101 protein-coding genes and 1 tRNA gene (1 of these 102 running past the window's edge) are annotated in these 115343 nt (G+C 60.7%); 39 read left to right on the top strand and 63 right to left on the bottom strand.

Features of this window, described 5'->3' with window-relative positions:
- The 5 genes from PIB16_RS14800 to PIB16_RS14780 form a co-directional block, all read right to left on the bottom strand.
- A protein-coding gene (locus PIB16_RS14800; RefSeq protein WP_271045787.1) for a beta strand repeat-containing protein crosses the window boundary here: on the bottom strand, positions 1–4872 show its 5' portion. Its footprint begins 315 nt before the window's first position; the window shows 4872 of its 5187 coding nt (coding positions 1–4872); it begins with the start codon at positions 4870–4872; the stop codon falls past the left edge of the window.
- Positions 4873–5027: 155 nt separating this feature from the next.
- Positions 5028–6185 carry a UDP-galactopyranose mutase gene (gene glf, locus PIB16_RS14795; protein ID WP_065657459.1) on the bottom strand — a complete coding sequence of 386 codons (1158 nt, stop codon included), beginning with the start codon at positions 6183–6185 and terminating at the stop codon, positions 5028–5030.
- A 100-nt stretch (positions 6186–6285) separates the two neighbouring features.
- Positions 6286–8331: an O-linked N-acetylglucosamine transferase, SPINDLY family protein gene (locus PIB16_RS14790; RefSeq protein WP_081308043.1), complete on the bottom strand. Its 2046-nt coding sequence runs from the start codon at positions 8329–8331 to the stop codon at positions 6286–6288.
- 384 nt (positions 8332–8715) lie between these two features.
- Positions 8716–11685, bottom strand: a complete 2970-nt coding sequence (locus PIB16_RS14785; RefSeq protein ID WP_271045786.1) for a beta strand repeat-containing protein — start codon at positions 11683–11685, stop codon at positions 8716–8718.
- A 757-nt stretch (positions 11686–12442) separates the two neighbouring features.
- Positions 12443–13336 (bottom strand): LysR family transcriptional regulator, encoded by an 894-nt coding sequence (locus PIB16_RS14780; protein ID WP_065657458.1) that lies wholly within the window; start codon positions 13334–13336, stop codon positions 12443–12445.
- A gap of 126 nt (positions 13337–13462) precedes the next feature.
- On the opposite strand from PIB16_RS14780, the gene PIB16_RS14775 reads away from it, so the two are divergent.
- Genes PIB16_RS14775 through PIB16_RS14765 form a run of 3 tightly spaced genes read left to right on the top strand, consistent with a single transcriptional unit; the run spans position 13463 to position 16214 of the window.
- Positions 13463–14650, top strand: coding sequence for an MFS transporter (locus tag PIB16_RS14775; protein WP_065657457.1), 1188 nt, complete (start codon positions 13463–13465; stop codon positions 14648–14650).
- Positions 14647–15111, top strand: coding sequence for a cyclophilin-like fold protein (locus tag PIB16_RS14770; protein WP_065657456.1), 465 nt, complete (start codon positions 14647–14649; stop codon positions 15109–15111). Before PIB16_RS14775 ends, PIB16_RS14770 begins: the two co-directional genes overlap by 4 nt.
- 23 nt (positions 15112–15134) lie before the next feature.
- Entirely contained in the window at positions 15135–16214 is a 1080-nt protein-coding gene (locus PIB16_RS14765) for an alpha/beta hydrolase (RefSeq protein ID WP_065657455.1), read from the top strand.
- A 103-nt stretch (positions 16215–16317) separates the two neighbouring features.
- Here the strand turns inward: PIB16_RS14765 and PIB16_RS14760 are convergent, their stop codons facing one another.
- Positions 16318–17217, bottom strand: coding sequence for a LysR family transcriptional regulator (locus PIB16_RS14760; protein WP_065657454.1), 900 nt, complete (start codon positions 17215–17217; stop codon positions 16318–16320).
- Between the two features lie 119 nt (positions 17218–17336).
- Here PIB16_RS14760 and PIB16_RS14755 point away from each other — a divergent pair, with 119 nt between their 5' ends.
- The 6 genes from PIB16_RS14755 (at position 17337) to PIB16_RS14730 (ending at position 23681) form a co-directional block, all read left to right on the top strand.
- Positions 17337–18269, top strand: a complete 933-nt coding sequence (locus tag PIB16_RS14755; RefSeq protein WP_065657453.1) for a VOC family protein — start codon at positions 17337–17339, stop codon at positions 18267–18269.
- A gap of 143 nt (positions 18270–18412) precedes the next feature.
- Positions 18413–19105, top strand: coding sequence for a hydrolase (locus PIB16_RS14750; RefSeq protein ID WP_065657452.1), 693 nt, complete (start codon positions 18413–18415; stop codon positions 19103–19105).
- A gap of 71 nt (positions 19106–19176) precedes the next feature.
- Positions 19177–19467, top strand: a complete 291-nt coding sequence (locus PIB16_RS14745; protein WP_065657451.1) for a XapX domain-containing protein — start codon at positions 19177–19179, stop codon at positions 19465–19467.
- Positions 19467–21449 carry an amidohydrolase gene (locus PIB16_RS14740; RefSeq protein WP_065657450.1) on the top strand — a complete coding sequence of 661 codons (1983 nt, stop codon included), beginning with the start codon at positions 19467–19469 and terminating at the stop codon, positions 21447–21449. Before PIB16_RS14745 ends, PIB16_RS14740 begins: the two co-directional genes overlap by 1 nt.
- Positions 21450–21645: 196 nt before the next feature.
- Positions 21646–22086 carry a DoxX family protein gene (locus PIB16_RS14735; RefSeq protein ID WP_065657449.1) on the top strand — a complete coding sequence of 147 codons (441 nt, stop codon included), beginning with the start codon at positions 21646–21648 and terminating at the stop codon, positions 22084–22086.
- Positions 22083–23681 (top strand): MFS transporter, encoded by a 1599-nt coding sequence (locus tag PIB16_RS14730; RefSeq protein WP_065657448.1) that lies wholly within the window; start codon positions 22083–22085, stop codon positions 23679–23681. The genes PIB16_RS14735 and PIB16_RS14730 overlap by 4 nt, the downstream gene beginning before the upstream one ends.
- Positions 23682–23713: 32 nt before the next feature.
- On the opposite strand, the gene PIB16_RS14725 is transcribed toward PIB16_RS14730, so the two are convergent.
- Positions 23714–24496, bottom strand: coding sequence for a pyrroline-5-carboxylate reductase (locus PIB16_RS14725; RefSeq protein WP_065657447.1), 783 nt, complete (start codon positions 24494–24496; stop codon positions 23714–23716).
- Between the two features lie 27 nt (positions 24497–24523).
- On the opposite strand from PIB16_RS14725, the gene PIB16_RS14720 reads away from it, so the two are divergent.
- Positions 24524–25087 (top strand): exonuclease, encoded by a 564-nt coding sequence (locus PIB16_RS14720; protein WP_065657446.1) that lies wholly within the window; start codon positions 24524–24526, stop codon positions 25085–25087.
- A gap of 20 nt (positions 25088–25107) precedes the next feature.
- Here PIB16_RS14720 and PIB16_RS14715 read toward each other — a convergent pair whose 3' ends face one another.
- The gene (locus tag PIB16_RS14715) at positions 25108–25962 is read right to left on the bottom strand and encodes a LysR family transcriptional regulator (RefSeq protein ID WP_003522061.1); all 855 of its coding nucleotides are present in this window, start codon (positions 25960–25962) and stop codon (positions 25108–25110) included.
- Between the two features lie 130 nt (positions 25963–26092).
- On the opposite strand from PIB16_RS14715, the gene PIB16_RS14710 reads away from it, so the two are divergent.
- Entirely contained in the window at positions 26093–27613 is a 1521-nt protein-coding gene (locus PIB16_RS14710) for an MFS transporter (RefSeq protein WP_065657445.1), read from the top strand.
- Positions 27614–27642: 29 nt separating this feature from the next.
- On the opposite strand, the gene PIB16_RS14705 is transcribed toward PIB16_RS14710, so the two are convergent.
- The 3 genes from PIB16_RS14705 to PIB16_RS14695 all read right to left on the bottom strand — a co-directional run bounded on the left by PIB16_RS14705 (position 27643) and on the right by PIB16_RS14695 (position 30599).
- Complete coding sequence (locus tag PIB16_RS14705) at positions 27643–28488, bottom strand: DUF535 family protein (RefSeq protein WP_233282722.1); 846 nt, start codon at positions 28486–28488, stop codon at positions 27643–27645.
- Positions 28489–28746: 258 nt separating this feature from the next.
- Complete coding sequence (locus PIB16_RS14700) at positions 28747–29904, bottom strand: ATP-binding protein (RefSeq protein WP_104679814.1); 1158 nt, start codon at positions 29902–29904, stop codon at positions 28747–28749.
- Complete coding sequence (locus PIB16_RS14695; RefSeq protein ID WP_104679815.1) at positions 29901–30599, bottom strand: response regulator; 699 nt, start codon at positions 30597–30599, stop codon at positions 29901–29903. Before PIB16_RS14695 ends, PIB16_RS14700 begins: the two co-directional genes overlap by 4 nt.
- A gap of 172 nt (positions 30600–30771) precedes the next feature.
- Here PIB16_RS14695 and PIB16_RS14690 point away from each other — a divergent pair, with 172 nt between their 5' ends.
- Positions 30772–31608 carry a phosphatase PAP2 family protein gene (locus tag PIB16_RS14690; RefSeq protein ID WP_104679816.1) on the top strand — a complete coding sequence of 279 codons (837 nt, stop codon included), beginning with the start codon at positions 30772–30774 and terminating at the stop codon, positions 31606–31608.
- An 87-nt stretch (positions 31609–31695) separates the two neighbouring features.
- On the opposite strand, the gene PIB16_RS14685 is transcribed toward PIB16_RS14690, so the two are convergent.
- From PIB16_RS14685 to PIB16_RS14645, 9 genes are all read right to left on the bottom strand, one after another.
- A complete protein-coding gene (locus PIB16_RS14685; protein ID WP_003522073.1) occupies positions 31696–31980 on the bottom strand; it encodes a copper-binding protein in 285 nt (94 codons plus the stop codon).
- A 23-nt stretch (positions 31981–32003) separates the two neighbouring features.
- Positions 32004–32480, bottom strand: a complete 477-nt coding sequence (locus PIB16_RS14680; RefSeq protein ID WP_065657440.1) for a cupredoxin domain-containing protein — start codon at positions 32478–32480, stop codon at positions 32004–32006.
- A 53-nt stretch (positions 32481–32533) separates the two neighbouring features.
- On the bottom strand, positions 32534–33883 hold the full coding sequence (locus PIB16_RS14675) for a multicopper oxidase family protein (RefSeq protein ID WP_080857638.1): 1350 nt from the start codon (positions 33881–33883) through the stop codon (positions 32534–32536).
- Between the two features lie 14 nt (positions 33884–33897).
- Positions 33898–35376 carry a TolC family protein gene (locus tag PIB16_RS14670; RefSeq protein ID WP_035264524.1) on the bottom strand — a complete coding sequence of 493 codons (1479 nt, stop codon included), beginning with the start codon at positions 35374–35376 and terminating at the stop codon, positions 33898–33900.
- The gene (locus PIB16_RS14665) at positions 35373–35603 is read right to left on the bottom strand and encodes a hypothetical protein (protein WP_104679818.1); all 231 of its coding nucleotides are present in this window, start codon (positions 35601–35603) and stop codon (positions 35373–35375) included. Before PIB16_RS14665 ends, PIB16_RS14670 begins: the two co-directional genes overlap by 4 nt.
- An 87-nt stretch (positions 35604–35690) precedes the next feature.
- Entirely contained in the window at positions 35691–36101 is a 411-nt protein-coding gene (locus PIB16_RS14660) for a hypothetical protein (protein WP_078053696.1), read from the bottom strand.
- A gap of 134 nt (positions 36102–36235) precedes the next feature.
- The gene (locus tag PIB16_RS14655) at positions 36236–37156 is read right to left on the bottom strand and encodes a hypothetical protein (protein ID WP_104679819.1); all 921 of its coding nucleotides are present in this window, start codon (positions 37154–37156) and stop codon (positions 36236–36238) included.
- A gap of 85 nt (positions 37157–37241) precedes the next feature.
- Complete coding sequence (locus tag PIB16_RS14650) at positions 37242–38141, bottom strand: AraC family transcriptional regulator (protein ID WP_174014348.1); 900 nt, start codon at positions 38139–38141, stop codon at positions 37242–37244.
- Positions 38142–38240: 99 nt separating this feature from the next.
- Entirely contained in the window at positions 38241–38687 is a 447-nt protein-coding gene (locus tag PIB16_RS14645; RefSeq protein ID WP_065657434.1) for an acetyltransferase, read from the bottom strand.
- A gap of 231 nt (positions 38688–38918) precedes the next feature.
- Between PIB16_RS14645 and bioB the strand changes: the two genes are divergently transcribed.
- Genes bioB through PIB16_RS14620 form a run of 5 tightly spaced genes read left to right on the top strand, consistent with a single transcriptional unit; the run spans position 38919 to position 44065 of the window.
- Positions 38919–39953: a biotin synthase BioB gene (gene bioB / locus PIB16_RS14640; RefSeq protein ID WP_065657433.1), complete on the top strand. Its 1035-nt coding sequence runs from the start codon at positions 38919–38921 to the stop codon at positions 39951–39953.
- Positions 39950–41095: an 8-amino-7-oxononanoate synthase gene (locus PIB16_RS14635; RefSeq protein WP_081308055.1), complete on the top strand. Its 1146-nt coding sequence runs from the start codon at positions 39950–39952 to the stop codon at positions 41093–41095. The genes bioB and PIB16_RS14635 overlap by 4 nt, the downstream gene beginning before the upstream one ends.
- Entirely contained in the window at positions 41092–41730 is a 639-nt protein-coding gene (bioD, locus tag PIB16_RS14630) for a dethiobiotin synthase (protein ID WP_065657431.1), read from the top strand. Before PIB16_RS14635 ends, bioD begins: the two co-directional genes overlap by 4 nt.
- Positions 41727–43022 carry an adenosylmethionine--8-amino-7-oxononanoate transaminase gene (locus PIB16_RS14625; RefSeq protein ID WP_065657430.1) on the top strand — a complete coding sequence of 432 codons (1296 nt, stop codon included), beginning with the start codon at positions 41727–41729 and terminating at the stop codon, positions 43020–43022. Before bioD ends, PIB16_RS14625 begins: the two co-directional genes overlap by 4 nt.
- A gap of 56 nt (positions 43023–43078) precedes the next feature.
- Positions 43079–44065, top strand: a complete 987-nt coding sequence (locus PIB16_RS14620; RefSeq protein ID WP_065657429.1) for a beta-ketoacyl-ACP synthase III — start codon at positions 43079–43081, stop codon at positions 44063–44065.
- Between the two features lie 75 nt (positions 44066–44140).
- On the opposite strand, the gene PIB16_RS14615 is transcribed toward PIB16_RS14620, so the two are convergent.
- Both PIB16_RS14615 and PIB16_RS14610 read right to left on the bottom strand, forming a co-directional pair.
- A tRNA-Gln gene (locus PIB16_RS14615) sits at positions 44141–44214 on the bottom strand.
- 123 nt (positions 44215–44337) lie between these two features.
- On the bottom strand, positions 44338–44775 hold the full coding sequence (locus PIB16_RS14610) for an Lrp/AsnC family transcriptional regulator (RefSeq protein WP_065657428.1): 438 nt from the start codon (positions 44773–44775) through the stop codon (positions 44338–44340).
- Between the two features lie 128 nt (positions 44776–44903).
- Here PIB16_RS14610 and rocF point away from each other — a divergent pair, with 128 nt between their 5' ends.
- Together rocF and PIB16_RS14600 are read left to right on the top strand one after the other, a co-directional pair.
- Entirely contained in the window at positions 44904–45824 is a 921-nt protein-coding gene (gene rocF, locus PIB16_RS14605) for an arginase (RefSeq protein ID WP_065657427.1), read from the top strand.
- 13 nt (positions 45825–45837) lie between these two features.
- Entirely contained in the window at positions 45838–46893 is a 1056-nt protein-coding gene (locus tag PIB16_RS14600; RefSeq protein WP_271045785.1) for an ornithine cyclodeaminase, read from the top strand.
- Positions 46894–46903: 10 nt separating this feature from the next.
- On the opposite strand, the gene PIB16_RS14595 is transcribed toward PIB16_RS14600, so the two are convergent.
- The 5 genes from PIB16_RS14595 to PIB16_RS14575 all read right to left on the bottom strand — a co-directional run bounded on the left by PIB16_RS14595 (position 46904) and on the right by PIB16_RS14575 (position 52524).
- Complete coding sequence (locus PIB16_RS14595; protein ID WP_065657425.1) at positions 46904–47788, bottom strand: DMT family transporter; 885 nt, start codon at positions 47786–47788, stop codon at positions 46904–46906.
- A gap of 449 nt (positions 47789–48237) precedes the next feature.
- A complete protein-coding gene (gene iolG / locus PIB16_RS14590; RefSeq protein WP_065657424.1) occupies positions 48238–49230 on the bottom strand; it encodes an inositol 2-dehydrogenase in 993 nt (330 codons plus the stop codon).
- Positions 49231–49442: 212 nt separating this feature from the next.
- Positions 49443–50693, bottom strand: a complete 1251-nt coding sequence (locus tag PIB16_RS14585) for an adenylate/guanylate cyclase domain-containing protein (RefSeq protein ID WP_065657423.1) — start codon at positions 50691–50693, stop codon at positions 49443–49445.
- Between the two features lie 232 nt (positions 50694–50925).
- The gene (locus PIB16_RS14580; protein WP_003522093.1) at positions 50926–51156 is read right to left on the bottom strand and encodes a helix-turn-helix domain-containing protein; all 231 of its coding nucleotides are present in this window, start codon (positions 51154–51156) and stop codon (positions 50926–50928) included.
- 255 nt (positions 51157–51411) lie between these two features.
- Entirely contained in the window at positions 51412–52524 is a 1113-nt protein-coding gene (locus PIB16_RS14575) for an RHE_PE00001 family protein (protein WP_065657421.1), read from the bottom strand.
- A gap of 211 nt (positions 52525–52735) precedes the next feature.
- Between PIB16_RS14575 and PIB16_RS14570 the strand changes: the two genes are divergently transcribed.
- Entirely contained in the window at positions 52736–54040 is a 1305-nt protein-coding gene (locus PIB16_RS14570; RefSeq protein ID WP_065657420.1) for an MFS transporter, read from the top strand.
- Between the two features lie 62 nt (positions 54041–54102).
- Here the strand turns inward: PIB16_RS14570 and PIB16_RS14565 are convergent, their stop codons facing one another.
- From PIB16_RS14565 to PIB16_RS14545, 5 genes are all read right to left on the bottom strand, one after another.
- Positions 54103–55440: a sensor histidine kinase gene (locus PIB16_RS14565; protein ID WP_065657419.1), complete on the bottom strand. Its 1338-nt coding sequence runs from the start codon at positions 55438–55440 to the stop codon at positions 54103–54105.
- Between the two features lie 22 nt (positions 55441–55462).
- Complete coding sequence (locus tag PIB16_RS14560) at positions 55463–56116, bottom strand: response regulator transcription factor (protein WP_020010073.1); 654 nt, start codon at positions 56114–56116, stop codon at positions 55463–55465.
- A 65-nt stretch (positions 56117–56181) separates the two neighbouring features.
- Positions 56182–57849 carry a phosphoethanolamine transferase gene (locus PIB16_RS14555; RefSeq protein WP_271045784.1) on the bottom strand — a complete coding sequence of 556 codons (1668 nt, stop codon included), beginning with the start codon at positions 57847–57849 and terminating at the stop codon, positions 56182–56184.
- Between the two features lie 187 nt (positions 57850–58036).
- Positions 58037–58300 (bottom strand): spike base protein, RCAP_Rcc01079 family, encoded by a 264-nt coding sequence (locus PIB16_RS14550; RefSeq protein ID WP_065657417.1) that lies wholly within the window; start codon positions 58298–58300, stop codon positions 58037–58039.
- A 243-nt stretch (positions 58301–58543) separates the two neighbouring features.
- Complete coding sequence (locus PIB16_RS14545) at positions 58544–59455, bottom strand: LysR family transcriptional regulator (RefSeq protein WP_065657513.1); 912 nt, start codon at positions 59453–59455, stop codon at positions 58544–58546.
- Positions 59456–59612: 157 nt separating this feature from the next.
- On the opposite strand from PIB16_RS14545, the gene PIB16_RS14540 reads away from it, so the two are divergent.
- The 6 genes from PIB16_RS14540 to PIB16_RS14515 all read left to right on the top strand — a co-directional run bounded on the left by PIB16_RS14540 (position 59613) and on the right by PIB16_RS14515 (position 66781).
- A complete protein-coding gene (locus tag PIB16_RS14540; protein ID WP_174000388.1) occupies positions 59613–61775 on the top strand; it encodes a TonB-dependent siderophore receptor in 2163 nt (720 codons plus the stop codon).
- Positions 61776–61803: 28 nt separating this feature from the next.
- Positions 61804–62706, top strand: a complete 903-nt coding sequence (locus tag PIB16_RS14535) for an iron-siderophore ABC transporter substrate-binding protein (protein WP_065657415.1) — start codon at positions 61804–61806, stop codon at positions 62704–62706.
- Positions 62703–64667 carry a Fe(3+)-hydroxamate ABC transporter permease FhuB gene (gene fhuB, locus PIB16_RS14530; protein WP_065657414.1) on the top strand — a complete coding sequence of 655 codons (1965 nt, stop codon included), beginning with the start codon at positions 62703–62705 and terminating at the stop codon, positions 64665–64667. Before PIB16_RS14535 ends, fhuB begins: the two co-directional genes overlap by 4 nt.
- A 34-nt stretch (positions 64668–64701) precedes the next feature.
- The gene (locus PIB16_RS14525; protein ID WP_065657413.1) at positions 64702–65511 is read left to right on the top strand and encodes an ATP-binding cassette domain-containing protein; all 810 of its coding nucleotides are present in this window, start codon (positions 64702–64704) and stop codon (positions 65509–65511) included.
- A gap of 248 nt (positions 65512–65759) precedes the next feature.
- Positions 65760–66287, top strand: coding sequence for a DUF992 domain-containing protein (locus PIB16_RS14520; protein WP_003522107.1), 528 nt, complete (start codon positions 65760–65762; stop codon positions 66285–66287).
- A 95-nt stretch (positions 66288–66382) separates the two neighbouring features.
- On the top strand, positions 66383–66781 hold the full coding sequence (locus PIB16_RS14515; protein WP_065657412.1) for a c-type cytochrome: 399 nt from the start codon (positions 66383–66385) through the stop codon (positions 66779–66781).
- 3 nt (positions 66782–66784) lie between these two features.
- On the opposite strand, the gene recX is transcribed toward PIB16_RS14515, so the two are convergent.
- From recX to PIB16_RS14485, 6 genes are all read right to left on the bottom strand, one after another.
- Positions 66785–67375, bottom strand: a complete 591-nt coding sequence (gene recX / locus PIB16_RS14510; RefSeq protein WP_065657411.1) for a recombination regulator RecX — start codon at positions 67373–67375, stop codon at positions 66785–66787.
- Between the two features lie 72 nt (positions 67376–67447).
- Positions 67448–68368: an SMP-30/gluconolactonase/LRE family protein gene (locus tag PIB16_RS14505; protein ID WP_065657410.1), complete on the bottom strand. Its 921-nt coding sequence runs from the start codon at positions 68366–68368 to the stop codon at positions 67448–67450.
- A gap of 35 nt (positions 68369–68403) precedes the next feature.
- Positions 68404–69351, bottom strand: a complete 948-nt coding sequence (locus tag PIB16_RS14500) for an ABC transporter permease (protein ID WP_065657409.1) — start codon at positions 69349–69351, stop codon at positions 68404–68406.
- Positions 69348–70289: an ABC transporter permease gene (locus PIB16_RS14495; RefSeq protein WP_065657408.1), complete on the bottom strand. Its 942-nt coding sequence runs from the start codon at positions 70287–70289 to the stop codon at positions 69348–69350. Before PIB16_RS14495 ends, PIB16_RS14500 begins: the two co-directional genes overlap by 4 nt.
- Positions 70286–71749, bottom strand: a complete 1464-nt coding sequence (locus tag PIB16_RS14490; RefSeq protein WP_065657407.1) for an ATP-binding cassette domain-containing protein — start codon at positions 71747–71749, stop codon at positions 70286–70288. Before PIB16_RS14490 ends, PIB16_RS14495 begins: the two co-directional genes overlap by 4 nt.
- A gap of 98 nt (positions 71750–71847) precedes the next feature.
- Positions 71848–72864 carry an ABC transporter substrate-binding protein gene (locus tag PIB16_RS14485; protein WP_003522114.1) on the bottom strand — a complete coding sequence of 339 codons (1017 nt, stop codon included), beginning with the start codon at positions 72862–72864 and terminating at the stop codon, positions 71848–71850.
- A 303-nt stretch (positions 72865–73167) separates the two neighbouring features.
- Here PIB16_RS14485 and PIB16_RS14480 point away from each other — a divergent pair, with 303 nt between their 5' ends.
- Together PIB16_RS14480 and PIB16_RS14475 are read left to right on the top strand one after the other, a co-directional pair.
- A complete protein-coding gene (locus tag PIB16_RS14480; RefSeq protein ID WP_065657406.1) occupies positions 73168–74403 on the top strand; it encodes a GAF domain-containing sensor histidine kinase in 1236 nt (411 codons plus the stop codon).
- A 1-nt stretch (position 74404) separates the two neighbouring features.
- Positions 74405–75127: a response regulator transcription factor gene (locus PIB16_RS14475; protein ID WP_065657405.1), complete on the top strand. Its 723-nt coding sequence runs from the start codon at positions 74405–74407 to the stop codon at positions 75125–75127.
- A 3-nt stretch (positions 75128–75130) separates the two neighbouring features.
- Here the strand turns inward: PIB16_RS14475 and PIB16_RS14470 are convergent, their stop codons facing one another.
- Positions 75131–76147, bottom strand: a complete 1017-nt coding sequence (locus PIB16_RS14470) for a DNA topoisomerase IB (protein ID WP_065657404.1) — start codon at positions 76145–76147, stop codon at positions 75131–75133.
- A 104-nt stretch (positions 76148–76251) separates the two neighbouring features.
- Positions 76252–77478 (bottom strand): PQQ-dependent sugar dehydrogenase, encoded by a 1227-nt coding sequence (locus tag PIB16_RS14465; RefSeq protein WP_065657403.1) that lies wholly within the window; start codon positions 77476–77478, stop codon positions 76252–76254.
- 184 nt (positions 77479–77662) lie between these two features.
- On the opposite strand from PIB16_RS14465, the gene PIB16_RS14460 reads away from it, so the two are divergent.
- Positions 77663–77848: a hypothetical protein gene (locus PIB16_RS14460; RefSeq protein WP_003508485.1), complete on the top strand. Its 186-nt coding sequence runs from the start codon at positions 77663–77665 to the stop codon at positions 77846–77848.
- On the opposite strand, the gene PIB16_RS14455 is transcribed toward PIB16_RS14460, so the two are convergent.
- The 3 genes from PIB16_RS14455 to PIB16_RS14445 are packed head-to-tail and all read right to left on the bottom strand — an operon-like array spanning position 77849 to position 79778.
- Positions 77849–78475 (bottom strand): class I SAM-dependent methyltransferase, encoded by a 627-nt coding sequence (locus PIB16_RS14455; RefSeq protein ID WP_065657401.1) that lies wholly within the window; start codon positions 78473–78475, stop codon positions 77849–77851. It abuts the gene before it with no gap.
- A gap of 8 nt (positions 78476–78483) precedes the next feature.
- Entirely contained in the window at positions 78484–79152 is a 669-nt protein-coding gene (locus PIB16_RS14450) for a pseudouridine synthase (RefSeq protein WP_065657400.1), read from the bottom strand.
- Between the two features lie 38 nt (positions 79153–79190).
- Positions 79191–79778: an IMPACT family protein gene (locus tag PIB16_RS14445; RefSeq protein WP_065657399.1), complete on the bottom strand. Its 588-nt coding sequence runs from the start codon at positions 79776–79778 to the stop codon at positions 79191–79193.
- A 53-nt stretch (positions 79779–79831) separates the two neighbouring features.
- Between PIB16_RS14445 and PIB16_RS14440 the strand changes: the two genes are divergently transcribed.
- Complete coding sequence (locus tag PIB16_RS14440) at positions 79832–81076, top strand: TIGR03862 family flavoprotein (RefSeq protein WP_065657398.1); 1245 nt, start codon at positions 79832–79834, stop codon at positions 81074–81076.
- On the opposite strand, the gene PIB16_RS14435 is transcribed toward PIB16_RS14440, so the two are convergent.
- The 3 genes from PIB16_RS14435 to PIB16_RS14425 all read right to left on the bottom strand — a co-directional run bounded on the left by PIB16_RS14435 (position 81068) and on the right by PIB16_RS14425 (position 84228).
- Positions 81068–82129 carry a quaternary amine ABC transporter ATP-binding protein gene (locus tag PIB16_RS14435; protein WP_065657397.1) on the bottom strand — a complete coding sequence of 354 codons (1062 nt, stop codon included), beginning with the start codon at positions 82127–82129 and terminating at the stop codon, positions 81068–81070. The genes PIB16_RS14440 and PIB16_RS14435 overlap by 9 nt on opposite strands.
- Positions 82122–83009, bottom strand: coding sequence for an ABC transporter permease (locus PIB16_RS14430; RefSeq protein ID WP_035263623.1), 888 nt, complete (start codon positions 83007–83009; stop codon positions 82122–82124). The genes PIB16_RS14435 and PIB16_RS14430 overlap by 8 nt, the downstream gene beginning before the upstream one ends.
- Positions 83010–83229: 220 nt before the next feature.
- Positions 83230–84228, bottom strand: a complete 999-nt coding sequence (locus PIB16_RS14425; RefSeq protein WP_065657396.1) for an ABC transporter substrate-binding protein — start codon at positions 84226–84228, stop codon at positions 83230–83232.
- Positions 84229–84592: 364 nt separating this feature from the next.
- Here PIB16_RS14425 and PIB16_RS14420 point away from each other — a divergent pair, with 364 nt between their 5' ends.
- Complete coding sequence (locus tag PIB16_RS14420) at positions 84593–87568, top strand: hybrid sensor histidine kinase/response regulator (protein ID WP_065657395.1); 2976 nt, start codon at positions 84593–84595, stop codon at positions 87566–87568.
- Between the two features lie 17 nt (positions 87569–87585).
- Here PIB16_RS14420 and PIB16_RS14415 read toward each other — a convergent pair whose 3' ends face one another.
- The 10 genes from PIB16_RS14415 to PIB16_RS14370 all read right to left on the bottom strand — a co-directional run bounded on the left by PIB16_RS14415 (position 87586) and on the right by PIB16_RS14370 (position 100196).
- Positions 87586–88530, bottom strand: coding sequence for a 2-hydroxyacid dehydrogenase (locus PIB16_RS14415; RefSeq protein ID WP_065657394.1), 945 nt, complete (start codon positions 88528–88530; stop codon positions 87586–87588).
- A gap of 245 nt (positions 88531–88775) precedes the next feature.
- Complete coding sequence (locus tag PIB16_RS14410; protein ID WP_065657393.1) at positions 88776–91124, bottom strand: polysaccharide biosynthesis tyrosine autokinase; 2349 nt, start codon at positions 91122–91124, stop codon at positions 88776–88778.
- 108 nt (positions 91125–91232) lie between these two features.
- On the bottom strand, positions 91233–92138 hold the full coding sequence (locus PIB16_RS14405) for a UTP--glucose-1-phosphate uridylyltransferase (protein WP_065657392.1): 906 nt from the start codon (positions 92136–92138) through the stop codon (positions 91233–91235).
- Between the two features lie 67 nt (positions 92139–92205).
- Positions 92206–93201 (bottom strand): glycosyltransferase family 2 protein, encoded by a 996-nt coding sequence (locus tag PIB16_RS14400; RefSeq protein WP_065657391.1) that lies wholly within the window; start codon positions 93199–93201, stop codon positions 92206–92208.
- Positions 93201–94145 carry a glycosyltransferase gene (locus PIB16_RS14395; protein WP_065657390.1) on the bottom strand — a complete coding sequence of 315 codons (945 nt, stop codon included), beginning with the start codon at positions 94143–94145 and terminating at the stop codon, positions 93201–93203. Before PIB16_RS14395 ends, PIB16_RS14400 begins: the two co-directional genes overlap by 1 nt.
- Positions 94142–95140, bottom strand: a complete 999-nt coding sequence (locus PIB16_RS14390) for a glycosyltransferase family 2 protein (RefSeq protein ID WP_065657389.1) — start codon at positions 95138–95140, stop codon at positions 94142–94144. Before PIB16_RS14390 ends, PIB16_RS14395 begins: the two co-directional genes overlap by 4 nt.
- 17 nt (positions 95141–95157) lie before the next feature.
- Entirely contained in the window at positions 95158–96339 is a 1182-nt protein-coding gene (locus tag PIB16_RS14385; RefSeq protein ID WP_065657388.1) for a glycosyl transferase family 1, read from the bottom strand.
- 61 nt (positions 96340–96400) lie between these two features.
- Positions 96401–97192: a glycoside hydrolase family 16 protein gene (locus PIB16_RS14380; protein WP_065657387.1), complete on the bottom strand. Its 792-nt coding sequence runs from the start codon at positions 97190–97192 to the stop codon at positions 96401–96403.
- Between the two features lie 4 nt (positions 97193–97196).
- The gene (locus tag PIB16_RS14375) at positions 97197–98345 is read right to left on the bottom strand and encodes an acyltransferase family protein (RefSeq protein WP_078053822.1); all 1149 of its coding nucleotides are present in this window, start codon (positions 98343–98345) and stop codon (positions 97197–97199) included.
- A 372-nt stretch (positions 98346–98717) separates the two neighbouring features.
- Positions 98718–100196 carry a lipopolysaccharide biosynthesis protein gene (locus PIB16_RS14370; RefSeq protein WP_065657385.1) on the bottom strand — a complete coding sequence of 493 codons (1479 nt, stop codon included), beginning with the start codon at positions 100194–100196 and terminating at the stop codon, positions 98718–98720.
- A 118-nt stretch (positions 100197–100314) separates the two neighbouring features.
- Here PIB16_RS14370 and PIB16_RS14365 point away from each other — a divergent pair, with 118 nt between their 5' ends.
- Both PIB16_RS14365 and PIB16_RS14360 read left to right on the top strand, forming a co-directional pair.
- Complete coding sequence (locus tag PIB16_RS14365) at positions 100315–101280, top strand: glycosyltransferase family A protein (RefSeq protein ID WP_059755880.1); 966 nt, start codon at positions 100315–100317, stop codon at positions 101278–101280.
- A gap of 52 nt (positions 101281–101332) precedes the next feature.
- On the top strand, positions 101333–102301 hold the full coding sequence (locus tag PIB16_RS14360; protein ID WP_065657384.1) for a polysaccharide pyruvyl transferase family protein: 969 nt from the start codon (positions 101333–101335) through the stop codon (positions 102299–102301).
- A gap of 194 nt (positions 102302–102495) precedes the next feature.
- On the opposite strand, the gene PIB16_RS14355 is transcribed toward PIB16_RS14360, so the two are convergent.
- Together PIB16_RS14355 and PIB16_RS14350 are read right to left on the bottom strand one after the other, a co-directional pair.
- Positions 102496–103485, bottom strand: a complete 990-nt coding sequence (locus tag PIB16_RS14355; protein WP_065657383.1) for a glycosyltransferase family 2 protein — start codon at positions 103483–103485, stop codon at positions 102496–102498.
- Between the two features lie 110 nt (positions 103486–103595).
- Positions 103596–103874, bottom strand: a complete 279-nt coding sequence (locus PIB16_RS14350; protein WP_078052604.1) for an exopolysaccharide production repressor protein — start codon at positions 103872–103874, stop codon at positions 103596–103598.
- A 340-nt stretch (positions 103875–104214) separates the two neighbouring features.
- Here PIB16_RS14350 and PIB16_RS14345 point away from each other — a divergent pair, with 340 nt between their 5' ends.
- Positions 104215–104481: a DUF6074 family protein gene (locus tag PIB16_RS14345; RefSeq protein ID WP_065657381.1), complete on the top strand. Its 267-nt coding sequence runs from the start codon at positions 104215–104217 to the stop codon at positions 104479–104481.
- Positions 104482–104552: 71 nt separating this feature from the next.
- Here the strand turns inward: PIB16_RS14345 and PIB16_RS14340 are convergent, their stop codons facing one another.
- On the bottom strand, positions 104553–105449 hold the full coding sequence (locus PIB16_RS14340; RefSeq protein ID WP_003508539.1) for a tetratricopeptide repeat protein: 897 nt from the start codon (positions 105447–105449) through the stop codon (positions 104553–104555).
- A gap of 133 nt (positions 105450–105582) precedes the next feature.
- Positions 105583–105810, bottom strand: a complete 228-nt coding sequence (gene rpsU / locus PIB16_RS14335; protein WP_003508541.1) for a 30S ribosomal protein S21 — start codon at positions 105808–105810, stop codon at positions 105583–105585.
- A gap of 316 nt (positions 105811–106126) precedes the next feature.
- On the opposite strand from rpsU, the gene PIB16_RS14330 reads away from it, so the two are divergent.
- From PIB16_RS14330 to PIB16_RS14310, 5 genes are read left to right on the top strand one after another with little or no spacing between them, the layout of a single operon-like run.
- Positions 106127–107380, top strand: a complete 1254-nt coding sequence (locus PIB16_RS14330) for a sarcosine oxidase subunit beta family protein (protein ID WP_059756984.1) — start codon at positions 106127–106129, stop codon at positions 107378–107380.
- The gene (locus tag PIB16_RS14325) at positions 107380–107790 is read left to right on the top strand and encodes a hypothetical protein (RefSeq protein WP_162934211.1); all 411 of its coding nucleotides are present in this window, start codon (positions 107380–107382) and stop codon (positions 107788–107790) included. Before PIB16_RS14330 ends, PIB16_RS14325 begins: the two co-directional genes overlap by 1 nt.
- 11 nt (positions 107791–107801) lie before the next feature.
- The gene (locus tag PIB16_RS14320; protein WP_003508553.1) at positions 107802–108116 is read left to right on the top strand and encodes a sarcosine oxidase subunit delta; all 315 of its coding nucleotides are present in this window, start codon (positions 107802–107804) and stop codon (positions 108114–108116) included.
- Positions 108113–111073, top strand: coding sequence for a sarcosine oxidase subunit alpha (locus PIB16_RS14315; RefSeq protein WP_174037272.1), 2961 nt, complete (start codon positions 108113–108115; stop codon positions 111071–111073). The genes PIB16_RS14320 and PIB16_RS14315 overlap by 4 nt, the downstream gene beginning before the upstream one ends.
- Positions 111066–111620: a sarcosine oxidase subunit gamma gene (locus PIB16_RS14310; RefSeq protein WP_271045783.1), complete on the top strand. Its 555-nt coding sequence runs from the start codon at positions 111066–111068 to the stop codon at positions 111618–111620. Before PIB16_RS14315 ends, PIB16_RS14310 begins: the two co-directional genes overlap by 8 nt.
- Here the strand turns inward: PIB16_RS14310 and PIB16_RS14305 are convergent.
- From PIB16_RS14305 to glgX, 3 genes are read right to left on the bottom strand one after another with little or no spacing between them, the layout of a single operon-like run.
- Complete coding sequence (locus PIB16_RS14305; RefSeq protein ID WP_065657377.1) at positions 111617–112660, bottom strand: DUF2332 domain-containing protein; 1044 nt, start codon at positions 112658–112660, stop codon at positions 111617–111619. The two genes, PIB16_RS14310 and PIB16_RS14305, sit on opposite strands and share 4 nt — an antisense overlap.
- Positions 112661–112683: 23 nt before the next feature.
- Positions 112684–113172 carry a MaoC family dehydratase gene (locus PIB16_RS14300; protein WP_065657376.1) on the bottom strand — a complete coding sequence of 163 codons (489 nt, stop codon included), beginning with the start codon at positions 113170–113172 and terminating at the stop codon, positions 112684–112686.
- 54 nt (positions 113173–113226) lie between these two features.
- A complete protein-coding gene (gene glgX, locus PIB16_RS14295) occupies positions 113227–115182 on the bottom strand; it encodes a glycogen debranching protein GlgX (protein WP_065657375.1) in 1956 nt (651 codons plus the stop codon).
- Positions 115183–115343: the final 161 nt, after the last annotated feature.

Raw genomic sequence — 115343 nt, 5'->3', positions numbered from 1 at the left:
GGAAAATGCCGTCAGGTCGTCGCCGCCAAGCGCGGCTGCCTGCAGCGCGTTGAGGACGCTGACCTGTGACAGTGACAGCGCTCCGATTTGCGCAGACCCCATCGCCGCGACCTGACCGTAGCTCAGCGCAGCCACCTGGCCCGTCGTCAAAGCGGCGATCTCCTGAGAAGACAGGGAGGCCACGACGGTGGCGGACAGTCCCTTTATCGCCGTCGAACTGATGGCGGCAAGTTCGCCGGTCGAGAATGTATCCAGATCGTCCGCCGTCAATCCCGCAAGTCCGGCCGAACTCAATGCGGCGATCTGGCTGGTGGAGAGCGCTTCGATCTGGTCCTTGCCGAGGGCATTGATCTGATCGCTGGTCAATCCGGCGACGCCAGCCGTGCTCAGGGCCGCAACCTCGGCGGTGGAAAGAGCGGCGATAAAGTCCGTGGACAGTCCCTTTATCGCGCTTGAGCCGATAGCCGCGAGTTCCTCCGCCGAGAAGGTTTCCAGCATCTCCGCGGACATGCCATTGAGCGCATCCGAATTCAGCGATGCTATCTGCCGGGTGGATAATGTCTGGACCTGTTCAATGCTCAACGCGCCGGTCTGTGCGCTGCCAAGGCCCGCAATCGCCTTGGCGTCCAGAGCCGCTATCTGGCTGACGGAAAGGGAAGCGATGTCGGCCGTATTCAGGGCCGCAACCTGTTTGGAGGTGAGGGCGCCGATCTGGGCATTGGTCAGCGCGCTTACCTGACCGGTGCCGAGAGCCGCGATCTGATCCGTGGTCAGGCCCGGTATTGCCGCCGCGCCGAGTGCGGCGATCTGAGCGGTCGTCAACGAGGCGATCGTGGCTGTCGACAGGCCCGCGACCGCATTCGAGCTGATGGCGGCCAGCTCGGCGGCAGTGAATGTATCGAGATCGCCGGCGCTGAGGGCCGCGATCTGTTTCGAACTGAGAGTGCCGATCTGACCACTGGTCAGGGCCTCGACCTGAAGGGTGTCGAGCGCCGTGATCTGATCGGTGGTCAGGCCCGCCGTGCCCGCAGTGCTGAGGGCGGCTATCTGGGCTGCCGAGAGCGAGGCGATACTGGCCACGCTCAGAGCCGCAACCTGCCTGGAGGTGAGGGCGGCGATCTGGGCGCTGGTGAGGGCATCCACCTGACCGGTGCCGAGGGCCGCGATCTGGGCGGTGGTCAGGCCGGGTACTGCCGCCGCGCCGAGGGCTGCGATCTGCGCCGTCGTCAGCGAAGCGATTGCCGCTGTCGACAGGCCCGAGATCGCACTCGAGCTGATGACAGCCAGTTCGGCGGCGGTGAATGTATCAAGGCCACCGGCGCTGAGGGCCGCAATCTGTTTTGCGCTGAGGACGCCGATCTGAGCACTGGTGAGGGCCTCGACCTGAGCGGTGTTGAGAGCGGCGATCTGATCGGTGGTCAGGCCCGCTACGCCCGCCGTGCTGAGAGCGGCTATCTGGGTTGCCGAAAGCGAGGCGATGCTGGCCACGCTGAGGGCGGCAACCTGTCTGGAGGTGAGGGCGCCGACCTGGATACTGATCAGGGCGTCGACTTGATCGCTCGTCAGGACGGCGACCTGCCCGGTGTTCAACCCTCCAACGCCAGCCGCACTCAAGGCTGCGATCTGGGCCGTGGTCAGCGACGCTATGGTCTCCGTTGACAAGCCCGGGATGGCATTTGAACTGATCGCGGCAATGTCCTTGGTCGAGAACGTTGCCATGTCGTCGGTACCAAAGACCGCAATCTGTTTCGAGCTGAGAGCACCGACCTGTGTATCGGTCAAAGCCTCGACCTGCGCGGTATCGAGGGCCGCGATCTGGTCAGTGCTCAGGCCCGTTATGCCCGCCGTGCTGAGGGAGGCTATCTGGGCTGCTGAAAGCGAGGCGATGTCAGCCACGCTCAAGGCCGCAACCTGTTTGGAGGTGAGTGCCGCGATTTGGGTACTGGTCAGGGCGTCCACCTGATCGCCAGTAAGCGCTGCGACCTGTCCGGTGCTCAGCCCGCCAATGCCAGCCGTACTCAGCGCTGCGATCTGCGCTGTCGTCAGCGACGCTATGGTTTGGGTGGACAGGCCCGGGATTGCATTCGAACTAAGGGCGGCAATGTCCTTGGTCGAGAACGTCGCCATATCCTCCGCGCTCAGGGCAGCTATCTGCGTCGAGCTGAGAGCGCTTACCTGAGCGCTGGTCAAGGCCTCGACCTGCGCGGTGCTGAGGGCGGCGATCTGCGCGGTGTTCAACGCACCGATGCTTTGCACGTTCAGGGCGGCAATCTGGGCTGTCGTCAGGGAGGCGATGGTCTCTGCCGACAATCCGGAGATCGCACTGGAACTGATCGCGGCGATATCCTTGGTCGAGAATGTCGCAATGTTATCCGCGCTTAAGGCGGCGATCTGTTTCGAGCTGAGAGCGCCGACCTGGGCGGTGGTCAAGGCCTCGACCTGGGCGATACTCAAGGCGGCGATCTGCGCGGTGCTCAACGCACCGATGCTTTGTACATTCAAGGCGGCAATCTGGGCTGTCGTCAGGGAAGCAAGGGTTTCTGCCGACAGTCCTGCGATTGCGCTGGACGTGATCGCGGCGATGTCCTTGGTCGTGAATTTCGCCAGATCGTCCGTCCCCAGCTGGGAAATCTGTGTGGAGCCGAGATTGAGGATCTGCGCGCTCGTCAAGGCTTCGGCCTGGCTGGTGGTGAGGGTCGCCAGCTGTTGCGCGTTTAGTCCCGTAATGCCCGCAGCGCTCAGGGAGGCGATCTGGGCCGTTGAAAGAGCGGCGATGTCGTCTGTGCCGAGGGTGGCAATTTGTGCCGCGCTCAACCGCGCCATCTGCTTGGTCGACAGCCTGGAAACCTGATCGGTGCTGAGGGCGGCGATCTGGCCGGTCGAAAGTCCGAGGATGCCGGAGGTGCTCATTGCCGCAAGCTGGGCCACGGAAAGCGATGCTATATTGTCCGTGCTCAAGGCCGCAATCTGCCCCGAGCCGAAAGCCGCGATCTGGGCTGTGGTCAGGGCCGCGAACTGATCGATGCTGAGGGCCGCAACCTGATCGCTGGTCAGACCCTTGATGCCCGATGTGCTCAACACGGCGGTTTGGCTGGTGGACAGGGCGGCCACATCGTTGCCTAGGGCGGCGACCTGAACCGAACTCAACGCCTTGATCTGCGCGGTGGATAGAAGGCTGACCTGATTGCCGCTCAGGGCTTCGATCTGATCGGAGGTGAGGCCGGTGATGGCGCTGGTGGTGAGGGCGCCGATCTGAGCCGTGGTGAAGGCCGCGATAACATCGGTGTTCAAGCCCGACATGGCTTTATTCGTGATCGCTGCGATATCGGCGGTCGAGAATGTCGCCAGATCCTCGATGCTCAGGGCTGCAAGCTGCGCTGAACTCAGGGACTTCACCTGCGTCGGAGACAGCGCCTCAACCTGCTCGGTGCTCAGAACTTCGATCTGATCGGCCGTCAGGCCGGCAATGGCGCTGGTGGTCAGGGCGGCGATCTGGGCGGTGGACAGCGCCGCGATTGCGTCCGCGCTCAGGCCGGACATGGCTTTGCCGGTGATTGCCGCGATATCGGCGGTCGAGAATGTTGCTATGTCCTCCGCGCTCAGGGCCGCAAGCTGGATCGAGCTCAGCAACTTCACCTGTGCCGAGGAAAGGGCCTCGACCTGCTGGGTGCTGAAGGCTTCGATCTGGTCGGCTATCAGGTTGGCGACCACGCCGGTGCTGAGGGCGGCAATCTGAGCGGTTGACAGGGCCTCGATCTGAGCCGCGCTTAAGGCCTGGAACTGCGCTATACCGAGGGCGTTCATCTGGGCCGTCGTCAATGCGGCGATCTGCTCTTTGGTCAGCGTGCTGATCGTCTCCGTGCCCAGACGGGGCATGGCTTTGCCGGTGATCTCCGCTATATCGGCGGTAGAGAATGTCGCGATGTCTTCCGCGCTCAGCGCCACGAATTGCGCCGCGCTCAGCGACCTCACCTGTTCCGGCGACAGGGCTTCGACCTGGCTGGTGCTTAAGGCGGCGATGTGCGTCGTCTTGAGTGCGGCAATCTGGGCCGTCGTCAATGCGGCGATCTGGGCGGTGCTCAGGGTTTCGATCTGGTCGATCGTCAGGCCGGCAATCGTGCTTGCGCTGAGGGCGGCGATCCGATCCGGGCTAAACGCTGCGATTGCCTCGGTGCTGAGGCCCGGCATGGCCTTGACGGTGATCGCGGCGATGTCGGCGGTCGAGAATGTCGCTATGTCGTCTGTGCCGAGGGCAGCGAGTTGCATCGAGCTCAGCACTTTGACCTGCGCCGGCGACAGGGCTTCGGCCTGTTCCGGGCTCAGGACCGCGATCTGGTCGGTCGTCAGGCTCGCAACGGCGCTCGTGCTCAGGGCCGCGATCTGCTCGGGGGTAAGCCCTGCGATCACCTCCGTGCTCAGGCCCGGCATGGCTTTGCTCGTGAGCGCTGCGATATCGGCGGTTGAGAACGTCGCTATATCTTCAGCGCTCAGGGCGGCAATTTGCGTCGCATTGAGGGCGCGCACCTGAGATGAGGTCAAAGCCTCCGCCTGTTCCGTCGTCAGGGCATGGAGCTGGGTGGTGGTGAGCGCAGAAATCTGGCTCGAATTCAGGCTTTTGATGGCGTATTGATCGAGAATGTTGAGCTGATCCAGTGTCAGGCCAGCGATGGCGCCCTGCGAAATGGCGCTCAACTGTTGTGAGTTGAGGACTTTCACATCCTCCACATCCAGTGCCGCGATCTGATCCGAGGAGAGCGCCTTGATCTGCGTTGTAGAGAGCGACGCGACGTCCTCGGTTGCCCAGGCCGCGACCGCCTCTGTCGAGAGATATCTGATCTGATTGACGTTCAGGGAAGAAATGATCGACGTCATGTCTGAAAAATCCTAAAGTCCAGGCCCAACAGGTGGATTTTCCGCCCGAGCCCACCAGAGGGGCATCGGTTACGCAGGTCCACCATTTTTCAGATGTTGAGTACGCAATCGGGCTTGCCTGAACCTTAAGTTGCTACGCTTCAGCCGCCGTCACCTCAAAGGGGTGAATGCAGAAATGCCGGCATGGGAGCGCCCTCCGCTCGCCGGGCGAGATAGAGCCGGGCGGTGTCGAGCGCCTCTCGAATGGTCGCATCCATGTCGAGATAACGGTAGGTCCCGAGCCGCCCGACAAAGGTTACCGACGCTTCCCGCTCGGCGCGCGCCACATATTCGGCGAGCTGTTCTTTGTCCTCGACCAGCCGGATGGGATAATAGGGAATGTCCTGCGGGCCGCATTCATGGGAGAATTCCCTGTAGCAGACGGAGCCGGCATGATCTTCCCACGGAGAAAAGTGCTTGTGTTCGGTGATGCGGGTAAAGGGCACCGAAACGTCGCCATAATTCATCACCGCACAGCCCTGATAATCGCCGTCATAGGTGAAACGTTCGAAATTGAGCGTCCGGTACGCCAGACGGCCGAATTCGAAGTCGAAATAGCCGTCGAGCGGACCGGAATAGAAGACGTGTGCGGAGGCCGGCGCTTCGGCGCGCTGGAAATGGGTGCCAAGTTTGACGCTGATATTCGGATGATCGAGGATGCGTTCGATCATGTCCGTATAGCCGGTTTCCGGCATGCCCTGATATTTGTGGAAGAAGTAGTTGTCGTCATAGTTGAAGCGCACGGGCAGGCGTTTCAGGATCGAGGCCGGCAGTTCCGTCGGCGAGCAACCCCATTGTTTCTCGGTGTATCCCTTGAAGAAGGCTTCATAGAGATCGCGGCCGACGAAGCGCAGCGCCTGCTCCTCGAAGGTCTGTGGATCGGTAATCGACTTGTCGGCCTTTTCCTCGATAAAGGCTCTGGCTTCATCGGGCCGGAAATTCTTGCCGAAGAACTGGTTGATCGTGTGCAGATTGACCGGCAGCGAATAGACGCGCTCACCGCTCGTCGTTTTGACCCGGTTCTTGTAAGGCATGAATGTCTGAAAGCCGTTCACATAGTCCCAGACTTCCTTGTCGTCGGTGTGGAAAATATGCGGACCGTAAACATGCACCATAACTCCGGTCTCACCGTCGCGTTCGGTGTGGCAATTGCCGGCAATGTGATCGCGGGCATCGACGATATCGACCCTGTGGCCTGCCAGTGCCAGCTCCCGGCCAATGACCGCGCCGGAAAGCCCGGCGCCCACAATGACAATTCTTTCGTCCGCGAACATTGCTAAGTCAGTCCTGTTCATCCATCGCCTTGCGGGCGGTCAATATTTGTCGGGAGGCGCCGCACGGCGCTTGTCCTTGCCGGTGTCGTTCGATCCCCGCTCAATTGTCCGGTTTCTGCCAGAGGCGGCGGTCATAGGGGATCGGCGCATAATCGTGCCATTGCCTCAGCTTCTTCAGGTAGCGCTCGCGGTAACTCTGTTCGTCCTCGAACTCGATGTTTTCCTGCAGCGCTTCTGCACCTGCTTCGTAATAAATATCGAGATTGCTGAGGTCGGGCACCGGGGTCTCGCCACGCTCGCATTCACCCTGCATTTGCCAGAAGAGTTCTTCGAGACGCCGCGCCAGGGCGGGAATATCGCGCAGCACGCTGGTGTCGCGCTGCCGGGCGATCGATTCCCTGACCTCCAGAAGGCTTTTGCGGTCGCGTTCGAAACCGATGGCGCGGGCGACATAATCTTCCGGTGAGGAGCAGATCATCTCCGGCACGCCCGCCGCGGTGACGATGCTGCCGCAGAAGCGTGCGGCAAAGGTCTTGCCCGACATGGTGAGAACCGGCAGGCCTGAGGTTATCGCATCCGACGCCGTGGAATGCGCGCCATAGGGGAACGTGTCGAGGAACAGATCGGCAAGACCGATGCGCGCAATATGCTGCGGGTTTTGGGCCTTCGGTGCGAAGATGAGCCTGTCGGACGCGACGCCGCTCTTTTCCGCAAGGTCTCGCAGCCGTTGATTGACGTCGTCATCACCCGCCAGCAGCCACAACAGGCTGCCGGGCGTCTCAGACAGGATCGTCATCCAGCGGGCGAAGCAGTTTTCCGTGATCTTCTGCATGCCGTTGAAGCTGGCATAAACGAATGCATCCTCCGGCAATCCGACCTCTGCCCGGGTCGGCCGGGGGGCGATGGACCGCTTCCGGTCGAGGGGCTGGTCGCAGGCGATGCGGAGCACCTTTTCGGAATAATAGATCTCGTTCTCCGGCGGGATCATGTAGCCGTCGGAGATCAGATATTGATGGAACGGGCTTCCCATCGATCCGGGATAGCCGCAGAAGCTGACGATGACAGGCGCGGGACGATAGGCGAAGATTTTCGTACGGGCATCCTTGGTGTAGCCATTCACGTCGATCAATATATCGATCTCGTCGGCAATGATCTGAGATGCCGCGGTGGCATCATCCATGCCGTGAATATCACGCCAGCAATGAACCGCGGCCTTGATGCGTGCCTGCGTGCTGTCAGTGCCGCGGACATTGCCGCAATAATAGGCGAAGACCTCGATGCTATCTTTGTCATGAAGTTCCAGAACTTCGCAGAGGGCAAAGCCGACGGCATGATCGCGAAGATCCGACGAGAGGTAGCCGACGCGCAGACGCTGGCCGGTGCCGGATTTCTGCTTGGGTGATCTGCGCGGGAACCGGCTGAGGTCCGGACGCGCACCGACCAGCATCTTGCTGAGGCGATATGCCTTGGCGAGCTGGAACATCGGGTCGTCGGCGTAACAGCTCAGCGTCAGCGACGACATCGCATCGAGCATCTTGCGCACGGGAATATGGCTCGAAGGGGCAAGTATGGGCCATTTGCACTGGCGCTGCCGCAACGATGCCCAGTGCTGGCCGGCCTCCGGCAGTTCCGGCCGCAGTTCGAATGCCTGTAGCAAGGCGGTCTCGGCCTCTTCGAGCTTTCCGGCGCCTTCTAGAACCCTGCCCATATTCTGCAGGGTCATATGCCGATGGCCGATTGTCTCGGCGTCGACGCTTTTCGTCGCTTCGGCATAATGCGACCATTGCTCCACCGCGTGGCCGATCAGCCCGGCATCTTCAAGCGCGCGGCCGAGATTGATGTGGCCGGGCGCGAATTCCGGGTTGGCCTTCAGGCAGGCGCGAAACGCCTGTACAGCGCCGGCCCGATCGCCCAGCTGGTTGAGCATGACGGCATAGTTGAAATAGGCGAGATGGATCGTCGGGTTGTTGTCGTTGAATGCGACCCAGGTCTTGTAAAGTTCCGCCGCCGCCGCCTGTTGCCCGGCGGCATTGAGCGCCTCTGATATGCTCAGCAGATCCATGAGGCTCAGCCGCTGGTTCCGCGCAAGATCGAGTGCACTCGGAGCGGTGTCGTCATTTGATGGGGAGACTTGGTTGGCGGTCATGACATCCTGCGGCAAGGCGACAAAGGGTCGAAGATAAGAACAGCCTGTTGATGGGCCATCCTTAGCTATCGCAGGTAACTTGCCTGTGGCTGGATGTATTAAGGTCCGGGTTGCTTGCGCTGATCAGCCGCGGGCTTTGAGGAGCGAAATGTCCTTCCAGTCGAACGGTCGCCTGGGAGGCAACGGATCAGTCAGGCCAAGGGACCAATTGCTGATATTTTCTCCGGGCGAGAATGCCTCAGCCCATTGTTCTGTCGCGCGACGAAAGCATTGTTTCGATAAACGATGCAGACGAATTTTTCAGAAATCTTTCGAAGTATTCTGCGACGAAAAGGCCACGACGCGGCTTCGGGCCGCGTCGTGGATTGTCTTGTTTCTTAAATTTTATACACCCTTGTAAGCCTTGATGACCGCTTCAACCTGTGCGTCGTTCATGACTTTCAGCTGCTGGGCCGAAAGAGCTCCAGCCTGGGCGGTGCTGAGGCCGCCGATAGCCGCGGTGGAAAGACCGGCGACAGCATTGGCGCTGATAGCCTTGATCTCGTCTGTCGAGAACAGCGCCAGCTCGGTGCTGTTGAGCGTAGCGACCTGAGCAGAATTCAGACCAGACACCTGTTCGGAGGTCAGTGCCGCGATGTGATCGGTCGAGAGGGCTGCGAACTGCGTCGAGGACAGTGCTGCGGCCTGAGCCTTGCTGAGTGCGGCGATATTGCCGGTGCTAAGCTTGGTGGCGTCGAGACCGCCGAGAGCCTTGGCGGTGATCGACTTGACTTCGTCCGCCGTGAAAGTGGCAAGGTTCGCGGAGTTGAAGGCGTTGAGCTGCGTCGAAGACAGGCCCGCAATCTGGGTCTTGGTCAGTGCTGCGGCGTTGTCGGTGGTAAGCGACGTAATAGCCGCAGTCGTCAGACCGGAGACGGCAGTGGCGGCGATGGCCTTGATCTCATCGGTGGAGAAGAGGGCCAGTTCGTCGCTGCTGAGCGTCGCGACCTGAGCGGAGCTGAGACCGGACACCTGATCGGAGGTCAGCGCCTTGATCTGGTCGGTTGACATGGCGGCAAACTGTGCCGTGGAGAGGGCCGAAACCTGTGCCTTGCTGAGTGCGGCGATATTGCCGGTGCTGAGCTTGGAGACATCAAGGCCAGCGAGCGCCTTGGTAGTGATTGCCTTGACTTCGTCTGCCGCGAAGGTGGCGAGGCTACCCGAGGTCAGCGCGTTGAGCTGCGTGGACGAGAGGCCCGCAATCTGGGTCTTCGTCAGTGCCGCAGCATTATCGGTGCTGAGGGCGGCCAGGGCTGCGGTAGAAAGACCGGCAACGGCGTTGGCGGCGATAGCCTTGATCTCATCCGTGGAGAAGAGAGCCAGCTCGTCGCTGCTGAGCGTGCCGACCTGAGCGGAGCTCAGACCAGAGACCTGCTCGGAGGTCAGCGCCTTGATCTGATCAGTCGACATGGCGGCGAACTGCGTCGAGGAAAGCGACGTTACCTGAGCCTTGGTCAGTGCGGCGATGTTGCCGGTGCTGAGCTTGGTCACATCGAGACCGGAGAGCGCCTTGGTGGTGATCGCCTTGATCTCGTCTGCCGTAAAGGTGGCAAGGTTTGCGGAGGTCAGTGCGTTGAGCTGCGTGGACGAAAGGCCGGCAATCTGGGTCTTCGTCAGGGCAGATGCGTTGTCGGTCGTAAGGGCAGCGAGGGCTGCGGACGAAAGGCCGGCAACGGCGTTGGCGCCGATGGCCTTGATCTCATCGGTGGAGAAGAGGGCCAGTTCGTCGCTGCTGAGCGTCGCGACCTGAGCGGAGCTGAGACCGGACACCTGATCGGAGGTCAGCGCCTTGATCTGGTCGGTCGACATGGCGGTAAACTGTGCCGTTGAGAGGGCCGAAACCTGTGCCTTGCTGAGTGCGGCGATATTGCCGGTGCTGAGCTTGGAGACATCAAGGCCAGCGAGCGCCTTGGTTGTGATTGCCTTGACTTCGTCCGCCGTGAAGGTGGCGAGGTTAGCCGAGGTCAGGGCGTTGAGCTGCGTGGACGAGAGGCCGGCGATCTGCGTCTTCGTCAGGGCCGTGGCATTGTCGGTCGTAAGGGCAGCCAGAGCCGCCGTGGAAAGGCCAGCGACCGCATTGGCGCTCAAGGCGCCGATCTCTGCCGTGGAGAAGAGGGCCAGTTCGTCGCTGCTCAGTGTGCCGACCTGGGCGGAGCTCAGACCAGAGACCTGCTCGGAGGTCAGCGCCTTGATCTGATCAGTCGACATGGCGGCGAACTGCGTCGAGGAAAGCGACGTTACCTGAGCCTTGGTCAGCGCGGCGATGTTGTCGGTGCTGAGCTTGGTCACATCGAGACCGGAGAGCGCCTTGGTGGTGATCGCCTTGATCTCGTCTGCCGTAAAGGTGGCAAGGTTTGCGGAGGTCAATGCGTTGAGCTGCGTGGACGAAAGGCCGGCAATCTGGGTCTTCGTCAGGGCAGATGCATTGTCGGTCGTAAGGGCAGCGAGGGCTGCGGACGAAAGGCCGGCAACGGCGTTGGCGGCGATCGCCTTGATCTCGTCTGTCGAGAAGAGAGCCAGTTCGTCGCTGCTGAGCGTCGCGACCTGAGCAGAGCTGAGGCCAGAAACCTGCTCGGATGTCAGCGCCTTGATCTGATCAGTCGACATGGCCGCAAACTGCGCCGTAGAGAGCGCCGAAACCTGCGCCTTGCTGAGTGCTGCGATATTGCCGGTGCTGAGCTTGGTCACATCGAGACCAGCAAGGATCTTGGTGCTGATCGCCTTGACTTCGTCTGCCGAGAAGGTTGCAAGGCTGCCGGAGCTGAGCGCATTGAACTGCGTGGAAGACAAGGCGGCGATCTGCGTCTTTGTCAGCGCGGCTGCATTGTCGGTGCTGAGAGCGGCGATGGCTGCTGTGGAAAGACCAGCGATGGCAGTGGCGCTGATCGCCTTGATCTCGTCGGTAGAGAAGAGGGCCAGTTCGTCGCTGCTCAGTGTTGCAACCTGAGCGGAGCTGAGGCCTGCGACCTGAGACGAGTTGAGTGCCTTGATCTGGTCGGTCGAAAGGGCGTCAATCTGGCTGGCATAAAGGGCGGTAACCTGAGAGGACGACAGGCTGCTGACCTGAGCGGAGCTCAGTTTCGCCATCTGGGTGAGGGTCAGACCCTTGACTGCCGTCACGGAAATGGCGCGCAGGTCCTCAGAGCTGAAAAGAGCAAGGTTATCCGTGCTCAAAGACGCGATCTGAGATGACGAAAGAGCCTTGATTTTGGTGCTATCAAGAGCATTCACGTCTTCCGACGTCAGGCTGGCAATGGTGGACGTCGAAAGCTTGGAAATCTGCACAGCAGACAATGAGGAGAGGATCGAAGTCATGAACGTGTCCTTTACCGAATGGCGGATGGTCACGCCTATCTGCTGCCAGACACTGCCTATGATGACAGCGGTCCGACATCCGCAAATAAAGCGAAATTGTGGAGAACATGGCTCATGTGAACCTGCGCTGGAAACGCTTCATGCAATTCGAGCCGGAGATAGGGGCCCGGATTTTCCACGCTAGCTTGTGCGAATGCCGCTCAATAATTTCTGCCGCTTAAGATTTTCGCGACGAGCGTGTCATATCAGGCCAACATTTAAAGCCTAGTTAATATTTGGAGGCGTCGCATTTTATTCTTGATGTTTTCGTATCTTAGAGTCTTGTAGAGTATAAAATCACGAAGCCAACTATCGTTTCGATCAGCTTCCACTGCGGGCAATCAGACGTGATGGCTCACGGATAAGTAGTATCCGTTTGGAGGGGCGAACGCGCAAGGGTTTGACCGTTATTTTCATCTAAAACTGTCCCGCGATTCTTGCCGGGCGCTGACCCACCTATGTAACGGCTGCCAGAATCGGACAATGCTTTGCTTTGTCACCGTTATTTCGGGTGCCGTGTAGTTGGTTTTTTTAAAGCGGAAGCTGTTCTTTCCGGTTTCCGGGCCACGGCAATGCTTTAGACGGGCGGGCACGGGATCGTGCGATGATTCGGCGATATCCCGATGGGGAAAACTGGTGTCCAAGGCGCAATGACCCGCCACCAATGACGGGCTGATTTGGCGACCAGCTGCCCTTGGCAAGACTTCAATCCCCGGTATCAGGCATGATGGCGCAGGGCATCGATGATTACCTTCATTGCCGGAGACATCTGGCGCCTGCTGGCGTAATAGAGGTGATAGCCGGTGAAGGGTGCGCTCCAATTGTCCAGAACCGCCTGCAATCTCCCTTCGGCGATGTGCTCCTCGACAAGGTCTTCGGGAATATATGCGATCCCGTAGCCTTTCATCGCCGCGTCGATCTGGGAAATCGATGAGTTGAAGCTGAGTTGCCCCTCAACTCTGACCCGCAATTCTCGCCCGTCCTTTTCAAACTCCCAGGTGTAAAATCCACCCCAGGTGGCCTGACGTGTATTGATGCAGACATGGCCGACCAGATCCTGGGGCGTGGCAGGGATGCCGTGTCTGGCGAAGTAGTCCGGCGAAGCCACGGCCCGGAGCCGCCAGTCCGGACCGATCCTGACGGCAATCATGTCCCTGTCGACGCTCTCGCCCAGTCGCACGCCGGCATCGAAGCGTTCCTCGACAATATTGCGCATGCCATTGTCGCTATAGAGTTCGACATGGATGTCAGGATAGTTGGTGAGTACGCGGCTCAGCTTCGGCCAGACGGTCGTTTGCAGGGCGTGATCGGACAAGGTGAGGCGCACGGTGCCTGAGGGTTTTTCACGAAAGGCGACGAGGTCCGCCAAATCCGCCTCGATCCCCTGAAATCGCGGAGCGATGGACAAAAACAGGCGCTCGCCGGCTTCCGTGGTGGCAACGCTGCGTGTCGTCCGTGTCAGGAGCCGCACGCCCAGCCGGGCTTCCAGCTGCTTGATTGTGTAGCTCAATGTCGACTGCGATGTTCCAAGCGTCGCCGCAGCCTTTGTGAAGCTCCGCTCCTTAGCAACCTCCATGAACCAGAGAAGATCCTTCATGTCCTCTCGCTGCATCAAACCTCGCCAATTAATATTGAATTTCGATAAGTCCATGCGAATTAGCACGGATTGTCCGCAAAGTCGCCCGGCAATATCTTGCCGCCATTGAAAGAAACCGGGATTTTAGTGGGATCTGGGCGAATGGCACTCACTTATGACGAAGAGATGGGCAGCAGGCGCGCGGCATGGAGCGCCGTGCTTTGCATGACGCTCTGCGCCTTCGTATTGATCGCTTCGGAATTCATGCCCGTCAGCCTGCTGACGCCGATCGCCGCCGATCTCGGTGTTTCGGAAGGCAATACGGGGCAGGCGATCTCCGTCTCCGGCATCTTTGCGGTCATCACCAGCCTGTTCATTGCCGGCCTGACCCGGCGGCTCGACCGGCGCCTTGTCGTGCTCGGCCTGACGGCGCTGCTGATGTTGTCCGGAATCGTGGTCACCCTTGCACCGTCTTTCCCGGTTTTGATGCTTGGCCGCGCCTTGCTCGGCATTTCGATCGGCGGCTTCTGGTCGATGTCCACCGCCATCGTGATGCGTCTTGTCTCCCATGCCCAGGTGCCGAAGGCGCTTGCCCTGCTGAATGCCGGCAATGCGGTCGCGGCAACGGTTTCCGCCCCGCTCGGCAGCCTGCTGGGCGCCTATATCGGCTGGCGCGGCGCCTTCTTTCTTGTCGTGCCGATCGGCCTGCTTGCACTACTATGGCAATGGATCGTCCTGCCGGAACTCCCGCCGCGGCGCGACCGCGCATCCACGAATGTCTTCAGGCTGCTTGGACGTCCAGCCGTCGCAGCGGGCATGATCGCGATCCTGCTGTTATTCATGGGCCAGTTCGCACTTTTCACCTATCTGCGGCCCTTTCTCGAACAGGTCACGCGGGTCGAAATCACGGTGCTGTCACTGATGCTGCTGATCATGGGACTGGCCGGGGCGGTCGGAACATGGGTCATCGGTCGACTGCTGCAACGCCGTCTCTTCAGCATTCTTGTGGTCATTCCGATGATGATGGCCGGTATCGCGCTCTCCATGGTCGTCTTTGGCGAAGCGGAACGTCCAGTCATCGCCGCCCTTGTCGGCTGGGGTTTTCTTGGAACCGCCGCACCGGTTGGCTGGGGCACCTGGCTGAGCCGCATTCTGCCCGACGATGCCGAGGCCGGCGGCGGGCTTCAGGTTGCCGTCATTCAACTGGCGATCACGGCGGGGGCCTCGGTCGGTGGAATTTTATTCGACAGTTTCGGTTGGTGGTCCGCCTTCACGTTGAGCGCATTGCTGCTCTGCTGCTCCTCGCTTGCGTCTGTTGCCGCCTGGCGGCTGGCGCGGAGGCCGTCATGAATGTGCGCCCGATGGTTCCTGCCCGACGCATCCTGCTGGCGATGGCCGCCGCGTTCATCTTGCCCGGGCGAGCCCTCAGCAAAAGCGGCGCCGACAATCAGGAGAAGACCGGTTTGAAGATCAAGCTGACTTTCGGAGAAAACACAATGATCGCGACGCTCTACGACAATCCGTCGGCGCGCGATTTTGCATCCATGCTGCCGCTCGATCTCAAGATCGCCGACTTCGGCTCCAATGAGAAGATCGCCTATCTCCCTCGAAAGTTGACAGTCGAAGGCCATGGTCCGTTCGACAATGAGCGGCCTTACGACCTTTGTTATTACATGCCCTGGGGCAATCTCGCGATGTTCTATGCCGACTACAGGCATCCCGGCCTCATCCGGCTGGGACGCTTCGATCAAGGCTATGAAGCGCTTCATATCCCTGGGGAATTTCCGCTGCGTGTTGAACGCGTCCAATGAACCGAACCCCAGGAGTTCCCAGCATGAGCAAGCCAATCGAAACGAGTGAAACCTGCAATACCGGCAGGCGCAACCTGATGAAGGCAACGGGCATCGTCGCCGCCGCAATGGGCATGGTGCAGGTGGCGGGTGCGACGCAGGCCTTCGCCCAAACCTCTTCGTGGGACAAGGTCTTCGCGAAGAGCGACAATGTCGACCACCAGAAGGTCTCGTTCAGGAACCGATACGGCATTACTCTCGTAGGCGATCTTTACCTGCCAAAGAACCGCGGAGCTGCGCCTTTGGCTGCTCTTGTCATCAGCGGTCCTTTTGGTGCGGTGAAGGAACAGTCGTCCGGCCTTTATGCACAGACCATGGCGGAGCGCGGATTTGCCGCGCTGGCGTTCGATCCGTCCTATACCGGAGAAAGCGGCGGTGAGCCCCGGAACGTCGCGTCGCCGGATATCAATACCGAGGATTTCAGTGCCGCGGTCGACTATATCGGGCTGCAATCCTACGTGGATCGCGAGCGCATCGGTGTTATCGGCATCTGCGGCTGGGGCGGCATGGCGCTGAATGCCGTGGCGGTGGACAAGCGCGTGAAGGCAGTCGTGGCCAGCACCATGTATGACATGACGCGGGTGATGTCCAAAGGCTACAACGACAGCGTTACCCTCGAACAACGCACGCAGGCGCTGGAGCAGATGAGCCGGCAGCGCTGGCAGGATGCGGAAAAGGGAAGCCCCGCCTATCAACCCCCTTATAACGATCTCAAGGGTGGCGAAGCGCAGTTCCTGATTGATTATCACGACTATTACCGGACACCGCGCGGTTACCATTCGCGTGCCGTCAACTCCGGCAATGCCTGGACGCAGACGACACCGCTGTCATTCATGAACATGCCCATCCTGACCTATATCGCCGAAATATCGCCGCGGCCGGTGATGTTCATCCATGGGGAAAAAGCGCATTCCCGCTATTTCAGCGAGACCGCTTTCGCCGCGGCTGCCGAACCGAAGGAGCTGGTGATCATTCCGGACGCCAACCACACGGACCTTTATGACCGCGCCGACAAGATCCCGTTCGACCGGATCGCCGCCTTCTTCAATCAGCATCTCGCGTAGAAGACGACCATAAACATGTGACGGCAGCCGTAGCTGCCGTCACATTATTTTACGCCTCAGGCCGGCGCGCTCGTGCGCGTCGGCACTGTCAGTGCTGCCGGCTCTAGTCCAGCATCACCATATGTGCCGGCAACTGCTCTTCGAAAAATTTCGAGAAAGTCGCAATACGGGGTGGCAGCGCCTGATAGGGCGGATAATAAAGCGTCAGCCAGAGTTCGGGTGGCACCCAGCCGGGCAGCACATGAACGAGCCGGCCGCTATGGATATGTTCGGCGATATTAAATCCCGGCAGCAGGGCCACACCGGCGCCTTCCGCTGCCATATCGGCCAGAACCTCGCCGCTATTGGCGCTGAATGCCCGGCCGGCCGATATGGTGATGCTCGATCCGCCGTCCGACAGGACCCAGTTCTCCCGGCGGCTTTCACCGCTATAGGCAAGGCAATCGTCAGGGGTCAGCTCGCTCGGATGTTCCATCTGCGTAAACCGGCTGCCCGGGGCCGCCACCAATATTCTCGGCACGGCCCTGATCTTGCGCCAGATGGTGAATTTGTCCGATGGGGCGGACGAAATGCGGATTGCCAGATCGTAGTCGTCATCCACGATATTGATCAGGCCGTCCGAGAGCGAAATCTCGAAGCACATTTTCGGATAGAGTTCCCGGAAGCCGGACAGGATCGGCGGCAGCACGGTTTTGCCGAGCCATGTCGGCGCGCTGATCCTCAGACGCCCCTCATCGGCCTTGTGGGCGTTGCGGACATCGCGCCGGGCATTCTCCAGCGCCTCGACCGCGGGCTGGATCTGTGCGGCGAAGATCGCCCCGTCCGTCGTCAAGGAAACCTGCCGGGTGGTGCGGACGAATAATTGCACACCGAGATCGTCTTCAAGCGCGGCAATCGCACGGGTGACGGCGGCTGCCGTCATGCCCAGTTCGCGGGCGACCTGCGCGAAGTTGCGCTTTTCGGCCGCCATCAGAAAGGTTTTGAGAGCTTTATGATCGTTCATCGCCATTATTTCAAAAATCGCAATTCATTCGAGAAAAATATTGCAATTCCGCGATGCAATCAAGCGGGTTACATCTTTGTCCATCGAAACGGACACACCAAAGATGAAAGGCGCCGACGATGATCAAGGATATCAAGGGCCTGCACCACGTCACCTCCATGGCGTCGGACGCGCGGCAGAACAACAGTTTCTTCACCGATACGCTCGGCCTGCGCCGGGTGAAGAAAACCGTCAACTTCGACGAACCCAGCGTCTATCACCTTTATTACGGCGACGAAAAGGGAACGCCCGGCACGGTCATGACCTATTTTCCCTTCGCCAACATGATGGCCGGCCGTCCCGGCGTCGGCGAAGTGGGCGAGACGCAGTTTTCCATTCCGAAGGGTTCGCTGGGTTTCTGGAAAGAGCGTCTCCTCGCCAAAGGCGCTGCCGGCATTCAGGCCGACACGGTCTTCGGCGCCAATCGCCTGCGCTTCACCGGCCCCGATGGCGATGGTCTTGCTCTGATCGAAACAGGTGACGACGCCCGTGCCGCCTGGCTGGCCGAGGGAATTTCCGAAGACAAAGCCATACGCGGTTTCACCGGCGCACGGTTCAATTTGCATGACACTGCCGCAACCGAAGAACTGCTGCGTTTCATGGGTTATGAGCGGACTGACGTTGAAGGCAATGTGACGCGTTTCGTCATTCCCGGCGGCAACGGGGCAGATACGATCGATCTTGTGGCCCTGCCCAAGACACCCTTTGCCCGTTCGGGAGCGGGCTCGGTCCACCATATCGCCTTCGCAGTCGAAAACCGCGAGAAGCAGCTGGAAGTGCGCAAGGCGCTGATGGATACGGGTTATCAGGTCACGCCCGTCATCGACCGCGATTATTTCTGGGCGATCTATTTCCGCACGCCGGGCGGCATCCTGTTCGAGGTCGCCACCAATGAGCCCGGTTTCGATCGCGACGAGGATACCGCGCATCTGGGCGAAGCGCTCAAGCTGCCGAGCCGCTACGAGCCTTTCCGCAATCAGATCGAGGCGAACCTCGCTCCGCTTGCGGCATAAAGCGGGTCTCTGATCCGCACCCACTGACCAAGACAGACCCTCGCTTTTCAAGACGGCTGCCCCTGCCCGGCAGCCGGCCGGCGAAGCCTTCTCAATTTCCACCGCCGCAGATCGGCAACCACCACCTGAACGGAGAACTGAAAATGTCCAAGCTCGAAGTCCTTACCCCCGCCAACAGCCAGCTCATCTTCATCGACCAGCAGCCGCAGATGGCTTTCGGTGTGCAGTCCATCGACCGGCAGACCCTGAAGAACAATGTCGTCGGCCTCGCCAAGGCGGCAAAGATTTTCAACATTCCGACGACCATCACCACGGTCGAAACGGAAAGCTTCTCCGGCAACACCTTTCCGGAACTGCTTGCGGTCTTCCCGGAAAACGACATTCTCGAGCGTACTTCGATGAATTCCTGGGACGACCAGAATGTCCGCGATGCGCTGGCGAAGAACGCCGCCGGTGGCCGCAAGAAGATCGTCGTCTCCGGCCTGTGGACGGAAGTGTGCAACACCACCTTTGCGCTCTCCGCACTCCACGATGTCGCAGATTACGAGATCTACATGGTGGCGGACGCCTCCGGCGGCACCTCTGTCGACGCGCACAAATATGCCATGGACCGCATGGTGCAGGCCGGCATCATTCCCGTCACCTGGCAGCAGGTGCTGCTGGAATGGCAGCGCGACTGGGCACGCAAGGAAACCTATGACGCCGTCACCTCGCTGGTGAAGGAACATTCCGGCGCCTACGGCATGGGCATCGACTATGCCGTCACCCATGTCCATGGCGGTGAAGAACGCGTCAAGCACGGCAAGCGCATCGGCCCCAACCCGGCCAAGAAATAAGCTTTCAACCGCGCCGCACCGGCAGGATCGTCATCCAGCCCGGTGCGGCTTTCACCCATCCGGAGGTTCCCATGAAAGTCTATCTTCTGTCCCTTGGCGCTGGCCTGCTGGTCGGTATCGTTTACAGCCTGCTCAATGTGCGTTCTCCCGCACCGCCCGTCATCGCTCTCGTCGGTCTGCTCGGCATCCTGGTTGGAGAGCAGATCATTCCTTTCGCAAAGACGATTGCCGGCAAGGAACCGGCCGTCGTTTCGTGGATCAACCAGATCAAGCCGCACATGTTCGGCCATATGCCGAAGGGTGGCGCTGAAACCACGGGTCTCGCCGAAGTTAAACAGCCGATCAACCGGGAGAGAAGCTGATGCCGACACGACGCACCTTTCTTGGCGCGGCCTCGAGCCTTGCCTTTCCGAATCTGTTTTCACCGGCTAAGGCCGCTGATCCCATCAAGACCGGAGGTTCTTCTATGCATCCAGATACGATCCTTCACAACGGCCGCGTCACGACGCTTGATCGCGGCAATCCCAATGCAACGGCAGTCGCCATCAAGGATGGCCTGTTCCTGGAGGTCGGAAGCGATGCCGAGGTCATGGCCCTTGCCGGGCCGGATACGAAGATCATCGACCTTAGAGGCAAGCGGGTTCTGCCCGGCCTGATCGACAACCACACCCACGTCGTGCGCGGTGGCCTGAACTTCAACATGGAACTGCGCTGGGACGGCGTGCGCTCGCTTGCCGATGCCATGGACATGCTGAAGCGTCAGGTGGCGATCACGCCTGCCCCGCAATGGGTGCGGGTCGTGGGCGGTTTCACCGAGCATCAATTCGTTGAAAAGCGCCTGCCGACCATCGAGGAAATCAATGCGGTGGCGCCGGATACGCCGGTCTTCCTGCTGCATCTTTACGACCGGGCATTGCTGAACGGCGCAGCGCTTCGCGCCGTCGGTTACACCAGGGATACGCCGAACCCGCCCGGCGGCGAGATCACCCGCGATGCGAACGGCAATCCGACCGGCCTGCTGCTCGCCAAGCCGAATGCCGGCATCCTCTATTCGACGCTTGCCAAGGGGCCGAAGCTGCCGCTCGATTATCAGGTCAATTCCACCCGCCACTTCATGCGCGAGCTGAACCGGCTGGGCGTGACCGGCGTGATCGACGCGGGCGGCGGCTTCCAGAATTATCCTGACGATTACGAGGTGATCCAGAAGCTGTCGGATGAGAACCAGATGACGGTTCGGCTGGCCTACAACCTTTTCACGCAGAAGCCGAAACAGGAGAAGGAGGATTTCCTCAACTGGACGTCATCGGTCAAATACAAGCAGGGCAACGACTATTTCCGGCACAATGGCGCAGGCGAAATGCTGGTCTTTTCCGCTGCCGATTTCGAGGATTTCCGCCAGCCGCGCCCGGACATGCCGCCGGAAATGGAAGGCGAGCTCGAAGACGTCGTCCGCATTCTGGCGGAAAACCGCTGGCCCTGGCGTCTGCACGCCACCTATGACGAGACGATTTCGCGGGCGCTTGATGTCTTCGAAAAGGTCAACCGGGATATCCCGCTCGAAGGGCTGAACTGGTTCTTCGATCATGCCGAAACCATCTCCGACCGCTCCATCGACCGTATCGCATCCCTTGGCGGCGGCATCGCCACCCAGCACCGCATGGCCTATCAGGGCGAATATTTCGTGGAGCGTTACGGCCAGGGCGTGGCGGAAGCCACACCGCCGATTGCGCGGATGCTGGAAAAGGGCGTGAACGTTTCGGCCGGTACGGACGCAACGCGTGTCGCCTCCTATAATCCCTGGGTGTCGCTGTTCTGGATGGTGACGGGCAAGACGGTCGGCGGCATGCAGCTTTATCCGCGCGCCAATTGCCTCGACCGCGAGACGGCGCTGCGCATGTGGACCGAAAAAGTCACCTGGTTCTCGAACGAGGAGGGCAAAAAGGGCCGCATTGAAAAAGGCCAGTTCGCCGATCTCGTGGTGCCGGACAAGGATTATTTCTCCTGCGCGGAAGATGAAATTTCCTTCCTCACCTCGGAACTGACCATGGTGGGCGGCAAGATCGTCTATGGCGCCGGTGACTTCAGAACGCTGGACGAAAGCAATATTCCGCCGGCCATGCCCGACTGGTCGCCTGTGCGAACCTTCGGCGGTTATGCCGCCTGGGGTGAGCCGCAGGGCGCTGGAAAGAATTCACTCAGACGGGCTGCGATCTCCTCCTGCGGCTGCGCCAATGATTGCGGCGTTCACGGCCACGACCACGCCGGCGCATGGACGTCGAAATTGCCGATTGCCGATCTGAAGGGCTTTTTCGGAGCGCTGGGCTGCTCCTGCTGGGCAGTCTGAGCCCGGCCAGCACAAATATCCACCGGGCAGCGGATAGCTGCTGCCCGGCCGAGCGTGAATGGGATAATGTTGCAAATTACGCAATTATATCGAAACTATTGATGCAATTGTTGGCGGTAATCCTTTGCGCCAATATCGCTCCATCAGATGAACGCAGCGCCGCTCGAACCGACCGGCCAGATCGCAGGAGCAACAAATGACCGAGCCGTCTTCAACCTTTCGCCTTCGCGGGCTTCTCGCGGATATCGTTGCCGCACCCACCACAAAAACCCTAGCGCTTCTGGCGCTCTGCTCGGCCTATATTCAGGGGCCGCTGACCAAGATCTTCGACTTTCCCGGCGCGATTGCGGAGATGAACCATTTTGGCCTTCAGCCGGCGGTCGCATTCGCTGTCGTCGTCATCCTGTTCGAGCTCACCGCCTCCGCACTGGTGGTGTCGGGCTTCCTGCGCTGGGCCGGTGCGCTGGCGCTTGCAGGCTTCACGCTTCTCGCCACCTTCATCGCTCTCCGCTTCTGGGAAATGGCGCCCGGCATGGACCGCATGATGGCCACCAACGCCTTCTTCGAACATCTTGGCCTTGCCGGCGCCTTTATCATCGTCGCCGCAATCGATCTCACGAAAGGAACAGGCAAATGAGTGCCGCAAAAACCTCCGCGAGCAGCTTTGCTCCCCTTGCACAACCGGTTTTCGCGGTCCTCTGGGCGGCGACGGTGCTCGGCAATACCGGCAGCTTCATGCGCGATGTCGCCAGTTCATGGTTGATGACCGATCTTTCCGCCTCGCCGGCGGCCGTCGCCATGGTTCAGGCGGCCGGAACCCTGCCGATCTTTCTTCTGGCGATCCCGGCCGGCGTGCTGACCGACATTCTCGACCGCCGCAAGTTCCTGATTGCGGTGCAGCTTCTGCTGGCCTCGGTCAGCGTCACCCTCATGGTTCTTTCCCATACCGGCCTTTTGTCCGTCAGCGCGCTGATCGGGCTCACCTTCCTCGGCGGCATCGGTGCGGCGCTGATGGGGCCGACCTGGCAGGCCATCGTGCCGGAACTGGTGAAACGTGAGGACATCAAAAGCGCCGTGGCGCTGAACTCGCTGGGCATCAACATCGCCCGTTCCATCGGTCCCGCCGCCGGCGGCATCCTTCTTGCGGCCTTCGGGGCGGCCTTTACCTATGGCGCCGATGTCGCCAGTTACTTCGTCGTCATCGCCGCCCTTTTGTGGTGGCCGCGGGTAAAGAACGCTGATGATGCGCTGGCCGAAGGTTTCCTCGGCGCTTTCCGGGCGGGCCTTCGTTACACCCGTGCCAGCAAGCCGCTTCATGTCGTGCTGCTGCGGGCCGCGATCTTCTTCGCTTTCGCCAGCGCCGTCTGGGCGCTGCTGCCCCTGGTTGCCCGGCAATTGCTCGGCGGAGATGCAAGCTTCTACGGTATCCTGCTCGGTGCTGTCGGCGCTGGCGCCATCGGCGGCGCGCTGGTCATGCCGAAGCTGCGCGAACGTTTCGATGCAGATGCCCTGCTTCTCGGTGCTGTCGTCATTACCGCACTGGTCATGGCCGCGCTTTCGCTCGCACCGCCGAAGTGGCTTGCCATCATCGTCCTGCTGTTCCTCGGCGGCGCATGGATCACCGCTCTGACGACGCTGAACGGGGCCGCCCAGGCAGTTCTGCCAAACTGGGTGCGTGGCCGTGGCCTTGCTGTCTATCTCACCGTCTTCAACGGCGCGATGACAGCCGGCAGCCTTGGCTGGGGTGCTGTTGGTGAAGCCACAGGCGTGTCGGGTGCATTGCTGATCGGTGCTGCGGGACTGCTGGTTGCGGGCCTTGTCATGCACCGCCTGAAACTGCCTGCAGGTGATGCGGATATGGTGCCGTCCAACCATTGGCCCGAACCGCTCGTGGCCGAGCCGGTGGCCCATGATCGCGGCCCGGTTCTGATCCTCATCGAATATAATGTCGAAAAGCATCACCGCTCCGCTTTCCTGCATGCACTGGACGAGCTTTCCCAGGAACGTCGCCGCGATGGCGCCTATGGCTGGGGCGTGACGGAGGACTCCGCCGATCCGCAGAAGATCGTCGAATGGTTTATGGTGGAATCCTGGGCCGAGCATCTGCGTCAGCACAAGCGGGTTTCCCACGCGGATGCGGATTTGCAGGGCAAGGTGCTGGCTTATCATTCCGGGCTGGAAAAGCCGGTGGTGCGGCACTTCCTCACAATCAACCGCCCGGGGAAGGCGTAAAACGGAAAGGGGCCGAAAAGGCCCCTTTTTCGTTATTGCGTGATCCGCTCCAGCACACGGCTCAGTGCATCTTTCAGGGCCCCTGAACCGCCCTTGTTGTCGAAATCCAGCAGAACCTGCTCGTTGAGGCCGCCCTTGGTGGCGAATTCACGGCTGAGATCGATGAAATCCGTCCTGCTGCCGGCAAGCATGGCCACCTCGGACAGGCCGGCAAAGAGGGGCGCGAGATAGGCGCGCGCCTTTTCTTCCGGCAGACCGTTCTCGGCAAGCCATTCCGTCGTGGTTTGCATGATGCCGAAATAGGTGGCCATCAGAGCGCTGGCGGCGGCCAAAAGATCGTATTCCGCCTTGGTCTCGCATTCCACCGCATTGCCGAGCACGTTGAAGATAGCAGCTGTATCCATATCGGCAGGATAAATGGCGGTGACGCCCTTGCGCCGGGCAACGAAGGGCAGCGGGATCGCCTGGCTGAGACGCACATCCGCGCCGATCCACTCCAGAAGCGCCTCACGGCCGGTTGCGGCAACGACGCTGACGATCTTCTGCCCGTCCCGGAACCGCAGGGGCCGGATGACTTCTTCAGCGATCTGCGGCCGGATAGCCAGCATGACGGTATCGCAGCCATCGACGATTGCCTGATTGTCGCCGGAGACGATCACCTGCGGGAAATCGGCGGCAAGTCTCGCCGAGATATCGGCACTGCGCTGGGACACCATGACATGCGGCACGGCGGCAGGTCTGGCGAGCAGGCCCCTGACCATTGCATCGGTGATGGCTCCCGTTCCGATAAAACCGATTTTCTGAGGAAGTGACATGATTGCTCCGCTGCGGCGTTTCGCGCGATGCTAATTTTTCCGTCCGGAATTGTCGACAAGCAGAGGGGGAAATTTGCGGTCGAGGCTGAGGCGGGACCCGTCGAATGCCGGCTTTTTCCGCTTCTGGGGACCTATAAGGCCTATATATGTCCGGTCGACCGTCATGGCGAAAGATATGCGATCGATCCGTTCTTCACCCGGCTGACGGGGATCACGGGGGAGATCATCGATGTGGAAGGCGTTCCATTGCAGGAGGCCCTTTCAAGCTTCGACAGTTTTACGGAAGGTGCCCAGTGCTGGTCATGGGGTAAGGACGAGCTGAATATGGTGGCGATCAGCTGTTATGTCGCCGGCATCCAGCCACCCATCCCTGCCAACCGTTTCGACAATGCCGTCAAACTTCTGCTTGCAGCGGGAATGCCGTTGGAGGATCTGGCAAAAACGCCGAGCAACAGGCTGGCCGATTATTACGGTGTCGAGCATCCGCCATTGCAGGGGCACGATGCGCTCGATGATGCGCTTTCGGTTTCCTATACGCTGCAACATCTGCTGAAGGGCGGAAAACTGACGCCGGAGGTGTTCGGTGTTTAGCCGGTGTCAGACGGATTGCGTCACGATCCCGGCCGATGTTCGCGAAAGGCGGCGGCAAGCGTGCGTAAGGCTTCCCGGGATCTGCTGTCCGTGAGGGTGGAAAACATGATGATTTCCGTGGAGGGCAGGGGCGGCAGGCCAAAACGCTGGCTGACCTCCACTGTGCCGGGCGGTGCGAGGCGGGAAGAGAAGGCGGAAACCGCAAGTCCGGCCGAGACGGCGGCGGTCACCATCGACGATGTGCCGCCAAGAAACACCTCCGTCCACGCAATCGCAGCTGCGTCCAGGGCGCGGGTGGCGATGTCACGCACGCCACAGGCGGGCGAGAGCGCCGCCAGCCGCAGCGGTTCGCCCTGACGGTGTTCGAACTGCGGGGTTGCATACCAGCCGAAATGTTCCGGCCCGAGCACCTCGCCGTCGCGCCGGTCGTCCTCGCGCCGGATGATTGCCGCGTCGATCTCCCCACGGTCGAAGGCGTCCAGCAGGGATCGGGAATGATCCATGCGCACTTCAATCGTAAGCCCGGGGTCATGGTCGTTGAGGCGTGCAAGAAGGGTCGGAACCTCCGGTCCCGCCACATGGGCGGCAATGCCAAGGCCGAAACGGCGGCGCGGGGAGGAAAGACCCGCCAGCGCCCGGTCATGCGCGGCGAGAAACTCGCGGGCGGGTGCCAGAAACACCGCGCCCTGCGCTGAAAGCCGCACTGAGCGCGGTGTGCGTTCGAGCAGCCGCTGGCCGAGCCTGTCTTCCAGCCGCTTGAGCTTGACGCTGATGGCGCCCTGTGTGGTGCCGAGCGCTTCGGCAGCGCGGGTGAAGCTCTGCATATCGGCGATGGTAACGAAGGCCTCGACGGCCTCCACATCCAGCGTGCTCATATCGATTATTCCAATTTGTTGTCTCTGAAATAGCCAATCATCCAATTCAGTTATGGTCAAGCTTTGTCTAGCGTGCCTCCTCCACTGATCGGTTTTCGCAAGTGCGGGCCGACCCATGAAAGGCTGAAGAATGACCCTTGCCGTTGCCGCACCCGCAAGCAGCAGAAGCGCCATGGCGCTTGCTGCCGTTTGTCTCTCCGCCCTGATGTTCGGACTGGAAATCTCCAGCGTTCCGGCGATCCTGCCAACACTCGAACAGGTGCTGCATGCGGATTTCCGCCAGCTTCAGTGGATCATGAACGCCTACACCATCGGCGTGACGATGGTGCTGATGGCGACGGGCGCGCTGGCAGATCGCTTCGGCCGCAAACGTGTCTTTATCGCCAGCATCGTCGCTTTCGCGCTTTCCTCTCTGGCCTGCGGAATGACGGAAAACGTCTCGGTGCTGATCGGCGCCCGTTTCCTTCAGGGGCTGAGCGGCGGGGCGATGCTGGTGTGCCAGATCGCCATCCTGTCGCATCAGTTCCGCACGGCCCGCGAACGCGGGATGGCGTTCGGCTGGTGGGGCATCGTCTCGGGCGTGGGGCTGGGCTTCGGCCCGATCATCGGCGGCGCCATCGTTGCGCTGTGGAGCTGGGAATGGGTGTTCCTCGTTCACGTCGTGCTTGGCGCGGGAACATGGCTGCTTGCCACGGGCGGCGTCGGAGAATCGCGTGATCCGGAGGCGGCGCGTCTCGATCTTGCCGGCATGGTCACCCTTTCGGTCGCCGTTTTTTGCCTTGCCTTTTTCATCACCCAGGGGCCCGCGCTCGGTTTTGTGAGCCCGGCGGCGCTTCTGATCCTCGGTGTCGCGGCTGCGAGCTTCATTGCCTTCGTGATTGCTGAAAAGCTTAGTTCAAGACCGATGTTCGACTTCTCCGTGTTCCGCATTCGGCCTTTTTCCGGGGCGATCATCGGTTCTGCGGCGATGAATATCAGCTTCTGGCCGTTCATGATCTATCTGCCGATCTGGTTTCAGGCGGGCCTCGGTTATGACAGCGTCACCGCCGGCCTCGGCCTGCTTGCCTATACGCTGCCGGCGCTGGTGGTGCCGCCGCTGGCGGAGCGCCTGTCGCTGCGCTACCAGCCGCGCCTCGTCATTCCGGCCGGGCTGTTCACCATCGGCCTCGGTTTCATGCTGATGAAATTGGGAAGCGGCATCGAAAATGCGAGCTGGCTCACCATGCTGCCCGGCTGCATCCTCGCCGGTATCGGGCTCGGGCTGACCAATACGCCTGTTACCAACACCACCACGGGAGCGGTTTCCCCCGCCCGTTCCGGCATGGCCTCGGGCATCGACATGAGTGCGCGCATGATCTCGCTCGCCATCAATATCCCGATCATGGGTTTCATTCTGGTCGAGGGCGTCCGGGCTTCGCTTCGGGCAAACCTGCCATCCGCTGCGGATATCGAGGCGTTGCAGTCGCTTGCGGAAAAGATCGCGGCGGGCACCGCCGGCACTTCTGCGCAGGGTGTTTCGCAAGAGCTCGTCCATCAGGCGCTTGCGGACGGTTTTGGTCTGGTCATGCTTTATGCCGGCATCAGCGTCTGTTTCCTTGCCGCCATCAGTTTCATGATCTTCGGTCCGGCGCGAAAACCTGCTCATGACTAGTGCGACGTCCAGGCAACCTGGGACGAGCCTCAGGCGCTTTCGTTTATTCTGGCCTCGGCGAGACGTTTGCCGAGGTTGAAAAAAGTGAGCTTCATATGGCTGCGTTTATCTCCACCCTCGAGGCTGGAGAAGGGTACTTTGAAACCGAATATTTCATCCGGCTCGCCAGAGCGTTCCCGCCAGAAAGCATCGATGTCCGAAACCATCATTTTTTGCCGCCGGGCGCGCCGGTAACGGATGGGGTGCCTGGAATGGGCGACAGCGAAATAGTCATGTGCACCCTCGGCGGCGAGGCCTTGCAGAACCATGAGTGCAGCCTCCTTCGGACGAAGCCCCGAGAGGTCGCGCGTCATCGACACCATTTGCTCTTTCGCGGCGCGCGGACCCTGCATGCCGCCAACGACAATCGTGTGGTTCTGTGTCTCGCGCCCTTCAACGAAAGTGAATGTTGCTGTCCAGAGAATGGTGTTGTCATGGCTGCGAATGAGTCTGACGGAAAAAGCACCCTCGTGCCGGCCGCCGCAGCAATCCGCGAGCGCCAGTATGCATCGATATTCATCATTCCGGCCGCGAACCGTGCCCATATCAATGGTCTTTCCCGCCCACAGCCCGGCCATGACGCTCCTGGAAAAATGCCGGTCCGCAATTGCGAAATTATCCATGAGAAAAACCAGCCGTCTCTTCCGGGAAACTTTATTGATGAGGAGTTTCGACAGGGGTTTCTGAAGAAGGTCGTCATGCGGGAGCGGCAATTTTCGCTCTGCTGAAAAATCCGCCAGAAACCGCCACCACCGAAAGGTGACCAATGGATTGGCCGCAAAACGCAGCCAGAAAAGGACCGCCCGCTTCCAGTAGGCGCGCCGGGCAAAGGTCATAATTCTCCAGAGCAACAAAAAACGGGGTGTTTCCGAAACCGTCTGGGCCACATCATCCGTGACCGGGAGTTTCTCTGCCAGAACGGCAGCATCTTGAATGCGCGACATAAATGGGCTTCCGGCAGAACATGGCGTTCAGCCGGGGCATGCGCCGGAATTGTCAAGATTCTGTCGAGAAACGGCCTGCCCTACGTGAAGACCGGTTTGTTGCCTCAGCGCAAAACAAGCAACCGCAAAGAGACGGTTGGCCGGGAGATTTCAGGAGGTTTTCCCAAAGACAACCGTCACGATGGCTCCGCCGTCCGGTCGTGTCTTTATCTGCAGATCGCTGTCATGCGCCCGAGCGATTGCGCGGGCAATCGACAGGCCAAGCCCCGTGCCGCCGGTTTTGCGCGCGCGTGACGGTTCCATCCGCCAGAAGAGTTCGATGCCGTGTGCCTCGACGCCGGGGGGAAAGCCCGGCCCCTTATCCTCGATCGCGACGAAGGGCCGCCCATCCTGAAGCCCGGTCGAACAGCGCAGAAATTTGCCGCTCGCCGCATAGCGGCGCACATTGTCCATCAGGATCAGCAATAGCTGCCGAAGGCGTTGGCGGTCGCCGCAAATGGGTGCGGGCTCCAGCGACATATCGATATCGATGCCGGCCTCATCCATCAGCGGCCGCGCCGCTTCAGCCACGGCCGCGCATTCGGCGGCAAGATCAAGCGGTTGTGTGTCTTTGACGAGGCTGTTGGTTTCCGCCAGGGAAAGTGTGCGCAAATCATCGACAAGACGCGCCAGCCCTTCCACATGGACGATGAGGTGGCGAATGGCTTGCTTGTCGAGGGGAAAGACATCATCCGCGATGCCGTGCAAACGGCCCTGCAGGATCGTCAGCGGGGTGCGCAATTCATGGGCCACCGCCATCGTGTTGAACTTCAGCCGGCGCTCCATCATCTGAAGTTCCCGCGTCAGGCTCTCGAAACTGTCGACCAGAAATGCGACTTCGGCGATGGGGTTCGCCTTGATCTTTGCGCCTCCGCTGAAATCGCCGGTCGCCATGCGCCGAGCAGCATCGGCAAGTTCGCCGAGAGGTGCCGCAATGCGCCGGGAGATGAAATAACCGAGCAGGCTGCACAGAAGGACAGCGAGCAATCCGAAGAGGAATACCGATTTGATAAGCTCGTTATCCGCCTCATCCTCCAGGCCCGGCAAAACCTCGATAAGGGCCTGAAGCTGGCGCTGATCCGGCATCACGCCCCGGTCGATATCCGAAAACGCCTTGGAGGCATCGGGCGACAGCTGGGCGATGATGCGCTCTTCAATATTGTCCGCATACCAGGAAACGCCGAAGTAGACCAACGCGACGGCAAAGATGAGCATCGTGGTGATCGTGATCGCCGTCATCGTGCGCAGGCGCAGTCGCCAGAGTTTCATGGTTTCTGCTCCCCGGCCAGCCGATAACCGACGCTGCGCACCGAGACCAGATAACCGCAGGCGCCATGATCCGCCAGTTTCTTGCGCAGATTGGCGATGTGCGTGTCGATGGTGCGCGCTAGCGCATCGCTTTCCGGCAGGCAGGCATCCAGAATATCGGCGCGCTGAAAGGCGTGGGTGGGGCGGCGCGTCATATGGGCGAGTATCCTGAACTCGCTCAGCGTCAGGGGTAGAACGGTCCGTCCCCCATCGCCGCAAACGGCCGCGACATAGGCTTCGGTGTCTACTTCAATGGCCCCGAAGCGTAAGACCCCATCGGCGGCCGGCTGTCGCGTGCGTTTTAGCACGGCATTCACCCGCGCGATCAATTCGTGGGGATTGAAAGGTTTGACGATGTAATCGTCAGCGCCGAGGCGAAGGCCGGTCAGCTTGTCCATATCCTCCGCAAGGGAGGTGACCATGATGACAGGCGTATCCCGTTCCCGCCGGATGCGATTCAACACCTCGATGCCATCGAACTTCGGCAGGCGAATGTCGAGGAGAACCAGATCCGGTCTCAACATGGAGAAATGCGTCAGCGCTATTTCTCCGTCGCTCGCCCTGACGGTTCTGTATCCTTCGCGAATAAGATAGGCGTCCAGAATCTGAATAATATCGGGGTCGTCTTCGACGATCAGAATAAGCCCTTTGTCCATACTCGATCCGCAAATCTGCTTTTGTAAACCGTGGTAACGCCGGGACGCTAAGCGGATGCGAAACATCGGGCAAGAGCCTCCATCCCCGAATAAACACTGTCAGTGCCGCTTTCCTTGCAGTCTTGTCTCTTTCTCCGCAAAGCCTTGACATTTCTGCGGAAGAGAACTGGCCATGCACCAGCCTCTCGCCAGTAAAACCGACCGGAAAAAGCGGAATTGGACCCGGAGGTCGAAATTTCGCGCAGGCGCCATCCATGTCGCCCGTCACGCTTTTTTGCGGGCCGCCGGCAGTTCCTCCCTGCTGGCTCTTCTGGTCGCTCTAGCGATGATGATCGTCTTCACGATCAGGTCGGATATCGATCTTGAGGTGAGCCGGCAATTCTGGACGGACCGTTTCCACCTTGGCGAGGACGAGTTCCTGGTTTCCGTCCGAGATCTGAACCGCATGCTTCCGCCGGTTTTGTTGTCGGGGCTGGTGTGCATGCTTGTCCTCATGCCATTTTCGGGCGGCCTGCCTCGGGTTTTACCACCGCACAAGCTGCTGCTTATTGGCGTCTTTTTTGCTCTGGGACCGGGTGCCACGGTTCATATACTGAAAAACGCGTTTGGCAGGGCAAGACCTCGCCATCTCGGCGAGTTCGGGGGAGACCTGTTGTTTACACCGGTTCTTTCCCTTGACGGTGGCTGTGTCCGAAATTGCTCTTTTCCTTCCGGTGAAAGCGCTTCCGCAGCCGCTCTTCTTGCCTTCACCATTCTCCTGCCAGAGAAATTTCGCCTGATCGGCATCGCGATACTGGCGCCATTCATCGTGATTGTCTCCCTGAACAGGGTGGCAATGGGCGCTCACTTCCTCTCAGATGTCCTGATTGCTTGGCCCTTGATGCTTGCGGTGTTCCTTCTGCTCCGGCGGCCGTTCATGAACAACCGGCAGGCGATAGACGCCGCCTTTTCCCGCAGGGTCGACGGGACGCGGCCCGCCGCGGAAACAAGGCCATTTGCGGAACTATAAGGCGGAGGGGAATCCCATCCGCCCAATATCAAGAAGGGCAGCGGAAAACCGCTGCCCTGCTGCTTCTTGCGGAGTGGCAAGATGGCCTTATTTCACCTGGGCAACGACCAGCTTGCCGTCGGCGCGTTCGGCGACGAACTCGATATTGGCGCCTTCCTTGAGCTTGGCGAGGATCGCATCGTCCTTGACGCGGAACACCATCGTCATGGCTGGCATGTCGAGGTTCTTCAGTTCTTCATGGATGATAGTGACCTTCTTGGCCGCGGCATCGACCTTCTTTACCGTTCCCTTGGTGAATTCCTCTGCGAATGCACTGAGGGGAGCGGTGAGCAGGAGTGCTGCTGCAACGGTGATTTTAACGATGGTCTTCATGGTCGGATTCCTTTGTTGCCGGGTTACTTTGCAGAAACTTTGAGATCGCCGCGCATCCCGGCCTCGTAATGTCCGGGTTTCAGGCAGGCGAATTCGAACATGCCGTCATTGGTGAATTTCCAGATGATTTCGCCGCTTTCGCCGGGCGCGAGGCTGATCGCGTTCGGATTGTCGTGCTCCATCTCCGGAGCCTTCTCCATGGCGGCCTTGTGCTCCAAATTGGCCTTCTGTTCGTCGAGAATGAACTCATGGTCCAGTTCGCCGACATTCTTCACGACAAAGCGAACCGTCTTGCCTTTCTTGAAGTCGAACTTGGTGGGCGTGAACAGCATCTTGCCGTCCGGCGTTTCCTTCATCGTCACCTGAATGGTCTGGGTCACCTTGGCCTTGTCGCCCGGTTCGCCGATCGCCATCGCCTCATGGCCGCCGCCGTGGGTGCCCGACGCAAGGGCGGGCGTGGCGAGAGCGGTGAGAAGCAGTGCAATTTTCAGTTTGGTCATTCCATGTTTCCTTGATTTTAGTGCGGTTCTTGTGGGGGTTGGGGTCTGCGCGATCAGCCGTGTTTCATCGGTTTCGGCGTGATCTGCGTTTTGGGGTCATTGGTCTTGGTCGTATCCGGCAACTCGCCGGTCCATTCCCAGGCCTGGGTTCCGGGCGGGTTTTCGTACCAGCCGGGATCTGAGTAATCGCCCGCGGAGATGCCTTCGCGGACCTTCACCACGGAGAACATGCCGCCCATCTCGATGGGGCCGTGCGGACCCCATCCCGTCATCATGGGTACGGTATTCTCAGGGATTTCCATTTCCATCGCGCCCATATCGGCCATGCCGGCGGTGCCCATCGGCATATATTCCGGCCGCACCTTGCGGATTTTCTCTGCGACGCTCTTCTTGTCGACGCCGATGAAGGTCGGGACGTCATGTCCCATCGCATTCATCGTATGGTGCGACTTGTGGCAATGGATTGCCCAGTCGCCGACATATTTGGCGTCGAATTCATAGGCCCGCATCGCACCCACGGGGATATCGATGCTCACCTCCGGCCAGCGCGCCTCGGGACGCACCCAGCCGCCGTCCGTGCAGGTCACCTCGAAATCGTAACCGTGCATGTGGATCGGATGGTTGGTCATGGTCAGGTTGCCGACGCGCACGCGCACCCGGTCGTCCTTGGAAACCACCAGCGGATCGATGCCCGGAAACACCCGGCTGTTCCATGACCACAGATTGAAGTCGGTCATGGTCATGATCTTCGGCACATAGGAGCCGGGATCGATGTCGAAGGCATTGATGAGGAACACGAAGTCGCGGTCCACCGGCATGAAGGCCGGGTCCTTCGGATGGATCACGAAGAAGCCCATCATGCCCATCGCCATCTGCACCATCTCGTCCGAATGCGGGTGGTACATGAAGGTGCCGGATTTCACGAGGTCGAACTCGTAGACGAAGGTTTTGCCAACCGGGATATGCGGTTGCGACAACCCGCCGACGCCGTCCATGCCGGACGGCAGGATCATGCCGTGCCAGTGGATCGTCGTATGTTCCGGCAGCTTGTTGGTGACGAAAATACGCACCCGGTCGCCTTCGACGGCCTCGATGGTCGGGCCGGGCGACTGGCCGTTATAACCCCAGAGGCGGGCGGTCATGCCCTCCGCCATTTCGCGCTCCACCGGCTCGGCGACAAGGTGGAATTCCTTGACGCCGTTGTTCATCCGGAAGGGCAGGGTCCAGCCGTTGAGGGTGACGACGGGGTTGTAATCCGGGCCGGTGGTGGGCTTGACCGGGGCCTGGGTCGCAGCCGTTTCCATCACTGCCGCTTCCGGCAGGCTGGTGTTGGATGTTTTCGCCCAGGCCGCCGAGGAGACCATTGCGGCGCCGACACCCAGAAAGTTTCTTCTGTTAAACATGGTCGTTTCCTTTCTCAGTGTCCGCCACCGCCGCCGCCAGCGGCGGCAACCTCGGTCTCCGCGCCCGCCGCAGCACCCGTGCCGCCACCGTAAATGGCGGGGGCGAGGCTGGCCTCGGCGAGCCAGAAGTCACGTTTCGCATTGATGGCGAGCAGGCTTGAATTGACCTTTTCCCGGCTGTCGGCCAGAAGCTCGAAGGTGTTGGTGATCATGCCGTTATAGGTCAGCAGCGACTGCTCCTCGATTTTGGTGCGCAGCGGCACCACGCTGTTGCGGTAATGCCGGGCGATGTCATAGTTCGAGCGATAGGCCTGATAGGCGGAGCGGGCTTCCGAGCGGACATTGACCGCCTTTTCCGCCAGCAGGTTTGCCGCGCGCATATAGGCGAGTTCGGATTCCCGCATGCGCGCCTGACCGGAATCGAAGATCGGAATGACGAATTCCAGCTCGGCATTGCCGGTGGTCTGCTTGTGGATTTCGCCGTCTTCCAGCTCGCGCTCGGTCTCGAAGCCGGAACGGATTTCGAGATCGGTCACATATCGGGTGGCTTCCGTGAGCTTGAACGACCGGGCGGTCGCCTCCAGATCGAGCTTTGCCATCTGCAAGTCCACGCGGCGCTGCAGCGCCTCGGCCTCGATCATGTCCCGTTTGGTAAGCGCCTTCGGAAGCGGGGGCAGGCGGTTGGGAATGGTATATTCGATATCCGCTCCCCACAGCCCCATCAGCCGGGTCAGTTCCTCCTTGGCAAGACGGGCCTCAAGCCGCGCCCTGGCGATCTGGCCGGTCAACTCGGCGTAAAAGACTTGCTCGCGGGCCTGGCCCTCCTTGTTGAGCGAACCCGCCTCGCCAAGCTTCACGGCAAGTTCCGAGGCGGCATCCGCCGCGGTCTGCGCCTGCGCCAGCTGGCCGACATTTTCCCATGCCGCCACCGCGGTAATCCAGGCGCGGCGGGTATCGGCCGCCAGTTGCAGCGTCTTCAGCGCGGCGCCAAGCTGCGCCTTGCGGAAGCCGGTATCGGCGATCTCGACATTTTTCTTGAGGGTAGCCAGCGCCAGAATATTGGTGACGACGACACCCTCTATCGCCTGATAGGCCCTGAGCCCCGGGGTGCCGATCCCCGTCAGCCCGATGCCGACCCGCGGATTGACCAGCATGGTCGATTGCCATGCGGTGGCGGCGGATTCGCCGAGATCGGCATAGGCTGCCTGAAGGCCCTTGTTGTTCAGGAGCGCAACCTGCACCGCCGTCTCGACATCGAGACTTTTGCCGGCGGCCATCAGCGATTTGACGCGGGCCTGCGTCGCCTGCGCCTCGGCCCGGTTCTGCACCCAGACCGCCTGCTTGCCTGTCGCCTCGGATGTCCTGGCCGAAACATTGGTGAAACCGGCGTCACGCGACGCATATTGGGCGGCCGTGACACAGCCGCCGAGAAGAAACGGCAGGCAAAGGGCGGTCGCGATTTTCGCTCCGAGTTTGAAGGTAAGTATCGTCATGATGCGTCTCCTTTCGGAGCCTGCGCATCGTTCTGGTTACGCCAGGGCTTCGGGTCCACCGGCGCGCGGTGCGTGTAACCCGCGACCGGGGTCTGATAGCGGATGGGGGTCGCGCCGAGCGAAGGGTTTGCCGCGTCGTCATAGGAGGCGGCGTCGTTCATCATGGATGTGGCTGTGCAGCCGCCCAGAAGCAGGGGCGCCGCAACCACAATGTAAATTGGGTTCATGGGTATTTTCCGAACAGGAGATGCAACGGCGCGGCGGCGCTAAAGCCGCTCACGCACGGTCATTGCCCAAAGGCGGGCTTTGCCTGTTCAGATATTCGGGGGGCGGTGAAGGAGCGGGGTCTGGCCCAGCGCCTTGCTGTCGTCGAGGAAGGAACGGATGCTGTTGACGACAGGTCTGCCAATGGTGTCGTGGCTGATCAGAACAGCCATGCCGAGACAGAAATCGCCGCAGCATTGCGGCTTGACGGGCTTTTTGACGCCGCCGTCCTGTTCGGCCATATCGTTATGATCGTGACTGTCGGACATCATGGCCGAGGCGCCATGGTCCATCGTCGCGCCGTGATCCATCATGGCGGACTGGTCGTGCTGCATTCCACCGGCTTCGGCAGGATGCATTGCGGCATTGACGGTGGAAACACTATAGCCAGCCAGTGACAGTATCATCACCAGTCTAAACAACAGGGCCAGCAATTTCGATGCTCGCAACATCTCACGCATGTTGCGTAGAAAAGCTGTAGTCCTGTGATTTGTCAATGGATATCCCTCATAACCATCGACGAAAGCCGTTATCTCGCATTCACGCGGAGCGGGGCCGGCAAGCGGAATGGCAGGGTCTGCAGCCTGCCCGCACCTTACGCGAAGTCGATGAAGGCTTCATCGAGAATAAGGAGCTTGCGGGCCTGCATGCGGGCATATTCCTCGTAAAAACCCTGCGAAATCCAGAGCGCGGAGCGGCCGCGTCGTCCGCTCCAGCCGATGCCGCCGATCAGTTCGGCCGCCGCTAGCTTACGGCCGATGTGGATACGCGACAGGGAGAGGGATGTCGCCAGTTGCGTCACGGTTTCCACATCGGTCAGGCGCCTGCCCTGTTCGGTCGGCCTTTCCCAGTCGATGCCGGCGATAAGGCGGTCCATCAGCAGTCCGCCCGCATCGAACCAGTTGAAGATGATGGAGAGCGGGCCGGGGCAGCGCACCTCCGGATGCGACAGAAACGCCTGCGATACGCAGGGGTGGATATGGGGAAGCATGGCCTCCGACCGCTTGATGAAACGTGATGCCCTGAAGCCCTCGTCGAGCAGATCCAGCGCCTGAAAATGCACGTCGTACCATTGGGCGAGCATCGCCAGCGCGGGGGCTGAAGGCACGACCCCATTGCTGGACCGGTCTGCCGGGCGTGTCATTCCGCGTTTCAGCGCTTCCCTGAAGAAGGCATAAGCGACACTATGGCTGGCGAGCCCATGCCGAAGCGCCAGATGGCCGAAATCTTCCCGCGTCAGCGCGGCTTCTCCCGCTCCTGTTCCAGGGGCGCCGCATTTCTGAAAATAGAGCGCCAGAAGCGCGTGACAAAGAAGCCGGCTCTGGCGTGTCGCAAAAAGCGCGGTCATCTCGGGCGAACCTTCGTAAAGGGCGATGAAACTTCCCGCCAGCAGACGCAGCGCCGCCGCGAAGGGTTCTTTTTGCAGCATCGCGTCTATTTCGCCGGGCGCTGGCCTGCGGCAATCGGCTGTCGCGGTCAGCAACCGGGAGATCGCAAAGTCGAAAAAATTGGTCATGGGCCGCGCTCCGGGATGGGATGATCCAATCGGCCTTACAGGAGCTGAAATGGTGCGTCTTCTCATTGCGCGCAGAGGTGAAATTTTAAGCCGGCGGCATATCCGCAGCGCGGGCGTCGCCGGGCGTCATGCCATAGGTGCCGGCAAATACCCTGTAGAAAGTAGCGAGGCTGTCGAAGCCGCAGCCATAGGCGATCTGCGTGACCGGCAAGGCGGGGAATGCCAGCAGCAACCGTCTCGCCTCCTCTATCCGCATGGAGGAGAGCGTGCGGGAAAACGACAGTTCGGCACCCTCGAAAACCACATGCAATTGCCGAAGCGAAATGCCAAGTTCCCTTGCGACGGCGGCAGGGGTGAGGTTCTGCCGGGATTTTTTCCGTATCATGATGTCCTGTGCCGCATAACAGAGCCCGGTCCTGAGCGCGGCGCGCACCTCCGGCATGGCGGGTGAAAGCCGCCCGCGCGCCGTCATGGCAAGCCGGGCGATATGGGTGACATCGCGGGCGGGATCGATGAGCCTGCCGTGGTCGGCGTTCAGCGCATTGAAGAGGGCCCGGAAGGGCAGGGAGAAACTGTTGTTTTCCGCATAACGCGTCGCAAACAGGTCATCGGTGGCCTGGCCGAGCATGACCTCGTAATCCACGGGGATCTTCAGCATCCTGTAGTGAAAATCCGCCTCGTTTCCCGGTATCGCATCATAGGGCAAGTCGGAATAGTTGATGGTGATATCGCCACCGCCAACCGCGTGAACCTGATTCTTGCCGGCATGCAGAAAGCCGGAGCCCCTGACCTGCAGGCCAATGCAGAGGCTGTCGCCGGCAATGCGGGCAATATCGGCTTCGGTGCGGTTCACCCGGTAAGAGGAAGCACGCATCTCGGTCACCACGGCGCCGGCGACGGCGCGGGCCTGAAACGAACCCCTGAAGCTGTGGCGAAGGTCCCGCGCAAGCTCGATTGTCACGCCAAACAGGCTTTTGCCGCGCACTTCGCGCCATTGGTCGAAGCGGTGTTCGGGCAGAAAATCGTCGGTTGCGAAGCGGACTATGGTGTTCGTGGCTTGATCCTCCCCGACGATCCCGGCGGCCTATTTTTCCGTTGCGCGAAATCGAAGATGAACGAGCGGATAGTGTCGCCCCTGTCCGTCGAGATCGGAGCGTCCCGTCGGTTCGAATCCCAGCCGGCGGTAAAACCCCATGGCCGCGGCGTTCTGTTCATTGACGTCCGTGGTTAGTGCGGGGTGGAGCGCAAGCGCCCGCTGAACCAGAACCTTGCCGATGCCCTGGCCGTGATGGTCCGGATCGATGAAAAGCGCCTCCATGTGCCCTTCATGCAGAAACATGAAGCCGAGGGGGCGATCAGAAACATCGACCGCCAGCGTGAGCGACGCCTGCGGCAGAAAAGCTTCGACTTCCTCCCCGATCGCGACGCGATCCGCCGGCAGAAGGAACCCGTGGGTGGCGTCGACTGCTTTGCTCCATATGTCGAGGATGCGGGAAGCATCGCGGCTCTCGGAGGGACGAAGTGTGATCATGCCTCACCCTTAGCAAGGGCGGACTTTTCACGCCATGGGCCGGCCCGATCTTTTCCGTGAGCACGTGCGTATTCTATGAATTTCAGCGTTTAAAGCCGGCGATTCCGATCCCGCATATGTCGCCATCTCTCCTGCCGAAAATTTTTCTCGAAAAAGTGCTTGCAAAAAGCGGCTCTAAAAAAATAGATAAAAAGAACTTCTATCTATTTATTTTGAGGGAAAGGTCGGCAGATGGACCAGATCGTGACGCAAATCGACAGAAATCCGGCTCCGGTTGAAGGTTTTGGTAACGGCTTGTCGCTCGAAGAAGCAAAAATTATCTATAATTTGCCGTTTAATGATCTTCTGTTTCGCGCCCAGCAGGTGCATCGCTGTCATTTCGATCCCAATGCCATCCAGATGAGCCGGCTCTTATCCATCAAGACCGGCGGCTGCCCGGAGGATTGCAGCTATTGCAGCCAGTCCGCCCGCAACCCCACCGGCCTTAAGGCCTCCAAACTCATGGAAGTGGAGCGGGTGCTGGCTGAGGCGCGCAAGGCGAAGGAAGGCGGCGCGACGCGTTATTGCATGGGTGCTGCCTGGCGCAATCCCAAGGAGCGCGACATGGAGGCCGTGGTGGCCATGGTCGAGGGCGTGAAGGCGCTCGGCATGGAAACCTGCATGACGCTCGGCATGTTGACGCCGCAGCAATCCGAGCGGCTGGCCGATGCCGGTCTCGACTACTACAACCACAACGTCGACACTTCCGAGCGGTTCTATTCGCAGATCATCACCACCCGCACCTTCGAGGACCGGCTGGAAACGCTTGCCAATGTCCGTGATGCCGGCATCAAGGTTTGCGCCGGCGGCATTCTTGGTATGGGGGAAACGGTGGAAGACCGGATCTCGATGCTGGTGACGCTTGCCAACCTGCCGGTGCCGCCGGAAAGCGTGCCGATCAACATGCTGATCCCGATCCCCGGCTCGAAGCTGGCCAAGGCCGATCCCGTCGATCCGATCGATTTCGTCCGCACCATCGCGCTGGCGCGCATCCTCATGCCGCGTTCGCATGTGCGGCTCTCGGCCGGGCGCACGGAGATGAGCGACGAGACGCAGGCGCTCTGTTTCCTGGCCGGCGCCAATTCCATCTTCATCGGCGAGACGTTGCTGACGGCGGATAATCCGGGTGAGGACCACGACACGGCGCTTTTCCGCCGTCTTGGCCTGAAGCCGATGGAACTGCAGTCCACGGAATTGCAGTCTGGGGAGGCGGGAGGGTGCCGGTGACCCTCGCGGCTCTCTCTCCCTATGAGGCGAAGCTTGCAGGCCTGGAGCGCAAATCGCGGCTGCGCGCGCTCGCTCCTCAACAGGGGATCGATTTCACCTCCAATGACTATCTTGGCCTTGCCGATTCACCCCGGCTGAAGGCGGCATTTACCGACGCTATCGGAAGGGGTGTGCCGGTGGGGGCCGGCGGCTCGCGGCTGCTGCGTGGCAACCACCGCGAACATGAGGCGCTGGAAGCGGAAGCAGCGGCATTTTTCCGAGCGGAAAAAGCGATCTATTTCGGCAGCGGTTTTGCCGCCAATGTCGCGCTGTTCTCCACATTGCCGCTGCGGGAAGACCTCGTTCTTCACGACGCCCTGATCCATGCCAGCGTCCATGACGGTATCGTGGCCGGCAAGGCGAAGGCGATTGCCGCGCCGCATAATCAGGTCGAGGCATTCGAACGGGAGATAATCCGCTGGCGGCAGGAGGGTGGCCGGGGCCGACCGTGGATCGCCGTCGAAAGCCTTTATTCCATGGATGGCGACCGAGCGCCCCTTTCGGCCCTGGCTGATCTTGCCGCGCAACACGGAGGCTTCCTTGTCGTTGATGAGGCCCATGCCACCGGCGTGTTCGGGCCTGGCGGGCGCGGCCTTGCCGTGGAGCTGGAAGGCCGGGGCAATGTGGTGGCATTGCACACCTGCGGCAAGGCGCTCGGTCTTTCCGGCGCGCTTTTGAGCCTCCCGGCGGTGCTTGCCGATTACCTCGTCAACCGCGCCCGCGGTTTCATCTATTCGACCGCGCCTTCGCCGCTGATGGCGGCCGCGGTGCGGGAAGCCCTGCGCATCGTCGCCGATGAACCATGGCGACGCCTGCGGCTGGCGGAGCTGGTAAATTTTGCCGGCGAAGAGCTTCGCTCCCGGCTCGGCGTAGCGCCCAGCGGGTCGCAGATATTACCGGTGATGATCGGTGACAACGCCCGTTCGCTTCGTGTCGCCGCGCATCTGCGGGAGGGCGGTTTCGATGTACGCGCGATCCGCCCGCCGACAGTGCCGGATGGCACTGCGCGCCTGCGCATTGCCATCACGCTCAATGTGGATGAAAGCCAGATCGCCGATATGATCGGGCTGCTTGCCCTTTCCTTGGCGGAGGAGCGAAGATGAGCCCTCGTTTTGTCATCTCCGGCACCGATACGGGCATCGGCAAGACGGTTTTTTCCGCAGCGCTGACCCATGCCCTGCAGGCTTGTTACTGGAAACCCGTGCAATCCGGGCTGGAGGAAGAAACAGACAGCGAGACGGTGGAACGGCTGGGTGGCGTGCCGCGCGGGCGTATTCTACCGGAGGCCTATCGCCTGAAAATGCCGGCTTCGCCGCATCTGTCCGCCCGCGTCGAGAATGTAACGATCGACCCCACGCTGCTGCTGCTGCCGCAAACGGATGGACCGCTGGTGATCGAGGGGGCGGGTGGGCTTCTGGTGCCGCTGACGGACACGGTGCTCTTCGCCGATATCTTCGCCCGCTGGCAAATTCCGCTTGTGCTCTGCGCAAGAACGTCTCTCGGCACCATCAACCACACGCTGCTCTCGCTCGAGGCGTTGCGGCACCGTGCCATTCCCGTGCAGGGCGTGGTCTTCATCGGCGATGAGAACCGGGAAAATGAGCGCGTCATCGCCAATATCGGCGCCGTTCGCCGGCTCGGCCGTCTGCCGCTTCTGCCGGAGATGACATCAGAGGCGCTGCATCGGGCATTTGCCCGACACTTCAATCTCGCTGATTTTCTGGAGGCGCCGGCATGAGCCGTTCCCCTGTCTGGCATCCCTTCACCCAGCATGGGCTGGAACCGCCGATGAAACGCGTCGTATCAGCGGAAGGCGCATTTCTCGTCGATGAGGACGGCAATCGCCTGTTTGACGCCATTTCCTCCTGGTGGGTCATCACCCACGGGCACCGGCATCCGGCGATCATGGCAGCCATCCGCGCCGCGACAGAGGCCTTCGACCAGGTCATTTTCGCCGAGTTCTCCCATGAACCCGCCGAAACGCTGGCGCGCGGGCTGATCGAGCTTGCGCCCGCCGGGCTAAGCCATGTGTTTTATTCCGATAGCGGCTCGACGGCGGTTGAGGTGGCGCTGAAAATGGCGCTGGGATATTTCCACAATCGCGGAGAAAAGCGCGACCGTATCGTGGTGATGGAGCACGGCTATCACGGCGATACCATCGGCACCATGTCGACCGGTGAGCGCGGTGTCTTCAATGCCGCTTACGAACCGCTGCTCTTCGGCGTCGACCGGCTGGCTTTTCCGGAAGCGGGCAGCGAACAGCACACGCTGGACATGTTCGAAAACTTCTGTCGTTCAGGCCGTATCGCTGCCCTGTTGGCTGAGCCGCTGGTGCTTGGGGCCGGCGGCATGAGGATTTACGGCGCGGATGTTCTGGCCGGGCTGAAACAGATCGCCGAACGCCATGGCTGCCTCGTCATTGTAGACGAGGTGATGACGGGCTGGGGCAGAACCGGAACCATGTTCGCCTGCGAACAGGCCGGCATTTCACCGGATATTCTCTGCACCTCCAAGGGCCTGACCGGCGGCTCCCTGCCGCTGGCGGCAACGCTGTGCAGTGCGGAGATTTTCGACGCGCATTTTTCGACGGATCGTCGCAAGACCTTTTTCCATTCCAGTTCCTATACGGCCAATCCGATTGCCTGCGCCGCGGCCGTCGCCAATCTTCAGGTCTGGCGGGATGAGCCCGTGCTTCAACGCATCGGGCAATTGCAACGGGTGCTGCGTGACAATCTCCGGCGATTTGCGGATGACCGGCGTTTCACCGGCATCCGGCAGATGGGGACCATCGCGGCCCTCGATCTCGTGGTGCCCGCCGGCGGGTATCTCGCCGAGGCGGGGCCGCGCATGCGGCAACTGTTCCGCGAGCGCGGGTTCGTCATCCGCCCGCTCGGTAATGTGCTTTACCTGATGCCGCCCTATTGTTCGACGGCGGAAGATCTGGCCAGCGCCTTTGACGCCATTGATGAGGTGGCCGGGATCGTCACCGAAACCGCTTTGCTAAAATCGCGCGCGCTCGGCATCGCGTGAAAACGGGGTGTGGCCATGTTCAGCCTGTTCCAGAACCGTTTCCGAAAGTCCTGACAATGCAGACCCGTTCTTCCCGCATGGCCGGTTTTGGTCATGCCGTTCCGTCACGATGCGTCGACAATGCCGAGATAGAGACCAGTCTCGGGCTGGAAGCCGGCTGGATCGAGCGGCGCACCGGCATCCGCACGCGCTATTGGGCGCAAGAGGGCGACGCTCTGAGCGGCCTTGCCGCGAGAGCCGGCCGCATGGCGCTGGAAGATGCCGAAATCGGCCCCGACGACATCGCATTGACGCTGCTTGCGACCTCCACGCCGGATCACCTCTTGCCGCCCTCGGCGCCGCTGCTCGCCCACAGGCTGGGCCTTGCCCGATCCGGCGCGATCGATCTCGCCGGGGCCTGTTCCGGCTTTCTTTATGCGCTTACCCTTGCGGATGGCTTTGTCCGCGCCCACGGCCGCGCCGTCCTCATCGTTGCCGCCAATATATTGAGCCGCCGTATCAATCCGGCGGAAAGGGCAAGCGCGGTCCTGTTCGCCGATGCCGCCGGCGCCGTCGTCCTCAAGCCCTGCCGCGAGGCGCAGCGTGGGCTTTTGTCAGCCGATCTCGTTGCGGATGGCGACGGTTACGATCTGATCCAGATAGCGGCGGGAGGCAGCAGCCAGCCATTCTCTGCCGATACATCGACTGAGGAGGTGCTTATGACGATGCGTGACGGCCGCGAAGTCTTCTCCCGTGCCGTGGCTCTGATGACCGCGACCTCGCAACGGGTGCTGCATCAAGCCGGAATGACAGCAACCGATATCGACCGTTTCGTACCCCATCAGGCCAATGCCCGCATGTTCGACGCCGTCTGTGGCAATCTCGGCATTGGCAGGCAAAAGACGGTTCGCACCATAGAAAGCTTCGGCAATTCCTCCGCCGCAACCATTCCGCTTTCGCTCTCCGTCACTAATGCCGAAAGGCCTTTTGCGGAAGGCGAAACCCTGCTTTTGACGGCCGCCGGCGCCGGTATGACGGGTGGAGCGGTGGTTTATCGCGCGTGAACGATGCCGGGCACGGGACGTTGCGATGCCGTGCAATACTCAAAACTCAAGAAGCTGATTTCATTTGGAGAAATTTGGCTGGGGAACCTGGATTCGAACCAAGATCGACGGAGTCAGAGTCCGCTGTTCTACCATTGAACTATTCCCCAAAAGCTTTAAAGCGCGTGGCGCGTTCGCTTTGGTGGGTCGTCATATAGATGATTTATTCCGGGGCGCAAGTCGAAAAAATCGAAAAATGCGTTTTATCCCTGTTTTGCGTTTTGCTCCCCGGCTCAGAGCCGTGCCCGGGTGGAGCGCGGGGTGGAGAGCAAAAGGCTGGTCTCGCTGCCGGTGATGCCGGGCACCAGGCGGATGCGGCGGAGCACCGCGTCGAAATCGCTGAGCGTGGCGGCGTTGAGTTCCACGATCAGGTCCCAGCGGCCATTGGTGCTGTGGATTTCGGAGATTTCCGGAAAGCCGCCAAGGGTGCGGATGACGCGGTCCGTCACGTGGCCTTCAATCTCGATCATCATGATGCCGCGGATCGCGGCCTCCACCGCGTCGGCGCGCAAAATGACGGTGTAACCGATGATGGTGCCGTCATTCTCCATTCTTTCGATGCGCGAGCGCACCGTGGCACGCGAGGTTTCCGTCTCGATTGCGAGATCGGAAATGCTGCGCCTGCCATTGTGTCGCAAAAGGGTGACGAGCCGTTCGTCGAGATTATCCATATGACCAATTCGGTAAATCAATTTTACCAGATCGATAGCTTATTTCGATAATATTGCCAATATTTGATGTTCATTTCGCCAGATCACTGTGGTGAACTGGGCTTGTTGGCAGGAAAGCGAGGACGGGAATGGAAATCAGGTTGATCGGTGCGCCGCTGCAGATCGGGGCCGGGCAATTGGGATGCGAGATGGGGCCGAGCGCCTATCGCGTCGCGGGGCTTGCTCATGCCCTTGAAGAACTGGGGCATCGCGTTGTCGATACCGGCAATGTGACGCCGGCGACCTTCCGCGAATTTAACCATCCCAATCCCGCCGTGCACCATCTGTCCGAAACCGTGGCCTGGACCGAGGCGCTGACGGAGGCTGCCTATCGTGAAAGCGCGGATACCGTGCCGATCTTTCTCGGCGGCGACCATGCGATTTCCGCGGGGACGGTCGCCGGCATGGCGCGCCGGGTGGCCGAGACCGGCCGGCCGTTTTTCGTGCTCTGGCTCGATGCCCATACCGATTATCATACGCTTGAAACGACACGCAGCGGCAATCTGCACGGCACGCCGGTCGCCTATTTCAGTGGGCGAGAGGGATTTGCCGGTTATTTCCCGCCGCTTTCCCATGCGGTTCCAGAAGACAATATCGGCATGATCGGCATCCGCAGTGTGGATCCGGCCGAAAGGGCCGCACTGGAAAAGAGCGGCATCACCGTTCACGACATGCGCTCAATCGACGAGCATGGCGTCGCCGTTCTGCTGCGGGCGTTTCTGGCGCGGGTTCAGGCGGCAAACGGGCTTTTGCATGTTAGTCTCGATGTCGATTTTCTCGAGCCGTCCATCGCGCCCGCCGTCGGCACCACGGTTCCGGGCGGCGCGACGTTCCGCGAGGCGCATCTGGTCATGGAAATGCTGCATGATAGCGGGCTGGTCTGCAGTCTCGATCTGGTGGAGCTCAACCCGTTTCTCGACGAGCGCGGCAGAACCGCGACCCTGATGGTGGATCTCGCCGCCAGCCTGATGGGCAAGCGGGTCATGGACCGTCCGACACGGGCCGGCTGAAAGGGGTGATGCGATGACCGTGATACCGAACCTCAATATCGTGCCCTTCGTCAGCGTCGATCACATGATGAAACTCGTGCTGCGCGTGGGCATCGATACGTTCCTGCGCGAGCTTGCCGATGCGGTGGAAGAGGATTTCCGCCGCTGGGAAAGCTTCGACAAGACGCCGCGCATCGCCTCGCATTCGAAGGAAGGCGTCATTGAACTGATGCCGACCAGCGATGGCACGCTTTACGGCTTCAAATATGTCAATGGCCATCCGAAGAACATGAAGGAAGGCCGCCAGACGGTAACGGCTTTCGGTGTGCTTTCCGATGTCGGCAATGGTTATCCGCTGCTTCTGACCGAGATGACCATCCTGACGGCGCTGCGCACCGCCGCAACATCGGCCGTCGCCGCAAAATATCTCGCCCGCAAGAATTCCCGCTCCATGGCCATCATCGGCAACGGCGCGCAGAGCGAATTCCAGGCGCGCGCCTTCAAGGCGATTCTCGGCATAGATACCCTGCGGCTATTCGATATCGACCCGTCCGCCAGCGAAAAATGCGCCCGCAATCTCGCCGGGCAGGGTTTTGCCATCAAGATCTGTGAGAGCGCGCAGGAAGCGGTCGAAGGGGCGGATATCATCACCACCGTCACCGCCGACAAGCAATATGCGACGATCCTGACCGACAACATGGTCGGGCCCGGCATTCACATCAACGCCGTTGGCGGCGATTGCCCCGGCAAGACCGAGTTGCACCGGGATATTTTGCTTCGATCCGATATTTTCGTCGAATATCCGCCGCAGACGCGCATTGAAGGTGAAACCCAGCAATTGCCGGCGGATTATCCCGTCACCGAGCTTTGGCAGGTCATAACTGGTGAAAAGCAGGGGCGGGCAAGCGACCGGCAGATCACGCTGTTCGACAGCGTCGGCTTCGCGACGGAAGATTTTTCGGCTCTGCGTTACGTGCGCTCGAAGCTGCCATCCACCGGGCTTTATACGGAGCTCGATCTGCTGGCCGACCCGGATGAGCCGCGTGACCTGTTCGGTATGCTGCTGCGGTGTGAGGCGGCTCTCGTCTAGGGTCTTCTGCCTATTTCGTCTCCCGGCGGTTCTTGCGGGAAACCACATGCTCACGCCAGATGGTGAAGAGGCCGGCGGCAATGACGATCGCCGCACCGATGACCATGTTGGACGTCACCACTTCGCCATAGACGGTGACGCCGATGATGGAGACGAGCACCAGCTGATAATAGGAAAAGGGCTGCACGGAGGCCGCATCCGCCAGTTCGAACGCCTTTATCAGGCAATAATGGCCGCTCATGCCGGTAATGCACAGCGCCAGCATCCAGCCCCAATCCTGCGGCTCGATGCTGACCCAATAAAACGGACCGACCAGCGTCAGGGCCGCCGCACCGGCCACGCCGGTGTAGAAGAAACTTGTCATCGCCGAATCGCTTTTGCTGCCGAGGCGGGTCAGGACGCTGTAGAGCGCCAGCATGAAGGTGGCCACGAAGGTGATCATCAGCCGGTTGTCGAAACCGTCTCCCTCCGGCTTGAGGATGACGAGAACGCCGATGAAGCCGACAAAAATGGCGCTCCAACGCCGCCAGCCCACATGTTCTCCCAGCAAAGGCATGGACAGCGCCGCAACGATCAGCGGTGCGGAGGCAAGGATGGAATGGCTGTGCGCCAGCCCGACGACGGCGAAGGAGAAGATCGAAATGACGATCTGTACGGCGAGAAGCACGCCGCGGCCGATCTGCAGCCAGGGACGGTTGGCCATGACGGCGCCCCGAATGCCGCCCGCCGACCTTGCGGCCATCAAAAGAACGAAGACGGCAAAGGCCCAGTATCGCAGCATGGCGATAAAAACCGGCGGATAGGCGCTGCCCAGATGTTTCGATATGCCATCCTGCGCCGCAAAGATCGTGAAAGCGACAAGCGCATAAAGAAAGCCGGTCCTGGGTGATGGCATGAAAAAACCGCTATCCGACTGCCGCCGGCAAAAGAGTATTCGGGGTGAATGAGGTGGGTAACAGCCATATGTTACGGCCGTACCTTGTCAGACAACCTTATTTTCCGAATAGCTGCCATGCAAGTGTGGAAGCTGCGTTTTAAAGGGGCGATTGCTGGAGCATGCTTTTGCTGCATTCTCTCCTCATCCCTGTGCCTGTCACAGGGATTCAGCCAGCCCAAGTCATTGGGCTGAAAGGAGTTTTTCTCGCCGTGCAGACGCGCGTCGGCTGGATTCCTGTGACGAGCACAGGAATGAGGGCGGTGGGCACGCCGCTCCGCAGGTCGGCGTAGAGCTAGTATGATGTGAGCCTGCTGCCGAGGGCTCTGGGACAGGCAGGGCTGTCCGCCGTCAACAATTGCGCGGCGGACAGAAGGTTCAGCAAGACGCTCAGCGTCCCGGTTGTGGCTTCAGCCGAGCTTCACGGCCGTCTTCGAGGTCGCGGATTTCAGTGCGGCATCGGCCAGTTTCAGCGCGATCAGACCGTCCTTGATGGAGGGCGACGGCGCGACGTTGTTTTCGATGCTGTCGATAAAGGCGGTGATTTCCGCGGCATAGGCGGCCGTATAACGCGTCATGAAGAAATCATGCAGCGGCGGGCGGGTGTAGCCGTCCGCATTGGCGATCTCGATGGAAACAGGACGCTGGTTTTCGGCCGCGGCCGAACCGAGCGAACCGTGCACTTCGATGCGCTGGTCGTAACCATAGGTCGCGCGGCGGGAATTCGAAATGATCGCCTGTCTGCCGCTTTTTGTCGTCAGGATGATGCTGGCGCTGTCGAAATCACCCAGCGCGCCGATCTCCGGATTGACGAGGACGGAACCGGTGGCAAACACGCTTTCCACTTCCTCGCCGAGCAGGAAACGGGCCATATCGAAATCATGAATGGTCATGTCGCGGAAAATGCCGCCGGAGACCTTGATATATTCGGCCGGCGGCGGGCCGGGGTCGCGGCTGGTGATGGTCACCATTTCCACCTTGCCGATGCGGCCATCGTCGATTGCCTTGTGAACGGCCTGGAAATGCGGGTCGAAACGGCGGTTGAAACCGAGCATCACCTTCGCGCCGGTTTCCTCGACCACCTTGGCGCAGGCTTCCGCGCGGGCGACATCGAGATCGACGGGCTTTTCGCAGAAGATCGCCTTGCCAGCGCGGGCGAAACGCTCGATCAGGTCGGCATGGGTGTTGGTCGGGGTGCAGATGATGACGGCGTCGATCGTCTGGTCGGCCAAAACCTCATCGATCGTGCTGACCTTGCACTGCGCCTCGCGGGCGATTGCTTCCGCAGCACCGGCCATGGCGTCCACAACGGCCACCAGCTGCGCACGGCTGTCGGTGGTGATCGCCTTGGCGTGGACCTTACCGATCCGTCCAGCGCCGAGCAGTGCCAATTTCGTAACCATCTTTCCTCCGGTTTCTCACACCCGTCCCTCACTCCCGGAAAGACAGAATATGAATGCAAGCAATGTTTCGATATGGAATATATGTTCCATTTTGCTAGATCGACATCGCAGACGTGTCAAGCGTTTTGACGATGATCCAGACGGCCGAAATCGCTCTTCGGGAAGGTCATGCGGCGCGGATGGCCGGTGTCGTTAAAAGCCCTTCGCGATAATCAATCAGCCGAAGCTGTCAGGGCCGAATTGTGGGGCAAGGCATATACTTCGACCGGGGTTTCGAGGCCGCGCAGCAGCCACGGACCGAGATTTTCCAGCTTTCCCTGATATCCGGCCATGCGCACGAATTCCTCGGAGAAAAGCACATTGCGCCCCGTCTCCTTGGTCAGCGTTTCCAGCCGCGAGGCGATATTGACGGCGGGGCCGATGACGGTGAAATCGAGGCGGGTTTTCGAGCCGATATTGCCATACATGACATCGCCGACATGCACGCCGATGCCATAACCCAGGGGATCGTGGCCCTTGCGGCAATTGATTTCATTCAGCGCGACGAGGCTCTTCTGGGCGCTGGCGATGGCTTTCAGCAGGTTTTCGCAGGCCTGCGGGTCGCTGAGCGGGAAAATCGCCAGCAGCCCGTCGCCCATGAATTTCAGGATTTCGCCGCCGAATTCCTCGATGGGATCGCACATGGCGTCGAAATAACCGTTGAGAAGCTCGATGACATCGTCACGCGGCCAAAGGTCGGAAATATGGGTGAAATTGCGCAGGTCGCAGATCAGGATCGCCGCACCCACCGTCATGCCGCTGCCGCGCGTGGTGGCGCCATTGAGGATTTTTTCGCCCGCATGCGGCCCCACATAGGTCTCCAGAAGGGTGCGCGTCATGCGGTTCTTCAGGCGTATTTCGCTGACGAGCGCCAGCGCCGGAAGCAGGTTTTTCAAGGCGAGGATTTCGCTGTCGGAAAAACCGCCGGGCCGGTCGCTGGAGAAGCTGGCGACATGGCGCTTGCCGAAGGTGTGCTCGATCGGCCAGGCGCAATAATCCGTCAGCCCCTCGGCCCGCAGGTCTTCGTAGATCGTATAGCCGGGCTCATCGATGTCCTCTCCGTTCAGCCGGTGGCGGACTTCGGTGGCGCCCTGATGAATGTCGTTGATAGGGCTGTTCAGATATTCGGGCGTATTTTCAGACCCATAGCCATAGGTGGCGATCTCGGCGGTGGACAGGCCGGCTTTCCACAGAATGCGCGCGCCAAGCCATTGCGGATGGCGAATGCGGAAAGCGAGCACGCCCCGGGCGACGGAAATTCCGCTCGCCCGCAGCCTGCTGCAGAGCTCGACGAATATCTCGTCGATAAAGCGTTCGTCCTTGGTGCCGGTGATCAGCCAGTCGAGAATTTCCGTCTTTTCCGCTGGCCACAATTCATCCAATGCTGAAGAAACCCGTTCTTCGGTGTCGAGACTTAGTGTCATGGCAGGATTCCGGAGGTTGTTGCTGCTCTCGCACAAGCGGGGCACATGTCGCACTCGGCCGAACATGGTCGCTCGTGAACCCCATGTGGTGCCGGATAACGAAAATGTTAAGAGAGGGGCGCGGAAAATGTTCCGGAAGGCACTGGCGGCATCGGGGCACGCGCGCCGCCCGGATGTTCCCGGGAACATCGTCCCCGGCGGCGCTGAGATTTTTGATGATCGCTAAGGCGGATCAGATAACTGTTTCGACAGGAATATGAAGGGCTGCGGCAACGCGTCTGATGCGCAGCGGATCGCTGTCCGTGCCGTCTTCGAGCGCGCGTATTTCGCTGGTCGTCAGGCCGCAGGTCACGGCAAGCTGTTCGACCGTATATCCGGCGAGATTGCGCGCGGTGAGAACCTTTTTGGCAAAAGGAGCATCGGTTTCGTGATCGGAATCGGGTTGTGAGATTGAAATTGTCATTATTGCATCTCCCTCAGAATGGACACTTAAATGCGGGCGGCAAAGAAAAGTTGCCGGGGCCGAATGCGACCGCGTTGCCGGAGAAGAAAATCGGTGCTGCAACGCAGCGAGGAACATAGCGGCTTCATCGACCTACGCAATAGTTAAATTTTGTTAAGATTCGTGATCGCTGCATCCCTGCGGCACTCGCTGCCGGGAAAAAGGCCGAAAAACTGCTATTTTTCCGGGCTCTCGCGAGTGGTCGGGCGGCTTTCGCTACAGCATGCCCCAGGCGCGAAACCGGCCGCGACCGGTCACTTCCCGCAGTTCCAGCTGGTTGGCGAGCCCGATCGCGCCCTGCGGCGTGGTGCCGAGTTCCTTGACGATCATTGCTGCGGAAACCACCGGTCGGGAGACGACAAGTTCCACGAGTTCCGGCAGGCGCGAGGAGGAACGCCGGCCTGCCAGCTTGCGCATCATGCGTTCACGCGCATGGGCCAGCCGGTCATGTTCCTTCATGCCGGCCTGCGCCGCTTCGTAAAAGCTGTCGAGAAGTGCGAGAACCCGCTGTGTCTGGTTTCGGGCGTGGCGACGCTCCCGCGGGACCGCGCGGAGACCGGCGCTGAGGGCCGGCAGGTGATCGGGCGTGACGGCGCCGTCGCGCAGAAAGGCGGAGGCCAGAAGCCGGCCGAGCCAGGGGCTGCGTTGCAGCACCTCGATCATGTTCCAGGCGTCGAGAAGGATGGCGGTGCGAAGAATCGCCGGCAGTTCCTCCGTTCGCGCATGGACGTTCCACCATTCTTTCAGCCGCTCATCCTCGTCCCAGTCGGGTTCGTTGATGATCGCATGGCTTTCCTCCCTGTGCATTGGCGGAAGCGCGTTGCCGGTGGTGATCGCGTCGAGCGTTGCCGCGCTTCGCGCCAGAAGCGCATCGAGCTCGGAAAAAGCGCCATCCAGCGATGTTTCTTCCTCCTCCGCGTCGATGTCTTCATCGCGGGAGTGATCGAGCGTTTGTCTGGGAGGCGCCGGCTCTTCGGCAAGTGCCGCCCTGCCGCGTAGCCTTGAAAGGCCCGGCGCGGTAAAGGCCCAGCCGGGGGCATTGGAAAAGATCAGCCGTCTCGAGCGGAGAATCCGGTGCGCCGCCGTCATTTCATGGGTTGGCGCGCGCACATCCATATGCGCGTCATGCAGCACCAGATCTTCCAGGTGAACGAGTTCGCCATCCACCCACATGGAGGAAATCGCATCGGTGAAATCCTGTCTTTCGATGAAGCCGTGTTTCATCGGTGACCGGTCGATCCGCTCGTCCAGCCGCGCCAGCGCCTCGCCGGCACGGGCGGCGGCAATGAGAAGCTTTTCGATCTGAACGTCCGATATATCGTAAATCATTGATATTTTTTAGTTTGAGCGCGGGCGGCTTACAAGGCGGATCACAGGTGAGCGGGTTTGGCTGGTTTTTCGGCAATATTGCGATGCGGTATAAACTTGCGCACTGCAACATGACGGGTATATACCCCCACCGAGAGCGACAAATTATCACACCTTCCGTTCGCCCTTCCATCTCCAGACGAAGATGAATTGGAGTTTACCCGTGAATATTATGGCAAATGGTCCCGCCACCGCGCCGGACCAGAAAACCCGTTTGAAATCCATTATCGGCGGATCGGCGGGCAACCTCGTCGAATGGTACGACTGGTACGTTTATTCGGCCTTCACCCTTTATTTCGCGCCGGTGTTTTTCCCTTCCGGAAACCAGACCGCCGAGCTTCTGAGTGCAGCCGCCGTTTTCGCCGTCGGATTTCTGATGCGGCCCATCGGGGCCTGGTTCATGGGCACCTATGCCGACCGCAAGGGCCGCAAGGCCGGTCTCACCTTGTCCGTCACGCTGATGTGTCTCGGTTCGCTGCTGATCGCGATTACGCCCGGCCATGAGGCGATCGGCATTGCCGCGCCGGCCATTCTGGTTTTCGCAAGGCTTCTGCAGGGCATCAGCGTCGGCGGTGAATATGGCGCCAGCGCCACCTATCTCAGCGAAATGGCCGGCAAGAACCGCCGCGGTTTCTTCTCCAGCTTCCAGTATGTGACGCTTATTTCCGGTCAGCTTCTGGCGTTGGCGGTGCTTCTGGTGCTGCAGCGGGTTCTGACGCCGGAACAGCTCGGCTCCTGGGGCTGGCGCATTCCCTTCTTCATTGGCGGCCTTCTGGCGATTGCGGTGTTTTATATCCGCCGCGGCCTTGTCGAGACGCAGTCCTTCGAAAATGCCAAGACCGGCGCTGCCGACAAGCCGAAGTCCAGCGGATGGGCGCTGTTCAAGCACTATCCAAGGGAAGCGCTGATGGTCATGGCGCTCACCTCCGGCGGCACGCTCGCCTTTTATGCCTATACGACCTATCTGCAGAAATTCCTCGTCAACACCTCCGGCTTCAGCAAGGAAAGCGCCACGGAAATCACCACGGCAGCGCTCTTCGTCTTCATGCTGTGCCAGCCGATTGCCGGCGCGCTGTCCGACAGGATCGGCCGCAAGCCGCTGATGGTCGGCTTCGGTATTCTCGGAACGCTGTTCACCTATGCGATCTTCAGCACGCTTTCGACGACGACCGATCCCATCATGGCTTTCGCCCTCGTGCTGGTCGGCCTGTTGATCGTTACCGGCTATACCTCTATCAATGCGGTGGTGAAGGCGGAAATGTTCCCCGCCCATATTCGCGCGCTCGGTGTGGCTCTGCCCTATGCGCTGGCGAACACCATATTCGGCGGAACGGCGGAATTCGTGGCCCTGAAATTCAAGCAGATCGGCCACGAAAACTGGTTCTTCTGGTATGTGACGATCATGATCGCCCTGTCGCTGGTGGTTTATGTGAAGATGCGCGATACGCGGGCTCACAGCCATATCCACGAGGATTGAGCGACCACCATCCAGACCGGAAAAAGCCCCGTCCTTCCGATGGGGCTTTTTCTTTTTGGCATTCAGGCGGTTTCGGCGGGAAGGACGATGCGGGCCTCAAAACCGTCCTGCCGGCCCGGCGCCGGAGAGGAAAGCACCAGCTCTCCGCCGGCCTGCTCCACCAGGCTCTTGACGATGGCAAGGCCAAGCCCGGTTCCGTCCGCCGTGGTCTGGCCCCTGGTAAAACGCGTCGTCAGCTTGGGCAGGAGAGCCGCGTCGATTGTCGCCCCGGAATTGACGATGCGGATCGTGCCGTCCGCTTCGGCGACGACCTGCACCGGGCTTTCCGCCGGGCTGTGGATCAGCGCATTTTCGAGGAGGTTACGGACGATGATGCCGAAGGCATCCGCGCCGATCCTGCAGGAGAGGCCGCCTTCACAGCGATTGGTGAAGCGGATGCGGGATGAACCGATGGCCGTTCTCATCATGTCATCGATAACCAGTTCGAGAACGGGAATGAGATCGTTTGCCGTGTCGGTGACCCCGATCCTCGCTTCCGCGCGCGACATCTGAAGCAGTTTTTCGGCCAGGTGTGCGAGATGCTGCAGGGATTTTTCGATGTTTTCCACGCGCGGTGCAAGTTCCGGCGGTATGTCGGCATGCAGCCGCTGCGCCTGCGCCAGCGCGCCGGCAATCGGCGTGCGCAATTCATGGGCGCTGTTGGCGGTGAATTCCCGTTCCGCCTCGATTGCCGATCGCAATCGTCCGAGCAGCAGATTGACCGAACGGGCAATGGGATGGAGCTCGCCCGGAAAGGGTTGCGTCGGCAGCGGCGCGAGATTGCCGCCGTCCTTTTTGCCGATGTCGTCGCGCAGGGTCTGTATCGGTCGCAGCGTTCTGCGCACCACGACAATGACGGCGAAAATGCTGGCGGGAATGAGGATGAGAACGGGAAGCAGCAGCGCGGTGCCCGCCTCTTCGATTGCTTCGCGGCGATTGGCGAAGGCATCGGCAACCTGCAGGAAATAGTTTCCGTCCGGTGTCGCAACTGTAAAGATGCGCTGGGTCGCGGTTTCGGAAAAGCCGGGTTCGAGCGAGACCTCGAAAGGCTCCGTCGAACTGTCATGCGAATGCAGCACCACCTGTCCTTCCCGGTCGCGGACCTGATAGGTCAGATATTCCGCCCGTTCCGACGTCCGGTTGAGCTTTTGCGCGGCAGGCGCGGTGTTGTTTTCCCTCAGGTCGTCCACCAATAGCGGCAGCAGTCTTTCGGCGGTTTCCTCAACGCCGGCGTCGAAAATTTCGGCGAACTCATCCTGCATCACCATGACGCCCAGCCCGCAGGCGAGAAGCCAGGATATGGCGACAACGCTGGTCAGCGCCGTCACGAGCTTGCGGGTCATGCTGGTCGGTCTGGCCATTTCTGCCTGCTTGTAATTCTGCCTATCGGATGGTGTAGCCGACGCCGCGCACGGTTTCGACGCGGTCATGGCCGATTTTCTTGCGCAGTCGGCTGATATAGACCTCGACCGTGTTGCTTTCTATTTCCGCGCCGAATTCATAAAGCGTGTCGTGCAATTGCGCTTTCGAGACGACCGCGCCGGGATGTTCGACGAGTTTTTCCAGCACGGCCCATTCCCGGGCGCTCAGCGTCTGCGCCGTTCCATCGACCGTGATGTTGCGCGCCACCTGGTTGATCTCTATGCCGGGCAGGCGGATGACGGGAGCGGAGCGCCCTTCGTAACGGCGCGAAACCGCCAGCATGCGGGCGGAAAGCTCGTTGAGATCGAAAGGTTTGACCAGATAATCGTCCGCACCGGCGTTCAGCCCGGCAATCCGGTCGGAGACCTGGTCATGGGCTGTCAGAATGATCACCGGCGTTGCGTCATCGCGCTGGCGCAGGCTTTGCAGAAGGGTGATGCCCTCGCCATCAGGCAGGCGCATGTCGAGCAGGATGAGGCCGTAACCCATCGTCAGCGTCGCCGCCATCGCGTCGCCGAGTGTCTTGAACCAGTCGACAGCATGACCCGCCGCCGCGACATGGTCCCGCAGCGCTTCGCCCAGCACATGATCGTCTTCAACAAGCAGAACCCGCAAGACAGCTCCCTCTATCGCTTCGTCCTGCGTATCTCTTTCTCCGGATAAGCGTCAAGCACGGTGTTTCAGCTGTTCTGCCGCTGGGTGCAGCCGCCGAATACATCGAGCGAGGGATCATAGACCGAAGTGGAGACATTCATCATGCCAAGGATGCTGTGGAAATAATTGTCGTGCGAGCGCCCGCCCTCCGCTGCGGTTTTTGCGAGGCAGGCTTTGTTGAGCCCCATGGATTTCGCAAAGTCGTCGTCGAACCAGACGAGAAACGGCACATGGGTCTGCTGGTCGGGCGCCAGAAGATACGGCGCGCCATGCAGGTAGACGCCGTTTTCGCCAAGCGACTCACCGTGGTCGGACGCATAGATCATGCCCGTCGCCAGCCTGTCGGAACGGGCCTTCAGCTTGTCGATAACGGTCGAGAGGAAATGGTCGGTATAAAGAAGCGTGTTGTCGTAGGAGTTGACGATCTCCGCGTCGGAGCAGTTGCCAAGCTCGGCCGTGCGGCAATCCGGGGTGAATTTGCGGAATTCGTCGGTATAGCGCAGATAATAGGTCGGCCCGTGGCTGCCCATCTGGTGCAGCACGATGACGCTGTCTCTGGTGACGTTGTTGAGCCAGGAGTCGAGCTTGTCGAAGAAGATATCGTCGCGGCATTCCCCGCCGGTGCAGAAGCGGCTGTCATTGGTGGAGGGCAGGTCGAAATAGGGGATGCGGTCGGCCACGTTCTTGCTGCCGGTATTGTTGTCCAGCCATGTCGCGCTGACCCCGGCATGGACGAGAACATCCATAACGTTTTCATTGGCGAGCGCCTTTTTGTGGCTATATTCCGAACGCGGGAACTTCGAGAACATGCAGGGAATGGAAATCGCCGTCGCGGTGCCGCAGCTGGTCGTGTTCGGAAAATAGACCACACCGCGTTTTGTAAGCTCGGGATTGGTATCGCGCCCATAGCCATTCAGGGAAAAGTTCGCGGCCCGCGCCGTCTCGCCCGCCACGATGACGGTGATACGGGGTTTGCGGACGCCGCCCAATGAAGGCAGGACCTTCGCATCCCCGCCGACCGGGCTGACCTGAATATCGACTTCCTTGCCCGCCAGCGTGAAATAATGAATGGCCGACATGATCGGCGACAGTGGATTGACGCTTTTGACGATATCCTTGTGCTGGCGCACGGCGGTGGTGAAGGTCTTGGAATTGGCGAAGCTGATGATGCCGGCGATGGAAAGACAGATCAGGATGCTGATCGTGTTCCACAAAAGCTTGTCGAGGATTGGGCGGTGGCGCACACGCACGGCGGCGATGAGGAGGGACGGCACCAGTCCGTAAATCGCCATGTGCCAGAGAAAGCCGGGCGTGATCAGATTGCCGGCTTCCGCCTGCGTCGTCTCCATGGCGTTGCGGATCATGTCGCTGTCGATGACGATGCCGTAGCGATCCATGAACCAGGAAGCGGCGGCCGCCGCGAAGACCAGGAAGATCAAAAACGGCTTCATGAGATATTTGGCGGAAAAAATGATGATGAGGGCGCCGAGAAGGGCGGCCATAGCGGCATAAAGCGCGACAATGGCGACCGGATAGGCGGAAAGATAGGTGTGAACCTTCGACCAGAATGTCCGGTTCATGAAAAACAGCAGATAGGCCGCCGTCAGCAGGCTGAGCGGCACGCTGCCGATTTCCGGACGATATGTTACTGTTCCCGTCGCTTTCGCGGTAAAAAGAGCCACTGTCAGATCCACCAGATTTCCAATAGGCCGGCGGCAACGGAGACGGGGCGAAAACGCCGTCGTCCAGGCTGCCGCATGGGCCGATCAATGGCGGATGCGTCATTTTGCTGACATCAACCTGAAAGCTTGTCATGGAAGTGTCACACTCCGTCGTGGCCGTTCGGTGGTGGTGTTTGAGATTGTCGAGACGATAGAGGCCTTAATTGAGGCCCACGATGCCTGTGGCGGTGGTGCGCGTTGCGAATATGCGCGTGGCCCTGACCGGTAGCAGGCTGCCTGCGGGCAGGTTCTGGAAGGTCACCGTCGCCCCGGAAAGCAGGGTCAGGCAGAGATGGCCGCCATTGCCCACATAGATGGCGCGGGTGGGGGAAGAAAGCGGGTTCGTATCGTCCGGAACGACATCGAAAGCGTGGGATGCCGGAGATTCGAGGCCGGCGGCGTGGTGTTCGTAAGTCTCAGCCATTGCTGTCTCCCGTAAATTAAAATCTGCCGCGATTATGGGGTGCGCTGCGGCTGTGGGGAAAAGCGGGGACAGGAAATATTCGGACAGGATTTCGGCCTCGTGTTGGGCCTGCCCGCAAGAGCGTCATTCCTTTCGCAATCCCATGCGGTTACGCCGCCCCCGCCTGTTGCCGCCGATGCGGCGCAAACGGGTGATGGCGGATTTTTCGTCCACGGGATCGGCAGGCGGGCGGGTGCTGTCGCTTCAATTGCGCATATGGAGAATGAAGGCCCTGACGGCGGGAGAGGCTTCCGTTTTCCGGTGGGCTATAGCGAGGTCCGAGGTCGTGGAACTGGCCGCAAGCGGCACGTAGCGCACACCGGGCAACCTCAGGCAATTAAGCGAGCGCGGCACCAGCGCGACGCCGAGGCCGATGGCCACCATGCTAGTAATCGTGGTGTAGTCCCTGCCTTCCGGGTTGATCGCCGGCTGGAACCCGGCTTCATTGCAGGCTTCTATCGTATTGTAATGAAAGCCGACATCCGGTGGTTGCCGCGGGGTAATGAAGGTCTCGCCGGCAAGGTTTTTCAGATCGACCTGCAGCGCAAACGCCAGGGGATGGTTTTCAGGAAGTGCGGCCATCAGCGGTTCGCGCAGCACCACATGGGTTGTCACACCTTCCGGAACAGGCGCGGGCGGGCGGATGAAGGCGAAGTCCAGATTGCCGTCGGCAATCTTGGCCAGTTGCAGCCGCATCTCCATCTCGATCAATTGAAGCTCCACATCGGGATGGGAAGCACGGAAACTGGCGATGGATCGGATCATCAGGCCGGAATAGGCGGCCGAGGCGACATAACCGATGGAAATGCGCCCGGTTTCGCCGCGGTCGACGCGTTTGAGCGCCGCAAGCGTCGCCTCGGCATTGGCGAGGATCTTCCGGGCATCCTCGTAGAGAAGCTGTCCGGGCGTGGTCAGCTTCACCGAGCGGCGCGTCCGGTCGAGAAGCGGCATGCCGACAATCTGTTCGAGCGCCATGATCTGCTGGCTCAAGCCCGGTTGGGCAATGCCGAGGCGGGCGGCGGCGCGCTCGAAATTGCGCTCATCCACCAGCGTGGTGAAATAGCGCAGGTGGCGCAATTCGAATGTTTCTGCCCGGCTTGCCGGTTTCCTGCCCATCGTCACGGCCTTTCCGGCAGATTTGAATAATTCCAAGCTATTATCGCCGTGAGTTTTCATAATCAATAGTTCTGAAAAAAACCGGCTGCGCTTATTGGATCACAATCCGTCCCTTGCGTAATAAGATGACTTAAATTCTCCAGAAAAATACCGCCTTATGGTGGCGCAGGTGACGAGGGGTCTTGGGGTGCAGGGAAAAACCAAACACATTTCCATTCTGGCTGGCGGTTGCGCCGTCATCGCTTATGTGGCGTTTTTGGCCCCGGCTTCCGCCCTTGCGCAGGAGGCGGGTACGACGGTGCTGCAGACCATCACCGTGGAGGGCGCCAAAAATCAGGATCCCAAGGCGCCGGTGAAAGGCTATGTGGCGAAAACCAGCGCCAGCGCCACCAAGACGGGGCGATCCCTGATCGAGACGCCGCAATCCGTATCCGTCATCACCAAGGACCAGATGGATGCTCAGAACGTCCGCAATCTCAGCGAGGCGCTGAACTATGTTCCGGGTGTCGTCGCGCAGCCGTTTGGGGCGGATCCGCGTTTCGATGCGCCGCGCATTCGCGGGTTCCAGGGAAACCAGTTGCAGTTCCTGAACGGTCTGCGGCTGATGCGCACCGCCGGTGCGCCCTCCTATGAGGTCTACGGTCTGGAGCGCGTGGAAGTCATTCGCGGGCCTGCTTCCGTTCTTTTCGGCCAGGGCAATCCCGGCGGCCTCATCAATCTCATCAGCAAGCGGCCGACCTTCGAACGGTTCGGCGAAGTCGGTGTGCAGATCGGCAGCTTCGACTATTACCAGTCGATGTTCGATATTGGTGGCCCGGTGGCGGATAGCGACAGTTTCGCCTATCGCCTGACAGGCCTTGCGCGCAACGCCCATGCCCAGACGGACAATTTGCAGAACGACCGTTATTTCATCGCACCGGCGCTGACCTGGCAGCCGGACGAGGATACGAAGCTGACCGTTCTTGCCTCCTATCAGCACGACAATCCGAGTTCGCCCTCCGGCCTGCCGCCGGCGCTGACCTATCTCAGACCCGGCAATATGCTGGATCGCAGCTTTTATGTCGGCGATCCGTCCTTCGATACGTCGAGCCGCAAATTCACCAATATCGGTTATGAATTCGAGCACCGTTTCGACGAGACCTTCACCTTCCGGCAGAATGCGCGTTATTCCAATTTCGACTGGTCCTACCGCGCGCTCGGCATGTCCTCGACCAGCGGCGGCATGATCGGCAATCTCATCCGCCGCAATGCGACGTTCCAGGACGAGTTGCTGAACACCTTCAACATCGACAACAGCCTGCAGGCGGAGTTCTCTACGGGGCCAATCGACCACACCCTGCTTGTCGGGCTGGACTACCGTTATTTCGACAATAACGTCAAAACCGAATTCTGGGCCGCGACGCCGCTCAATCCCGTCAATCCGGTCTATGGCGGGCCGATCAGCCTCACCTCGCGCACGCTTTATGCCGATGTGAAGACGGATATTTCCCAGATCGGCCTTTATGCGCAGGACGAGATGGCTTTTGAGAACTGGCGCGTCACCGCCGGCCTGCGGCAGGACTGGGCAAGCACCAGTGGCACGACCTTCAACGGCACCACCTACCGTTCGCTCGACAAGGACGATCACAAGCTGACCGGCCGCGTCGGCATCAGCTATCTGTTCGATGGCGGCATCGCGCCCTATGTCAGCTACGCGACCTCCTTCGAACCGGTGCCGCAGCCGGCTGTCGGCGATGCGCCGAAACCGACCACCGGCGAACAATGGGAAGCGGGCGTCAAATACCAGCCTGAGGGTTTCGACGGTTTCTTTTCCGCCGCGGTCTACGATCTGACACAGAAAAACGTCACGACGACGGTGGGCGGGGTGACGCAGCAGATGGACGAGGCGCATGTGAAAGGCCTCGAGCTTGAAGGCGTCGCAAGCCTTGCCGACGGGCTCGACCTGCGCGCGGCCTATACCTACATGGACAGCGAGGTCTCCGGCCGCGTGAATAACGGCAAGGAGCTGGACAGCACGCCGCGGCACGCCGCAAGCCTCTGGCTGGATTACACTTTCCCGGAAGATACCGCCCTTGAGGGTTTCGGCATCGGCGGCGGTGTGCGTTATGTCGGAAAACGCTATGGCGATGCCGCCAATACCTTCGAGATGAAGGGCCTTGCCCTGCTCGATCTCGGCGTGCATTACGAGAAGAACGGCTACCGCGCCTCGCTTCTGGTGCAAAACTTGACTGATAAAGAATATATTTCTAGTTGCTCCACTTTCGGATGCTATTACGGTGACGGAAGAACGGTTATGGGCAAGCTGACCTATCGTTGGTGACGCCATATCAAAGTGAAGCAGCAGGGGCATGACGCGCAAGGATCGATGGATGTCCCCCCTTTGGGGGCGGCGGGAATTTTTAGGCCTGCTCGCTGCTTCGGCTCTTGCTGGCAAGGCGCAGGCGGCGGTCACGCCACGCCTCGCCGCCATCGACTGGGCCATGCTGGAAACCGCCGTTGCGCTCGGCGTCATGCCGGTGGCGGCGACCGAGCTCATCCAGTTTCGGGCGGACGCGGTCGAGCCGGAAATCCCTGCAACCGTCGCCGATCTCGGCCTGCGCGGCGCGCCGAATTTCGAGCTTCTGCAACTGACCCGGCCCGATCTCATTCTGATTTCGCCCTTCTACACCCGCTATACCGGCAGGCTGGAAGCGATTGCCCCGGTCTTCTCGCTGCCCTTTTACGTGAAGGGCGAGCCGCCTTTCGCAAAGGCGCTGGCGGCGGTCTCCGCCCTTGGCGAAAAGCTTGGCAGGGCCGATGAGGCGCGCAGGGTTCTGGGCGAAACGGAAGCGACGCTGCAAGCCATGCGGACCCGCCTTGCCGGTTTTGCGGCGCGGCCGACTTATGTGATCAATATCGGCGACGCCCGGCATTTTCGCGCTTTCGGTGCGGATAGCATGTTCGGGGATGTTCTTGGCCGGCTGGGGCTCGCCAATGCCTGGGTGGATCGTTCGCAATTCACCTTCGCGGCCCCGGTGCCGCTTGAAAACCTCGCCGCTTCGCCCGATGCCCGCATCGTCATCGTCTCCGATATTCCGGTCGAGGCGCGGGAAACCCTGCGCAGCAGCGCCATATGGCGCGCGCTGCCCGCCGTGCGGGAAAACCGGGTGGTCACGCTCGGCAATGTCGGCCCCTATGGCGGAATCACCGCCGGCATGCGCTTTGCGCGGCTTCTGACCGAAGCGCTCTCGGCGCAGGGAGAAGCCCTGTGACGGCGCGGCCTCTTCAGCTTTTCTTCGGGCTGCTGTTCGTTCTGGCCTGCGGGCTTTCCCTGCATGCCGGCCTATTGCGGCTGCCTTTCGGTGCATGGCCCGGCCTGCCATTCGATGCTGCCACCATGTCGATGGATCAGGTGATTTTCGCCTTCAGCCTGATGCCGCGCGTGGCGGTCGCCATTCTGGCGGGGGCGATGCTCGGCCTGTCGGGCGCGCTTTTCCAGCAATTGCTGCGCAATCCGATTGCCGATCCTTCGACGCTCGGCATCTCGGCCGGCGCGCAACTGGCCATCGTCGTCGCAACCCTGTTCTTTCCGTGGATGCTGGATGGCAACCGCGCTTTGGTGGCGCTTGCCGGCGCGGCCGGTGCGGCCGGCATCGTGTTTCTTCTCGGCTGGCGACGCTCCTTCGAGCCGGTGACCATGGTGGTGTCGGGGCTGCTGGTCGGCATCACCGCCGCGTCCGTTTCCGCCGCGCTGACGCTGGCACAGGGCGAATATCTGATGTCGCTGGTCGTCTGGAACGGCGGCTCGCTCAGCCAGCAGGACTGGTCGAACGCCTTGTCCCTCGCGTTTCAGCTTGTTGCCGGGCTCGTTCTGACCGGCCTGCTGATTAAGCCGCTGACGGTCCTCGGTCTCGGCGATGCCGGTGCGCGATCGCTCGGCGTCTCGCTGTTTTCGATCAGGCTGGCGGTTGCCGCCGTCGCGGTCATGCTGGCCGCCTTCGTTGCTTCGGCGGTCGGTCTCGTCAGCTTCATCGGCCTTGCAGCACCTGCGCTCACCCGGGCGCTCGGTGTGCGGCGTTCGTCTTCGGTGCTCCTGGTTTCCCCGCTTCTGGGCGGACTGCTGCTGTGGTTCTGCGACGGTCTCGTGCAGCTTCTGGCAAGCAAGACGGCTGAAGTTTTTCCGACTGGCGCGGTAACGGCCCTCATCGGCGGCCCGCTGCTTCTGTGGCTGCTGCCGAAAATCCGGCCGACCGATGTGCAGCGCGGTGAAGGCGTCGAGCTGGCGACAAGACGCCGGCTTACGGCCCTGCTGCCGGTGCTGGCCGTCATGGCGGGGCTGGTCTTTGCAGCGCTTGCCATCGGCAAGGGGCCCGATGGCTGGACGGTGCTGAAGGCTGACGATCTGCAAAGCCTGCTGCCGTTCCGCTGGCCGCGGCTGGTGGCGGCCGTGGCCGCAGGCGGACTTTTGGCCATGGCGGGCGCGCTTCTCCAGCGGCTTACCGGCAATCCCATGGCAAGCCCGGAGGTGATCGGCGTCAGCGGCGGTGCCGGCCTCGGTTTTGCCGCCGCCATCACGATTTTTCCGGCCGCCGGTCTTTTCGAACTGTTTTGCGGCGCAGGCATTGGCTCTGCGGCCGTCATGATCCTCGTCCTGCTGTTTTCCATGCGCCGGCACCTGGCGCCGGAAAAAATCCTGCTCGCGGGCATTGCCATCAGTTCGCTCTGCTCGGCCGTTCTCTCGGCGCTGCTTGCCATTGGCGACCAGCGGGCATGGCAAATCCTCGCCTGGCTCAGCGGCTCGGGTTCGACGGCGACGCCGGCTTCGGCGATCTTTCTCGCCATTCTTTCCGTCGTGCTGCTGGCGGGGGCGTTATCGGTCACGCGCTGGCTGACGATCCTGCCGCTCGGACGCGATGTGCCGCTCTCCCTCGGTCTGCCGCTCGGTGCGGCGCGCGTCGCCGTCATCGCGGTGGCGGGCATTGCCACCGGGGCCGCCTCGCTGCTCGTCGGTCCCTTGAGTTTCGTCGGATTGATGGCGCCGCATATTGCACTTCGCGCCGGTTTCACCACGCCGCGCGACCATCTCTTCGCCTCCTTCCTGTTCGGCGCGGTGCTGATGGCGCTTTCCGATCTTGGCGCACGGACAGTCACCTTTCCCTATGAACTGCCGCTCGGGCTTTTTGCGGCGCTTGCCGGCGCGCCCTATCTGATCTGGCTTTCAGGCAGGCGATGATGAATTTTTTGAACGACGTACGGAGATGAGAACCATGGGTCAGGCAGCACTTGCCGTCGATTATGACGATATTCCGCTTTTTTCTCTCGACGGCGTGACCATGGAAGTGCCGGGCAGGACATTGCTGCAGCCGCTGACGGCCAATTTTGCGACCGGCAAGACCATCGGCCTGATCGGTCACAACGGTTCGGGAAAATCCACGTTGCTCAAGATTCTCGCGCGGATTCAGGAGCCGACGGCGGGCAGGGTCTCATTCGAGGGTAAGGCGCTCGGCGCATGGGGCAATCGTGAATTTGCGCGAAAGCTCGCCTATCTGCCGCAATATACGCCGGCCGCCTCCGGCATGCTGGCCAAGGAACTGGTGGCGCTCGGCCGTTATCCCTGGCACGGCGCGCTTGGGCAGTTCACCAAAGCCGATCAGGAGAAGGTGGACGAAGCCATCGAACTCACCGACACCGTCGCCTTCCGCGACCGGCTGGTGGATACGCTTTCGGGCGGCGAGCGCCAGCGCGTGTGGCTTGCCATGCTCGTGGCCCAGAACGCCGAGAGCCTGCTTCTCGACGAACCCATCTCCGCGCTCGACATGGCGCACCAGATCGAAGTGCTTTCGCTGGTGCAGAGACTGTCGCGCGAAAAGGGTCTCGGCGTCATCGTCGTGCTGCACGACGTCAACATGGCGGCGCGCTTCTGCGATGAGATAGTCGCGCTTCATTCCGGCCAGCTTATCGCGCGGGGAACGCCGCAGGAGATCATGACGCCGGAGACGCTGCAGCGCATCTATGGTGTCCGCATGGATGTCATGACCCATGCCGCCACCGGCTTTCCCGTCGCCTTGCCGCTTTGAGGTTGTTGCAGCAAAACAACGGCCGGCAACGCTGGCTGTTGATGGCGATTCCCCACGTATTTCCCGCCCTAACAATGTCTTAATGGCATCCTACCGCCATCAGACATTGTTAACCGTTCCGCTTTCATCGCCTCCAATTAAGTTGTTTTGGATCGATTTCAGGGAACAAACGTTAACAGTGCGGAATTCAATATCCGGAGAGGGCAAGAAGGGCTGCTGCGGGTAGGAATAAAACAGGAGAAAATCAGATGAAAAAGGCTGTTGCCGTAACTTTTGCCGCATTGACGATGGGCCTCGGCGGAACCGCATCCGCCCTCGCTGCCGACCTCGCGAGATATGAGCCGGCTCCGCAGGAGCAGGACGATCGCAACGGCGTCAAGATCGGTTACCTCACCTGCGATATCGGCGGCGGCGTCGGTTACGTTCTCGGCTCGGCCAAGGAACTGGATTGCACCTTCCAGTCCACCATGGGCGCCCGTCGCACCGACCATTACACCGGCGCCATCCGCAAGATGGGTGTCGACCTCGGCTTCACCACGCAGGGCCGTCTGGTCTGGGCCGTTTTCGCCCCGACCGCCGGTTACCACCGCGGTTCGCTCGGCGGCCTTTATCAGGGCGCAACGGCTGAAGTCACCGTCGGTCTCGGCGTCGGCACCAACGTTCTCGTTGGCGGCACGTCCGGCTCCATCCAGCTGCAGACGGTCAGCGTGACGGGTCAGGTTGGTCTCAACCTCGCCGCCACCGGCACCTCCGTGACGCTCACGGCCATGAACTGATCGGCAAAGTGCCCGGCCCCGGCCGGGCATTCTGTCGCATGTCAAAATACGCCCTCTTCGTTGTCAGACGGAGAGGGCGTTGTATTATCCGGGCCATGATTTCCACATTCAGAAGTGTCGCGGCAGTAACCGTCTGTTCTTTCCTTTCGGCGACAGCCGCTTTTGCCGAGGGCGATGCGGCCCACGGGGAGAAGGTCTTCAGCCGCTGTTCCACCTGTCACAGCGTCGACACGCCACGCACCCGCATGGGGCCGCATCTGATGGGTGTCGTCGGCAGGCCGATGGCTTCCGTCACCGATTACGGCCACTATTCGCAGGCGCTGAAGGATGCCGGTGCGGCTGGCCGGGTGTGGTCGGAAGAGGAACTGCAAAAATTCATCGCCAGCCCGAAAAAGGCGATCCCGGGAAATGCCATGCGCTTTTTCGGGCTGTGGAGCGAAACCGATATAGCGGATCTGATCGCCTATCTGAAAACGCATCCCATGCCGCAATAGCGGTCAGAGCGGCGCTTCAGCGATAATCTCTTCCGCCTCTTCGAAGGTCATCGCCATGACTTTCGAGCCGATCTCAAAGCCGAAGCCGTTACGGGCGAAAGCGGAGAATTCCTTGGTCTTGCGCTTCTCGTCCAGTTCGACACGGCGAAACGGCCCGAAGGCGCGCTTGCGGGCGAAGATGACGGCTGCGACGAGATCGTTTGTTTCCTGAAGCGCGACGGCTGCCGTTTCCCGGGCGATGCCCTTGACCTGAAGTTTCTGCGCGAGCCCGCGTTTCGACTTGCCGCTGCGCTGGCCGCTCCGCACGGTAATTTCCGCGAAGGCCGTGTCGTCGAGCGCCTTGATGCCATAAGCGAAGGTTACGGCAAATTCGCCAAGCGCCCTGACCTGCGCCGGGCTGATATCATCGAATTTTTCCCGCGCCTTGCGCATGATGGCGTCGCGCAGCTGCTTTTCCGTCATCATGCGCTGTTCCAGCCGGTAGAGCGCAGAATTGCGCGCCCAGGACAGCATCCGGCTGGTGGGTTCAATGGCCGGCGTGTCGCCGTCCATCGCCATGTCGTCGGCCAGGAAGGGGCTGGAATCGTCGTTCATTCCGCTTTTATAGCGCGGTGAACCCGTCTTGCCAGTTCCTTCCCGGCCCGTTTCCTCCGGTTTTTCAGTAGCTCAAGGCGTTTGCGCGCCGGTTGCGGCGACATAGACCGAATAGAGCGATTTCGTCGCGGTGATGAACAGGCGGTTCTTTTTAGGGCCGCCGAAGGTGAGGTTCGCGACTGTCTGCGGCACCTTGATCTTGCCGAGGAGCGTACCTTCGGGGGAAAAGCAGTGGACGCCATCGCCGGCGCTGGTCCACAGGTTGCCGGCCGTGTCCAGGCGGAAGCCGTCCGGCAGGCCATTGTCGAGATTGCAGAATTCCCGGCCGTTGGTGAGCTTTACGCCATCTACCACATCGAAGACGCGGATATGGCGCGGGCGGGTGACATCGTGGCTGTAGGAACTGTCTGCAACGTAGAGCTTCGTCTCGTCAGGCGAGAAGGCAAGACCGTTCGGCTGCAGGAAATCGTCGATGGCGATGTCGATTTTTCCGGTTGCGGGATCGAGCCGGTAGACATTGCGCGTCTTCTGTTCGGGTTCCGCCTTGTAGCCCTCGTAATCGGACAGAATGCCGTAGGTTGGATCGGTGAACCAGACGCTGCCATCGGATTTCACCACCACGTCATTGGGTGAGTTCAGCCGCTTGCCGCCGTAGCTGTCGGCAAGAACGGTGATCGAGCCGTCGACTTCGGTGCGGGTGACGCGGCGGCCGCCATGTTCGCAGGAAACGAGCCGCCCCTGCCGGTCGCGCGTATTGCCGTTGGTGAAGTTGGAGGGCTGGCGGAATACCGAGATCCCGCCATCCGGCACCCAGCGCAACATGCGCTCATTCGGAATATCGCTGAACAGCAGGCAGTTCAGATCGGCAAACCACACCGGGCCTTCGGCCCAGCGGCAACCGGAATAAAGCTCTTCCAGCTCGGCATTGCCGACGATCAGATGGCGAAAGCGGTCGTCGTGGATTTCGTAAGGGGAGGTCTTGTCTGTTGTCATGAGCGTGGTCCGCTTGGGGGCTTGTCGTTATGGGTTCAGCGCGTGGCCTTGGGGCCGCTTGCCAGAAGAATGACGGAGATGATGATGAGGCCGGTGAGGATGAGGCGGATGCCGGCGCCGAAACCATAGGTATTCAGCATCGACACCACCAGGAACATGAAAAGCGAAGCGCCCCAGATGCCGGGCACATTGGAATCGCCGCCCGCCACCGCCGTGCCGCCGATGACGACGACAGCGATGGACATCAGCAGATATTCCGAGCCCATGTTGAGCGCAGCACCGCCGGAGAAGCTGGCGAGCAGGTAACCCGCGATGGCAGCAAGCACCGCGCAGAGCACATAGGTGACGAAACGTGCGCCGTCCACGGGAATGCCGGTCATGCGGGCGGCGAAGGTGCTCTGGCCGATGGCGGAAATCCAGCGTCCGTAAAACGAGCGGTCGAGCAGCAGCCAGGCGATGACCGAGAGCAGCAGGGCCACGAGGGCGACGTTCGGAATGCCGAAGAAACTTGACGTGGCGAATGTGGCCAATGTTTCCGGCGGCTTGATGCGCAGGCCGCGGTTCGACCAGATGGCGATGGATTGCACGATGAAGCTCATGGAGAGCGTCGCGATGATCGGCGGGATGCGCAGGAGCTTGATCAGCGCATAATTTCCGATGCCGATGGCGATGCCGATCAGGATGGCGATCAGCAGTCCGGGCAGGATGAGACCGTCGGACACATCCATGAATTTGAGCGCCAGCGTGCCTGACAGCGTCATCGTTGCGGGTACGCAGAGGTCGATATTGCCCGGTCCGAGCGTGATGACGAACATCTGGCCGATGCCGACGATGACCGAAAAGGCCGCAAAGGTGAGTGCGGCGTGCGACAGGCCGAAGGAGCTTGCACCGCCGGTGAAGAGCACGGTGACGATCCAGACGACCGCCGTTGCGGCAAAAGACCAGATCCATGGTTTTCCGGTGAGGGAAGAGAGCCCGTTCATTGGTTTTTCTCCCGCTTTTCAAGACGGTTGAGCAGAATCCGCAGCGCCAGCACGATGATGAGGATCGCCCCCTGCGCGCCGATCTGCCAGTCCGGCGAAATGCGCATGAAGGAGAGAAACGAACCGGCGAGCGTCAGCGTCAGCGCGCCGATGACCGCACCTATGGGCGATACCCGGCCGCCGACGAATTCACCGCCGCCGAGAATGACGCCGGCAATCGAGAGCAGCGTGTAACGCAGCGCGATGTTGGCGTCGGCCGATGTCGTCAGCCCGACGAGGGCGATACCGGACAGCACCGCAAAGAAACCGGCCAGCGCAAAGGTGGCGGCGCGTATGCCGACGACAGACCAGCCGGAGCGCTCGACCGAGCGGAAATTGCCGCCGACGCCGCGCATCAGCACGCCGAAAGAAGAGCGCATGACGATGTAATGGGCGACCACCGCGATCAGGATGCTGGCGACGATGGCAATCGGCACGAGCGGCGGTTTTGCCGTCATCAGCGCCCGGATGAAGGCGGGGGCCTGGCCGCCTGGCGAGGGAAGAATGAGGACGGCGAGGCCGCCCCAGACGAAGCTCATGCCGAGCGTGACCACGATGGAGGGCAGGGCGCGGATATGGATGATGGCGCCCAGCAATGCATAGACCGCAATCGCACCGGCAAAAATCGCAATTCCGAGGAGTGGCGTGGTTTGCAGGAAAGTGGCGGTCACACAGGCGCAGAAACTGACGAAGGTACCCATCGACAGATCGAGATCGTTGACCGACATGATCAGCATCTGCGCAATGGTGGCGAGCGCAATCGGCACGGCCAGATTGAACAGCAGGTTCATGCCGGTATAGCTCATGGCGCGCGGCTGCATGTAGAAGACGGCGGCGAGCAGGAAGGCGAGCGAGGCGGCGGGAATGATGAGGCGGAGCGCGTTTGCCGAGACTTTCATGCGTGGTCTTCTCCGGCAAAGGAGGCCGCCAGCACATTCTGCTCGGTAATATCGTCGCCGACGAGTTCCGCCTGGATGGCGCCGTCGCGGAACACATAGACCCGGTCGCAGAGGCGGATTTCGTCCATTTCGGTGGAGTACCAGATGAAGGTGCGGCCGTGGGAGGCTTCGGTTCTCAAGATGTCATAGACCTCCTGTTTGGTGCCGATATCGACGCCGCGCATCGGGTCGTCCATCAAAACCGTGCTGGCGGTGGTGGCAAGCGCGCGGGCGAAAAGCACCTTCTGCTGGTTGCCGCCGGAGAGGGAGAGGATCTTGTTGCCCATGTCGGGCGTGCGGATTTCGATGCGCTTTTTCCATTGCGCCCCAAGCTCGGTTTCCTTGGCTCTGTCCACCATGCCTGCGGCTGAAATATCCCTGAGCGAGGCGATGGACAGGTTTTTGAGGATGCTCCACAGCGGAAAAGTGCCGTTCAGGCTGCGATCGCCCGCCACGAAGGCGAGATCGGTCTTGCGCGCGGGCAGCCAGCTATTGTTGCGGGCAAGGTAAAGATCGAGAAGCGCTTCGGTCTGGCCATGGCCGCCGAGACCGGCAAGGCCGACGATCTCGCCGCGAAAGGCCTCGAAGGCAAGGCCTTCGCCCCGGCGAGCCGGCATGGAAAGCACCTTCTCGCCCGCCTTGCGGCTTTCACCCCGTCGCCTGTCCTGTTCCTTGACGACGCTGCCCATGGCCTCAACCAGCGAGCGGGTGGTGAAGTCGGCGGCCTTCCGGTCGGCCACCACCCGGCCATCCTTCATCACCACGATACGGGTGGCCGTCGAAAGAATTTCGCCGAGAATATGCGAGATCAGCAGAACCGACCCGCCCTCACGCACGAAACGGCGGACATAATCCATCAGCTGCTCGGCGAGACCGGCATCCAGCGAAGAGGTGGGTTCATCGAGGATCACCAGTCTCGGCGCGTTCGGTATGCGGCAAAAATTGATGGCGATTTCCACCATCTGCCGTTCGGCGATGGAAAGTTCGGCGATGGTCAGCTCGCAATCAATGCCGTGGCCTGGAAAAATTTCATCCAGTGTCTGGCGGATCGTCGTCAGCGCACGGCCGCGCCAGTTTCGCCCACCCGTGGCGGCATGCATGATGCGGACATTTTCGCTGATCGTCAGGTTCGGGCAGAGCGACAGTTCCTGAAACACGCAGCGAACGCCGTTCGCGCGCGCGGCGGCAATGCCATGGCGGTTTTCGTTGCCGCCATAGGAAACGGAACCCTCATGCGGCGTCAGCCCGCCATTGATGACGTTGACGATGGTGGATTTTCCCGCGCCGTTATGGCCGACGAGCCCGAGGCATTCCCCCGTGCGAATGACGAGATCGGCCCCATCCAGCGCTCTTACCGCGCCGAACACGACCTTCACGCCGCGCGCAGCGACGACTTCTTCCGCCTCGATGATGTCATTCATGAGCAACTACGCCAGTGATGTGAAAATCAGACAATGTGTGACTATTGCGGCGCCCTTTACGGGAGCGCCGCAATAGTCAGGCTCTGGGTCGATCCGGCCTATTTGGCCGATGCGATGGCCTTCTGGGCGTCTTCCTGCGAATATTCAACATTCGCCACGCCGCCCTTCTGGGTCGTCTTCAGATTTTCCTCGAGATTGGCCTGGTCGATGCGCAGGAAGGGCACGGTCAGGTCCTTCTTCACATCCTTGCCATCAAGGATCTGCTGCGCCACCCAGAAAGCGAGCGTCGAGACGCCTGGGGCGATGGAGACGGACATGGTCTCGTAACCGCTTGCGTCCTTCTGCTGTTTCCACCATTGCAGTTCGTCTTCACGGTTGCCCATGACGATGGTCGGCGTCGGGCGCTTGGCGGCGGCAAAAGCCTGTGCCGCGCCATAACCGTCGCCGCCCTGCGTCACGACTGCCGCGACTTCGGGAAGGCTCGGCAGAATGCCGGCGACGGCACGCTGCGCCACATCCTGCGCCCAATCGCCGTTGACGGAACCGACGATCTTGAACTGCGGGTTCTTGGCGACGCCGGCGGCGATGCCGGCGTGGATTTCATCGTCCACCGAAACGCCGGCCAGACCGCGGATTTCAAGCAGGTTGCCGCCCTTCGGCATGGCCTTGGCGAGATAGTCGATCTGGCTTTCGCCCATCGCCTTGAAATCGACCGCGATGCGCCATGCGCAGGGCTCGGTGACGATGCCGTCGAAAGATACGACCGTGATGCCGGCATCGCAGGCTTCCTTCACTGCGCCGTTAAGCGCGGTGGGCGAAGCGGCATTGATGACGATGGCGTCGTAACCCTGAAGAATGAGGTTCTGGATCTGCGCGGCCTGTTCGGTCGCCTGGTTTTCGGCTGTGGTGAAGGCGTCTGCGGCGGCGACCTGCTTGTCGGCAACCGCTTGCTTGGTGATCTTGTCCCAGCTCGTCAGCATCGCCTGACGCCAGGAATTACCGGCATAATTGTTTGAAAGCGCGATTTTTTTTGCCGACGTATCGGCATGAGCGGTGATCGGCAGAGCTGCGCATGCGACAGCGGCCGATGCCAGAAGCATCTTCCTGAAAGCCATTTGATTTCCTCCCTCGTGGCTTGCCCTTTTCGAGCCGGGAATTCTCGCACGCCGCAAATCTCCTCGGCGGCAGGTGGAATTCCTTTGCACTGGAGCTCCTTTCCCCAGTAGAAGCGAGAATGACCAAGAAGATTTGGCTTGTATAGGCGGATCGCGGCAATCTTCCTGCGGGTTTCCGCAGAAAGCTTGCGGGAACCCGCAGGACGAAACGCCACTGCCGGGCGCAGAATGGACGATGCGGCGCCCTAGGGGTTGGATCTTGCCGCGATGGTCGAAGGCAGGCGCTTGGGAGGGCGTCCGCACATGCTGGATACGCCGAAAAGCGCTCTTTTTCATCATTATATGGGCATTTCGCGGCTGCTTGCCGGGCAGCTGGAATTTAATGCCATCATCCAGGCGGTCGCCACCGAGATCAGCCATATCATCCCGCATGACCATATGGATGTCTGCATCAAGCAGCTGGATGACAAATATCACATCGCCTATGAGAGCGGTCTCGTCAGCGCCTGGAGCCGGCAGCCGCCCGCCCTTCTGACCGGCAGCCCGATCCGTTCGCTGCTGTCAGGCGAGGTGGAATATCTCTTGAGCGGCGACGCCTGTTCCGATCCGCGCTTTCATTTCGAAGGGTCGTTTTCAAGCCCGATCATCGAACTCAACCTGCATAGCCGGCTGCATGTGCCGATGAAGGTGCATGGCGATATCATCGGCGCGCTGAGTTGCTCCTCCCACCAGTCGGATGCCTACACGATGGAGGATGTGGCGAACGCCCGCGCCGTCGCCGATCTGCTGGCGCCTTATTTCTACGCCATCCGCGCCGCCGAGCAGGCCAAACGCTCCGCCATCGAGGAGGCGCGCGCCAATGCCCGCGAGGAGGGCCTGCGTTTAGGCGCGCTGCAATTGACTGAGGCGCTGGAGGCCGAGCGGCAGCGCATCGGCATGGATCTGCACGACCAGACGCTGGCGGACCTGACACGGCTGGCGCGCCGCATCGAGCGCATGAGCCATACCCCTGACCTGTCGGGCGAGATGCTGGAGCCGGTGGTGCGCAGCCTGCAGCATTGCATGCAGGATTTGCGCGAGATCATCGAGGAGGCGAAACCCTCGATCCTGCAATTGTTCGGCGTCGTTGAGGCCATCGAGACCTATGTGGACCGCTCGGTGCGCGACAGCGGGTCGGCAATCGACTGGTCGGTAACGGATGAGACGGACGGGCTGGTGGAAAGGCTGGACAAGACGGTGGCCATCTCGCTGTTCCGCATCGTGCAGGAGGCGGTGAACAATGCCATTCGCCATGCCCAGCCCGAAGCGATTGCCGTGAAACTGACCGCAATCGACGGCGGCTTGCGGGTGACTGTCAGCGACGACGGCAGCGGCGGCGGCGAAGGCGGGGCCTCCGGCGGCCTCGGCATCGGCAATATGAAGACGCGGGCGCGGCTGATTTCGGCGAAATTCGATATTGGCGGCAATGGCACGGGAGCGGGAACCCGCATCACCGTCACCTTGCCGGCAGGCGCTTTCGACCGGCGGGAGGAGTTGTGACATGGACGTGCTGATCGTGGAGGACGATGCGCTGCACCGCGCCTATCTGAACGAGGCGGTGCGTGCCGCGCTGCCGGAATGCGACAAGGTTCTGGAAGCGGCAAACGGCAGAACCGGCGAAAAGCTCGCGCGGGAAAACCGGGCCGCCCATATCGTCATGGATTTGCAGATGAACGAGCGCAACGGCATCGAGGCGGCACGCACCATCTGGAAGGAAAGGCCGGATACCCGCATCCTGTTCTGGTCCAACTATTCCGACGAGGCCTATGTGCGCGGTGTCTCCCGCATCGTGCCGGAGGGTGCCGCCTATGGCTACGTGCTGAAATCGGCGTCCGACGACCGTCTGCGGCTGGCGCTGCGCAGCATCTTCATCGAGGCGCAATGTGTGATCGACCGGGAAGTGCGCGGCCTGCAGGAAAAGAGCCTCGGCAAGGCGCATGGCTTTACCGATTCCGAATATGAAATCCTTGTCGATGTCGCTCTCGGCCTTACCGACAAGGCGATTGCGCGCCGCCGCAACCTGTCGCTGCGCAGCGTGCAGAACCGGCTGCAAAGCCTCTATGAGAAACTGAACGTGCATCAGGCAGCCGGCGATGACGAGGCGGAAGGCCGGTATAATCTCAGAACCCGCGCCGTTACCGTCGCTTTCCTGCGCAAGCTGTTGAATTACAGCGCGCTGGAAAGGGCCGAGCGGGAGCTGGTGGAATGGGCGGGCAGCCGCTGATCCTCAGGGCAGGAAGGCAAGCAGCCGTCTTTCATCCGCCCTGAGGCCGGAGACGGGCTTTGCCCCGACCTTCAGGATACGGCCAAGCTTTTTCTGCGCTTTCTCTTCCGTGGCGATGTCGAGGACGGCCGGGTGCACATAGCTCTTGCGGCAGATGGCGGGCGTGTTGGAAAGCTCCGCCGCTGCTGCCTGGCACATGCCTTTTATGCTCGGTTTTTCACCCGCCGCCACATGTTCCATCGCGTTGCAGAAGGCGGCGAGCGTTCCGCCCCATGTGCGGAAGGTCTTGGCTGAAATACCCTGACCGCCGATACGGGAGAGATAAGCGTTGAGATCGCTGGAATCGACCGAATGCACCCGGTTTTCACTGTCCTGCCAGACGAAGAGTTCCTTGCCGGGGAGATCGGCGATTTCCTCAAGGATTTTCTGAAGGCGAGGGTGGCGCAATTGCCGTTTCACCTTCTGTCCGCCCTTGGCGGCAAACCGCAGCTCGATGGTTTCACCGAAGGAGACGTGCCGCTTGAGCAATGTCGTTGCGCCATAGGTGCCGTTGGTTTCGAGATAGGAGCGGTTGCCGACGCGCAGATAGGCGGCATCAAGCAGCAGCGTGAGCGCCGCGAGCGTCATTTCCTGCCCATGATCCTGTTTTTCGATATCGGCGATGGCGCGGCGGCGGATGGCGGGCAGCGCCTTGCCGAAGCTTTTGAGCTGGAAGAATTTCGTCTCACCCCGGAGCGCATGCCAGTCGGGATGATAACGATATTGTTTTCGCCCGCGGGCATCGAAACCCGTAGCCTGGAGATGCCCTGATGGGTCGATGCATATCCAGACGTCTTTATAGGCGGGCGGCACGCCGAGTGCCTTGATGCGCTTCAGTTCGACGCTGTCGGAGAGAAGTTCGCCGCCCGGAAGGCGGTAACAGAAACCGCGTCCGCGTTTTTCGCGGGAAATACCCGGCTCCTGATCGTTGACATAGGCAAGTCCGATTTTGGCAAGAAGGCGGGTGGGCGGTTGTGGCATGGTTTTTTCCGGCAGGTTTCACGCTGCGGCAAACGAAAAACAGGCCACCTTCGTTCCGGCGGCCTGTCGTTCCAGTCGTGAGTTTTCTCAGCCGGTCTTTTTAATCAGCCGGCCTTGGCGATCCGCAGAATCTGCGAGTTCCCGCCGCCGCGCTCTTCGGTCACGGCATAGATCGCGCCATCCGGACCGACCTTCACGTCGCGAATGCGCGCTTCCAGCGGCAGCCGGCTTTCGGTGGCAACCCTGTCGCCATCGATATGCAGGATGACGAGCCCCTGGCTCACCAGACCGCCCACGATGAAGGCGCCCTTCCATTCGGGAATCTGGTCGCCGTCATAATAGGCCATGCCGGAGGGGCCGATCACCGGGTCCCAATAATAGACCGGCTGTTCCATGCCTTCCTTTGCGGTAACGCCTTCGCCAACCGACCTTCCGCTATATTCGACGCCATAGGTGATGACCGGCCAACCGTAGTTCAGGCCGGCTTTCGGCAGGTTCAGCTCATCGCCGCCCTTCGGCCCGTGCTCCACCGTCCAGAGCCTGCCCTCACCATCCAGTGTCGCAGCCTGCAGGTTGCGGTGGCCATAGCTCCAGATTTCGGGGAGGGCATTCTGCTGGCTGGCGAAAGGATTGCCTTCAAAGGCCTTGCCCTGCGTATCGATGCGGAAGACCTTGCCAAGCCCGCTCGACAGGTCCTGCGCCTGCACGCGCGGCTTTGAATCCGAACGTTCTCCGACGGTGACGTAAAGCTCGTTGTTCGGCCCGAAAACGAGGCGGGAGCCGAAATGTTTGTCGCCGTCATAGGTCGGCATCTGGCGGAAAATCACCGAGACATTGTCCAGCTTTGCCGCGCCGCCCTCCTCGGTCAGTTTCGCCGAGGCCACCGACGTGCCGTTGCCGCCATCGCGCGGTTCGGAGAAGGAGAAGAAGATGGTGCGCGATGTTTCGAAATCCGGAGCCAGCGCGATGTCGAGAAGGCCGCCCTGTCCGTCGGATGCCACCTCAGGCACGCCCGCGATCGCCGGGCCGGCCTTGCCGTCGGTGACGATATGCATCGCGCCTTCCTTGGCCGCGACGATCATGCGGCCATCGGGCAGAAACTCCATCGACCACAGATGCGGCAGGCCGTCCGCGATCACGGTTTTTTCGACGCTTGGCTGGGTGGCGGCCTGCGGCGCGCGGGTCTGACCCTCAAAGGCCGGTTTCTGATCCGGCGCATTCGGCCGTTTCGTTTCGGCGGCCGGGGCCTGGGCCTGCGCAACACCGGCAAGCGGCACGGCGAGCAGCGCACACAGGATCGTCGAACTCAGAAATCGGTTGGTTTGGAACATGGGTCTCCCTTCCATCGTTTACATCAGGCGGAGAACCATTTGGGGAGGATTTCGTTTCCTGCGATAGTTTCAAGAAAACTTGATCACTCCGTGTGCAGGCGGCACGCTCTTTTCTCATCCATGCGAATTCATAAGGAACCGCAAGGCGCAAGCGACGTTTGGGCTCTGTTATACGGAGGGCGCCATGCAGATCATCGACAACAAGACCATTGACGGGAACAGAACCAAGCCGATTCTCAACGTTGCGGAATTCTGCCGGCGTTACCGGCTGGACAAGGCCGAGGAAACCCGGCTCAGAAAGCTGTTTGGCGAGTTCGCCTCGCGGCACGAGCTTTTGATGAATGCGCAGCGCAAGCCGAGCTTCCGCTGATCATTCCTCCGGGTCGAGAGATTTCCCGAAGATCATGAAGACATCATAACGGGTGTTCTTACCCATTATCTGATGCGAAGGCTTGCGAATGCCCGGCATCGGCTCGGCGCGGAGCGGCCATTTCAGAACCACCCGTTTCGTCGCATTCTCCAGTGCAGCCTCCATCAACTCCACCTGATCCGGGTCGGAGCCAACCAGTTCTCTGAGCACCCGCATCTCCTTTTTCACCAGCGCCGTATTGTGGCGCGGTGGGTGCATGGGGTCGACAATCACCACCTCAGGTGAAAGCTCTTTCAGCAACTGGCGTGAATCTCCGTGAAGCAGCGTCATGCGCGCCGCCGCCTCGGCGTAGGCGCCGCCCGCCTCCAGCGCACGGCGAATGCCATCGGCGAGGTGCGCATGCATGTCCGGCGAGCGTTCGATGAGGGTCACTTCCGCGCCGAGTGAGGCAAGCAGAAAGGCATCCCGCCCGAGCCCGGCCGTGGCATCGACGATTTTTGGCGTGCGGCCTTTGGTGGAACCCGCGGCTTTCGGCAGGGCCTGCCCGCGCCCTTCGCCGGAACGGAAACGGTGCCCGACCGCGCCGCCGACAAAATCCACCACGAAGCTTTCGTTTTGTTCCTTCATCTTGAACCTCAGAAGGGGCAGGGTACGGTATAGGTGACGTCACGGCCATCGGGATGGCGGAACCCGACCTCCTGTGCATGCAGCATCAGCCGCGGCGCGGCGGCGATCGCTTCGCCTTCGGCGTAAAATTCATCGCCGAGAATGGGGTGGCCGAGCGCCTTCATATGCACCCGCAATTGGTGGGTGCGGCCGGTAAGCGGGGTCAGCGCCAGTCGCGTTGCCGGAAGCGGCAATCGTTCCAGCACCCGCCAGAGGCTCTGCGCGGGCTTGCCGTTCTCGCGGTCGACCCGGTGGCGTGGCTTGTTTTCGGGATCGATGGCAAGCGGCAGGTCCACTTCCCCCGCTTCTCCCACCACCTCTCCCCAGACAATGGCGACATAGGATTTGCGCGTCTGGCGGTTTTCAAACTGCGACGCAATCGCCGCATGCGCCTTGCGGTTCAGGGACATCAGCACGATGCCGGAGGTGTCCTTGTCCAGCCGGTTGATCATCAGCGCTTTCGGAAACTGTTTCTGTACCCGCGTCATCAGGCTGTCCGAAAGCGCCGGATCGCGACCCGGCACCGATAAAAGCCCGCTTGGCTTGTCGAGCACCAGCAGATCGTCGTCATGGTGCACGATGGTGAGCCAGGGGTCGAGTGGCGGAAGATAGACGGGGTTGGAAAGCTCTGGAGACATGTCGCTTCCTTAGCACGAATTGCGCATTCGGACAGGCGCTAGTCGGGAATATACAAATTGACGCGACCGCTGGTCAGGTCGCTTAAAAGCCGGGTGAGCCGTTCGGCTTCCTCCGCCGGAACCGAAAGCAGCATATCCGCGCCGGTGCCGGTGAAATCTTCCTTTTCCACCCGCAGGTTCTGTGTGGCGGAAAGGCGTGATTTCACAAGCGCCAGATCGGAGAAGGGGCAACTGAGCGTCGCGCTGACATAGGCGATGACCGGCGAGGTTTCGCCAAGCCGCAGGCAGGCGGCCGCCGTGCCGCCATAGGCGCGCATCAGGCCGCCGCTGCCGAGGAGAATGCCGCCGAACCAGCGGATGACGAGAACGGCGACATTGTCCAGCGCCTGGCCGTCTATGGCCTGAAGGATCGGTTTCCCGGCCGTGCCCGAAGGCTCGCCGTCATCGCTGAAACGATAGGTCTGGCCGCTTCGCCAGGCCCAGCAATTATGGTTTGCATCGGGATCGGAATGCGCCGCAAGAAAGTTTTTCGCATCCTCTTCGCCCGTCACCGGCGCGGCAAAGGCGATGAAGCGGCTTTTCTTGATATCCTGCGAAAAGGTGACGGGGCGGTCGAGCGTGAACATGGGCGTTTCAATATCGCATATATTCGCATGCGGAAATCGGTATAAGGCTCGCAATGGCGAAGATGGCGATGGAGAGGGTTTTGAGCGAGGCGAGGCAGGTCGCGATTATCGGCGGCGGACCGGCGGGGCTGATGGCGGCCGAGATGCTTTCGGCCGCAGGCCATGCCGTGACGGTGTTCGAGGCGATGCCGACCGTGGCGCGTAAATTGTTGATGGCCGGAAAATCCGGCCTCAACATCACCCATGCCGAAGACTATGACAGCTTCCGTCACCGGTTCGGCGATGCGGAACCGAGACTGCGCGCCGCTCTCGATGATTTTACGCCGGATATGCTGCGCGACTGGGTACAGGGGCTGGGGCAGGAAACGTTCGTCGGCACCTCGGGCCGGGTCTTTCCCACCGTCATGAAGGCCTCGCCGCTGCTGCGGGCATGGCTTGCCCGGCTGGAGGCGCAGGGGGTGACCATCAGGACGCGGCATCGCTGGACGGGTTTTTCCCGCGAGCACCTGGTTTTCGCGACACCGGAGGGCGAGATCACCATCAAGGCCGATGCCGTTCTTCTGGCGCTCGGCGGCGCGAGCTGGCCGCGTCTCGGCTCCGATGCCGCATGGGTTCCGGCGCTGGCGGAGAAAGGCGTGGCGCTTTCCCCGTTCCGCCCCGCCAATTGCGGTTTCGACGTTGACTGGAGCGATATCTTCCGCGCGCGTTTTGCCGGTGAAGCGGTGAAATCCACCATCACCATTTCGCCGGCCGGAGCCTTTCAGGGCGAATTCGTCATCACGGAGCATGGTATTGAGGGCAGCGTGATCTACGCCCATTCCGCCGCGCTACGCGACCGGCTGGAAGAGGCGGGCAAAGTGTCGCTCGCAATCGATCTTGCGCCAGGGCGTACGGTCGAACGCCTCAGCCGCGATCTGGCGAAGCACGGGCGGAAGGAGAGTTTTGCAAACCGCATGCGCAAGGCGGCCGGCTTATCGGCGGTGAAGGTCGGGCTTCTGCGGGAAATCTTTCCCGACATCGCGGCCATGCCGGATGAGTTCGTCGCCGCGAGAATAAAACATGCGGAGATTCCGCTTTTGCGGACGAGACCGATTGCCGAGGCAATTTCATCTGCCGGCGGCATCGCGTGGAGCGGCCTTGATGAAAACTACATGGTGGAAAAGCTCCCCGGCATATTTGCTGCCGGGGAAATGCTGGATTGGGAAGCGCCGACCGGCGGTTATCTCTTGACCGCCTGTTTCGCCACCGGCAGGGCCGCCGCACAGGGCATGGCCGCGTGGCTTGAAGGCTCAGCCTGACAAACGTTCAGCCGTGCCTGCTTCCTCACCATGTGCGGTTCTGACGAGGCAGCGCATGATGGCATCGGTGGTGACGGCGCCGAGCGATTTGCCGTTTTCCCCGACGACTGTGGCGCTGCTGACATTTTCCCGGACGAGGGCGCGCAGGCCCTCTTCAACCGTCATATCCGCATCGAGCTGAAGGCGGGACTGGCCGGCAAATTCCGGCTGCACCACGGCGCCAAGGCGAATGACGCGGCCGCGATTGACCTCTTCCACGAAGGCTTCGATATAGCTGTCGGCCGGAGACATGACGATTTCGGCCGCCGTGCCCTGCTGGATGATCTCGCCGTCGCGCAGAATGGCGATCTTGTCGCCCAGCCGCAGGGCCTCATCGAGATCGTGGGTGATGAAGACCACGGTTTTTTTCAGTTCCTTCTGCAATTCCAGCAGCACCGTCTGCATATCGACGCGAATGAGCGGATCGAGCGCCGAATAGGCTTCGTCCATCAACAGGATCTCGGCATTGTTGGTGAGCGCGCGTGCGAGGCCGACGCGCTGCTGCATGCCGCCTGAGAGCTGGTTGGGATAATGGTTGGAGAAACCTTCCAGCCCCACGCGTCTGATCCAGACCTCTGCCCTTTCTTCGCGCTCGCGCTTGTCGACGCCCTGCACCTCAAGGCCATAGACGACGTTTTGCAGCACGTTGCGGTGTGGCAGCAGCCCGAATTTCTGGAACACCATCGCCGTCTTGTGGCGGCGAAACTCCAGCAGATCCGCCTCGTTGAGTCGACACACGTCCGTGCCGCCATAGAGGATTTCGCCGGCGGTCGGGTCGATCAGCCGGTTGACGTGGCGGATCAGCGTCGATTTGCCCGAGCCGGAAAGGCCCATGATAACGGTGATCTGCCCGCCCGGCATGGTGATGTTGATATCGCGCAGGCCGAGCACATGGCCATGTTTGGCGTTGAGATCGGACTTGGACATGCCGGCCTTGACGGGTTCGACATAGTCTCCCGCCTTGGGGCCGAAAATCTTGTAGAGGCTGCGAATTTCGATCGATTGACTAGCCATGCGCCACTTCCCGGTGTTTTTGCAGGCGAAGGCCATAGGCCTGGCTGATGCGGTCGAAGATGATGGCGATGCCGACGATGGCAAGCCCGTTGAACACGCCGAGCGTGAAATACTGGTTGGCAATGGCCTTCAGCACCGGCTGACCGAGGCCCTGAACGCCGATCATGGAGGCGATGACGACCATGGCGAGCGCCATCATGATGGTCTGGTTGATGCCGGCCATGATGGTGGGCAGCGCCAGCGGCAGCTGCACCTTGAAAAGCTTCTGGCGCTTCGAAGAGCCGAAGGCATCGGCAGCCTCCAGCACGTCGCGGTCGACCATGCGGATGCCGAGATTGGTAAGCCGGATCATCGGCGGAATGGCGTAGATGACGACGGCGATGACGCCGGGCACGCGGCCGATGCCGAGCAGCATGACGACGGGAATGAGATAGACGAAACTCGGCATCGTCTGCATCACGTCGAGAACGGGATTGACCACGCTCTGGAGGCGGTTGGAGCGCGCCATGGCGATGCCGATGGGTAGGCCGACGACGATGGACAGCACGGCACAGACGAAGATCATCGAGACCGTCTTCATCGTGTCTTCCCACATGCCGAACCAGCCGATGGCGAAGAGAATGCCGCAACAGAGCGAAACAATGGTGGCGCTGCGGCTGCCGAACCAGGCAAGCGCGCCGACAATAAGAATAACGACCGGCCAGGGTGCGCCGATCAAAAGCCTTTCCGCCCAGATGAGGAAGCTCTGAAGGGGGGTAAACAACCCCTCGATTGCGCCGCCATAGGTTCGGGTGAAAGCCCGGAACCCCTCGTCGATGACTTTTTTCAGCGCGCGCAGAGCATCGTCATTCATGGTCGGAAATTTGAAAAGCCATTCCATATCCTGTTCTCCATGACGAACCGGAGGCGGGGATCGATATCCTCCGCGCTCCGGCAGTAAAATCGTCAGAGCGCCGCGCATCCGTCAGGACGCAGGCCGGAACGCTCTGTTGAACCGGCGCATCGCCACCGGAAAGCCGGGAGGCATTCCAGGCCCGATGCGGGCGCGGCGTCGCCGCTGGCGGACGCCGTTTGCCGGGCAGATATGCAGGGGCCGACTTTTAAAGGGCGGCCTTTATCTTTTCCGCGACGTCGGGAGATACCCAGCCCGTCCACAGCGCTTCGTTTTCCTTCAGGAAGTGCTTGGCGCCGTCTTCACCGGTCGCCTGGTTATCCGTCATCCAGGCGATCAGCTTGTTGACGGTCGCGTTGGTCCATGCGCGTTTGTTGAGATAGTCCATGGCGGGGCCGGCACGATCGGCAAAGGACTTGCTGACCAGCGTCTGCACGTCGTCCACCTGCCATGCGTTCGGCTTGGGGTCCGCGCAGTCGGCGACGGATGTGCAGCGCTTCCATTCGGCCGCATCATAGTCCGTTCCGAATTCGAGCTTTACCATCTCGTATTTGCCGAGCAGCGAGGTGGGCGCCCAATAATAACCGACCCATGGCTGCTTGGCTTCATAAGCCTTGGCGATGGAACCGTCGAGACCTGCGGCGGAGCCGGTGTCGACGAGGGTGAAGCCGGCCTTTTCACCGCCGAAAGCCTTGAAGAGCTGCGCGGTGACGACAGTGCCGCCCCAGCCCTGCGGGCCGTTGAACACGGCGCCCTTAGACTTGTCTTCGGGCGAGGGGAAGAGTTCGGGATGTTTAAAGAGATCAGGAATGGTCTTGAGATCGGGATTGGCGTCGGCGACATATTTCGGAATCCACCAGCCCTGTACCGCGCCGTCCGAGAGGATCTTGGCGGCCGCAACGACCTTGCCGCCTTCCAGCCCCTGCTTGACGATTTCCGGCTGCAGGCTGACCCATGCCTCAGGCGCGATATCCGGCTGGCCTTTTTCGGCCATGGAGGTCAAAGTCGGCACGGTGTCGCCGGTGACGATTTCGGCGGAGCATCCGTAGCCCTTTTCGAGAATGAGCTTGTCCAGATTGGCGGCGACTTCGGCGGATTGCCAGTTCATGCTGGCGATCGTCACGTTTCCACAGTCGGCGGCATAGGCCGCACCGCCTGAAAAGGCGAAGCCGGCGGAAAGAATTGTGGCACCCAAAAGTATTTTCATTGTTGTTCCCTCTGGTCGCGGTGTGGCGAAGACCCGGGCGCTGACGGCACCGCGACCGCCAGCGCCCTTATTGAGGCTTAATAATTCCTTTGTCGCCATCCCGTTTGCGGCAATTTCTGGCGTATTGAGGATGCCAATTGTCAAACGAAAGCGGGGTCGCAGGGATATATTAGAGAAATTTCTGGCACGAAGGTCCTGAAATGTTTGATGGTTTAGCATTCGCCTTGCGACATTTACGCCGCGATGGAACTTTTTCAATTTTCTGAAAAGCGTGGGAACAATAAGCGGAAGTTTTTGTTTTCTTGGACTTTTATCCTGTTCTGTATTACGGGAGATTTTCTCTCGGTTTTTGTGGTGATGTTGAATGACCAATCTTGTTGCTGCGCCGGTATGGCCGATCGGTGGCGGTGAAACGGGTGAGCTTGTGCGCCGCTTCGACTGGTCGAAGACATCGCTCGGTCCTATTTGCGACTGGCCGCAAAATCTGAGGCAGAAAGCCAATTCCGTCGTCAATTCCCCCATTCCGCAGGTGCTGATGTGGGGCAGGGATCATGTGATGATCTACAATGACGGCTATGCGGAGATCGCCGGCAATTATCACCCGCAGGCGCTGGGCGGAACCGTGCCCGGCATCTGGCCGGAAATCTGGGACTGGAACAGCCGCATTCTCGAAGCCGGTTTTCGCGGTGAGGTCATGGCCTATCGCGACCAGCCGATGACGCTAATGCGGCACGGCCTGCCGGAAGAGGTGATCTTCGACCTGTTCTACACGCCGATCTATAACGAGGGCGGCACGGTAGACGGCGTTTTATGCACCGTGCTTGAAAATACCGACAAGGTGAAGGCCGTGGAGGCGCTGGAACAGAGCCGCGAGGAACTGAGCCGGCTTACCAATGCCCTGCCCATTCTGGTCGGATATGTCGACCGTGATTACGTTTATAAATTCGCCAATGACGGCTATCTGGAATGGTTCGGTCGCCGCGCCGAAGAAGTGATCGGCCGCAGCGTTCCCGAAATCGTCGGCGAGGCGTTTTTCGAGGCCCGCAGGGCCTATCTCGACCGCGCACTCGGCGGCGAAAAGATCGTTTCGGATACCGTGATCAGCAGACCGGACGGCAGCACGCGCGCCGCCGAAATCCGCTATGTTCCGCGTTACATTGCCGATGGCTCCATCGACGGCATCTATGTGCTGATCATCGATATCGAGGAGCGCAAGCGCTCGGAGCGGGAAATTCTCATCAGCAACAATCGCTTCCGCGCTGCGGTGGATGCCGTGCACGGCGTGCTGTGGACCAACAGCGCCGAAGGAATGATGCTGGGCGAGCAACCCGCCTGGAGCGCTTTGACGGGTCAGACTCCGGAAGAATATCAGGGGTTTGGCTGGGCGGAAGCGGTTCATCCCGACGACAGGCAGGGGTCTGTCGACAGCTGGAACAAAGCGGTCGCGGAAAAGTCGACCTATATCTGGGAACATCGGGTGCGCCGCCATGACGGCGTCTACCGCACTTTCGCGATCCGTGGCGTGCCGATTTTCGACAAGGCCGGCGCCATTGCCGAATGGGTCGGTGTCCATACGGATGTCACCGAACAGCGGCGGGCCGAAAATACCCTCAAGGAACATGCGAGCAATCTGGAGCGCGAAATTCGCCACCGCATCCGGGCGGAAGAGCAGCTTCGGCAATTGAACGAGAGCCTTGAGGCGCGTGTCGAGGCGGAAATGGCCGAGCGTCGCCAGACCGAAAAGGCGCTACAGCAGGCGCAGAAAATGGAATCCATCGGCCAGCTCACCGGCGGCGTGGCGCATGATTTCAACAATCTGCTGCAGGTGATCGCCGGCAATCTGCAATTGCTGTCAAAGGATGTGATGGGCAATGAACGTGCGGAGCGGCGGCTGGAAAACGCGCTTGCCGGCGTTCATCGCGGCGCAAAGCTGGCCAGCCAGCTTCTGGCCTTCGGCCGCCGCCAGGCGCTCGAGCCGCGTGTCATCAACATCGCCCGTTTCGTGACCGGTATGGACGATCTGCTTCGCCGCTCGCTTGGCGAGGCGATCGAGGTGGAGGTCATCACCTCGGGCGGTCTCTGGAACACCTATGCCGACCCCAACCAGGTGGAGAACGCTCTTCTCAATCTGGCCATCAATGCGCGCGACGCCATGGAAGGACAGGGCAAGCTGACCATCGAGGTCGGAAATGCGGTTCTCGACCGCGATTATGCCCGCAAGCACTCGGAAGTTTCTGCGGGGCAATATGTAATGCTCGCCGTCACCGATACGGGTTCGGGCATGTCGCCCGAAATTCTCGAAAAGGTCTTCGAGCCGTTCTTCTCGACAAAACCGGAAGGCAAGGGCACCGGCCTCGGGCTTTCGATGGTTTATGGTTTTGCCAAACAGTCCAGCGGCCACGTCAACATCTATAGCGAGGTGGGGCAGGGCACGACGGTGAAGATGTATCTGCCGCGCTCCGCCGCCGATGAGGACAGGGAAGTGGTGATGCCGACCGGGCCCGTGGAGGGCGGCACGGAAACCATTCTTGTGGTGGAAGATGACGAGGAAGTGCGCAACACCGTCGTCGAGACCTTGAGCGATCTCGGCTACCGCGTGCTGACCGCCCGCGATGCGCAGGCCGGTTTGACGGTGGTGGAAAGCGGCATTCCGATCGATGTCATCTTCACTGACGTGGTGATGCCTGGACCGTTGAAAAGCCGGGAAATGGCGCGCCGCGCGCAGGAACGGCTGCCCAATCTCGCCGTTCTCTTCACCTCGGGTTACACCGAAAACTCCATCGTGCATGGCGGCAAGCTGGATGCCGGGGTGGAGCTGCTTTCCAAACCCTATACGCGCGAAGCGCTGGCGCGGCGCATCCGCCACGTCATCGCCAACCGCAAGCAGGTTTCGCTGTCGAGAGCGCGGCCGACATCGGCTCCGGGTTCTTCCAAACTTTCTGAGCCGGTCAGGGCGGTCGAAAATCAAAACCGGTCCATACGCGTTCTTCTGGTCGAGGATGACGAGTTGATCCGGATGAATTCGACGGAGATGCTGTCGGAGAGCGGCTTTGCCGTCGTCGAGGCCGGAAATGCGGCGCAGGCGCTGAAAGCTATCGAAGCGGATCAGATCGACGTTCTCGTCACCGACATCGGCCTGCCCGACATGAAGGGCGGCCAACTGGCGGTGGAGGCCCTGCGCCGCAAGCCGGGGCTTGCCATTGTGTTTGCGACGGGCGACAGCCATTTGCCGGAAGGAGCGCCGGCAAGCGCGGTTCTCTTGACCAAGCCCTATGACGAACAGCAGATCGTCTCCGCCGTTGAACAGGCCCATACGGGCAAGTCGGTGGCGGCCGAATAGGCCGCCTTGCCGCAGGTTCAGTAACCGCGGGCCATGTCGACCGTCTCCGGCAGCCCGCCCGTTTCCCGCCACGTGCGGACATTGCCGGCCACGATCCGGGCCGAACTTTCCCGGCTTGTCGGCGCGGAAATATGCGGCAGGACCGTAACTTTGGGATGCTGCCAGAAGGCGGAAGTGGCGGGCAGCGGCTCCTGCTCGAAGACATCGAGAACGGCGTGCGAAAGCCTGCCGGAATCAAGCGCCGCAATCAGGTCATCGGCGACGATGACCGCGCCGCGGGCGAAATTGATGAGTGCCGCCCCCTGTTTCATTTCGGCGAGACGGTTGGCATCAAGAAGACCGCGCGTCGCATCGGTCAGGGGCACGAGGCAGACGAGAATGTCGCTCTTTTCCAGCAACGCCTGCAGCCCGGCATCGCCGGTCAACGTTTCCACGCCCTCTATCGCCTTGGCCGAACGGCTCCAGCCTGCAACGTTGAAACCGGCATGGATGAGGCGCTCCGCCGCAGTTGTGCCGAGGGCTCCGAGGCCGAGGAGACCGACGGTCATCTCGCCGGGGTGGCGATAGTTTAGCTCCTGCCAGAGCGCCTTTTTTTGGTTTTCGCGATAGGCGGGCATGTCGCGCTGCAGATAATAGGTCCATGCCAGCACGGCTTCGGCCATCACGCGGGAAAGCTCCGGGTCCTTCAGCCGAACGATGGGGGGTGCCTTATCGCCCAGTTCCAGCACCAGTCGCTCGACACCCGCCCACAGGCTGTGGATCCATTTGAGGCCCGGAAGTGCCGCGATATCGGCCGGATCGGGATTGGCGACGATGGCGAAATCCACTGCCCGGCGCTGTTCGCCCGTCAATTCGGAAAAGGAAAGGATTTCCTCCTGGGGCATTGCGGCGCGCAGCGCCTCTTTCCAGACGGCTTCCGTTTCCGCATTCATCCGTGAAACAAAGGCAATGGGTGATGGCATGGTACTGATCCTGCTTGCGATTTTAGCTTCATGCCATAAATGCGCAATTTCAGGGGGCAATGCCATGGGTGGAATGGGGGAATTTGTGATTCTTCCGTCATGCCGGACTAGATCCGGCATCCAGCCGCCGCGCGTCTGCGCGGCGTCAAGACTTCTTTTCAGCCCAAGGACTTGGGCTGGCTGGACCCCGGCTCGGGGCCGGGGTGACGGAGTGTGGATGCAACCGGCCTGTTAAATCTTCACCATTACGCATCTTCCTTTACCGGCGGCTTCGCATCGCCGTAATAGGCCGAGAATTTCTCGTGATAATGCTCCGAACCGCCGGGGCCGGCATAACGCTGCAATTCCGTCATGTCGGTCTTGTTCAGCACGATGCCGAGCGTCTTGTTGGCGATCTGCGGTTCGTTGGCCATCAGGTTCTGCACCATCTGGATCGGCGTCTTGCCCCATTCGGTGACGAAGACGAAACCGTCCACCTGCGGCGCAAAGGCCTTGGCGTCTATGACGGGAACCACGGGTGCAAGGTCGACGATGATGTAATCGCAGGCCTCTCGCGCCGAGTCGATGAATTTGCGCATGCCGGAGGAAGACAGAAGCTCGCTCGAATGGGCGAACTGGTTGCTGGTGGAAACCGGCAGGATGCCCATTTTCGTGCGCGTATCCACTTTCACAGCCTGCGTCCATGGAACTTCATCGAGCACCACTTCGACGAGGCCGGCGGATTGCCGTGTCGTCAGCATGCGGCTGAGGCCGGGATTGCGGATATCCGCATCCACCACCAGCGTGCGCTTGCCGGTGGAGGCGATCAGCCCGGCGAGATTGAGCGCCACGACCGACTTGCCTTCGTTCGGCAGGCAGGAAATGACGCCGATGACCCGGCACTGGCGCTCCTGAATGACGACATCTGCCGTCAGTTTCACGTTACGCAGCGTCTCCGCAAAGCTGGAGCGTGGGCTGTCGACGGCAAGGCGCAGCATTTTCTGGAACGAGACCTGTCCGCTTTCGTCAAGCGTCGCATTCTCGCCGCCGGGGGTGGCGGCGCTGTTGCCCGGCTTGGCGTTTTCCACGCCCCGTTCACCGATGAAGGGCAGGTAACCGAGAAAACGCATGCGCAGATTGTCACGCACATCATTGCCGGTGTGGAAGAAGCGATCCCGGAATTCGAGAAGCGCTGCGATACCGCCGCCCAGCATCAGGCCGAGAACGACCGAAAGCGCCATGGTCATGGTCTTTTTCGGGCTGGAAGGCGATGTCGGCAGGCCGGCTTCGGAGATGATGCGGGCCTTGGCGATTGGCAGCGACTGCTTCTGGGAAGCCTCCTCGAAGCGGCCGAGATAGGACTGGTAGAGGGTGCGCAGCGCGGTTGCCCGCTGCTCGAGTTCGCGCAGCTGGACCATGGTGATGTTGGCTTCGGAATTACGGCCAGCCACCCGGTCGATATTGTCGCGCAGCGACTGAACGCGGGAATTTGTGACGTCGTATTCGTTCTTCAGGCTGCCGGTAAGCTGCTGCAGTTCCTGATAGATCTGCCGCGAAACCTCTTTCTTCTCTGCGTCCAGCGCGACCGCCTGCGGGTGGTCGGCGCCGAATTGCTGGACGATGCCCTGCTGCCGGTCGGAAATGGTGATGTAGCGTTTGCGCAGATCCTGAATGACCGAATTATCGGTGTCACGGGCCGAAACGACGGCATTGTCGACGGCCGCATCCGGTCCCCTGTCGATGATCGATTTATACTGGTTGTAACGGGCCGAGGCCGTCGCGGCATCGGCCTGCGCGGCAATCAGCTGACCATTCAGGTCGGCAAGCTGGCCTTCGGACATCAGCTCGCCGCGCGAGGAGACGATGTTGTTGTCCGACTTGAATTTCTGCACCGCCAGTTCAGCCGCCTGGGCGCGCTGGTTCAGGTCCGTCATGCGTTCCTGCAACCAGACGGAGGCGCGTTCGCTGGCGTCGAAATTGGCGTTCAGCTGTTCGGTAAGATAAGCCTGCGCATAGGTCTTGGCGATCTGCGCGGCCAGCTGCCGGTCGGTCGAGCGGGTGGAAATGGCGATGACCGAGCTGCGGCCGACACGTTCCACCGTCAGCGACTGCTGCAGCACGGCGGCGGCCTTTTCGCGGCGTCCGGCGCGGATTGCGGCTTCGGAGACCGGCGGATCGCCCGGCAGGACGAGATCGAGAATGCCGCGCACGGAGGATTTGACGAGTTCGACCGGCGACATCGGCGGATTGACGATGGTGTCGTTCTCATCGAGCTTGGCCTTGTCGACCACCGTCAGCGCCATTTCCTTGGATTTCAAGATTTCCACGGCGCTGGCGATGCGGTTGTCGACGATCTGCGCGGCGGGCACCGGCGATTCCTCTTCCGCATAACGGGAAAGGCTTTCATCCAGGAGCACCTGCGTCATCGCGGTGTAAACGGGGGTCGCAAGCACCAGATAAAGGCCGGCCAGAACCACGGCGGCGATGACCGAAGCGGCAATGACATTGGCGCGACGCACCACGGCGGCCCACAGGCGGTCGAGGTCGATGAACGTATCGGAATCCTTGCCGGACTCCGGAAAACCGATGTTGGATTTAAAGGTCTTGTGGTGCATGGACCTACCTTGTGAATTAAAATGGTACGCGGGAAGCCGAACACATGCTCGCCTTCCCGCCTCCCGTTATTGGTGCGCCGGCCGCCTCCCCCGGCGGCGCGATTAAAGTCAGGCCGCCTGGACGCGGCTTTCGTGGTTCGCCACCAGTTCCTTCACCGAAGCGAGAACCTGGGCTTCCATGTCGGCGCGCAGCAGCGAGAAGGCGACGTTGGCGGCGATGAAGCCCTGCTTGCTGCCGCAGTCGAAAGTACGGCCGCTATATTTCTGCGCATGGAAAGACTGCTTTTCGGCAAGGCGCTTCATACCGTCGGTCAGCTGGATTTCATTGCCCGCGCCGCGTTCCTGCCTGGCGAGAATATCGAAAATTTCCGGCTGCAGGATGTAACGGCCATTCAGGTAATAATTCGAAGGCGCCCTCGAAGGTTCCGGCTTTTCGACCATTCCGGTGACGGCGAAGCCATGATTGACCTTCTGGCCGACGCCGACGACGCCATAGGACGACACTTCTTCCGGCAGGCATTCCTCTACGCCGAGAATATTGCCGCCGACTTCATCGTAAAGTTCCATCAGCCCGGCAATGCAGCCGCGTGCACCATAGGAAACCATGTCAGGCAGAAGCAGGGCGAAAGGCTCCTTGCCCACCAGTTCGCGCGCACACCAGACGGCGTGGCCGAGACCGAGCGGCACCTGCTGGCGCGTATAGCTGACGGTGCCGGCAACGGGCAGCATCTTTTCCAGCTGCAATACCTGCACGGTCTTGCCGGAGCGGGTGAGCGTGTTGATGAGTTCCGGCGCGCTGTCGAAATAGTCTTCGATGGCGGTCTTGTTGCGGCTCGTCACGAAAATAATGTGCTCGATGCCGGCCTGCATGGCCTCGTCAACGGCATATTGCACGACCGGACGATCCACGATCGTCAGCATTTCCTTCGGCATCGCCTTGGTGGCGGGCAAAAACCGTGTGCCGTTGCCAGCTACGGGAATGACGGCTTTTCTGACAGTTTTGTTCAGGTCCATCGCGTTCTCCTTCATCAAGGTTTGATCTGTCCCCAGTCCCCGCGCAGATTTCGTCCACGCGTCAATTTCACGAAATCTGTCTTTTCACCCCAGTATTCGCCGCGGGTGCAAACATGGCGTCCCGCAGCCTCCTCAGCCGCACCGCTATCGGCATTCTCAAGTGCCCCAGCACGGCAGGATCCCTTATCGTGGTCTTCAAGGCGCCCAGTACCGAGCGGCTCTTGATGTTTTCCACCAATGTCAAAAAATTATGCGCCAGCCGCAGGCTGCGGGCTCTCGCCTGCTGCGCATCCATGGCGGCGGGCAGCAATGTGTAATGGCTCAGGAATTCCTGATCCGCCCGCATCATCGCTTCGACGTGATGTAGCTCGAGCACGCGCGAAATCGAGCCTTCGCGAATATTGTAGACATAACCCGGCTTCGGTTCGATGACGCAAAGACCGCCGGCGGCGAGCGCCGAGGCGAGCAGGATATAATCCTCGCCGATGCGGATGTCCTCGCGGAAGCGCAGTCCCTCGACATTGAGGAAATCGCGCCGGAACATCGGTTTCATGTAGCCGAAGTTGAAGGTGGCGCGGAACAGAATGTTGGAGGAAATGAAGTCCTCAAGCGTGAGAACCGGCCGTTCCTCCAGAAATTCTTCCGGAAACATCGTCTCCATGGGCCTGCCGTCGGTATAGACCACATCGAGATTATCGACCGCAATCGCCGCATTGGCGGCTTCCGCCCGGCACATCATGCAGGCGGAGCGCTCCGGGCGAATGACATCGTCGGAATCGAGCACGGCGATCCAGCGTCCGGTCGCGGCTTCGATACCGGCATTGCGCGCCCCGCCCGGACCGAGGTTTTCGGCAAGAGCAAGCAGGCGGACGCGCGGATCGATGATGGCGATAGCTTCCACGAGCGCAATGGTGTCATCGGCGGAGCGGTCGTCGACGACGATCACTTCCAGCGTTACACCCTGCTGGTCGAGTGCGCTTTGAATGGCGGCTTCAATCGTATCGGCGGCATTATAGGCGGCGATGACGAAGCTGATATCGGGCGGCGAGGCAAGGTTTTCCATCAGGTCGCCTCCACCGCGCCATACTGGCGGATTTCACGCACGCCGAAGGCGCCGCTCATCGAGCCCATATGCAGTGCGCCACGCAGTGCATAACGGTTGCGGCGCACGGCGTTGAAGCCGTTCAAGGCGGCGAAGACGGCGCAATACAGCACTTTCGAACCTGCCTTCAGCACCTGCACCACGCGGCGTATACCGGGTTTCCTGTCCGCCAGCACGCGGCCATGGGTCTGGCCGGAGCGGAAGCGGCGCTTGGCAAGCCACATGAAGCTTGCGCGATTTTCCGGCACCGGTTCGGACAGCATGGCGTCTTCCGCAAAAACGATGCGGCCGCCAGCGGCGTGAAGATGCGAAAAGAAATGGGTGTCCTCACCGCCGCTCTGGCCGAGCGCCAGCGCGAAGCGCCGGCCCTTCACCGAGGGCGCATCCATCTTGAGCAATGTGTTGCAGGTATAGCCGGTGATGATCTCGCCGTTCACCCAGACCGGAACTGTCGAGTGGAAATCGCCGCGTTTCATCCAGCCCGGCGCGTTGTCCCGGTAAACCGCCGTTACGGGGCCGAGAACGGCTTCCGCACCGGTTTCATCGGCCTTTTCCAGAAGGGCAGCCAGCCAGTTCGGCGGGGCGGTCTCGTCATCATCGATGAAGGCAAGATAATCCGCCTTGCATTCCGACAGGCAGGCATTGCGGGCAATCGAAATATTCGATTTCGGGCAATGCACATAGGTGATCTCGAAGGGTGCTGTTTCGCGCAGGCGATCGACGCTCGCCTTGGCGCTCGGCTCCTCGTCATTATCGGCAACAATCAGCCGAACTTTCACGCCTTCCGGCACCTCCAGTTCGAAGAGTGACAGAAGTGTGGCAACCAGCGCCGGACGTCTGTAGGTGCAGATGCCGATATCGACGGTTTTCGAATCATGTGGGCGGGTGACGGTGTTGTCGGTCATGAGACAGCCTTTCTTCCCCGGAATTTCAGGAGTTCCAGCCAGAAGCCGGTGGACCAGGCCAGATGCATCACCATTGCCGAAAAGGCGGCGAGCGGGCCGTATGGGTTTTTCTGACCTATTGCCATCCACAAGCCATAACCCACACATGCGGCGATCCAGAGGCCGAGCGGAATAAGTGCCGCCCAATGCACAAGCGACAGCAGCGCGAGGATGAAAACCGGCAGCACGGCGAGCGGTATCATCTGTCGGATTTTCGGGATCGAGCGATGTTTCAGCAGGTTCTTTGCCCGGCCGCGGCCATAGGCGAGATATTGCCGGAACAGCGGCATGACGCTGGCGCGCGGATAATAGGTCATGCGGGTTTTGTCGGTCATCCAGATGCGGAACCCGGATTTACGCAGCCGGAAATCCAGCTCGGCATCCTCATTGTGGCTGAAGCTCTCGTCATAACCGCCGACCGCGTCGAAAGCGGCAATCCGCATCAGCGCGTGGTGGCCATGGTCTATCCAGTGGCCTTTGGCACCTTCGCGGTGCTTGGAGCCGCCATTGCCGAGCTTGGAATTCTGCGCGATGGCCGTCGCCTTCTGAAACAGGCCGTGGCCGACCGTATCCATGGCGACGACGACGGAATCCGCGCCAGTGCGCTCGGCATCCTCGATAAGCCTCTGGCAATAATCGTCGGGATAATCGCCATGGGCGTCGATGCGGATGAGGTAGTCGAAATCCTCGCCGAAGGTGGCGACGGCAAGGTTGATGCCGGCGCTCTGGATGCGCTTCGGATTGGGAAGAAGCGTCACGCGGTCATCCGCCGCCGCGAAGGCGGAAACGATATTGGGGGTTCCATCCGTGCTGCCGCCATCGGCAACCACGATGCGGAAAAGACGCCCCTGCATCGCGCCGGTGAATTTGACAAGCAGCCCCTCGATCGTCTTCGCCTCATTGAGGCAGGGAATGACGATCAGCGTTCTGATGCCGGAATGACCAAGACCTTCCATGATTTGCCCCCTACGCACTACACGGGTGAAAACTGCGCTTCACGGGCATGGCCGGAAGCGGATTTGGCGAGAGAGGACAGTTGCTGCACCAGCAGACGGCAATCGTCGCGGTCGGTCAGCCATTGTTTCCTGTCTGTTGCCGAGAGGGTGTTGAAGGCGTCCGCATAGGTTTGCGGGTTCATCCGGTTAAACAGCGCGGCGAGATCGCCAGCGCCCGCATGTTGCAGCACGAAGCCGATATCGCGCTTTTCGATGAAGCGGGCGGTTTCCGTGCCGGCCAGCGCAATCGGCAGGGCGCCATAGAGGCAGCCTTCGTAAAGCCGGTTGGGCAGCAGCCAGCTGGAATTCTGGCCTTCCTCGAAAAAGTCTATCGCCCAGGTGAATTGCACCTCGTTATAGATGGCGGCAAGGTCCTCGGGGTTCTTGTAAGGCCCATGGAAATGCACATGCGGGGCAGTGGCCACGAAGCCGTCGAAATCGGCAAATTCCGAATAGGCCGGCCGGCCGCGCAGGATGATTTCGACTTTGCCCTCCATTCGACGGGCAAATTCGGCAAGGATTTCCAGCGATTTGCGGCAGCGCAGCGCGCCGAACCAGCCGATTTTCCATGGTTCGCCTTGGGCGGGAGCGCGTGGCTGCGGCGTGGCGGCAACGGCCGCATCGAGCGCCAGCACCTTGTTTTCCTGCAGCAGGACGGGAAGATCGAGGCCCGACACGGGCTTGAAATAATGCTCCACGAAGGCGGGAGAGCTGGTGATCAGCAGCTTGGCGTCGCGTGCGAAATAACGCTGCGCGGCATTCAGCATTTGCCCGGGCTTTCCCTTGTTAAGAAGCAGGCGGTGAATGTCGAGACACTCGTAAACCAGCGCCGGCTGTCCGGCATAGATCGACATGGCCCGCTTTGCCAGCGCCAGCATTTCCAGATTTCTGGTAAGAATGACGTCGGGGGTGGGGATGCCGCTCAATGTCTTGCCGAGCGAAAGGCTGGCTTTCGCCACCGCCGCCATGCGCAGCAGAAACTGCCCGTCGGCGGTCTCCCCGAGCACGACGGGTACGACGCCTTCGATCTCCGCCAGTCGGTTCTGTCCGCGCCGGAAGCCCGCCAGCGTCACCCGCGCCCCGCCCGCAAGCAGGGTCAGCACCCGCCGACGAATAGCGGGGTCCGACAGATCATGCGCGAGATATAGAACATGGGTCATGCAAGGGTCCGGTTGGTTCATGCGTCAGAGACGCCGCGGATGACGGTTTGGTTCAAAAAAATCAGTTGAGGGCGCAGGCAATGGATTCCGGGAACTGACATTTGTCGCCGAGCGCCGTGAAGGCAAAACGATCAACGACCATCTGCGTCGCGCCGGAATAGGAAAACTTGCCCATCCAGTCCTTCAGCGTGTCGGTGCCCCACAGGCTGAAGAAAATCTTCTGGGCGTTTTGCGGGATTTTCGTCTCGTCGGTCACTTCATGGACGAGCTTGCCGTTGACGTAATAACGCAGGCGCTGCGGCTCCCAGACGAAGGCGTAATCGTTGAAGCCGGCATCGGCTCCGCCTTCCACCGGCACCAGCTTCTCATTGCCGCCCTTGGCGGAAATATACTGGTTTAGCTGCACCTGGCCCGTATTCCTGCCCAGCACCTCAAAGTCGATTTCATCGTGCGGCTTCTTGTCGGTCGGGCCGATATAGGTGAAGAAGGCGGAGTTGAGGCCTGAGCCGGTGGCGGCCTTCATGCGTGCTTCATAGGTGCCGTAACGATAACGCCCCTTGGTCTGAATTTCACCGCAGGCGAATTTGCGGTCGCCGGCCTTGGCTTCTTCGAAGCCGAGTGTCAGCTGGCCGTTTTCCACCGTCGCCAGTTTTTTCGACCAGGTGCAGTTTTGATGCGCGCCATTGTTCCAGCCGTCGGAAACGTACCAGAAGCTTCTGTCCATGGAATCGAAGTTCTCGATGAAGGATGCGCCATTGCCTTCCTGTGCCTGGCCGGGCGTCGCAAAGGGAGCAGCCAGAAGGGCCGCGGCGAGAAGAATGCGTGTCTGAACGCGGGTGACAAATGTTGTCATTGGTTCACCTCTGTCGTTGCGAATAAAGCGTTTCGGATGTCGGCGGGCCGATCATGGCGGCCCGTTTTGCCGCAAAGTCGGCCTTCGTCTTGCCTTTGCCGCTACGGCTTCCGGTCAGCACGGCATAGACGGCCGGCAGGTATTTGCGGGTCTGGGAATTGCTGACCACCAGAATGACGAAGGCCGACAGCGTCGCGCTGATATAGAAGGCGGGATAGAAATCCGGCCCGCCCTTGTTCCACACCATCCACATGATGACGAGCAGCGGATAATGGGCGCAGAAAATCCAGAAGCTCAGGCTGCCGGTTTCGGCAAGCCGCTGACCAAGGCGGCTGCGGATCAACAGGGCGGAAGACGCCCAGAAACCGAGCGCGCCGAAAACGGCAAGCAGATTGCGCGACATGTTGAGCCAGAAGGTGAATTCCGGGCCGGTGAAATAAAGTCCCGTCGCCAATATGGCCGAGGCGGCAAAGGTCAGCGCCATGATCGGCACGGCGTAGGGGTCCAGCGCCTTGACGTCGATACGATGAAGCGCCAGCGCAATGCCGAGCGAGAAGCTGAAAAGAATGGATTTCTTCTGGACGATGAAAATCGTCAGGTCTGGCATGGCGGTGATGAAGAGCAAAATGGCGAGCGTCGGCAGGGCGAAACGGCGCATCAGAAAGGCGAGCACTGGCGACAGCAGGATGCAGACGAAGAGGTCGCGCAGGAAATAAAGCGGCACATTCACCGGCAGTTCCTCAAGCGCCGTTCCGTGGCTGATGATTTCACGGGGGCTCGCATTCCACAGATCGGGGAAATACCCAACGCCGACATCGAAGAGCTGGATCAGCAATACGGCTGCAAACAGCGCGCCGTTCCACAGAAGGAAAGGCAGCAGCACGGTTTTCGACTTGGAACGGATCGTCGCCGGATAATCGAAACCGCTCATGCCGCGGCGAAACAGCAGGTAACCGGAAATGGCGCTGAGACAGGGCACGCCGATGCGAAACAGCGCATCGCCGAGGAAAACCCGCAGCCAGTCGAAGAAACCGTAAAGGCCGAGAAAAGGGCTGGTTTCGGCATCGTGCGGCACATGGACGAACACGATCCCGGAGATCAGCAATATGCGCATCAAATTGATACGGGAGGATAGGTTCTGATCGACAGTCACATCAGTCACCCCTATTGGGCGGCGTCCACCCACGCCGCGTTGCAACCAGAGCGAACTTAAGCCCGCACTGGAAAGTCTGGTTTCGACTTTGGGATAAAATGTGGCGACGCGGGAAAAACACAAGCTTAGATTTTGCGGGTGAATGTCTGGCGTTCCGGTCATTCCTGTTGTTGTAAAAATTCAAATATCTGAAATTGCTGGAATTTTTCTAAATATGGCCATCGTTAAAAATCGCCGAAGCGTGTGAAATTGTCATTTGTCGTGATATTGCGCTGCAAAAAGAACCGCCATCCCGCCCTGCCACGACGAGGGAAATCACTGCGGAAAGGGCCGGTTAACGGCGGAAATGAGGCACGTTTTTCTGCGGTTGAGCTAACCTTGGGTTGCAGTATCCCGCATGCGCCGCGATTTGACCATTCCGAGAATTTTCCCGAGGAGCGCCCGTTCGGTCAGCAGGATCAGCACCGCATAGATGAGGCCGCCGACGGCAGCGCCGATGAGAACCTGAAGCGTGGCATTGGGAACGCGCTCAGCCAGAACGTGAAGCAGATAACGCACCGCAACGGCCATCACCAGCGCCGCGATCATCGGCCGGCTGCTGACATAAAGGCCTCGGAAGAAGGGCGTATCGCTCGCCTTGAAGACGGCCCATGAATAGGCGACCAGCGTTACCGCATTGACGATGCAGAGCCACACCATCGCGTCGATCAGGGTGCCATAAAGCGCGGCAAGCCAGACCGCGACGGTGGTGACGATGGCGCGGATCGTTGCCGACCAGAACAGCACGCGGCCGTAACCTGCCCCCTTCAGATAGGGGATGAAGGTGCTGCATGGCGTCAGAATGGCCTTCGACAGGGCGAGCAGACCGAGGACCGGCCAGGCATAGGCCCAGTTCTGCCCGAAGATGACAAGCATGGCCGGCTCCGCCACGGCCCAGAGGCCGAACATCATCGGCGCCAGGAGCACGGTCAGCACCTGCGTACTGAACATCAGCGCATCGCGCCGGCGTTGTGGGTCGTCCATCATGCGGCTGAAGGCGGGAAACAGGACACCCATGACGGCCGACAGAACCACCTGATTGGGAATGCTGGCAAAGCGGTTGGAGGCGGAATAGGCGCCGGCATCGGCCAGACCCAGGTGTCGGGCAATGACCACCATCGGTGACTGGAAGGTAACGAAATTGGCGATTTCCGAGCCCATCAGCCCCGAACTGAAGCCGAGAAGCGGCACCAGCCGGCGCGGTTTCATGACGAAACGCGGGCAATAGCGCGAAACGGCATAAAGCCCGACAAGCCGGATGAGGGCCGCGGCAAAAAGCTGGATGATCAGCGCCCAGACGCCGAAGCCCATGAAGGCGAGCGCGACCGCGACGATGGCCGCGATGCTTTCCGACGCCATGCTCCACAGCGCGTCCTTGCTGAAATTCATCCGTCGCGCCAGCAGCGAATAGGCGACATCGCCGGCAAGCTGCAGCGGGATGAGGAATGCCATGATGCGCAGCAGATAGGCGCTTTCAACAGCACCCAGAAGTCCGCCGAAAAATTCTGCCCAGATGTAGAGGACGGCGGCCATGGTGCAGGAGATGGCGAGATTGGCCCAGAAGACGGTATGGATCGTTTCCATATCCTCTTCCTTTTCGACGATCAGGGCAGAGGTCAGCCCCGCGCCGGCGATCATCGTCAGAAACTGTACAACCGTTAGTCCTACCGCCACCACCCCGAATTCCTCCGGGGAAAGCAGTCTTGCGAGAATTGGGACCGTGACAAATTTAAGCCCGAATGTCCCTGTTTTTGATAAAACGCTCCAGCCGACATTCGTGGTGATGGTCTTTACATTTGGCGCTGGGGGCATACAAGCATCCTGTTTCTGGAGGCCGGCGGGAGGAAAGCCGGTTGGGAGTTGCCGATACCATCGGGGCCGCTTTTAGGATCGGGCCCGACACTTCTTGATCAACGCAAGGGGCGAAACAATGGCAAGATTTACTGTCGTCATTCCCTACTACCAAAAGCAGCACGGTGTCTTGGGACGTGCACTCGCATCGGTTTTTGCGCAGACTTACCAGGATTTCGATCTTGTCATCGTCGATGACGAATCGCCATACCCGATCGATCAGGAACTTGCGGAACTTTCGCAGGGTGAGAAAGACCGGATTCTCGTCATTAAACAGGCCAATGCCGGCCCGGGCGGCGCCCGCAACACCGGTTTGGACAATGTGCCTGACGGCACCGACTATGTCGCCTTTCTTGATTCCGACGATATCTGGACACCCGATCATCTGCAGAATGCGGCCTTTGCGCTTCAGACCTATGGCGGCGAGTGCTACTGGGCATCCATGCAGGCAAGTGACGAATTTTATTATCATTTCGCCATTTCCGAGCTGGAGAAAAATGAGGGTGCGGCAAGGCTTTCCGAGAAGCCGCTGGTGATCGAACTGCCGGATCTGGCAAGTGTGATGCTGCGCAACTGGAGCTTCCTGCATCTCTCCTGCATGGTGATCGGCCGTCCTCTTTTTGAGAAAATCCGCTTTGACCCGGCGCTTCGTCTGGCGGCGGAAGACGTGCTGTTTTTCTGCGATTCCATCCTGGCATCGAAGCGCACGCTTCTGTGTGACGACGCCGGCGCGATGCGCGGAATGGGGGTCAATATCTTCCACAGCATCGACAATACCTCGCCGGAATTCCTGCGCCAGCAGTTCAATACCTGGGTGGCGCTCGATACGCTGGAGGGGCGTTTTTCACGCCGGCCGGACGATGTCGCCTCCATCGCTTCCTATAAAAACACGGCGCGCAAACAGGCGCTGTGGAGCCAGGCGGGCAATCTGAAACGGCGCAAGGCACCCGAATTCGGACTGCTCCTGAAATGGGCGATGCGCGATCCGGCACTGCTGCGCGCCGCGTTCGAGCTCGGTGCTGGAAAAATCGTCCGCTCCAGATGAGCGAATTCTCGCCCGCAAGAATTTATATGTTTTTTCACCCAGGAGTGACCTCATGAAACCTTACCACTGGGAATCTCATCACGGAAATTTCGGTGACGATCTCAACCTGTGGCTGTGGGATTTTCTGCTTCCGGGCCTGCGCGATGTGCATGACGACGTCATGCTCGTTGGCGTCGGCACCGTGCTGAACGACGTTCTTTTGCCCGCAAAGCAACGCAAGCTGGTGATCGGCAGCGGCTATGGTTATGGCGCGGTGCCGGATACCAGCACCGAGTTCTGGGATATTCGCTGCGTGCGCGGCGAAAAAACCGCCGCGAAGCTGGGGCTCGCGCCCGAAAAGGGCATTGTCGATCCGGCCGTCATGGTGACCGAGATGCCCGATTTCAAAGGCCTGCCGAAGCTCTACAAGAAAACCTTCGTTCCGCACTGGGAATCGGCGGAATTCGGCATGTGGGAAACCGTCTGCGAACCGGCGGGGCTGACCTATCTCGACCCGCGTGGCGAGGCGAAAGCGGTAATCCGCGCCATCGCCCAGTCGGAATTCATCGTGGCCGAATCCATGCATGGCGCAATTCTTGCCGATGCCTTCCGCGTGCCATGGGTCGCGGTCAGCACCTCGCCGTCGATCAACAGCTTCAAATGGAGCGACTGGGCCGGCAGCGTGGGTGTCGAATATCAGCCGCGCTATGTGCCCGTTTCAACCCGCGCCGAGGCGGCGAAAAAGGGCTCGCGCTTCTGGGGCATGAGCTTCCCGCCGCCGCCCGGCCCCGTCATTGCCGAGACCGGTTCCGTTCCGGCACATGAAGGCCCGGCGCATGAGGGTGACGTGCTGGTGCGGCCGCAGGAAACGCAGCCCCGGTCATTGCGCAAATTGGCCAAGCAGGTGCTGGCAGCACCTTCCACGCTGGCGCTCTGGCAGGCAAGCCGCGCGGAGCCGCGTCTCAGCCCGGATGGCCGGCTGGAAGAGCGCAAGGAGCGTTTCGCCGCCGTTCTGGAAACGGTGAAGCGGGATTATCTCTGAGGGTGAAGAGTGGATGCGGCAGAGAATTTTCTGCCGCCTTCGCTTGAGGATGCCATCCTCTAGGGTCTCTATCGTCATGCTCGGGCCTGTCCCAAGCATCTGCAACCGACCGATCATACGATACGTGAGTAGATCCTCGGGACAAGCCACGCCCGAGGATGACGGCGAGGAATTGGCGCAGGTCGTCTTTTCCCCTACGAAACCGGCGTACCGTCCAGCAGATAACGCACGTCCCGCACCGGCGGCGATTTACGGAATCGGGCGGTCTTGTCGCTCCAGATGCCGCGCGTGATGGCGGGCAGGGCGGGGAGCCGCGCAAGGGCATGGCTCAGCGCGCCGCCCATTCCCTTCTGCTTTTTCGCATCGAGAAAATGGCGAAGCTCGAATTTGGCACGGATGTGTTTTTCGTGTTCCCGCATGATCGCCGTTTCCTCTGCCGAAAGCCGGCAGCCGGCGAGAATGGCCTTGTCCGCCTCGTATAAGCGGCGAAGATCTTCGGTGCGATGGCGGCCGCTCAGCGAGTTGCCGCGCACGATCGCGCCGTAACCGCAATGGCGGATGACCTTGTAACGCGCGCCGGCGGCCAGCGCCCGCACGTAAAGCTCGTAATCTTCACCGAGCCGCAGGCCGTCATCGTAACGCAGTGCATGTTTGTCAAGAAAAGCGCGGCGTATGACCGGCTTCAGAAACCCGGTTTCCCCGCGTTCAACGCCGGGCCTGGAAATATTGCCTTCCACGAATTCCGTCAGCGACAGAAACCGCGCCTGCGGTTCGAATCGGGCCGGCTGCATGGAGGATGCGCCGGGGACCGATTGCTGGATGAAGGCGATATTGTCGGCCACCAGATCCCAGTCATCGTCGGCCAGCATGGCGGCAAAACGGCCGCGGAAAAAGAAGTCGTCCGCATCGAGAATGCTGATGAGCGGCGCCGATGAAATAGAGATGGCGTGGTTGCGCGCAGCCGAAGGGCCTCGGTTGACCTCGAATCGCACGACCCGCAGACGGCCCGTGCCGTCATCCGCCGCATGCGCCACATCGCTCGTCGTGTCGGTGGAACCATCGTCGATCACCACCACTTCGCCGACCTCGGGCTCCCCGAGGGCGGAACGTATGGCGATATCGATCGTTTCGGATGCATTTTTCGCAGCGATGATGACGCAAATGGGCTGTGAACCGCTCACCATGTATTGTCCTTCTGCTTTGACCAACCGTCAGGATTTGGCCAGCAGAAAGTGTCACGGGTATGGATGCAAGCGATTTTTTTGCGACGCAATAAATGAAGCTGCGTGAAAGCTCACATATCGGTCAGTTTTGCACCGTGCGGCGGCGGGCTTTTTACGGCGTCCGCCTGCATTGCCTCGGCACCACGATCCCGCGCGAAGGTTTCGCGTATCCGCCGCTTTTCCCGGGCGACCAGAACGAGAATCCCAATGAAATAACCGACTTGCAGAATGACCGCGCAGATGAGGGTCTGGATGAATGCCGTGTAGAACGAGCCGTGGATGAAATATGTCGCAACCGCAAAGGTAAGCAATGCACCGATCATGCTGAAAAAAACACGAGGTGCATACATGGTGCTCTCCTCCCGAGAACGATTTCTCCATTTTTGACTGCGCTGCGGCATTTTTCTTCTTTGCAAGAAATATACGATGAGACCGGTGCTGTTTCAACACACATATACTTCTTCTAACGGTTGCGGCATGAAATTTCGGTAATCTTGATTGGTAAATTCCTCGGTAATCGATGACTTCCCCCAATCGGGGCTGCCTTACCAGGCGATTTCCTGCTTTTGAGAAGCTTAAAATCGTTCTCTTGCGGCCATTACCGGCTGTCTTACGCCCTCTGCAGACTTCGTTAACCATCTCGCCTTTAAAAAGTCGGTATTGATTCCTCAGCAAGAGCAAGGTGCCCGCGTGACAACGAGTTCAGAAGTAATCGCCTTTCCGGCAAAGAACCGTATTGCCGACGTAAAAAGATGTGCAACCATGCTTGACCGGCTGCATGGTGTGGAGGCGAATGATTTCTGGCGCAGGGAGTGCCGTGAGCTGGCCGCCCGTCTGATGGCGCTTGGCTATGAGGACGCCGCCATGCGGCGCGAGGTCATGGAATTTCAAAACGCCGTGCAGGCGGAATTGTGGGCGGGCGATGCCACGCAAGAGGCACGCCGCGATAGCCATTGAGGCCTCAGCGTTTTCCATAAAAAAGCCGGCAGGTGTCAAACCTGCCGGCTTTTTTGTTCATGCCCGTTTGATCAGGAAGCGCCGGCGCCGCGTGTGCGGGCAACGCCGTCGAGTGCGGGCTTGTATTTCGGGTCGAGCCGGGCGGCATGTCCATAGGACTTGGCGGCCTTGGCCATCTCGCCGCGACGCTCATAAACAAGCGCCTGGTTGGCCCAGGATTCCGCCACATTGCCATCCAGCGAAATGGCGTGGTTGAAATCGGCAAAGGCGTTCTCATCGTCGTTCAAGGCGACATAGGAAAGGCCGCGGCCGTTATAGGGTTCCGGCGAGGTCGACGACAGCGAGATTGCCTTGGAGAAGTCCTCGATGGCCTGGGCATGCTGGTTGCGCAGCTGGTAGATCAGGCCGCGATTGTGCCAGGCGCGTCCATCGGTGGTTTCAAGCTCGATGGCGCGGGAGAAATCGTTGAAGGCTTCGTTCACACGCCCGGACTGGCGGTAAAGATTGCCGCGGCCGATCAGCGCCACATCGTAGCTCGGATTGATTTGCAGGGCGGCGTTGTAGTCCTGCAGGGCCTGCTGCTGCTGCCCGGAGTTGCGATAGACCAGCGCGCGGTTGGCATAGGCCTGATAAAAGCGCGGGTTGAGCTGCAGCGCCTTGTTGAAATCCTCGATGGCGCGGCGCGAATCGCCGGCGCGGCCGTAAGCCGAACCGCGGACGTTATAGCCTTCGGGATCCTGCGGATTGGCGTTGATGACCGAGGTAAGCGAGGCGATGTTTTCCTGCGAACCCTGGGCACGGTCGATCCTGAACACATCTTCCGTCTGGTTGGATGTCGCGCAGCCGGAAAGACCGGCAAGGACGGTACAGACGACCAGAGAAGCGCGGAACCCTCTGTTGTTTTTCAATGGCACCCGGCGCGTTGAGGCATCGGAGTTTTTCACAACACAGGCGTCGACAGCGATCATTCGGTGTGGGTTCCCTCGCAGGCCGGTCTCACGGTCGTTTTCAAGAGCGTTCTCCGGCCACAAACACAAAGAGCGGCGGCGAATTGATCGCCCCCGCCCAACAAGCATTCAAAAACGTCCAAAAGACGGCCTATTAACGGCCTGCGCGGGGGCCTGCAACCAGACCTTCGCGCTGTGCACGCTTGCGTGCCAGCTTGCGAACGCGGCGAACGGCTTCAGCCTTTTCGCGAGCGCGCTTCTGGGAGGGCTTTTCGTAGTAATCGCGCATTTTCATTTCACGGAAAATGCCTTCGCGCTGCATCTTTTTCTTCAGGGCGCGGAGCGCCTGATCAACGTTATTGTCGCGGACTAGTACCTGCACGTTAAACCCGTTCCTTTGGTTTGGTTAATTTGCTATGTGAATAAGGCATTCGCACGCAAATAAAAAATCGTTCGTTCGGCTGTCGAGCCGGGCGATTGGTGACGTGCAATAACAGATCATTTGAGCCAAGTCCAGCCGGTAGCGCATAATCACCCAGCAAAATGCGGCTTGCCCGGAATTCTGCCTGCGATGTCGAAACAAAATCATTGCCGCGTCGCAAAATGGATATTGCCTCCCATCCCGATTTGCCATGTGTATGATGAGGGCCGGAGCCATGTTTCCGGCTTCTGGCCGGTTCTTGAGGAGCAGATTGCGAATGCGCAAATATTCCGTTTTTGCCGTGGCGCGTGAGGCGCTCAGGGGTCACAAGGGGTGGGATGCGCAATGGGCCTCACCCGAACCGCGCAAGGATTACGATGTCATCATCATCGGCGGCGGCGGCCATGGGCTGGGGGCTGCCTATTATCTTGCCAAGGAACACGGCATTACAAATGTCGCGGTTCTGGAAAAAGGCTGGCTTGGCGGCGGCAATACCGGCCGCAACACCACCATCATCCGCTCCAACTATCTCTATGAAGAGAGCATGGATATTTACGAGCATTCCCTGAAACTGTGGGAAGGCCTGAGCCAGGATCTCAATTACAACGTCATGTATTCGGCGCGCGGCGTGATGATGCTGTCGCACAATATTCATGACCGGCAGTCCTTCAGCCGCCATATCAATGCCAACCGTCTTTACGGCATCGACAATGAGTGGCTGACGCCGGAGCAGGCGAAAGCCTATTGCCCGCCGCTCGATATATCAGGCAATGCGCGTTATCCGATCAACGGCGCTGCCCTCCAGCGCCGCGGCGGCACGGCGCGCCACGATGCTGTGGCCTGGGGTTATGCCCGCGCGGCCTCCGACCGCGGCGTGCACATCATTCAGAACTGCGAGGTCACGGGCATTCGCCGCGGGCCGGACGGGGCGGTGACGGGTGTGGAAACCAATCGCGGTTTCATCGGTGCGAAGAAGATCGGCGTTTCCGCCGCCGGTCATTCCTCCGTCATCATGAAAATGGCGGATGTGCGCGTTCCGCTGCATTCCAACCCGCTGCAGGCGCTGGTTTCGGAACCGCTGAAGCCGATTTTCCCCTGCGTGGTGATGTCCAACACGGTCCACGCCTATATTTCGCAATCCGACAAGGGCGAGCTGGTCATCGGCGCGGGCACTGATCAATATAACTCCTATTCCCAGACCGGCGGCCTGCAGATCATCACCCACACACTCGACGCGATCTGCGAGCTGTTCCCGATCTTCCGCCGCGTCAAGATGATGCGCCAATGGGGCGGCATTACCGACAACACGCCCGACCGCTCGGCGATCCAGAGCGTGACGCCGGTGCAGAACCTCTTCGTCAATTGCGGCTGGGGCACGGGCGGCTTCAAGGCGACGCCGGGTTCGGCCAATCTTTTCGCGCATCTCATCGCGCGGGGTGAACCGCATCGTCTGGCGGCGGGGCTGACGCTCGACCGGTTCCGCACCGGCCGTCTTATCGATGAGGCTGCCGCTGCCGCGGTGGCGCATTGATGCTGGCGGCGGCCATGCTTGCGATCAACATATCAGGCGCGGCCGTGCCCGTGCCCGTCGGCCGCGTCATTCCCGAGGCCAGGGATTTTCGCAGCCAGAAGATTGCGAAGATGCAGGGGGAGAAAGACTGGCCCTTCATGGCGGAAAAAGGCCTGCTTCTCTGTGCTCCAAGTCTCGCGAACAAGATGGTTTATTTTGTCGGCGAGAAGGAGGATGGCGGGCAGGATTACCCCTTCGCGATCGACACCGACATGATGGCGGTTGCCATCGTCAATATGGGCCGGGCCTCGGCGCTACGCCCTTTCGATAATTTCGAGCAGCTTTTAAAGCGGCTTTCCCCTTTCGTAGCCATGGGAAAGCGGCTGTGTGACCAACCCGCCGGAACGATCCTTCCGGAAAATTCTCTCTAGGTGGAGCGACGATGCTTCTGATCCATTGCCCCTATTGCGGGGAAGACCGTTCCGAACTGGAATTCCGCTGGGCGGGCGAAGCCCATATCGCCCGGCCGGAAAACATCGCCGATATTTCCGACGAGGCCTTCGCCGAATATTTCTTCATTCGCGACAATGACAAGGGCCTCGTTTTCGAGCGCTGGCGTCACATTCACGGCTGCGGCCGCTTCTTCAACGCCGCCCGCGATTCGGTCAGCGACAAATTCCTGATGACCTACAAGGCGGGTGAGCCGAAACCCGATACTGAGACGGTCCTTTCCGCAGAAAAGGGAGCCGGGCAATGAGCGGCGATTATCGTATCAAGGGGGCCGGTCGTCTCACCCCGGCCAGAACCGCGCGCTTCACCTTCGATGGCAAGATTTATCAGGCGCTGGAGGGGGACACGGTCGCCTCCGCGCTTCTGGCCAATGGCGTGCATCTGATCGGCCGCTCGTTCAAATATCACCGGCCGCGCGGCTTCCTTTCCGCCGGGCCGGAAGAGCCGAATGCGCTGATCGACGTTTCCCGCGACAGTCTGCGCAAGCAGCCCAATGTGCGTGCCACGGTGCAGGAAGTGTTCGACGGCGCGATCATCGCCTCGCAGAACCGCTTTCCGTCGCTATCCTTCGATCTGAGCGCCATCAACGATCTCCTGTCGCCGATGTTCGCGGCCGGTTTTTATTATAAGACCTTCATGTGGCCGAAGGCCGCCTGGCACAGGATTTACGAACCGCTGATCCGCCGCGCCGCCGGTCTCGGCAGGGCGCCGAGCGAGCCGGATGCGGATCATTATTCCGGTCGTTATGCCCATTGCGATGTGCTGGTGGCCGGTGCCGGCGTCGCTGGTCTGACGGCGGCGCTTGCTGCCGCGAAAACCGGCGTCAGCGTCATTATGGTCGATGAAAATGCCGAAGTCGGCGGCGCGCTGCGTTTCGACACTGGCACGGTTATCGACGGTCTGCCCGGTTACGAATGGGCGCAGAAGGTTTTTGCCGAACTGAAGTCCCTGCCCAATGTGCGGGTTCTCACCCGCACCACCGCTTTTGGTTATTACAACCACAATTTCGTGGCGCTGGCCGAGCGGGTGACCGATCATCTCGCCACGCCCGCCAGACACCAGCCGCGCGAGCGGCTGTGGCAGGTGCGCGCCAAAAAGGTCGTGCTGGCGGCGGGTGCGATCGAACGTCACATGGTCTTTGCCAATAATGACCGCCCCGGCATCATGCTGGCCTCGGCCGCACGTACCTATCTCAACCATTACGGCGTCGCCGTGGGTCAAAATGTCGGGGTCTACACCGCCCATGATTCGGCCTATGAGACGGCCTTCGATCTGAAGAAGGTCGGGGTGAAAATCGCTGCCATCGTCGATTGCCGCGAGAACCCGGATCAGCGCCTGCTGGATGAGGCGCGGGCGCTCGGCATCGAAGTGCTGGCGGGCCATAGCGTTTACAATACCGCCGGCCGCCTGCGTGTGTCTTCCATGACAGTTGGCCGCAATGGCGGCTCCAACAAGCGCAAGATCGCCATCGATGCGCTTGTGGTTTCGGCCGGCTGGACGCCATCGGTGCATCTCTTCTCGCAATCGCGCGGCAAGCTGAAGTTTGACGCGGCTAACCAGCGTTTCCTGCCGGATATCCATGTGCAGAACGGCGTCTCCATCGGCGCCTGCAACGGCACGGACGATCTTTCCGCGCTGATTGCCGAGGCTGCGGCTGCCGGTGGCGGCGGCGTCGAGTTTTCCGGCGAGAATGCCAGGACCTGGACCGGTGGCATGATCGGTGCGGCCGAAGGCGCGGGTGAGGGCACCGGCGTCAAGGCCTTCATCGATTTCCAGCACGATGTCTGCGCCAAGGATATCCGCCTTGCCGTGCGCGAGGGCATGCATTCCGTCGAGCATATCAAGCGCTTCACCACCAATGGCATGGCGTCCGATCAGGGCAAGATGTCCAATATGCACGGCCTTGCCATCGCATCGGAGGCGCTTGGCCGGGATTTGCCCAAGGTCGGTCTCACCACCTTCCGTCAGCCCTATACGCCGGTCACCTTCGGCACGCTCATCAACCATTCGCGCGGCGCGCTGTTCGACCCGGCCCGCAAGACGCCGATGCACGAGGAAGAGCTGGCTGCAGGTGCGGTGTTCGAGGATGTCGGCAACTGGAAGCGCGCCTGGTTTTTCCCGCGGGCGGGTGAAGACATGCATGAGGCGATCAACCGCGAATGCAAGACGGTTCGGACAAGCGTCGGCGTGTTCGATGCCTCGACGCTTGGCAAGATCGAGGTGGTCGGCCCGGATGCGGCGAAGTTCCTGAACCTCATCTACACCAATGCCTGGGACACGCTGAAACCCGGCCGTTGCCGTTACGGCATCATGACCCGCGAAGACGGTTTCGTTTACGACGACGGCGTCGTCGGGCGTCTTGCCGAAGACCGTTTCCACGTGACGACCACCACGGGCGGCGCGCCGCGCGTTCTCCAGCACATGGAAGATTATCTCCAGACCGAATTCCCCGATCTCAATGTCTGGCTCACCTCGGCCACCGAACAATGGGCCGTGATTGCCGTGCAGGGGCCAAAGGCGCGCGAGGTTATCGCTCCCTTCGTCGAGGGCATCGATCTCTCGCCGGAGGCCTTCCCGCATATGGCGGTGGCCGAAGGCACCTTCTGCGGTGTGCCGACACGGCTCTTCCGCGTGTCCTTTACCGGTGAACTGGGTTTCGAAATCAACGTTCCGGCCGATTACGGCGCGGCCGTCTGGACCGCGATCCGCGAAAGGGCGGAAGCCGTCGGCGGCTGCCTTTATGGCACCGAGACCATGCACATTCTGCGTGCGGAAAAGGGCTATATCATCGTCGGGCAGGATACGGACGGCACGGTGACGCCAGACGATGCCGGGCTTGCCTGGGCCGTTTCCAAAAAGAAGACGGATTTCGTCGGCATTCGCGGTCTGAAACGCGCCGATCTCACGCGCTCCGGCCGCAAACAGCTTGTCGGGCTGAAGACGAAAGACCGGCTGACCGTTCCGGACGAGGGCGGCCAGATCGTTGTCGATCCGAACCAGCCGAAACCCATGACCATGCTCGGCCATGTCACCTCCGCCTACTGGTCGGAAAATCTCGGCCATTCCATCGCTTTCGCGCTGGTGGCGGATGGCAGGGCGCGCATGGGCGAAACGCTCTATATTCCGCTCGCCGATAAAACCATTGCCGTCGAAGTGACCGACATGGTCTTCCTCGACAAGGAAGGAGCCCGTCTCAATGGCTGACAAACTTCACGCAAAACGCAAATCTGTGCTCGAGGATTTTCACGGCGGCTCTCCCTTTGTTTCGCTGAAACCCGCTGCTTCCGCCTCGCGGCTCTCGCTGCGCGCCCGGGAAAGCGCCCTGCCGGCACTTTCGGAAGCGCTCGGTCTAGCCCTGCCGGCCCGCCCGAAAAGCTCCGTCACCTCGGGCCTGCGGTCCGCTTTGTGGCTCGGCCCGGATGAATGGCTGGTGATCGATCAGGGCGAGAGCGACCTGATGGCGGCTCTCGCCGGCGTTTCCGGCCGGTTTTCTGCAACCGATGTTTCCCACCGCAATACGGCCGTCATCGTCTCCGGTGCCGGTGCGGAAGCGGCACTCAATGCCGGCTGCCCGCAGGATCTTTCTCTCGCAAAGTTCCCGGTCGGCGCGTGCTCGCGCACCGTTTTCGGCAAGGCGGAAGTAGTGCTGCTGCGCACGGCGGACGATACGTTCCGGGTGGAATGCTGGCGTTCCTTTGCCGAATATGTCGGCGGGCTGTTGCAGGAGGCGGCTGAGGACGTGGCGGTTTAACCCGCCATCCAGCCCCGCCATTCCACCCATCGCCCATGGAAATCGGCCCGGCCGATTTCCTGTTTCTCGCCGGTCGGCCAGATCTGCAGGGTAATGGCGGCGCTGCCCGGCGTCGCATCCGCCTCCATTTGCAGCCGGGCAAACGGGGCATCCGGCGTGGCGCGGGTTCCAGCGTCGGCAATCACAGCCTCGCCTTCCTGTTTCAGTCCATCGGGCAGATATTGCCAGGCGACTGAGTGATAGACGACGTGGACAGCACCCGCATATTGCGTGGCAAGGCGGCGTTTCAGCCAGTCGACCGCGTCCGCCTTCTCGACATGCAGACCATGTTCCACCGCTATCCGCAGGGCGGCCGCGGTTCGCTCCAGCCGGTCTGTCTGATCGGCCCAGACATAGGACATCAGCCGCAGGCGATCTTCGGCGGATGACGGGTCGAGCGGGTTGAGATCGCAGCCGGCGCGCTCGATAACCTCGATCCGCTCATGGGCGGGCGTGTCGCCGCGCCATTCCGGTGACAGGAAAACATCGGATTGCTCACCCCAGGCGAGATCGCCGAGGCGATATCGGTAACGGTCGAATTGCAGGTTGAGGCCAGCGCTGGCTCCAACTTCGGAAAGCACCAGCGGCTTGCCGGTCAGTGCCGCAATCGAAAGAAAGCCCGGCAGCAGAACGGCGGAACGCCGAACCTCGTTGGTCTGCGGCGGTGATTTCAACCTTTCGAGGATGAAGGGGGAATGAAAACGCAGGGCGCTGGCGCAGGCCTGCCAGAGCGCTTCTTCGTCTTCCGGCGGGATATCGGCAAGCGGCGCGATCTTTTCCTCTATGGCGAGCGCATGCAGGGCGCCCGCCAGCCGGAGGGGAACGGAATCGCCCGAGGGGCCGACATCGCCGGGCCAGGACAAGATCCGCTCGCCCACCTCGGTATGGCGGTCGAGTCTTCCTGCCATGGCGCGGCAGAGCCGTGCGGTAAAGGGCGAGCCGAGGCTGTCGCAGGCTCTTGCCTGCACGAGAAACGCATTCTTTACGGCTTCGTCATGCATGCGGTCTCTCCCTTGCGGCAGTTTCAGGCGTCTTCCGGCCTGTCCTCCGGGTTGAACTGGCTGATGGTGGTCCAGCGGGCGGTAAGCGCCGGCTTTTTCTCGTTTTCGATGTCCACCGTCACGTCATAGGTCGTCATCAACATGGCCGCGCCGCGAAAACGCGCCTCCGCCAGTGTGAAGCGGCCGCGCACCCGCGCACCGCTTTTGACCGGCGTAACGAAACGAACGGCATCGAAGCCGTAATTGATGCCCATGGTCTGTTCGCGGATGCGGGGCAGGGCATCGTAATTCAGCGCCGAAAGCAGAGACAGCGTCAGGAATCCATGCGCGATGGTGCCGCCAAAGGGGCTTTCCGCTTTGGCGCGTTCCGGGTCGGTGTGGATGAACTGTTCATCCAGCGTCGCCTTTCCGAAAGCGTCAATCATCGTCTGGTCGACGGTGATCCAGTCGGAGACGCCCATTTCCGTGCCGACCAGATGTTTCATCTCCGCCAGCGCAATTTCTTTTGTCATGTTACCTCGTCCGAATTGTTTCGAGGGACTTATACGGCTGGCGACGCGAAGGGATCAACTGCGCAGATAAAACACCACGGAACGGGCTGGCAGGAAGGCGGGGTTGCCGAAATCCGTGCCGATCGCATGCCAGCCATCGCCGGGCAGCGTGAAAGGAACGATCTCGCGACCGCGATTGATGAGAACCGCAAGCTCGACCTCGTCGCCCGTTTCGCGGTCCGACGTTGAAAGCACCATGGCGAAGGCGGGTCCATTCGGGCTCTCCCAGTCCGCAACCGTCATGGGCTCTCCGCCCGGCGCAAGCCATGTCACATCGCCGCTGCCGGAAAAGAAGCCGGTCTCGGAAAAGACGCCGAAGCGTTTGCGAAGCGCTGCGAGAAATGCCGTGTGATCGATCAGTTCGGGGACAAGCGAAGACCAGTCGACCCAGGTGATGTCATTGTCCTGACAATAGGCGTTGTTGTTGCCATGCTGGCTGCGACCGCCCTCATCGCCGGCGGTCAGCATCAAGACGCCGCGGCTGACGAACAGGGTGGAAAGCAGCGCCTTCACATCCGCAATGCGGGCGGCGACAATGGCAGGATCATCCGTCAGGCCTTCGAAACCATTGTTCCAGGAGTGGTTTTCATTGTGGCCGTCGCGATTGTTCTCGCCGTTTTTCTCATTGTGCTTGTGTTCGTGGCTGACGAGGTCGAACAGGGTGAAGCCGTCATGGGCGGCGAGAAAGTTGACGCTGCGGCTGTTCGCTCGGCCATGGCGGGAAAAGATCGGCGAAGACCCGGAAAGCGCATCGGCCAGCGCCCCGGTGGTGCCGGCGTCGCCGCGCCAGAAGCGGCGCATATCGTCGCGGGCGCGGTCGTTCCACTCCAGAAAGCTCTCGGGGAAATTGCCGAGCTGATATCCGCCAGGGCCGATATCCCATGGTTCGGCGATCAGCAGGCGGTCGTAAAGTGCCGGGTCCGAATGCATGGCCGCGAGCGTTTCGCTTGCCATGTCGAAGCCATTGGCCGTTCGCCCGAGCACGGGCGCGAGGTCGAAACGGAAGCCGTCCACCCCGGCGTTCAGAACGAAATGCCTAAGGGAATCGACGGTGAGCTGGCGAATATAGGGATGGTCGCAGGCGACCGTATTGCCGGTGCCGGTATCGTTGACCAGCACGCCCGGTTTTCCCGGCGGGTGGCGAAAGGCGGTGAGGTTATCGAGCCCGCGCAACGACAGGATCGAACCTTCGATATCGCTTTCGCCGGTATGGTTGAAGACCAGATCGAGAATGACGCCGATGCCTTGCGCATGCAGCGCCGCAACCGTATCCCGCAATTCCCGCACGCCGCCGGGGCAGAGGCGCGGATCGAGCGCCATGAAGCCGACGGGATTATAACCCCAGGCGTTGGAAAGGCCGAGCGGCGGCAGGTGGCGCTCATCGATCCAGGCGGTGATCGGCATCAACTCCACCGCATCGACGCCGATCTTTTTCAGGTACGCGATAATGGCGGGATGGGCAAGTGCGGCAACGGTGCCCCCGATCTCTTCCGGCACTTCAGGATGCAGCCGGGTGAAGGATTTGACGGCGAGTTCGTAAATCAGCCCGCCTTCGGCAAAAAGCGGCGGTTGACGCCTGATCGGCTCATGCTGAGAAAGAATCGCTTTCGGCATGATCCCGCCGGTCTCCGCACCAAAGGCGTAAAGTGCGGGATCGTGCCGGAAGGGGCGGTCGATCTCCGTGGCATAGGGGTCGAGCAGCAGCTTTGCAGGATCGAACCAGAGGCCGTGTTCGGGAGCGTAAATGCCGTGAGCGCGAAAGCCATATCGCGTGCCGGGGCCGGCATCGGAGACGGTCAACCGGTGAACGTCATCTTCACCGCGCGTCATCGGCAAACGCGCCGTTTCTTTCTCGCCCTTCGCATCGAAAAGGCAGAGATCGATCTGCGAGGCGTGCCGGGAATAGACCGTGAATTCCGTTCCGTTTTCCGTCTGGATTGCGCCTTTGGGGAAAACGGAAGGTGTCTGCATGGTCTGTCTCTCCGGGGGATAGTTGTTTCTTCTTCGTAAGGGTAGAAGGTGGCCGTTAATGGAAGGCGGGTATGCGTCCGCCTGTGATCGATGGCGAACCCAAAACCTCTCCTCCGTCATGCTCGGCCTGTCCCGAGCATCTGCTACGCATTGATTGGACG

Origin of the sequence: Agrobacterium sp. ST15.13.015, assembly GCF_027871645.1 — a bacterium.
GTDB classification, from domain to species: Bacteria; Pseudomonadota; Alphaproteobacteria; order Rhizobiales; family Rhizobiaceae; genus Agrobacterium; species Agrobacterium leguminum.
The sequence above is the reverse complement of the archived record's forward strand: the minus strand, read 5'-3'. Positions and strand labels throughout refer to the sequence as shown.

Coding starts and splice junctions, on each gene's coding strand:
- glgX (WP_065657375.1), bottom strand. CDS start 115,182: ATGCAGACACCTTCCGTTTTCCCCAAAGGCGCAATCCAGACGGAAAAC.
- PIB16_RS14390 (WP_065657389.1), bottom strand. CDS start 95,140: ATGGAAGGTCTTGGTCATTCCGGCATCAGAACGCTGATCGTCATTCCC.
- PIB16_RS14740 (WP_065657450.1), top strand. CDS start 19,467: ATGCCGACACGACGCACCTTTCTTGGCGCGGCCTCGAGCCTTGCCTTT.
- PIB16_RS14620 (WP_065657429.1), top strand. CDS start 43,079: ATGCAGACCCGTTCTTCCCGCATGGCCGGTTTTGGTCATGCCGTTCCG.
- PIB16_RS14320 (WP_003508553.1), top strand. CDS start 107,802: ATGCTTCTGATCCATTGCCCCTATTGCGGGGAAGACCGTTCCGAACTG.
- PIB16_RS14415 (WP_065657394.1), bottom strand. CDS start 88,530: ATGCCATCACCCATTGCCTTTGTTTCACGGATGAATGCGGAAACGGAA.
- PIB16_RS14790 (WP_081308043.1), bottom strand. CDS start 8,331: ATGACCGCCAACCAAGTCTCCCCATCAAATGACGACACCGCTCCGAGT.
- PIB16_RS14610 (WP_065657428.1), bottom strand. CDS start 44,775: ATGGATAATCTCGACGAACGGCTCGTCACCCTTTTGCGACACAATGGC.
- PIB16_RS14690 (WP_104679816.1), top strand. CDS start 30,772: ATGCACCAGCCTCTCGCCAGTAAAACCGACCGGAAAAAGCGGAATTGG.
- PIB16_RS14430 (WP_035263623.1), bottom strand. CDS start 83,009: ATGGAATGGCTTTTCAAATTTCCGACCATGAATGACGATGCTCTGCGC.
- PIB16_RS14500 (WP_065657409.1), bottom strand. CDS start 69,351: ATGAACGGGCTCTCTTCCCTCACCGGAAAACCATGGATCTGGTCTTTT.
- PIB16_RS14670 (WP_035264524.1), bottom strand. CDS start 35,376: ATGACGATACTTACCTTCAAACTCGGAGCGAAAATCGCGACCGCCCTT.
- recX (WP_065657411.1), bottom strand. CDS start 67,375: ATGAACGACGATTCCAGCCCCTTCCTGGCCGACGACATGGCGATGGAC.
- iolG (WP_065657424.1), bottom strand. CDS start 49,230: ATGGTTACGAAATTGGCACTGCTCGGCGCTGGACGGATCGGTAAGGTC.
- PIB16_RS14725 (WP_065657447.1), bottom strand. CDS start 24,496: ATGTCACTTCCTCAGAAAATCGGTTTTATCGGAACGGGAGCCATCACC.
- PIB16_RS14600 (WP_271045785.1), top strand. CDS start 45,838: ATGACCGTGATACCGAACCTCAATATCGTGCCCTTCGTCAGCGTCGAT.
- bioB (WP_065657433.1), top strand. CDS start 38,919: ATGGACCAGATCGTGACGCAAATCGACAGAAATCCGGCTCCGGTTGAA.
- rocF (WP_065657427.1), top strand. CDS start 44,904: ATGGAAATCAGGTTGATCGGTGCGCCGCTGCAGATCGGGGCCGGGCAA.
- PIB16_RS14680 (WP_065657440.1), bottom strand. CDS start 32,480: ATGACCAAACTGAAAATTGCACTGCTTCTCACCGCTCTCGCCACGCCC.
- PIB16_RS14400 (WP_065657391.1), bottom strand. CDS start 93,201: ATGGAAAACCTTGCCTCGCCGCCCGATATCAGCTTCGTCATCGCCGCC.
- PIB16_RS14645 (WP_065657434.1), bottom strand. CDS start 38,687: ATGATCACACTTCGTCCCTCCGAGAGCCGCGATGCTTCCCGCATCCTC.
- PIB16_RS14585 (WP_065657423.1), bottom strand. CDS start 50,693: ATGACACTAAGTCTCGACACCGAAGAACGGGTTTCTTCAGCATTGGAT.
- PIB16_RS14485 (WP_003522114.1), bottom strand. CDS start 72,864: ATGGCTTTCAGGAAGATGCTTCTGGCATCGGCCGCTGTCGCATGCGCA.
- glf (WP_065657459.1), bottom strand. CDS start 6,185: ATGTTCGCGGACGAAAGAATTGTCATTGTGGGCGCCGGGCTTTCCGGC.
- PIB16_RS14710 (WP_065657445.1), top strand. CDS start 26,093: ATGACCCTTGCCGTTGCCGCACCCGCAAGCAGCAGAAGCGCCATGGCG.
- PIB16_RS14730 (WP_065657448.1), top strand. CDS start 22,083: ATGAGTGCCGCAAAAACCTCCGCGAGCAGCTTTGCTCCCCTTGCACAA.
- PIB16_RS14755 (WP_065657453.1), top strand. CDS start 17,337: ATGATCAAGGATATCAAGGGCCTGCACCACGTCACCTCCATGGCGTCG.
- PIB16_RS14715 (WP_003522061.1), bottom strand. CDS start 25,962: ATGAGCACGCTGGATGTGGAGGCCGTCGAGGCCTTCGTTACCATCGCC.
- PIB16_RS14660 (WP_078053696.1), bottom strand. CDS start 36,101: ATGCGTGAGATGTTGCGAGCATCGAAATTGCTGGCCCTGTTGTTTAGA.
- PIB16_RS14595 (WP_065657425.1), bottom strand. CDS start 47,788: ATGCCATCACCCAGGACCGGCTTTCTTTATGCGCTTGTCGCTTTCACG.
- PIB16_RS14435 (WP_065657397.1), bottom strand. CDS start 82,129: ATGGCTAGTCAATCGATCGAAATTCGCAGCCTCTACAAGATTTTCGGC.
- PIB16_RS14760 (WP_065657454.1), bottom strand. CDS start 17,217: ATGAACGATCATAAAGCTCTCAAAACCTTTCTGATGGCGGCCGAAAAG.
- PIB16_RS14495 (WP_065657408.1), bottom strand. CDS start 70,289: ATGAAAGTCTCGGCAAACGCGCTCCGCCTCATCATTCCCGCCGCCTCG.
- PIB16_RS14300 (WP_065657376.1), bottom strand. CDS start 113,172: ATGACAAAAGAAATTGCGCTGGCGGAGATGAAACATCTGGTCGGCACG.
- PIB16_RS14505 (WP_065657410.1), bottom strand. CDS start 68,368: ATGACAACAGACAAGACCTCCCCTTACGAAATCCACGACGACCGCTTT.
- PIB16_RS14305 (WP_065657377.1), bottom strand. CDS start 112,660: ATGCATGACGAAGCCGTAAAGAATGCGTTTCTCGTGCAGGCAAGAGCC.
- PIB16_RS14395 (WP_065657390.1), bottom strand. CDS start 94,145: ATGACCGACAACACCGTCACCCGCCCACATGATTCGAAAACCGTCGAT.
- PIB16_RS14425 (WP_065657396.1), bottom strand. CDS start 84,228: ATGAAAATACTTTTGGGTGCCACAATTCTTTCCGCCGGCTTCGCCTTT.
- PIB16_RS14350 (WP_078052604.1), bottom strand. CDS start 103,874: ATGTATGCACCTCGTGTTTTTTTCAGCATGATCGGTGCATTGCTTACC.
- PIB16_RS14370 (WP_065657385.1), bottom strand. CDS start 100,196: ATGCCCCCAGCGCCAAATGTAAAGACCATCACCACGAATGTCGGCTGG.
- PIB16_RS14655 (WP_104679819.1), bottom strand. CDS start 37,156: ATGACCAATTTTTTCGACTTTGCGATCTCCCGGTTGCTGACCGCGACA.
- PIB16_RS14520 (WP_003522107.1), top strand. CDS start 65,760: ATGAAAAAGGCTGTTGCCGTAACTTTTGCCGCATTGACGATGGGCCTC.
- PIB16_RS14470 (WP_065657404.1), bottom strand. CDS start 76,147: ATGCCACAACCGCCCACCCGCCTTCTTGCCAAAATCGGACTTGCCTAT.
- PIB16_RS14625 (WP_065657430.1), top strand. CDS start 41,727: ATGAGCCGTTCCCCTGTCTGGCATCCCTTCACCCAGCATGGGCTGGAA.
- PIB16_RS14570 (WP_065657420.1), top strand. CDS start 52,736: ATGGCAAATGGTCCCGCCACCGCGCCGGACCAGAAAACCCGTTTGAAA.
- PIB16_RS14445 (WP_065657399.1), bottom strand. CDS start 79,778: ATGTTCACGCTCGACCGCCCCGTCACCTTTTCGCAGGATATCAAGAAA.
- PIB16_RS14785 (WP_271045786.1), bottom strand. CDS start 11,685: ATGACTTCGATCCTCTCCTCATTGTCTGCTGTGCAGATTTCCAAGCTT.
- PIB16_RS14440 (WP_065657398.1), top strand. CDS start 79,832: ATGGCGAAGATGGCGATGGAGAGGGTTTTGAGCGAGGCGAGGCAGGTC.
- PIB16_RS14480 (WP_065657406.1), top strand. CDS start 73,168: ATGCTGGATACGCCGAAAAGCGCTCTTTTTCATCATTATATGGGCATT.
- bioD (WP_065657431.1), top strand. CDS start 41,092: ATGAGCCCTCGTTTTGTCATCTCCGGCACCGATACGGGCATCGGCAAG.
- PIB16_RS14455 (WP_065657401.1), bottom strand. CDS start 78,475: ATGAAGGAACAAAACGAAAGCTTCGTGGTGGATTTTGTCGGCGGCGCG.
- PIB16_RS14780 (WP_065657458.1), bottom strand. CDS start 13,336: ATGCAGCGAGAGGACATGAAGGATCTTCTCTGGTTCATGGAGGTTGCT.
- PIB16_RS14770 (WP_065657456.1), top strand. CDS start 14,647: ATGAATGTGCGCCCGATGGTTCCTGCCCGACGCATCCTGCTGGCGATG.
- PIB16_RS14340 (WP_003508539.1), bottom strand. CDS start 105,449: ATGATCGCTGTCGACGCCTGTGTTGTGAAAAACTCCGATGCCTCAACG.
- PIB16_RS14535 (WP_065657415.1), top strand. CDS start 61,804: ATGACGCGCAAGGATCGATGGATGTCCCCCCTTTGGGGGCGGCGGGAA.
- PIB16_RS14325 (WP_162934211.1), top strand. CDS start 107,380: ATGCTGGCGGCGGCCATGCTTGCGATCAACATATCAGGCGCGGCCGTG.
- PIB16_RS14460 (WP_003508485.1), top strand. CDS start 77,663: ATGCAGATCATCGACAACAAGACCATTGACGGGAACAGAACCAAGCCG.
- PIB16_RS14465 (WP_065657403.1), bottom strand. CDS start 77,478: ATGTTCCAAACCAACCGATTTCTGAGTTCGACGATCCTGTGTGCGCTG.
- PIB16_RS14310 (WP_271045783.1), top strand. CDS start 111,066: ATGGCTGACAAACTTCACGCAAAACGCAAATCTGTGCTCGAGGATTTT.
- PIB16_RS14315 (WP_174037272.1), top strand. CDS start 108,113: ATGAGCGGCGATTATCGTATCAAGGGGGCCGGTCGTCTCACCCCGGCC.
- PIB16_RS14380 (WP_065657387.1), bottom strand. CDS start 97,192: ATGACAACATTTGTCACCCGCGTTCAGACACGCATTCTTCTCGCCGCG.
- PIB16_RS14515 (WP_065657412.1), top strand. CDS start 66,383: ATGATTTCCACATTCAGAAGTGTCGCGGCAGTAACCGTCTGTTCTTTC.
- PIB16_RS14665 (WP_104679818.1), bottom strand. CDS start 35,603: ATGAACCCAATTTACATTGTGGTTGCGGCGCCCCTGCTTCTGGGCGGC.
- PIB16_RS14580 (WP_003522093.1), bottom strand. CDS start 51,156: ATGACAATTTCAATCTCACAACCCGATTCCGATCACGAAACCGATGCT.
- PIB16_RS14705 (WP_233282722.1), bottom strand. CDS start 28,488: ATGACCTTTGCCCGGCGCGCCTACTGGAAGCGGGCGGTCCTTTTCTGG.
- PIB16_RS14450 (WP_065657400.1), bottom strand. CDS start 79,152: ATGTCTCCAGAGCTTTCCAACCCCGTCTATCTTCCGCCACTCGACCCC.
- PIB16_RS14695 (WP_104679815.1), bottom strand. CDS start 30,599: ATGGACAAAGGGCTTATTCTGATCGTCGAAGACGACCCCGATATTATT.
- PIB16_RS14750 (WP_065657452.1), top strand. CDS start 18,413: ATGTCCAAGCTCGAAGTCCTTACCCCCGCCAACAGCCAGCTCATCTTC.
- PIB16_RS14365 (WP_059755880.1), top strand. CDS start 100,315: ATGGCAAGATTTACTGTCGTCATTCCCTACTACCAAAAGCAGCACGGT.
- PIB16_RS14525 (WP_065657413.1), top strand. CDS start 64,702: ATGGGTCAGGCAGCACTTGCCGTCGATTATGACGATATTCCGCTTTTT.
- PIB16_RS14420 (WP_065657395.1), top strand. CDS start 84,593: ATGACCAATCTTGTTGCTGCGCCGGTATGGCCGATCGGTGGCGGTGAA.
- PIB16_RS14475 (WP_065657405.1), top strand. CDS start 74,405: ATGGACGTGCTGATCGTGGAGGACGATGCGCTGCACCGCGCCTATCTG.
- PIB16_RS14720 (WP_065657446.1), top strand. CDS start 24,524: ATGCTAATTTTTCCGTCCGGAATTGTCGACAAGCAGAGGGGGAAATTT.
- PIB16_RS14550 (WP_065657417.1), bottom strand. CDS start 58,300: ATGGCTGAGACTTACGAACACCACGCCGCCGGCCTCGAATCTCCGGCA.
- PIB16_RS14765 (WP_065657455.1), top strand. CDS start 15,135: ATGAGCAAGCCAATCGAAACGAGTGAAACCTGCAATACCGGCAGGCGC.
- PIB16_RS14700 (WP_104679814.1), bottom strand. CDS start 29,904: ATGAAACTCTGGCGACTGCGCCTGCGCACGATGACGGCGATCACGATC.
- PIB16_RS14385 (WP_065657388.1), bottom strand. CDS start 96,339: ATGACCCATGTTCTATATCTCGCGCATGATCTGTCGGACCCCGCTATT.
- PIB16_RS14355 (WP_065657383.1), bottom strand. CDS start 103,485: ATGGTGAGCGGTTCACAGCCCATTTGCGTCATCATCGCTGCGAAAAAT.
- PIB16_RS14735 (WP_065657449.1), top strand. CDS start 21,646: ATGACCGAGCCGTCTTCAACCTTTCGCCTTCGCGGGCTTCTCGCGGAT.
- PIB16_RS14360 (WP_065657384.1), top strand. CDS start 101,333: ATGAAACCTTACCACTGGGAATCTCATCACGGAAATTTCGGTGACGAT.
- PIB16_RS14775 (WP_065657457.1), top strand. CDS start 13,463: ATGGCACTCACTTATGACGAAGAGATGGGCAGCAGGCGCGCGGCATGG.
- PIB16_RS14540 (WP_174000388.1), top strand. CDS start 59,613: ATGGTGGCGCAGGTGACGAGGGGTCTTGGGGTGCAGGGAAAAACCAAA.
- PIB16_RS14575 (WP_065657421.1), bottom strand. CDS start 52,524: ATGATTTACGATATATCGGACGTTCAGATCGAAAAGCTTCTCATTGCC.
- PIB16_RS14490 (WP_065657407.1), bottom strand. CDS start 71,749: ATGAATGACATCATCGAGGCGGAAGAAGTCGTCGCTGCGCGCGGCGTG.
- PIB16_RS14410 (WP_065657393.1), bottom strand. CDS start 91,124: ATGCACCACAAGACCTTTAAATCCAACATCGGTTTTCCGGAGTCCGGC.
- PIB16_RS14330 (WP_059756984.1), top strand. CDS start 106,127: ATGCGCAAATATTCCGTTTTTGCCGTGGCGCGTGAGGCGCTCAGGGGT.
- PIB16_RS14685 (WP_003522073.1), bottom strand. CDS start 31,980: ATGAAGACCATCGTTAAAATCACCGTTGCAGCAGCACTCCTGCTCACC.
- PIB16_RS14745 (WP_065657451.1), top strand. CDS start 19,177: ATGAAAGTCTATCTTCTGTCCCTTGGCGCTGGCCTGCTGGTCGGTATC.
- PIB16_RS14675 (WP_080857638.1), bottom strand. CDS start 33,883: ATGTTTAACAGAAGAAACTTTCTGGGTGTCGGCGCCGCAATGGTCTCC.
- PIB16_RS14545 (WP_065657513.1), bottom strand. CDS start 59,455: ATGGGCAGGAAACCGGCAAGCCGGGCAGAAACATTCGAATTGCGCCAC.
- PIB16_RS14565 (WP_065657419.1), bottom strand. CDS start 55,440: ATGGCCAGACCGACCAGCATGACCCGCAAGCTCGTGACGGCGCTGACC.
- PIB16_RS14405 (WP_065657392.1), bottom strand. CDS start 92,138: ATGGACCTGAACAAAACTGTCAGAAAAGCCGTCATTCCCGTAGCTGGC.